This window comes from Paramesorhizobium leguminum (assembly GCF_003217235.1).
GTDB classification, from domain to species: Bacteria; Pseudomonadota; Alphaproteobacteria; order Rhizobiales; family Rhizobiaceae; genus Paramesorhizobium; species Paramesorhizobium leguminum.
This window is the reverse complement of the sequence record NZ_QJTF01000005.1, coordinates 1-113,263: the sequence shown is the minus strand read 5'-3', so window position 1 is coordinate 113,263 and position 113,263 is coordinate 1. Positions and strand designations below refer to the sequence as shown.

104 protein-coding genes, 2 tRNA genes and 2 pseudogenes (1 of these 108 cut by a window edge) are annotated in these 113,263 nt (G+C 60.4%); 65 read left to right on the top strand and 43 right to left on the bottom strand.

Annotated elements, in window-relative coordinates; genetic code table 11:
* Positions 1-225: the 3' portion of a 3-hydroxybutyryl-CoA dehydrogenase gene (locus C7477_RS05975; protein ID WP_110750039.1), read on the top strand. It extends 657 nt beyond the left edge of the window; only the last 225 of its 882 coding nucleotides appear in the window; its start codon lies beyond the left edge, outside the window; it ends in the stop codon at positions 223-225.
* A 463-nt stretch (positions 226-688) separates the two neighbouring features.
* Here the strand turns inward: C7477_RS05975 and cysK are convergent, their stop codons facing one another.
* Positions 689-1,663: a cysteine synthase A gene (gene cysK / locus C7477_RS05970; RefSeq protein WP_110750037.1), complete on the bottom strand. Its 975-nt coding sequence runs from the start codon at positions 1,661-1,663 to the stop codon at positions 689-691.
* A 639-nt stretch (positions 1,664-2,302) separates the two neighbouring features.
* On the opposite strand from cysK, the gene C7477_RS05965 reads away from it, so the two are divergent.
* A complete protein-coding gene (locus C7477_RS05965; protein ID WP_110750035.1) occupies positions 2,303-5,659 on the top strand; it encodes an autotransporter outer membrane beta-barrel domain-containing protein in 3,357 nt (1,118 codons plus the stop codon).
* Positions 5,660-5,934: 275 nt separating this feature from the next.
* Here the strand turns inward: C7477_RS05965 and C7477_RS05960 are convergent.
* Positions 5,935-6,010 (bottom strand) — tRNA-Ala (locus tag C7477_RS05960).
* 160 nt (positions 6,011-6,170) lie between these two features.
* On the opposite strand from C7477_RS05960, the gene C7477_RS05955 reads away from it, so the two are divergent.
* Together C7477_RS05955 and C7477_RS05950 are read left to right on the top strand one after the other, a co-directional pair.
* Positions 6,171-6,461 (top strand): YggT family protein, encoded by a 291-nt coding sequence (locus C7477_RS05955; RefSeq protein ID WP_110750034.1) that lies wholly within the window; start codon positions 6,171-6,173, stop codon positions 6,459-6,461.
* 46 nt (positions 6,462-6,507) lie between these two features.
* Positions 6,508-6,822: pseudogene (locus C7477_RS05950) on the top strand (DUF167 family protein); the annotation flags it as partial.
* A gap of 88 nt (positions 6,823-6,910) precedes the next feature.
* On the opposite strand, the gene ppa reads toward C7477_RS05950, so the two are convergent.
* The 4 genes from ppa to mgtE form a co-directional block, all read right to left on the bottom strand.
* On the bottom strand, positions 6,911-7,450 hold the full coding sequence (ppa, locus tag C7477_RS05945; protein WP_110750030.1) for an inorganic diphosphatase: 540 nt from the start codon (positions 7,448-7,450) through the stop codon (positions 6,911-6,913).
* A gap of 114 nt (positions 7,451-7,564) precedes the next feature.
* A complete protein-coding gene (locus C7477_RS05940) occupies positions 7,565-8,071 on the bottom strand; it encodes a GNAT family N-acetyltransferase (RefSeq protein WP_110750263.1) in 507 nt (168 codons plus the stop codon).
* A gap of 156 nt (positions 8,072-8,227) precedes the next feature.
* A complete protein-coding gene (gene typA, locus C7477_RS05935; RefSeq protein WP_110750028.1) occupies positions 8,228-10,060 on the bottom strand; it encodes a translational GTPase TypA in 1,833 nt (610 codons plus the stop codon).
* A 239-nt stretch (positions 10,061-10,299) separates the two neighbouring features.
* Positions 10,300-11,700, bottom strand: coding sequence for a magnesium transporter (gene mgtE, locus C7477_RS05930; RefSeq protein WP_110750026.1), 1,401 nt, complete (start codon positions 11,698-11,700; stop codon positions 10,300-10,302).
* A 311-nt stretch (positions 11,701-12,011) separates the two neighbouring features.
* On the opposite strand from mgtE, the gene C7477_RS05925 reads away from it, so the two are divergent.
* Positions 12,012-14,063: a M3 family metallopeptidase gene (locus tag C7477_RS05925; RefSeq protein ID WP_110750024.1), complete on the top strand. Its 2,052-nt coding sequence runs from the start codon at positions 12,012-12,014 to the stop codon at positions 14,061-14,063.
* Positions 14,064-14,257: 194 nt separating this feature from the next.
* On the opposite strand, the gene C7477_RS05920 is transcribed toward C7477_RS05925, so the two are convergent.
* On the bottom strand, positions 14,258-14,464 hold the full coding sequence (locus tag C7477_RS05920; protein WP_110750261.1) for a DUF1737 domain-containing protein: 207 nt from the start codon (positions 14,462-14,464) through the stop codon (positions 14,258-14,260).
* A gap of 115 nt (positions 14,465-14,579) precedes the next feature.
* Between C7477_RS05920 and leuD the strand changes: the two genes are divergently transcribed.
* Positions 14,580-15,185 (top strand): 3-isopropylmalate dehydratase small subunit, encoded by a 606-nt coding sequence (leuD, locus tag C7477_RS05915; RefSeq protein ID WP_110750021.1) that lies wholly within the window; start codon positions 14,580-14,582, stop codon positions 15,183-15,185.
* Positions 15,186-15,247: 62 nt separating this feature from the next.
* On the top strand, positions 15,248-15,670 hold the full coding sequence (locus C7477_RS05910) for a metallopeptidase family protein (RefSeq protein ID WP_110750019.1): 423 nt from the start codon (positions 15,248-15,250) through the stop codon (positions 15,668-15,670).
* A gap of 72 nt (positions 15,671-15,742) precedes the next feature.
* Here the strand turns inward: C7477_RS05910 and C7477_RS05905 are convergent, their stop codons facing one another.
* Positions 15,743-16,777: an aspartate-semialdehyde dehydrogenase gene (locus C7477_RS05905; protein ID WP_110750017.1), complete on the bottom strand. Its 1,035-nt coding sequence runs from the start codon at positions 16,775-16,777 to the stop codon at positions 15,743-15,745.
* Positions 16,778-16,882: 105 nt separating this feature from the next.
* Positions 16,883-17,005 (bottom strand): hypothetical protein, encoded by a 123-nt coding sequence (locus C7477_RS19355; RefSeq protein ID WP_281032521.1) that lies wholly within the window; start codon positions 17,003-17,005, stop codon positions 16,883-16,885.
* Positions 17,006-17,218: 213 nt separating this feature from the next.
* Between C7477_RS19355 and C7477_RS05900 the strand changes: the two genes are divergently transcribed.
* Positions 17,219-19,108: an MFS transporter gene (locus tag C7477_RS05900; protein WP_110750015.1), complete on the top strand. Its 1,890-nt coding sequence runs from the start codon at positions 17,219-17,221 to the stop codon at positions 19,106-19,108.
* 160 nt (positions 19,109-19,268) lie between these two features.
* Here C7477_RS05900 and C7477_RS05895 read toward each other — a convergent pair whose 3' ends face one another.
* The 6 genes from C7477_RS05895 to C7477_RS05870 form a co-directional block, all read right to left on the bottom strand.
* Positions 19,269-20,318 carry a bifunctional transcriptional activator/DNA repair enzyme AdaA gene (locus C7477_RS05895; RefSeq protein WP_110750013.1) on the bottom strand — a complete coding sequence of 350 codons (1,050 nt, stop codon included), beginning with the start codon at positions 20,316-20,318 and terminating at the stop codon, positions 19,269-19,271.
* Positions 20,319-20,512: 194 nt separating this feature from the next.
* Complete coding sequence (leuB, locus tag C7477_RS05890) at positions 20,513-21,625, bottom strand: 3-isopropylmalate dehydrogenase (RefSeq protein WP_110750259.1); 1,113 nt, start codon at positions 21,623-21,625, stop codon at positions 20,513-20,515.
* A 150-nt stretch (positions 21,626-21,775) separates the two neighbouring features.
* Complete coding sequence (locus C7477_RS05885; protein ID WP_110750011.1) at positions 21,776-21,970, bottom strand: Trm112 family protein; 195 nt, start codon at positions 21,968-21,970, stop codon at positions 21,776-21,778.
* 25 nt (positions 21,971-21,995) lie between these two features.
* On the bottom strand, positions 21,996-22,673 hold the full coding sequence (locus tag C7477_RS05880) for an LON peptidase substrate-binding domain-containing protein (RefSeq protein WP_110750009.1): 678 nt from the start codon (positions 22,671-22,673) through the stop codon (positions 21,996-21,998).
* A 96-nt stretch (positions 22,674-22,769) separates the two neighbouring features.
* A complete protein-coding gene (trxA, locus tag C7477_RS05875) occupies positions 22,770-23,714 on the bottom strand; it encodes a thioredoxin (protein ID WP_110750007.1) in 945 nt (314 codons plus the stop codon).
* An 84-nt stretch (positions 23,715-23,798) separates the two neighbouring features.
* Positions 23,799-24,311: a prolyl-tRNA synthetase associated domain-containing protein gene (locus tag C7477_RS05870; RefSeq protein ID WP_110750005.1), complete on the bottom strand. Its 513-nt coding sequence runs from the start codon at positions 24,309-24,311 to the stop codon at positions 23,799-23,801.
* 195 nt (positions 24,312-24,506) lie between these two features.
* Here C7477_RS05870 and C7477_RS05865 point away from each other — a divergent pair.
* Positions 24,507-24,581 (top strand) — tRNA-Gly (locus C7477_RS05865).
* Positions 24,582-24,660: 79 nt separating this feature from the next.
* Here the strand turns inward: C7477_RS05865 and C7477_RS05860 are convergent.
* On the bottom strand, positions 24,661-25,443 hold the full coding sequence (locus C7477_RS05860; RefSeq protein WP_110750003.1) for a ComF family protein: 783 nt from the start codon (positions 25,441-25,443) through the stop codon (positions 24,661-24,663).
* 74 nt (positions 25,444-25,517) lie between these two features.
* Here C7477_RS05860 and C7477_RS05855 point away from each other — a divergent pair, with 74 nt between their 5' ends.
* Complete coding sequence (locus C7477_RS05855) at positions 25,518-26,408, top strand: methyltransferase domain-containing protein (protein WP_110750001.1); 891 nt, start codon at positions 25,518-25,520, stop codon at positions 26,406-26,408.
* A gap of 7 nt (positions 26,409-26,415) precedes the next feature.
* Here C7477_RS05855 and C7477_RS05850 read toward each other — a convergent pair whose 3' ends face one another.
* From C7477_RS05850 to C7477_RS05830, 5 genes are all read right to left on the bottom strand, one after another.
* The gene (locus C7477_RS05850) at positions 26,416-26,739 is read right to left on the bottom strand and encodes a hypothetical protein (protein WP_245411739.1); all 324 of its coding nucleotides are present in this window, start codon (positions 26,737-26,739) and stop codon (positions 26,416-26,418) included.
* Positions 26,740-26,826: 87 nt separating this feature from the next.
* Positions 26,827-27,237: a (deoxy)nucleoside triphosphate pyrophosphohydrolase gene (locus C7477_RS05845; protein WP_110749999.1), complete on the bottom strand. Its 411-nt coding sequence runs from the start codon at positions 27,235-27,237 to the stop codon at positions 26,827-26,829.
* A 67-nt stretch (positions 27,238-27,304) separates the two neighbouring features.
* Complete coding sequence (locus C7477_RS05840) at positions 27,305-28,063, bottom strand: GNAT family N-acetyltransferase (protein ID WP_181418362.1); 759 nt, start codon at positions 28,061-28,063, stop codon at positions 27,305-27,307.
* Between the two features lie 21 nt (positions 28,064-28,084).
* Complete coding sequence (gene argJ / locus C7477_RS05835; protein ID WP_110749995.1) at positions 28,085-29,326, bottom strand: bifunctional glutamate N-acetyltransferase/amino-acid acetyltransferase ArgJ; 1,242 nt, start codon at positions 29,324-29,326, stop codon at positions 28,085-28,087.
* Between the two features lie 243 nt (positions 29,327-29,569).
* Entirely contained in the window at positions 29,570-30,484 is a 915-nt protein-coding gene (locus C7477_RS05830) for a peptidylprolyl isomerase (protein WP_110749993.1), read from the bottom strand.
* 367 nt (positions 30,485-30,851) lie between these two features.
* Here C7477_RS05830 and secA point away from each other — a divergent pair, with 367 nt between their 5' ends.
* The 4 genes from secA to bspF all read left to right on the top strand — a co-directional run bounded on the left by secA (position 30,852) and on the right by bspF (position 37,121).
* Positions 30,852-33,578: a preprotein translocase subunit SecA gene (gene secA / locus C7477_RS05820; protein ID WP_110749991.1), complete on the top strand. Its 2,727-nt coding sequence runs from the start codon at positions 30,852-30,854 to the stop codon at positions 33,576-33,578.
* Positions 33,579-33,676: 98 nt separating this feature from the next.
* Positions 33,677-34,264 carry an NUDIX domain-containing protein gene (locus C7477_RS05815; protein ID WP_110749988.1) on the top strand — a complete coding sequence of 196 codons (588 nt, stop codon included), beginning with the start codon at positions 33,677-33,679 and terminating at the stop codon, positions 34,262-34,264.
* 149 nt (positions 34,265-34,413) lie between these two features.
* Complete coding sequence (locus C7477_RS05810) at positions 34,414-35,835, top strand: lipopolysaccharide biosynthesis protein (RefSeq protein ID WP_181418357.1); 1,422 nt, start codon at positions 34,414-34,416, stop codon at positions 35,833-35,835.
* Positions 35,835-37,121 (top strand): type IV secretion system effector crotonyl transferase BspF, encoded by a 1,287-nt coding sequence (gene bspF, locus C7477_RS05805; protein ID WP_110749986.1) that lies wholly within the window; start codon positions 35,835-35,837, stop codon positions 37,119-37,121. Before C7477_RS05810 ends, bspF begins: the two co-directional genes overlap by 1 nt.
* Here bspF and C7477_RS05800 read toward each other — a convergent pair.
* The 7 genes from C7477_RS05800 to C7477_RS05770 all read right to left on the bottom strand — a co-directional run bounded on the left by C7477_RS05800 (position 37,118) and on the right by C7477_RS05770 (position 43,636).
* The gene (locus tag C7477_RS05800; RefSeq protein WP_110749983.1) at positions 37,118-38,224 is read right to left on the bottom strand and encodes an acyltransferase family protein; all 1,107 of its coding nucleotides are present in this window, start codon (positions 38,222-38,224) and stop codon (positions 37,118-37,120) included. The genes bspF and C7477_RS05800 overlap by 4 nt on opposite strands.
* Before the next feature lie 215 nt (positions 38,225-38,439).
* Positions 38,440-39,225: a hydroxyacylglutathione hydrolase gene (gloB, locus tag C7477_RS05795; protein WP_110749981.1), complete on the bottom strand. Its 786-nt coding sequence runs from the start codon at positions 39,223-39,225 to the stop codon at positions 38,440-38,442.
* The gene (locus C7477_RS05790) at positions 39,225-39,893 is read right to left on the bottom strand and encodes a septation protein A (RefSeq protein WP_110749979.1); all 669 of its coding nucleotides are present in this window, start codon (positions 39,891-39,893) and stop codon (positions 39,225-39,227) included. Before C7477_RS05790 ends, gloB begins: the two co-directional genes overlap by 1 nt.
* Positions 39,894-41,177 (bottom strand): signal recognition particle-docking protein FtsY, encoded by a 1,284-nt coding sequence (gene ftsY, locus C7477_RS05785; RefSeq protein ID WP_110749977.1) that lies wholly within the window; start codon positions 41,175-41,177, stop codon positions 39,894-39,896. It abuts the gene before it with no gap.
* Between the two features lie 2 nt (positions 41,178-41,179).
* A complete protein-coding gene (mtaB, locus tag C7477_RS05780) occupies positions 41,180-42,463 on the bottom strand; it encodes a tRNA (N(6)-L-threonylcarbamoyladenosine(37)-C(2))-methylthiotransferase MtaB (RefSeq protein ID WP_110749975.1) in 1,284 nt (427 codons plus the stop codon).
* A complete protein-coding gene (gene dapF, locus C7477_RS05775) occupies positions 42,463-43,359 on the bottom strand; it encodes a diaminopimelate epimerase (protein WP_110749973.1) in 897 nt (298 codons plus the stop codon). Before dapF ends, mtaB begins: the two co-directional genes overlap by 1 nt.
* 112 nt (positions 43,360-43,471) lie before the next feature.
* Positions 43,472-43,636, bottom strand: coding sequence for a DUF1328 family protein (locus tag C7477_RS05770; RefSeq protein WP_110749971.1), 165 nt, complete (start codon positions 43,634-43,636; stop codon positions 43,472-43,474).
* A gap of 347 nt (positions 43,637-43,983) precedes the next feature.
* On the opposite strand from C7477_RS05770, the gene C7477_RS05765 reads away from it, so the two are divergent.
* The 11 genes from C7477_RS05765 (at position 43,984) to lpdA (ending at position 57,051) form a co-directional block, all read left to right on the top strand.
* Positions 43,984-44,553, top strand: a complete 570-nt coding sequence (locus C7477_RS05765) for a protease inhibitor Inh/omp19 family protein (protein ID WP_110749968.1) — start codon at positions 43,984-43,986, stop codon at positions 44,551-44,553.
* A gap of 38 nt (positions 44,554-44,591) precedes the next feature.
* A complete protein-coding gene (gene zapE / locus C7477_RS05760) occupies positions 44,592-45,782 on the top strand; it encodes a cell division protein ZapE (RefSeq protein ID WP_110749966.1) in 1,191 nt (396 codons plus the stop codon).
* Between the two features lie 217 nt (positions 45,783-45,999).
* Entirely contained in the window at positions 46,000-46,962 is a 963-nt protein-coding gene (gene mdh, locus C7477_RS05750) for a malate dehydrogenase (protein ID WP_110749962.1), read from the top strand.
* A gap of 104 nt (positions 46,963-47,066) precedes the next feature.
* The gene (sucC, locus tag C7477_RS05745) at positions 47,067-48,260 is read left to right on the top strand and encodes an ADP-forming succinate--CoA ligase subunit beta (RefSeq protein ID WP_110749960.1); all 1,194 of its coding nucleotides are present in this window, start codon (positions 47,067-47,069) and stop codon (positions 48,258-48,260) included.
* A 4-nt stretch (positions 48,261-48,264) separates the two neighbouring features.
* Complete coding sequence (locus C7477_RS05740) at positions 48,265-48,636, top strand: cupin domain-containing protein (protein WP_110749958.1); 372 nt, start codon at positions 48,265-48,267, stop codon at positions 48,634-48,636.
* An 8-nt stretch (positions 48,637-48,644) separates the two neighbouring features.
* A complete protein-coding gene (gene sucD, locus C7477_RS05735; protein ID WP_110749955.1) occupies positions 48,645-49,547 on the top strand; it encodes a succinate--CoA ligase subunit alpha in 903 nt (300 codons plus the stop codon).
* Positions 49,548-49,740: 193 nt separating this feature from the next.
* Positions 49,741-52,761 (top strand): 2-oxoglutarate dehydrogenase E1 component, encoded by a 3,021-nt coding sequence (locus tag C7477_RS05730; RefSeq protein ID WP_110749953.1) that lies wholly within the window; start codon positions 49,741-49,743, stop codon positions 52,759-52,761.
* Positions 52,762-52,885: 124 nt separating this feature from the next.
* The gene (gene odhB, locus C7477_RS05725; RefSeq protein ID WP_110749951.1) at positions 52,886-54,124 is read left to right on the top strand and encodes a 2-oxoglutarate dehydrogenase complex dihydrolipoyllysine-residue succinyltransferase; all 1,239 of its coding nucleotides are present in this window, start codon (positions 52,886-52,888) and stop codon (positions 54,122-54,124) included.
* Between the two features lie 236 nt (positions 54,125-54,360).
* The gene (locus tag C7477_RS05715; protein ID WP_110749946.1) at positions 54,361-55,002 is read left to right on the top strand and encodes a LysE family transporter; all 642 of its coding nucleotides are present in this window, start codon (positions 54,361-54,363) and stop codon (positions 55,000-55,002) included.
* Positions 55,003-55,025: 23 nt separating this feature from the next.
* Complete coding sequence (locus C7477_RS05710; protein ID WP_245411738.1) at positions 55,026-55,562, top strand: hypothetical protein; 537 nt, start codon at positions 55,026-55,028, stop codon at positions 55,560-55,562.
* A gap of 85 nt (positions 55,563-55,647) precedes the next feature.
* A complete protein-coding gene (gene lpdA, locus C7477_RS05705) occupies positions 55,648-57,051 on the top strand; it encodes a dihydrolipoyl dehydrogenase (protein ID WP_110749944.1) in 1,404 nt (467 codons plus the stop codon).
* 192 nt (positions 57,052-57,243) lie between these two features.
* On the opposite strand, the gene C7477_RS05700 is transcribed toward lpdA, so the two are convergent.
* Positions 57,244-57,708, bottom strand: coding sequence for a hypothetical protein (locus C7477_RS05700; protein ID WP_110749942.1), 465 nt, complete (start codon positions 57,706-57,708; stop codon positions 57,244-57,246).
* Between C7477_RS05700 and C7477_RS18935 the strand changes: the two genes are divergently transcribed.
* Together C7477_RS18935 and C7477_RS05695 are read left to right on the top strand one after the other, a co-directional pair.
* A complete protein-coding gene (locus C7477_RS18935; RefSeq protein WP_181418356.1) occupies positions 57,707-57,868 on the top strand; it encodes a hypothetical protein in 162 nt (53 codons plus the stop codon). The two genes, C7477_RS05700 and C7477_RS18935, sit on opposite strands and share 2 nt — an antisense overlap.
* On the top strand, positions 57,865-58,371 hold the full coding sequence (locus C7477_RS05695; RefSeq protein ID WP_110749940.1) for a cytochrome b: 507 nt from the start codon (positions 57,865-57,867) through the stop codon (positions 58,369-58,371). The genes C7477_RS18935 and C7477_RS05695 overlap by 4 nt, the downstream gene beginning before the upstream one ends.
* A 10-nt stretch (positions 58,372-58,381) precedes the next feature.
* On the opposite strand, the gene C7477_RS05690 is transcribed toward C7477_RS05695, so the two are convergent.
* Entirely contained in the window at positions 58,382-59,338 is a 957-nt protein-coding gene (locus tag C7477_RS05690; protein WP_110749938.1) for a tyrosine recombinase XerC, read from the bottom strand.
* 289 nt (positions 59,339-59,627) lie between these two features.
* Here C7477_RS05690 and rimM point away from each other — a divergent pair, with 289 nt between their 5' ends.
* The 12 genes from rimM to C7477_RS05630 all read left to right on the top strand — a co-directional run bounded on the left by rimM (position 59,628) and on the right by C7477_RS05630 (position 70,406).
* Positions 59,628-60,170, top strand: a complete 543-nt coding sequence (rimM, locus tag C7477_RS05685) for a ribosome maturation factor RimM (RefSeq protein WP_110749936.1) — start codon at positions 59,628-59,630, stop codon at positions 60,168-60,170.
* Complete coding sequence (gene trmD, locus C7477_RS05680) at positions 60,167-60,865, top strand: tRNA (guanosine(37)-N1)-methyltransferase TrmD (protein ID WP_110749934.1); 699 nt, start codon at positions 60,167-60,169, stop codon at positions 60,863-60,865. Before rimM ends, trmD begins: the two co-directional genes overlap by 4 nt.
* A 197-nt stretch (positions 60,866-61,062) precedes the next feature.
* Positions 61,063-61,494: a 50S ribosomal protein L19 gene (gene rplS / locus C7477_RS05675; RefSeq protein ID WP_110749932.1), complete on the top strand. Its 432-nt coding sequence runs from the start codon at positions 61,063-61,065 to the stop codon at positions 61,492-61,494.
* A gap of 306 nt (positions 61,495-61,800) precedes the next feature.
* Complete coding sequence (gene leuC, locus C7477_RS05670; RefSeq protein ID WP_110749931.1) at positions 61,801-63,210, top strand: 3-isopropylmalate dehydratase large subunit; 1,410 nt, start codon at positions 61,801-61,803, stop codon at positions 63,208-63,210.
* 280 nt (positions 63,211-63,490) lie between these two features.
* A complete protein-coding gene (locus C7477_RS05665; protein WP_110750250.1) occupies positions 63,491-64,714 on the top strand; it encodes a GGDEF domain-containing protein in 1,224 nt (407 codons plus the stop codon).
* A 91-nt stretch (positions 64,715-64,805) separates the two neighbouring features.
* Entirely contained in the window at positions 64,806-65,282 is a 477-nt protein-coding gene (locus C7477_RS05660; protein WP_110749929.1) for a GNAT family N-acetyltransferase, read from the top strand.
* Between the two features lie 376 nt (positions 65,283-65,658).
* The gene (gene sdhC, locus C7477_RS05655) at positions 65,659-66,057 is read left to right on the top strand and encodes a succinate dehydrogenase, cytochrome b556 subunit (RefSeq protein ID WP_110749927.1); all 399 of its coding nucleotides are present in this window, start codon (positions 65,659-65,661) and stop codon (positions 66,055-66,057) included.
* A gap of 15 nt (positions 66,058-66,072) precedes the next feature.
* Positions 66,073-66,456 carry a succinate dehydrogenase, hydrophobic membrane anchor protein gene (gene sdhD, locus C7477_RS05650; RefSeq protein ID WP_110749925.1) on the top strand — a complete coding sequence of 128 codons (384 nt, stop codon included), beginning with the start codon at positions 66,073-66,075 and terminating at the stop codon, positions 66,454-66,456.
* 7 nt (positions 66,457-66,463) lie between these two features.
* On the top strand, positions 66,464-68,332 hold the full coding sequence (gene sdhA, locus C7477_RS05645) for a succinate dehydrogenase flavoprotein subunit (protein WP_110749923.1): 1,869 nt from the start codon (positions 66,464-66,466) through the stop codon (positions 68,330-68,332).
* A gap of 15 nt (positions 68,333-68,347) precedes the next feature.
* Positions 68,348-69,127 (top strand): succinate dehydrogenase iron-sulfur subunit, encoded by a 780-nt coding sequence (locus C7477_RS05640; protein ID WP_110749921.1) that lies wholly within the window; start codon positions 68,348-68,350, stop codon positions 69,125-69,127.
* Between the two features lie 64 nt (positions 69,128-69,191).
* Positions 69,192-70,028, top strand: coding sequence for a nucleotidyltransferase domain-containing protein (locus C7477_RS05635; protein ID WP_110749919.1), 837 nt, complete (start codon positions 69,192-69,194; stop codon positions 70,026-70,028).
* Between the two features lie 6 nt (positions 70,029-70,034).
* The gene (locus C7477_RS05630; protein ID WP_110749917.1) at positions 70,035-70,406 is read left to right on the top strand and encodes a VOC family protein; all 372 of its coding nucleotides are present in this window, start codon (positions 70,035-70,037) and stop codon (positions 70,404-70,406) included.
* 170 nt (positions 70,407-70,576) lie between these two features.
* Here the strand turns inward: C7477_RS05630 and C7477_RS05625 are convergent, their stop codons facing one another.
* On the bottom strand, positions 70,577-71,014 hold the full coding sequence (locus tag C7477_RS05625) for an OsmC family protein (protein ID WP_110749915.1): 438 nt from the start codon (positions 71,012-71,014) through the stop codon (positions 70,577-70,579).
* A gap of 150 nt (positions 71,015-71,164) precedes the next feature.
* Entirely contained in the window at positions 71,165-72,418 is a 1,254-nt protein-coding gene (locus C7477_RS05620; RefSeq protein ID WP_110749914.1) for a ubiquinone biosynthesis hydroxylase, read from the bottom strand.
* A 192-nt stretch (positions 72,419-72,610) separates the two neighbouring features.
* On the opposite strand from C7477_RS05620, the gene tesB reads away from it, so the two are divergent.
* From tesB to C7477_RS05590, 6 genes are all read left to right on the top strand, one after another.
* Positions 72,611-73,480: an acyl-CoA thioesterase II gene (gene tesB, locus C7477_RS05615; protein WP_110749912.1), complete on the top strand. Its 870-nt coding sequence runs from the start codon at positions 72,611-72,613 to the stop codon at positions 73,478-73,480.
* Between the two features lie 210 nt (positions 73,481-73,690).
* Positions 73,691-74,029, top strand: a complete 339-nt coding sequence (locus tag C7477_RS05610; RefSeq protein ID WP_110750248.1) for a P-II family nitrogen regulator — start codon at positions 73,691-73,693, stop codon at positions 74,027-74,029.
* 252 nt (positions 74,030-74,281) lie between these two features.
* Positions 74,282-75,604 carry an ammonium transporter gene (locus tag C7477_RS05605; protein WP_110749910.1) on the top strand — a complete coding sequence of 441 codons (1,323 nt, stop codon included), beginning with the start codon at positions 74,282-74,284 and terminating at the stop codon, positions 75,602-75,604.
* A gap of 545 nt (positions 75,605-76,149) precedes the next feature.
* Positions 76,150-78,654, top strand: coding sequence for a DNA translocase FtsK (locus C7477_RS05600; protein WP_110749908.1), 2,505 nt, complete (start codon positions 76,150-76,152; stop codon positions 78,652-78,654).
* A gap of 256 nt (positions 78,655-78,910) precedes the next feature.
* The gene (locus C7477_RS05595) at positions 78,911-79,585 is read left to right on the top strand and encodes an outer membrane lipoprotein carrier protein LolA (RefSeq protein ID WP_110749906.1); all 675 of its coding nucleotides are present in this window, start codon (positions 78,911-78,913) and stop codon (positions 79,583-79,585) included.
* A gap of 209 nt (positions 79,586-79,794) precedes the next feature.
* Entirely contained in the window at positions 79,795-80,598 is an 804-nt protein-coding gene (locus tag C7477_RS05590; protein WP_110749904.1) for an exodeoxyribonuclease III, read from the top strand.
* A 57-nt stretch (positions 80,599-80,655) separates the two neighbouring features.
* Here C7477_RS05590 and C7477_RS05585 read toward each other — a convergent pair whose 3' ends face one another.
* Both C7477_RS05585 and optR read right to left on the bottom strand, forming a co-directional pair.
* On the bottom strand, positions 80,656-81,111 hold the full coding sequence (locus C7477_RS05585) for a cyclic nucleotide-binding domain-containing protein (protein WP_110749902.1): 456 nt from the start codon (positions 81,109-81,111) through the stop codon (positions 80,656-80,658).
* A gap of 36 nt (positions 81,112-81,147) precedes the next feature.
* Positions 81,148-81,831 carry a response regulator OptR gene (optR, locus tag C7477_RS05580; RefSeq protein ID WP_110749900.1) on the bottom strand — a complete coding sequence of 228 codons (684 nt, stop codon included), beginning with the start codon at positions 81,829-81,831 and terminating at the stop codon, positions 81,148-81,150.
* A 238-nt stretch (positions 81,832-82,069) separates the two neighbouring features.
* Between optR and C7477_RS05575 the strand changes: the two are divergent.
* A pseudogene (locus tag C7477_RS05575) lies at positions 82,070-82,589 on the top strand (L,D-transpeptidase family protein).
* On the opposite strand, the gene C7477_RS05570 reads toward C7477_RS05575, so the two are convergent.
* The gene (locus C7477_RS05570; RefSeq protein ID WP_342633265.1) at positions 82,555-83,931 is read right to left on the bottom strand and encodes an aminotransferase-like domain-containing protein; all 1,377 of its coding nucleotides are present in this window, start codon (positions 83,929-83,931) and stop codon (positions 82,555-82,557) included. The pseudogene C7477_RS05575 and the gene C7477_RS05570 sit on opposite strands and share 35 nt — an antisense overlap.
* A gap of 222 nt (positions 83,932-84,153) precedes the next feature.
* Here C7477_RS05570 and C7477_RS05565 point away from each other — a divergent pair, with 222 nt between their 5' ends.
* A complete protein-coding gene (locus tag C7477_RS05565; protein WP_110749896.1) occupies positions 84,154-85,011 on the top strand; it encodes a DMT family transporter in 858 nt (285 codons plus the stop codon).
* Positions 85,012-85,051: 40 nt separating this feature from the next.
* On the opposite strand, the gene C7477_RS05560 is transcribed toward C7477_RS05565, so the two are convergent.
* The 4 genes from C7477_RS05560 to tsaD form a co-directional block, all read right to left on the bottom strand.
* Positions 85,052-85,477 (bottom strand): EVE domain-containing protein, encoded by a 426-nt coding sequence (locus C7477_RS05560; RefSeq protein WP_110749894.1) that lies wholly within the window; start codon positions 85,475-85,477, stop codon positions 85,052-85,054.
* Positions 85,478-85,545: 68 nt separating this feature from the next.
* On the bottom strand, positions 85,546-85,836 hold the full coding sequence (locus C7477_RS05555; protein ID WP_110749892.1) for a YciI-like protein: 291 nt from the start codon (positions 85,834-85,836) through the stop codon (positions 85,546-85,548).
* 37 nt (positions 85,837-85,873) lie between these two features.
* Positions 85,874-86,917, bottom strand: coding sequence for an NAD(P)H-dependent glycerol-3-phosphate dehydrogenase (locus C7477_RS05550; RefSeq protein WP_110749890.1), 1,044 nt, complete (start codon positions 86,915-86,917; stop codon positions 85,874-85,876).
* Positions 86,917-87,996: a tRNA (adenosine(37)-N6)-threonylcarbamoyltransferase complex transferase subunit TsaD gene (tsaD, locus tag C7477_RS05545; RefSeq protein ID WP_110749888.1), complete on the bottom strand. Its 1,080-nt coding sequence runs from the start codon at positions 87,994-87,996 to the stop codon at positions 86,917-86,919. Before tsaD ends, C7477_RS05550 begins: the two co-directional genes overlap by 1 nt.
* Positions 87,997-88,087: 91 nt before the next feature.
* On the opposite strand from tsaD, the gene hemC reads away from it, so the two are divergent.
* The 5 genes from hemC to C7477_RS05520 all read left to right on the top strand — a co-directional run bounded on the left by hemC (position 88,088) and on the right by C7477_RS05520 (position 93,067).
* A complete protein-coding gene (gene hemC / locus C7477_RS05540; RefSeq protein ID WP_110749886.1) occupies positions 88,088-89,014 on the top strand; it encodes a hydroxymethylbilane synthase in 927 nt (308 codons plus the stop codon).
* 3 nt (positions 89,015-89,017) lie between these two features.
* Positions 89,018-89,725 carry a uroporphyrinogen-III synthase gene (locus C7477_RS05535; protein ID WP_110749884.1) on the top strand — a complete coding sequence of 236 codons (708 nt, stop codon included), beginning with the start codon at positions 89,018-89,020 and terminating at the stop codon, positions 89,723-89,725.
* A 76-nt stretch (positions 89,726-89,801) separates the two neighbouring features.
* Positions 89,802-91,001 carry a COG4223 family protein gene (locus C7477_RS05530; protein WP_110749882.1) on the top strand — a complete coding sequence of 400 codons (1,200 nt, stop codon included), beginning with the start codon at positions 89,802-89,804 and terminating at the stop codon, positions 90,999-91,001.
* Positions 91,002-91,015: 14 nt separating this feature from the next.
* Positions 91,016-92,569: a heme biosynthesis protein HemY gene (locus tag C7477_RS05525; RefSeq protein WP_110749880.1), complete on the top strand. Its 1,554-nt coding sequence runs from the start codon at positions 91,016-91,018 to the stop codon at positions 92,567-92,569.
* An 18-nt stretch (positions 92,570-92,587) separates the two neighbouring features.
* Positions 92,588-93,067: a tellurite resistance TerB family protein gene (locus C7477_RS05520; protein ID WP_110749878.1), complete on the top strand. Its 480-nt coding sequence runs from the start codon at positions 92,588-92,590 to the stop codon at positions 93,065-93,067.
* 127 nt (positions 93,068-93,194) lie between these two features.
* On the opposite strand, the gene aqpZ is transcribed toward C7477_RS05520, so the two are convergent.
* Positions 93,195-93,878, bottom strand: coding sequence for an aquaporin Z (gene aqpZ, locus C7477_RS05515; protein ID WP_110749876.1), 684 nt, complete (start codon positions 93,876-93,878; stop codon positions 93,195-93,197).
* A gap of 203 nt (positions 93,879-94,081) precedes the next feature.
* On the opposite strand from aqpZ, the gene C7477_RS05510 reads away from it, so the two are divergent.
* The 5 genes from C7477_RS05510 (at position 94,082) to C7477_RS05490 (ending at position 96,766) form a co-directional block, all read left to right on the top strand.
* Positions 94,082-94,351: a hypothetical protein gene (locus tag C7477_RS05510; protein ID WP_425373520.1), complete on the top strand. Its 270-nt coding sequence runs from the start codon at positions 94,082-94,084 to the stop codon at positions 94,349-94,351.
* Positions 94,352-94,377: 26 nt separating this feature from the next.
* Positions 94,378-95,124 (top strand): class I SAM-dependent methyltransferase, encoded by a 747-nt coding sequence (locus tag C7477_RS05505; RefSeq protein ID WP_110749874.1) that lies wholly within the window; start codon positions 94,378-94,380, stop codon positions 95,122-95,124.
* 117 nt (positions 95,125-95,241) lie between these two features.
* Positions 95,242-95,517 (top strand): glutaredoxin 3, encoded by a 276-nt coding sequence (gene grxC / locus C7477_RS05500; protein ID WP_110750245.1) that lies wholly within the window; start codon positions 95,242-95,244, stop codon positions 95,515-95,517.
* Positions 95,514-96,344, top strand: a complete 831-nt coding sequence (locus C7477_RS05495) for a carbon-nitrogen hydrolase family protein (RefSeq protein ID WP_110749872.1) — start codon at positions 95,514-95,516, stop codon at positions 96,342-96,344. Before grxC ends, C7477_RS05495 begins: the two co-directional genes overlap by 4 nt.
* Positions 96,341-96,766, top strand: a complete 426-nt coding sequence (locus C7477_RS05490; protein ID WP_110749869.1) for a DUF1178 family protein — start codon at positions 96,341-96,343, stop codon at positions 96,764-96,766. Before C7477_RS05495 ends, C7477_RS05490 begins: the two co-directional genes overlap by 4 nt.
* A gap of 22 nt (positions 96,767-96,788) precedes the next feature.
* Here C7477_RS05490 and C7477_RS05485 read toward each other — a convergent pair whose 3' ends face one another.
* Together C7477_RS05485 and ubiG are read right to left on the bottom strand one after the other, a co-directional pair.
* Positions 96,789-97,643, bottom strand: a complete 855-nt coding sequence (locus C7477_RS05485; protein WP_245411737.1) for an EamA family transporter — start codon at positions 97,641-97,643, stop codon at positions 96,789-96,791.
* A 14-nt stretch (positions 97,644-97,657) separates the two neighbouring features.
* Positions 97,658-98,398, bottom strand: coding sequence for a bifunctional 2-polyprenyl-6-hydroxyphenol methylase/3-demethylubiquinol 3-O-methyltransferase UbiG (gene ubiG, locus C7477_RS05480; RefSeq protein WP_110749867.1), 741 nt, complete (start codon positions 98,396-98,398; stop codon positions 97,658-97,660).
* A gap of 160 nt (positions 98,399-98,558) precedes the next feature.
* Between ubiG and C7477_RS05475 the strand changes: the two genes are divergently transcribed.
* From C7477_RS05475 to C7477_RS05435, 8 genes are all read left to right on the top strand, one after another.
* The gene (locus C7477_RS05475; RefSeq protein WP_110749865.1) at positions 98,559-99,812 is read left to right on the top strand and encodes an aspartate kinase; all 1,254 of its coding nucleotides are present in this window, start codon (positions 98,559-98,561) and stop codon (positions 99,810-99,812) included.
* Between the two features lie 465 nt (positions 99,813-100,277).
* Entirely contained in the window at positions 100,278-102,548 is a 2,271-nt protein-coding gene (gene ptsP / locus C7477_RS05465) for a phosphoenolpyruvate--protein phosphotransferase (RefSeq protein ID WP_110749861.1), read from the top strand.
* 138 nt (positions 102,549-102,686) lie between these two features.
* A complete protein-coding gene (gene prfA / locus C7477_RS05460) occupies positions 102,687-103,766 on the top strand; it encodes a peptide chain release factor 1 (protein ID WP_110749859.1) in 1,080 nt (359 codons plus the stop codon).
* Entirely contained in the window at positions 103,766-104,641 is an 876-nt protein-coding gene (gene prmC / locus C7477_RS05455; RefSeq protein ID WP_110749856.1) for a peptide chain release factor N(5)-glutamine methyltransferase, read from the top strand. Before prfA ends, prmC begins: the two co-directional genes overlap by 1 nt.
* 300 nt (positions 104,642-104,941) lie before the next feature.
* Positions 104,942-105,715: a DUF4167 domain-containing protein gene (locus C7477_RS05450; RefSeq protein WP_110749854.1), complete on the top strand. Its 774-nt coding sequence runs from the start codon at positions 104,942-104,944 to the stop codon at positions 105,713-105,715.
* Positions 105,716-105,787: 72 nt separating this feature from the next.
* A complete protein-coding gene (locus C7477_RS05445) occupies positions 105,788-106,270 on the top strand; it encodes a coiled-coil domain-containing protein (protein ID WP_110749852.1) in 483 nt (160 codons plus the stop codon).
* 257 nt (positions 106,271-106,527) lie between these two features.
* On the top strand, positions 106,528-109,131 hold the full coding sequence (clpB, locus tag C7477_RS05440) for an ATP-dependent chaperone ClpB (protein WP_110749850.1): 2,604 nt from the start codon (positions 106,528-106,530) through the stop codon (positions 109,129-109,131).
* A 167-nt stretch (positions 109,132-109,298) separates the two neighbouring features.
* The gene (locus tag C7477_RS05435; protein ID WP_245411736.1) at positions 109,299-110,711 is read left to right on the top strand and encodes a L,D-transpeptidase; all 1,413 of its coding nucleotides are present in this window, start codon (positions 109,299-109,301) and stop codon (positions 110,709-110,711) included.
* Positions 110,712-110,753: 42 nt separating this feature from the next.
* Here the strand turns inward: C7477_RS05435 and C7477_RS05430 are convergent, their stop codons facing one another.
* A complete protein-coding gene (locus C7477_RS05430; RefSeq protein WP_110749848.1) occupies positions 110,754-112,715 on the bottom strand; it encodes a M23 family metallopeptidase in 1,962 nt (653 codons plus the stop codon).
* Positions 112,716-113,263 lie beyond the last annotated feature (548 nt).

The window sequence follows — 113,263 nt, the reverse complement described above, 5'->3', positions numbered from 1 at the left end:
ATGCGGCTCGGTGCCAATCATCCGATGGGGCCGCTGCAACTGGCCGATTTCATCGGGCTCGACACCTGCCTGTCGATCATGCAGGTGCTTTACGAAGGGCTTGCCGATTCCAAATACCGGCCATGCCCTCTTTTGGTGAAATATGTCGAGGCAGGCTGGCTTGGCCGCAAGTCCGGGCGGGGTTTCTACGATTATCGGGGCGAGCAGCCGGTCCCCACCCGGTAGAATCTCAACGTTTACTCGGCAGCAGCGGTTACGTATTATTAACCCTGCGAATTCACTTGGTGTTCACCTTTAACCGTTAAATTTGTCTTTAAGGCAGTCGCGGACGGGTATTCCCCACGCAAAGGACAGCCAATTTCAAATTTATACAGGACAGGGCGATGACCATTCTTGTGCAGCTGCGCCATAGCGCAACCGTTATTCGTGAATTCTTGGCGCCGAGCTATCGGCCCGAACGCCATTACATGCGCGGACCGGGACCGGCCTGCGCGGCGCGGACAAGGCATTGATGGAAAAGAAGTGAGCAGTGAGCGGTAAACAGTAAGCAGTAAGCAGAAAAACTATTGGCTCCTGCGGCTATTTCTTATTCTGCTCACTGCTCACTGCTCACTGCTCACTGCTCACTGCTCACTGCTCACTGCTCACTGCTCACTGCTCACTGCTCACTGCTCACTGCTCACTGCCATCACCCCTCCAGCCCCTCGAACAATGCCGTCGAGAGATAGCGTTCGGCGAAGGAGGGGATGATGATGATGATGTTCTTGCCTTTGTTTTCCGCGCGCTTGCCGATCTCCACCGCTGCTGTCAGCGCTGCGCCTGAGGAAATGCCGACGGGAATGCCCTCAAGACGGGCAAGAAGCCTTGCGTTGGCGAAGGCATCGTCGTTGGAAACCTGCACGATTTCGTCATAGATCGCTGTATCCAGAATCTTCGGCGCGAAGCCGGCGCCGATGCCCTGGATCTTGTGCGGTCCCGGATTGCCGCCGGAAAGAACCGGGGAATCCTTCGGTTCGACTGCGACCACCCGGAAGGAAGGCTTGCGCGCCTTGATCACCTGCCCGACGCCGGTGATGGTGCCGCCGGTGCCGATGCCGGAAATCAGAATGTCGGCCTCGCCATCGGTATCGTTCCAGATTTCCTCTGCCGTGGTGCGGCGATGGATTTCCGGATTTGCCGGGTTCTCGAATTGCTGCGGGATGATGGCATCGGGGTTTTCGGCCACCAGCTCCTCGGCCTTGGCGATGGCGCCCTTCATGCCCTTTGCCCCCTCGGTCAGCACCAGTTCGGCACCCAGAAGTTTCAGGAGCTTGCGCCGCTCGATCGACATGGTTTCGGGCATGGTCAGGATCAAATGATAGCCCTTGGCGGCGGCGGCGAAGGCGAGCGCAATGCCGGTGTTGCCGGAAGTGGGCTCGATCAGCGTCGTCTTGCCCGGAACGGCCTTGCCGGACTCCTCCAGCGCCTCGATCATCGCCAGGCCGATGCGGTCCTTGACGCTCGCCAGCGGGTTGAAGAACTCCAGCTTGGCCAACAAATTGGCTTCGACGCCTTTTTCTTTGGCGAACGTGTCGATGCGGACGAGCGGTGTGTTACCGATGGTATCGAGAATGGAATCATAAACGCGGCCGCGACCCGCTGTATTCCTTGAGGGCTTGGTCATGAGATCGTCTCCCTGATTTCGTCTTTCCCGATAGTATGGCGAACAACCGGAAAAACCTAGTTTCGCGTGTTCACCGAAGGTTCATCCTTTGGAATAAAAATCTAAAAAATACACGTGGATGCAAAAGCAGATGGCATTGCCCGGCGAGGCGCACTCACGGTAAGGACGCCAGGCATCGAAATTCCAGGAAACGAGGTTGAAAGCAAGGCTCGGCGTACGAGCTCATTTCCTGGAAAGCTGTTGCGGTTTTGCCACGACGTGAAATCGACGGGGTAATTTAGTTAAGCAAAATAAAATAAATTACTAAATTATTATTTTATGGCATACCTGATGGTAGGCGCTCAGTTGCTTCTATCGCTTTTTAAGTTTAGCTAGCCTTAATATTGGTCCGATCATCTCTAAAATCCGGCGCCGGGTATTCTGTAGAAGCAGCTCTCCCTCATCTCCATCTATAAGTATTCTCTTTGTTTTTCCATATATACCTTGCGGCCGTACCGCCGTCCCGGTCGGCCTCCCCTGCGTTCCCCGACGGCAAGTTTGGTGGGACATTTGGGGCCATTGCTCGAATCGTAGGCGCCTGCTAGCGGCGCAGATGGCTCGCCGAAAATTGGCTCGGTGGGGAAGCTTTTGAGAGGACGCATGATGAAACAGCGGAATGCTGGCCACCTGCTGGCCACGACTTCTGGACTGGCGCTCGCACTGGCGCTGGCGCAGCCGGCCGCGGCTGCTGACGTGACATGGACTGGAGCCGCAGGCACTGCCTGGACAAGTGGCGGCAGCTGGACTGGCGGCGCGGCGCCGACTTCCGCTGATGCCGTGACGATCAACTCCGTTACTACGGGTCAAGACATACCAGGCACCATTCTTGGCGTCACCGGCGCGGAGAATGCGGCAGTGGGCTCCCTGTCCATCGGCCTTGTAGAGACGGGATATTGGGACGGCGATCTCCTTATCCAGAATGGCAGCACTCTGGCGGTAACGGGTGGCGTTAGTGTCGGAGCGACTGGCGGTGTCGGCGCCATCGAAGCGGACGGCAAACTCGTTATCAATACTGGGTCGAAGCTGACGATGGGCGGAGCCCTGTTTGTCGGCGATGGCTGGGGTGAGATGGTAGTCTCAAATAATAGCTCCGTCACTGTGGACGCCTCATGGACCGTCATCGGTCGCTATGGGACGGGTAAGCTCGATATTACGAACCAGAGCACGATGACGAGCGCCGGCAGCGCATTTGTCGGCGAATTTGCCGGAGCGACCGGCACGGTAAACGTTACCGGGGCCGGATCGAAGTGGACTGTCGGCGGACCGTTGAATATCGGCATGGCCGGCACCGGTACGGTCAACATCCAGAACGGCGGCACTGTCACAGCCAAAGGCGGCACGACCGTAGCAGGGAGTTCGACCGGAACGCTCAATATCGCATCGAATGGCGTGCTGGAGACGACCGCGTTGACGCGCGGCGCAGGCAACGCGCAGGTCAACCTCAATGGCGGCATGTTGCGCGCGCTCTCTAATAACGAGAACTTCATCGACGGCTTCACGGGCGATGATTTCTATATCGGTGGAAGCAACGGGACAATCGACACCAATGGCTTCAACGTCACGGCGTCCTCCGAGATCGCCGGCGCGGGCGCTCTCATCAAGACGGGCAACGGTACGCTGACGCTTACCGGCAACAACACCTATGCGAATGGCACGGCGATCTACGGGGGCAAGGTCTCAGTTGCGTCCGATGCCAATCTCGGCGCGCCGACGGGCGGTATCTGGCTCAACAATGGCGGCACGCTCGAGAACACGGGGGCCTTTACCACGACGGCGCGCAATGTCGTACTGCTCGCCAACGGTGGAACCTTCGAGACGGACGCCAACCTGACGCTCACCGGCGTGATCTCTGGCCCAGGCTCCCTCACCAAGACGGGCGGCAACACACTGACGCTCACCGGCAACAATACCTATGCCGGCGGCACGATCATAAAGTCTGGTTTCGTTTCGGTCTCGTCCGACGCCAATCTCGGCGCGGCGACGGGCGGCATCACGCTCGACAATGGCTGGCTGCGAAACACGGGCGCCTTCACCTCGGCGCGCAATGTTCTGGTCACCGCCGACAATGGCGGGATTCAGACGGACGCCAACCTGACGCTGACGGGCGTCGTCTCCGGCGATGGTTATCTCGTCAAGACGGGCGACGCCACGCTGACACTTGCCGGCGACAACACCTATGCGGGTATCACGGATATCCGTGGGGGCACCGTGCAGATCGGTAACGGGGGCGCCTCAGGCAGCGTTGCAAGCGATGTCATGCTCAGGGGTACTTCCACCAAACTCGCTTTCAACCGCTCGGATGTCGCTAATTTCAATAGCGTGATCAGCGGCACTGGCAGTGTCGAGCAGATCGGCTCCGGCACCACCGTGCTCAGCGGCGCCAACACCTATACCGGCGCGACCAATGTCAAGGCCGGCACGCTCAAGGCAGGTGCGGCCGACATCCTCAACACGACCTCCGGCGTCACCGTCGATACTGGCGCGACGCTGGACCTCGCCGGCTACAACCAGACGCTCAAGACGCTTTCCAATGCCGGCAATGTGCGACTTGGCAATGGCGCGGCGGGCACTACGCTCACCGTTACCGGCGATTATGTGGGCAATGGCGGCACGATCTATCTCGACACCGTGCTTGGCGGAGACAATTCCGCGACCGATCGTCTGGTTGTCGAGGGTAGCACTTCCGGTACGGGCGTTCTCGCTGTGACCAATCGCGGCGGCCTCGGTGCGCAGACAGTCGAAGGCATCAAGCTTGTCGATGTCGGCGTCGCGTCGGACGGCCAGTTCTCGCTGCAGGGCGACTATGCGGTGAACGGCGAGCAGGCCGTAGTGGGCGGGGCTTACGTCTATCAGCTCCATCAGGGCGGCGTCACCGATCCAAATGACGGCGACTGGTATCTGCGTTCCGCGACGACCGAGACCGGGGATCCGCTCTACCAGGCCGGTGTGCCAGTCTACGAAGCGCTTGGCGGCGCGGCACAGCAGCTTAACGGCGTGGGCACCTTGCAGCAGCGCGTCGGCAACCGTTACTGGAGCGGCGCAGCCAATCCGGTAATTGCACAGGGTGACGGTCCGGCGGAAGCCACGCCTGCGCCGGAAGCCGGTGCGGCAACCGAAACGGCGACCACTGTCTGGGGCCGCATCGAAGGTTCGCATGGCCGCTTCGAGCCGGAATCCACCACCGGGTCCAAGTACGATGTCGATACCTACAAGATGCAGGCCGGCGTTGACGGCAAGCTCTATGAGAACGAAGCCGGCAGCGTGATCGGCGGCGTGACCGTGCATTACGGCAACGCCAAGGCGGATATCAGCTCCGGATCCGGCGACGGCACGGTTGATATCGACGGTTACGGTGTCGGCGGCACGCTGACGTGGTATGGTGACAATGGTCTCTATGTCGACGGTCAGGCGCAGGCGACCTGGTACCAGAGCGATCTTGGCTCCGACACAGCAAACCGCACGCTTGCTGAGGGCAATGACGGCTTCGGCTATGCCTTGAGCGTCGAGACGGGCAAGCGCTTCGCGATTGACCCGCATTGGACGCTCACCCCGCAGGCACAGCTTTCCTGGTCGTCCGTCGAGTTCGACGGCTTCACCGATACGTTCGGCGTGGGCGTGTCGCAGGATGCGGATGAAAGCTTGAAGGGTCGCCTCGGCATCGCTGCCGAATACGGCAATGGCTGGATGGGCGCGGATGGCAAGAAGGTGCAGACCACCGTCTACGCCATCGCCAATCTGCATCACGAGTTCATGGACGGCTCCAAGACGTATGTGGACGGCGTGGCCTTCACCAGCAAGAACGACCGCACCTGGGGCGGCATCGGCACCGGCGGCACCTACAGCTGGGCCGATGGCAAGTACGCTCTCTATGGCGAGGTCTCCGTCGACACCAGCCTGGAAAACTTCGCCGACAGCTACAAGGTCAACGGCAATGCCGGCCTGAAGGTTTCCTGGTAAGCCAGAGCTGATATAACCGCTGAAATGAAGAAGCCCGCTGCCTTACCGCAGCGGGGCTTCTTGCTTTTTGGAGATGGCATTACGCGCGCGGAATCCAAAAGCTCGTGCATAAGTGCTTCGGCGCTTTAGAGCGGTGTGCAATTAAGTTGAATCGGGCATCCCGCTCTAAGTCTTTGTTTTAGCCGCATAATCTTATCCAAAAAGTCTGCAACTTTTCGGGATCATGCTCTAAAATCAAAAGGCATTTGGAAAATTAAGCGGGAATGATGGAACATTGGTGGAGCTGAGGGGGATCGAACCCCTGACCTCGTCATTGCGAACGACGCGCTCTCCCAGCTGAGCTACAGCCCCGTCCACCGATGCGAGGGCATTTAGGAGCGATGGAGGGGGACTGTCAAGAGGGAGCAGCGGCTGTTCGCCGTTGCTTAATATCCCGATAACGCTGCCGTTCGATTGGCCTTGTCCTTGCAACCGGCAAACGGTACAAGTCGGTGGATTGAAGGAGATATCCATGCTCGCGTTGCTACGCACCATCGACCTGGCGCTCAGCCTTTATACCTGGATCATTATCGCCTCGGCGGTGTTCTCGTGGCTCTATGCCTTCAATGTCATCAATTCCAGCAATCGCTTCGTGGCTTCCGTCGGCGATTTTCTCTATCGGGTAACGGAACCGGCCTTGCGGCCGATCCGCAATTTCCTGCCCAATCTTGGCGGGATCGATATTTCCCCCATCATCCTGCTTCTGATCATTTTCTTCCTGCGCCAATTGCTGTGGACGACCATCGCGCCCCTGCTGATATAGAGTGGGCGTATGGTCTCATCCGAAAAGTCTGCAACTTTTCAGGACCATGCTTTTGACCGGGAGTTGCTTTCGAACCGAAAAGGACGGCCTCACTGTTTTCGTGCGGCTGACGCCTAAATCGGCGAAGGACGCTGTGGAAGGCATCGGTGAGGGCGCGGACGGTCGGCGTTATGTGCTGGCACGGGTTCGCGCTGTCCCGGAAGACGGCAAGGCCAATAAGGCGCTGGAAAAGCTTCTCGCCAAGACGCTCAGTGTTGCCGGCGGCAGCGTGGCGGTGACGGGCGGAGCGACTTCAAGGCTGAAGCAGGTGCATGTATCGGGTGATCCCGGCGCACTGGTCCGCAAGCTTCAGGCGCTTGGTTTGGCCGGGGACAATAACAACACGGCGGCCCGAAAAAGCAAAAAGCCCGTCGCGAGGACGGGCTTTATAGAAATCGGCTGCTTCAACCTCAGGCCACCTTGACCTTCTTAGCGCGTTCGATCGCCTCGGTGATGAACTGGCGCGCATAGTCCTCATCGCCCCAATCGCCGATCTTCACCCATTTGCCGGGCTCCAGATCCTTGTAGTGCTCGAAGAAATGAGCGATCTGCTGCAGCGTGATTTCCGGCAGATCGGTGTAATTGTGCACCTTTTCATAGCGGCGCGTCAGGTGCGGCGAGGGGACGGCGATGATTTTCTCGTCCTTGCCGGCATTGTCTTCCATGACAAGCACCCCGATGGGGCGCACATTGATGACGCAGCCCGGCACCAGCTCCCGCGTGTTGCAAACCAGAACGTCGATGGGGTCACCATCCTCGGAAAGCGTGTGCGGCACGAAGCCGTAATTGCCGGGATAGGTCATCGGCGTATAGAGGAAGCGGTCGACGATCAGCGCGCCCGCCTTCTTGTCCATCTCGTACTTGATCGGCTGGCCGCCGACCGGCACTTCGACAATAACATTGACATCTTCGGGGGGGTTGGAGCCGATTGAGATGGCATCGATATTCATGGAGGCACCCTTTCGTTTGGCGCCCTGATAACGGGTTTCATGGCGCGGCGCAACAAAAACGAAACGCTCCGGAAGGATGAAGAACTTGAGTTGGAAAAATGGCGCCCAAAGGGATTAATTCCAGGCGAAGGCGACCTTTTTCAGCGTCTTGCTGTCAAAGCACTCGATGCTTTCCGCGATATCTCTGCCGCCAGCGCCGCGATAAAAAGACAGGGCGAGCGTATTATCCTCAAGCGCCCATATGACGGTGCCCGGTAACCCCATGTCCGCAAGGCAGCGGCGAGCGGTGCGCAGCAGGCGTCCGCCAAGGCCGATGCCCTGGTATTCCGGCTGGATATAGAGCTCGTAGATTTCGCCCTTTTGGGTCAATTGGTGCGCCCGATTGGGGCCGAGCGTCGCATAGCCGACGACTTTTCCGCCGGCCTCCGCCACCAATATCTGCGTGGAGAGCCGGATGGCGCGCGCCCACCATTCCGCGCGGCGGCGTTCCAGCATGGCATTGAGTGCCTTGTGCGGAATGATTCCCGCATAGGCGCCCTGCCAGGCTTCATGATGCACGTCCGCGATCGCAGTCGCATCTTCGAGGACGGCACGTCTTATATCGATGGTCAGCGTCGTCATGGCCCAAGCATAGGCGCGGGAAGCGACCGGCGGCAATGAAAAAGACGGAGCGACGCAGGCAATCCCCAGACTGTGATAAAGAGGGGCTTAAAGCAGTACAAAAGATGCGGAATGAAAAACGGCGCCGCTGGGGCGCCGTTTTGATATTCCGGTTGCTTACGCAGCGCCGGATTTGCTGCTCTTTTCGAAGCGCTTGCGCTCGTTCGGGTCGAGATACATCTTGCGCAGGCGGATCGATTTCGGCGTCACTTCCATCAGCTCGTCGTCCTGAATCCAGGAAAGCGCGCGGTCCAGAGTCATGCGGATCGGCGGGGTGAGCTTGACCGCCTCATCCTTGCCGGCGGCGCGGATGTTGGTGAGCTGCTTGCCCTTGAGCACGTTGACCTCGAGATCGTTGTCACGGCTGTGAATGCCGATGATCATGCCCTGATACACCTTGTCGCCCGGATCGATGATCATCGGGCCGCGGTCTTCCAGGTTGAACATGGCGTAGGCGACGGCTTCACCGGACGCATTGGAGAGAAGAACGCCGTTGATACGGCCGCCGATCACGCCCTTGTAGGGTTGATAATCATGGAACAGGCGGTTCATGATTGCCGTGCCGCGCGTGTCGGTCAAAAGCTCCGACTGGTAGCCGATGAGGCCGCGGGTCGGGGCGTAGAAACGCAGGCGGACGCGATTGCCGCCCGAAGGACGCAGCTCGACCATCTCGCCCTTGCGTTCGGACATCTTCTGCACGACGACGCCGGAATGCTCTTCATCGACGTCGATGACGACTTCCTCGATCGGCTCCATAAGGGTGCCGCTCTCGTCCTTGTGCATGACGACGCGGGGACGCGAGACGGCAAGCTCGAAGCCTTCGCGGCGCATCGTTTCGATCAGAACCGCAAGCTGCAATTCGCCGCGCCCGGAAACGTAGAACGAATCCTTGCCCTCGGCTTCCTCGATCTTCAGCGCGACATTGCCTTCGGCTTCCTTGAGCAGACGGTCGCGGATGACGCGGCTCGTCACCTTGTCGCCTTCGGTGCCGGCAAGCGGCGAATCGTTGACGATGAAGGACATGGTGACGGTCGGCGGATCGATCGGCTGGGCATGCAGCGCTTCGGTGACCGACGGATCGCAGAACGTGTCTGCGACGGTGCCCTTGGAGAGGCCGGCGATGGCGACGATATCGCCCGCATGGGCTTCCTCGATGGGCGTGCGCTCGATACCGCGGAAAGCGAGGATCTTGGAGATGCGGCCCTGCTCGATGAGCTTGCCGTCTTGACCCAGAACCTTGACGGGCTGGTTCGGCTTGATGGAACCGGAATGGATACGGCCGGTGATGATGCGGCCCAGGAAGGGGTTGGCTTCCAGAATCGTGCCGATCATGCGGAAAGCGCCGTCTTCGTCGCCTACGCTAGGCTCCGGAACGTGGGCAAGCACCAGATCGAGAAGCGGCGCGAGGCCCTGGTCCTTCGGGCCTTCCGGGTTGACGTTCATCCAGCCGTCGCGGCCCGAACCGTAGAGTATCGGGAAATCGAGCTGCTCGTCGGTGGCGTCGAGATTGGCGAAGAGGTCGAAGACCTCGTTGATGACTTCCTCGTGGCGGCCATCCGGACGGTCGATCTTGTTGATGGCGACGATGGGCTTGAGGCCGACCTTCAGCGCCTTGGAGACGACGAACTTGGTTTGCGGCATCGGGCCTTCGGAGGAATCGACCAGAACGATCGCACCATCGACCATCGAGAGAATACGCTCGACCTCGCCGCCGAAATCGGCGTGGCCCGGTGTATCGACGATGTTGATGCGCACGCCCTTCCACTCGACCGAAGTCGCCTTGGCGAGAATGGTGATGCCGCGTTCCTTTTCCAGATCGTTGGAATCCATGACGCGTTCGGCAACGCGCTGGTTCTCGCGGAACGAGCCGGACTGCTTCAAAAGTTCGTCGACGAGGGTGGTCTTCCCATGGTCGACGTGGGCAATGATCGCGATGTTGCGCAATTTCATAAGAGTTACTCTGTATGGGGGTTGGGACGCCGCCATGCGAACGCCGTTGTCATTTGCGGCGGTGCATACAGGATTTTCCGCGTTTGCGAAAGGGGGGCGAATCAGGTGAGGGCGGCCTGCAAATGGCGTTTTTCTGCGCTTCCGGTGCTCATGTACTAAAAGTACACTCCGCTCCGGTTCTCGAAAACCACCATTTTCGCCTCGCCCTGACCTGATTCTCTACCTCCGAGAAATCTCATCTAAAGTAAGGTGCCATTCAGAATCACCAGGGCCACGGAGAAATAGATTACCAGTCCCGTGACGTCCACCAGCGTGGCCACGAACGGCGCCGAGGCGCTTGCCGGGTCGAAACCGAGCTTTTGCAGGATGAAGGGCAGCATCGAGCCGGCGAGCGAGCCGAAGGTGACGATGGCGACCAATGCGGTGGCTACAGTGAAGGCGATGAGGACCCAGTGCGGCCCATAGTTATAAAAGCCCAGCTCCTGCCATGCGGTGATGCGGATCAGGCATATGACGCCGAGCAGCGCGCCCAAGGCGATGCCGGTTGGCAATTCGCGCAGCGCCACCTTCCACCAGTCGCGCAGTTTTACATCCTGCAGCGCCAGGGCGCGAATCAGGAGTGACGTGGCCTGAGAGCCGGAATTGCCGCCGGAGCTCATCACGAGCGGGATGAACAGCGACAGCACCACGGCCTTTGCCACCTCTCCCTCGAAATGCTGCATGGCGCTGGCAGTCAGCATCTCGCTCAGGAAAAGCACGCAGAGCCAGCCGCCGCGCTTCTTCAACATTTCGCGGAAGCCGATTTCCATATAGGGTTTGTCGATGGCTTCGAGGCCGCCGAACTTGTAGGCGTCCTCGCTCATCTCCTGCGTCATGGCGTCGAGCACGTCATCGACCGTGACGATGCCGATGACGCGGTCGTCTTCGTCGACAACAGGCACGGCGAGCAGATCATGCTTGCGGAAGAGCCGCGCGACATCCTCGCGGTCGGTCAGGGGCGAGATAGCGAGCGGCGCTTCGTCGCGACTGATGGAGATGATGCGCTCGTCCGGCTCGCTGGTGATGAGGCGGCGCAGCGTCACGACGCGTTCCAGCACCTTCGTGCGGGGATCGACGACGTAGATAGCGTAGATGGTTTCGCGCGAGCGCTCCACCTCGCGGATATATTGCAGGGTGCGTGAGACGGTCCAGCTGGCCGGCACGGCGATGAACTCAGTCGTCATCAGGCTGCCGGCTGTATCGGGTGGAAAACCCAGCAGCGTTTTCAGCGCGGCCCGGGTTTCCGGCGCGAGCGCGGCGAAAAGCCGTGTGCGGGTTGGCTCATCCAGCTCCTGAAAAACATCCGTGGCGCGGTCCGCCGACATGGCGTCGAGCAGGCCGGCGGCCTGGTCGAGCGGCAAGTTCTCGAAAATCTCGGCCGTTCGGCGCAGTTCAGGCCGGTCGAGCAGGTTTACGGCGTATTCCTGCGGCAGATGCTCAATCGCGCCGATGGCATCATCGATATCGATATCGTTCAGGACTTCGATCGCATCAGCCGGATTCATCGCGGCGAGATGTTGCGCGATCGCCATCGCCGGAAGATCGGCGATATCAGGGATTTCGGGCTTGGTGACTTCCGGGGAGAAGCTTTTCGGGGTCATCGGCTTGCCTTTCCGTCGATCCGCCGTCATGGGCAGGATCGTGAGAAACCAGCTCTTGGGCCGATACCCAAGCGGTCAGATCACGGCTGCCGATGACGGCTCAAACAATCGACTGTGACTGTCGCTTGGCATTAGAGTAGAACTCCGGTTAAAAAATCGCCGTTGCAGTGTTTTGCGGCGACGCCGGCGATGATTTGCTACCCGAGCGCGCAGAAGTCAAGGCCGGTCAATTGGGGCAGCTTTCCTTGGGGCATGGCTCGTGGGGCCTTAGATGGAAGCGTCCGCATTCCAATCAAACGGAGTTCTCGCCCATGTCCGCTACGAAAGCCGCCGTCAATCCCGCCCTGTCCGTCTGGAGGGGACCACTCGGGCTACCCGATTTTAGCGCTTTTTCCGACGAGGATTTCGGGCCGGCCTTCGATGCGGCGCTTGCGGAGGATATGGCCGAGATCGAAGCTATCGCTAATGATGGCGAGGCGCCCACGATCAACAATACGCTGAAGGCGCTGCAGCTTACCGGCAAGGCGCTCGATCACGTTTCCGCAATCTTCGGCGTACGGGCCGGAGCGCATACCAACGAAACCATACAGGCGATGGAGCGCGAGGTCGCGCCGAAGCTGTCACGGCATTATTCTGTCATCATGATGGACAGCCGGCTGTTCGCCCGCATCGATGCGCTCCATGCCGCGCGCGAAACGCTCGGTCTCGATGGGGAGACGCTGCGGGTTCTCGAAAAGATCTGGAAGCGCTTCGTGCGCAGCGGCGCGAAGCTCGACGATGCCGGCAAGGCGCGGCTTGCTGACATCAATGAGAAACTGGCGACGTTGGGCGCGCAATTCGGGCAGAATGTGCTGAAGGACGAGGCTGATTGGGCTTTGTTCATCACCGATGAGGCCGACCTTGCGGGTCTGCCGGATTTCGTGCGCCAGGCGATGCGCGGCGCGGCGGAGGAGCGCGGGCAGCCTGAAGCCTGGGCGGTGACGCTGGCGCGGGCGGTTATGGAGCCCTTCCTCACGTTCTCGGAAAACCGGGCATTGCGTGAAAAGGCGTTCCTCGCCTGGGCGAAGCGCGGGGAAAATGGCGGCGCATCGGACAATCGCGCCATCGTGGCGCAGATGGTTGGCTTGCGCGCCGAAAAGGCGAAGCTGCTGGGATATGAGAGCTTCGCCGCCTACAAGCTCGACGACACCATGGCCAAGACCCCGGAAGCGGTGATGGAGCTGCTCGAACCGGTGTGGGAAAAGGCGCGGGCGCGGGCAGCGGAAGAGGAGGCTGGGCTCGAACGGCTGATTGCCGCCGAAGGGGGCAATCACAAGGTAGCGCCGTGGGACTGGCGCTATTATGCGGAAAAGCTTCGGGCCGAGCGTTTTGCCTTCGATGAGGCGGAGCTGAAGCCTTATCTGCAGTTGGAAAAGATCATCGAGGCGGCGTTCGATGTCGCCACGCGTCTGTTCGGCATTCATTTCGAAGAAAAGAAGGGCATCCCGACATGGCACCCGGACGTGCGCGTCTGGGAGGTGAAGAACCCCGACGGCAGCAGACGCGGTTTGTTCCTGGGCGATTATTTTGCCCGCCAGTCGAAACGGTCGGGCGCATGGATGAGCGCGCTGCAATCGCAGCACAAGCTGGGCGCTGGCGCGGAGCCGATCATCTATAACGTCATGAATTTCGCCAAGCCGCCAAAGGGCGAGCCGGCGTTGCTGTCGCTCGACGGCGCACGCACGCTGTTCCACGAATTCGGCCATGCGCTGCACGGGCTGTTGTCGGATGTGACATGGCCGGCCATTTCCGGCACCGCCGTTTCACGCGATTTTGTCGAACTACCTTCGCAGCTCTACGAGCATTGGCTGACCACGCGGCAAGTGCTGGAGAAATATGCGCTTCACTACAAGACCGGCGAGCCGATGCCGAAGGCGCTTCTTGACAAGATGCTGGCGGCCAAGACGTTCAATGCCGGTTTCGATACGGTGGAGTTCACCGCGTCAGCGCTGGTAGACATGGCGTTTCACGCGAACGGGGAGCCGACTGCCGATCCGCTGGCCTTCGAGGCGGAGACATTGAAGGGGCTTGGGATGCCCGACGCGATCATCATGCGCCACCGCACCCCGCATTTCACTCACGTGTTTTCGGGCGACGGCTATTCGGCGGGGTATTATTCCTACATGTGGTCGGAGGTGCTCGACGCCGACGCTTTCAGCGCCTTCGAAGAAACGGGCGATGCCTTCAATCCCGATCTTGCCGCGCGGCTCAAGCGCTATATCTATTCAGCGGGTGGGTCACGCGACCCGGAAGAGCTATACAAGGCCTTCCGCGGGAAAATGCCGACGCCGGATGCGATGATTGCAAAAAGGGGATTGGGTTGAGGCAGAATGTGGCAATTGCCCCTCCCCCTTACCCTCTCCCCGTAAAGAACGGGGAGAGGGGGCGCTGACGTTGCGCTACTTCTTTTCCGTCACGCTTGGCAGAACCGCAGCAGAACTGTTGCCAACATCAAGGTCTCCCTCTCCCCGTTCTTTACGGGGAGAGGGTAAGGGTGAGGGGCAGCTGTACCAAGAACTCAATAATCCCCGAGCTTGATATCCGGCGTATATTCCACGCCTTCGACTTCCTTCAACACCGGCTGGCCGCAATGCATCACGCCCGTGGCCGCGTTGAACGCATAAGTCGGAGAGCCATGTAGCAGCCAGCCCTTGTTGAGGGCGGCGGTGACGCGGTGGCAGAATTGCGCATCGTCGGGGCCGGTGATGAAGCGGTAGAGTTTCATCTGTTCCATCCTTTTCCAGTGTCGCGATTGTATCGGCTTTGGAGCTTTTACTCCGCGCCAAGCTGGTGTAAAGCCTTGCGATTGGAAAAGAAAAGTCAAGCCTAGGTAAGTCACCATGGATAAGTTCACCAAGCTCACCGGCGTTGCCGCTCCGTTGCCGATCATCAATATCGACACGGACATGATCATTCCGAAGGATTATCTGAAGACGATCAAGCGCACCGGGCTGGGCACCGGGCTTTTTGCCGAGATGCGCTACCGCGAGGACGGGTCGGAAAATCCGGATTTCGTACTCAACAAGCCGGCCTACCGCAATGCGCAGATCCTTGTCGCGGGCGACAATTTCGGCTGCGGTTCCTCGCGTGAGCATGCACCGTGGGCGCTGCTCGATTTCGGCATTCGCTGCGTGATTTCGACCTCGTTCGCCGACATCTTCTACAACAATTGCTTCAAGAACGGCATTCTGCCGATCACGGTTTCTCAGGAAAATCTGGACCGGCTGATGGACGACGCGTCGCGCGGCGCCAATGCGACGCTGACCGTCGATCTGGAAACCAAGGAAATCCATGGACCCGATGGCGGCTCGATCACATTCGACCTCGATGATTTCAAGCGTCATTGCCTGCTCAACGGTCTCGACGACATAGGCCTGACGATGGAAAAGGCGCCTGATATCGCCCGCTTCGAGGCGCAGAACGCCGAAACGCGCCCCTGGGCCTAAGCTCCTCAGCTGGTTATGTTCCGGGCGTCGCTTAATGGCGTCCGGCAGAAAAAGGAAAAGACATGGCCCGCACCGACCAGACCGGCGATTGGGCTAACCGATTTTCGCCTTCGCTCGATGAAATGGAATCACTGGCGATCGAGGCCTTCGCGCACCTGCCCGCGCCGTTCCGCAGCCTCTGCGGCGACATCATCATTCAAGTGGCGGACTTTCCCGAAGACCAGATTGTCGATGATATGAATCTGGAAACGCCGTTCGATCTCCTGGGCCTTTTCGAGGGGCGCGGCATCGGCGAGCGCTTTTCAGTGGCGACCGGGGAGGGGCCGAACCGGATCACGCTCTACCGCCGCGCCATTCTCGACTATTGGGCTGAGCATGAAGAAGTGCTGGGCGAGATCGTCACCCACGTGCTCATCCATGAAATAGGCCACCATTTCGGCCTTTCCGACGACGATATGGAGCGGATCGAGGCGAGCGCGGAGTAGACACTTCGTCGTCATCCTCGGGACAAGCCCGAGGATGACGACGCGGTAGGGTGACGGTGATAGGGCGCGGTTCTAGGCCGCGAGCGCCTTCGGCTTGATCAGGCCGCGCAGCACCAGCAGTTCGGCGATCTGGATGGCGTTGAGCGCGGCGCCCTTGCGCAAGTTGTCGGAGACGATCCACATGGCAAGGCCGTTCTCCACCGTGATATCCTCGCGGATGCGGGAGATGAAGGTGTCGTCCTCTCCGGCGGACTCGTAAGGCGTGATGTAGCCGCCGTCTTCGTGCTTGTCGATCACTTGGCAGCCCGGCGCATCGCGCAGGATCTCGCGGGCCTCTTCAGCGGAAATCGGCTTCTCGAACTCGATATTCACGGCTTCGGAATGGCCGATGAATACCGGCACGCGCACGCAGGTCGCCGTGAGCTTGATCTTCGGATCGAGCATCTTCTTGGTTTCGGCCACCATCTTCCATTCTTCCTTGGTGTAGCCGTCCTCCATGAACACGTCGATATGCGGGATGACGTTGAAGGCGATGCGCTTGGTGAACTTCTTAGTGGTGATCGGATCGGCCACGAAGACGCCGCGCGACTGCTCGAACAATTCGTCCATGCCTTCCTTGCCCGCGCCGGAAACCGACTGGTAGGTGGCGACGACGACGCGCTTGATCTTTGCCGCATCGTGCAGCGGCTTCAGCGCCACGACGAGCTGCGCCGTCGAGCAATTCGGATTGGCGATGATGTTGCGCTTGCGGAAGCCCTCGATGGCGTCCGGGTTCACTTCCGGCACGATCAGCGGCACGTCCTGATCATAGCGCCAGGCGGACGAATTATCGATGACGACGCAGCCCTGCGCAGCGATCTTCGGCGACCATTCCTTCGAAACCGTGCCGCCCGCCGACATCAGGCAGATATCCGTGTCGGAGAAGTCATACGTATCGAGCGCCTTCACCTTCAGCGTCCGGTCGCCATAGGAGACTTCCGTGCCCTGGCTGCGGCGCGAGGCGAGCACCACCACTTCATCGGCGGGGAAGCCGCGTTCTTCAAGAATATTGAGCATTTCGCGGCCCACATTGCCCGTGGCGCCTACTACCGCAACTTTGAAACCCATTTGTTTTCTCCTGTCCCTCTCCGCTTTATGCAAGAAACCCGGTGGCCACGCGGGTTATCCTTCCCCCGGACCAAGCCCGGGGAGGGGGCGAGCAGGCCAAGGGAATCAGACCGTTTTGGCGGTCGTTTTCGTGGTGGTTTTGGCCTTGGTGGAGGAGAACATGCGCCCGCATCCGGCGAGAAGGCCGGAAAGATCAGACATAGCTGGCGCTGCCGATACGCTAGACATCGCGGGGTTCTCCTTGTCCGATAACGCTTCTATCCCGTTTTGTTCAAGAGTCAATTGCCGTGGCGCGCGAATGCGGACGCCTTCTTAGACTAAAGAATACTGCACGAATTGCGCGTTTCGGGGCATGATGCTCATGTTTATCGCGAGGCATCCGGTTGGAGGAACCGGCTGCTTCGCTTTTCCGTTATACATGCTGTCTGGGAGGACACACAAATGACCATGACCGCGAGTGCCGATATCGGCACGCAGAAAATGACGCGCGAGGAGAAGAAAGTCATCTTCGCCTCGTCGCTCGGCACCGTTTTCGAATGGTACGATTTCTATCTTTACGGCACGCTCGCCAGCTTCATCGGCGCGGCCTTCTTCAGCCAATACCCGGAGACGACCCGCAACATCTTCGTGCTGCTCGCCTTTGCCGCGGGCTTTCTCGTGCGGCCTTTCGGCGCGCTTGTGTTCGGCCGGCTGGGGGATCTCGTCGGGCGCAAATATACCTTCCTCATTACCATCGTCATCATGGGTGCATCGACCTTCCTGGTCGGCCTTCTGCCCGGCTCGGCGAAGTGGGGTATCCTTGCGCCGACAATCCTGATTGCCTTGCGTATGCTGCAGGGTCTGGCGCTTGGCGGCGAATATGGGGGGGCTGCCACTTACGTGGCGGAACACGCGCCCAACAATCGGCGCGGCTTCTTCACCTCATGGATTCAGACCACGGCGACGCTTGGCCTGTTCCTGTCACTGATTGTGATCCTGATCATCCAGAATAGCATGAGCAAGGAGGCTTTCGCTGATTGGGGCTGGCGCATTCCGTTCCTGTTTTCGATTTTCCTGCTCGGCATTTCCGTCTGGATCCGCCTGCAGATGAGCGAATCGCCGGCCTTCAAGCGCATGAAGGAAGAGGGCAAGGGCTCCAAGGCGCCGCTGTCGGAAGCCTTCGGCCAGTGGAAGAACGCCAAGATTGCGTTGATCGCGCTGTTCGGCCTCACCGCCGGGCAGGCGGTCGTCTGGTATTGCGGCCAGTTCTACGCGCTGTTCTTCCTGCAGAACGTGCTGAAGGTGGAAAACCAGTCGGCCAACATCATGGTCGCGCTTGCCCTCGTTCTGGGCACCGGCTTCTTCGTGTTCTTCGGCTGGTTGTCGGACAAGATCGGCCGCAAGCCGATCATCATGGCGGGGCTGCTGCTCGCGGCGCTCACCTATTTCCCGCTGTTCAAGGCGCTGACCTATGCGGCCAACCCGGCCTTGGCGCAGGCCGAACAGACGATCAAGGCGACCGTGACGGCTGCCCCCGGCGATTGCACCTTCCAGTTCAATCCAACGGGTACGTCCAAGTTCAACAATTCCTGCGACGTCGCCACGGCGTTTCTGTCGAAATCCTCGGTGCCTTATGAAACCGTTCCAGGCCCGGCAGGTTCGCCCGCCACGGTCAAGATCGGAGACGCGACCGTCACGTCCTATGACGCGGCGGCGGCCGGCGCCGGTGTGGCTGGGGCATCCGCCAAGTTTGCTCATGACATGAACGTGGCCTTGCAGAAGGCCGGGTTCCCGCTGGTGCGCGACTCGGCCAAGGTGCCGGACTCCAAGCTCAACGCGTTCGCCGCAGCCAATCCGGAACTGGGCCTCGATGTGAACGCGGTCCGGGCCGGTGAGAAAGCCACGATGCCAACGGCGGATCTGGCCAAGAACAAGCTCCTGACCCCGGCGGAAGCGGAGGCGGCGGGTGGCGCTGACCAGGCGGTCTACACCATCCCCAATGGCGGCGCGTTCAAGATGGTTGCCGACCCCGCTGCCGTCAACTGGCCGCTGACCATCGCCATCCTGACGGTGCTGGTGATCTATGTCACCATGGTCTACGGGCCGATCGCCGCCATCCTGGTGGAGATGTTCCCGACCCGCATCCGTTACACCGGCATGTCGCTGCCTTATCACATCGGCAATGGCTGGTTTGGCGGGTTGCTACCGGCAACGGTGTTCGCGCTGAGCGCGGCCAAGGGCAATATCTATTACGGCCTCTGGTACCCGATCATCATCGCCGCGATGAGCTTTGTCATCGGCATGCTCTTCGTGCGTGAACGCAAGAACGTGGATCTCGACGCGATCAAGTGATCGCCTGAACACCTACCCTCCCCCTTGCGGGGAGGGTGGCCCGTAGGGCCGGGTGGGGGTGGTGACGGTTGTGCTCCAATGGGCGACCACAGTGCGCTGCCTTTACCACCCCCATCCGCCCGCTAACGCGGGCACCTTCCCCGCAAGGGGGAAGGAGGGGCTACCGATACTGCGCCTCGATCTCGATCAGCTTTTGCTTGCGCCATAGGCCGCCGCCATAGCCGGTGAGCGAGCCGTCCGCGCCGATGACGCGGTGGCAGGGGATGATGATGGCGATCTGGTTGGCGCCATTGGCCCGCGCGACAGCGCGCACCGCAAGCGGCTTGTCGATGGCTTGCGCGATCTCGCTGTAGCTGCGCGTTTCCCCGGCTTCGATCTTCTGGAGTTCGCGCCATACATCTTGCGTGAACGGGCTGCCATGCATTGCGAGCGGAAGATCGAAGCTTGCGGATTTGCCTGCAAAGAAACTTTCGAGCTGGCGTTCCACCAGATCATGTGTTGCAAAACGGCCGATGCCGATATCGCCGCGACAGGCTGCATGGAGCTTTTTCAGTTCCGCCGGCAGCGCCTTGCGGTCGGCGAATTCCAGAATATGCAGGTTCTTCGCGTCGCAGATTGCGATCATGGCGCCGAGCGGTGTCCTGATCCAGTCCGCGCGCAACAGGCTGCCCTTCCGAAGCTGCGCCGGTGGTAATCCTAAAATGCGCGCGAAAGCGCTGCGGAAGGCTTCGGGCGATTCGAAGCCGGCATCGATCTGCGCGTCGATCACACGCCCGCCATCGGCCAGCGCCTGAAAGCCATGGCGCAAGCGTTCCTGCCGCGCCATTTCGAGAAAGGTCATGCCGAAATGGCGGCGAAAACTGCGGCGGACGGTTGAGGGATCTAGGCCCATCCGCGCCACATCGTCCTCGCCCCAGCGCCGCGACGGATCATCTTCCAGCGCATCCAGAAGCTTTTTCACGGAAGGGTCCGCCTCTGCGGCGGGCTGTAGCGGATGACATCTTTTGCAGGCCCGAAAGCCATCGGCCATGCATTCGGCGACCGACGCGAAGAAGCGGCAGTTTTCCCGCTTGGGCTTGCGCGCCGGACAGGTCAGGCGGCAGAAGATGCCGGTCGAGGTAACGCCGACATAGGCGCGGCCTTCATAAGAGGCATCGCGGGCGAGCAGCGCGTCGTAGAGTTTGTCTTGGTCAGGAAGCGTGAACAGCATGCGGCTAGTTTTAGCGGCATTTGCGAGGATTGCAGCCTGAAATCGGGCAGTTATTTTTTTGGCGTTTTAGCCGCCCCTCACCATTACCCTCTCCCCGTGAAGAACGGGGAGAGGGGGCGTAGACGTTGCCGCTTCGCCCGATTCCCCGCGTGCGGGGAGAAGGTGCCGGCAGGCGGATGAGGGCATTCCACAACTCAAGCCGACAGCGCCTTGAACTTTGCCAGAATCGCATCGCCCATTTCAGCCGTTCCGATCTTTTTCGTCCCTTCGGACCAGATATCGGCGGTGCGCAGGCCTTCATCGAGAACGCCGGAAATCGCCGCTTCCAGGCGGTCGGCTTCGGCGATCAGGTTGAAGGAATAGCGTAGGCACATGGCGAGCGAGGCGATCATGGCGATCGGGTTGGCAATGCCCTTGCCCGCGATATCGGGGGCGGAGCCGTGGACCGGCTCATAGAGCGCCTTGCGGGCGCCGGTCTTGGCGTCCGGGGCGCCCAGCGAAGCTGAGGGCAGCATGCCGAGCGAGCCGGTGAGCATGGCGGCCACGTCCGACAGCATGTCGCCGAAGAGATTGTCGGTGACGATGACGTCGAATTGCTTGGGCCAGCGCACCAGCTGCATGCCGCCGGCATCGGCCAGCATGTGTTCGAGCGTAACGTCGGAATATTTGGCCTTATGCGTCGCGGTCACCACCTCGTTCCACAAAACGCCCGACTTCATGACGTTGCGCTTTTCCATCGAGGTGACCTTGTTGCCTCTTGTGCGGGCAAGCTCGAAGGCGACGCCGGCGATGCGCTCGATCTCGAAGGTATCATAGACCTGCGTGTCGATGCCGCGCTTCTGGCCATTGCCGAGGTCGACGATCTCCTTCGGCTCGCCGAAATAGACGCCGCCGGTCAGTTCGCGAACTATGAGGATGTCGAGGCCCTCGACGACTTCCGGCTTGAGGGAGGACGAGGCCGCAAGGGCCGGATAGCAGATCGCGGGGCGCAAATTTGCGAAGAGTTCCATATCCTTGCGCAAGCGAAGAAGGCCTGCTTCCGGACGGACATCATAGGGCACGCTGTCCCATTTCGGGCCGCCGACCGCGCCGAAAAGCACGGCGTCGGCGGCGAGGGCCTTGTCCATGTCTTCTTCGGAAATGGCCTTGCCATGCGCATCATAGGCCGCGCCGCCAACCAGCCCTTCTTCGGTTTCGAAGCCAAGGCCCAGATCCGCATTGAGAGAGGCAATGATCTTGCGAACTTCCGCCATTGCTTCCGGACCGATGCCGTCGCCTGACAGAAGGAGAAGTTTTCTGGATGCCATGATGTCGCGCCTTCGCTGGGAATGATGGCGTGTCATAGACCAAGGGGCGGCGGGATTTCAACTACTCGGAGTGAGCAGTAAGCCGTGAGCAGTGAGCGGTGCGAAGAAGAACGCCTTTCTGCTCACTGCTCACTGTTCACCGCTCACTGCTCACTCATTTATGCTGCGTGCTTCCGAAGGCAGCATGATGGGGATGCCGTCGCGCACGGGATAGGCGAGGTGTGCCTTCTCCGAAATCAGCTCGCCATTCTCCTTATCATAGATGAGGCGACCCTTGGTCAGCGGGCAGACGAGAAGGTCCAGAAGTTTCGGATCTATGGCGGCGGAATTTTTCTCTTTGCTCATGTCGGTTCTCGTTTGGTTTGGGGGGTTATTGCAGGCCGGAGCCGAAATCGTCTTTTTCTTTTGCCAGCGCGATTTCGGTAATGGCGATCAGCGTTTCCGCGCGGGTCTTGAGATCGGGGGCTTCGAGCAGCGCCTGCTTTTCCGCCGGGCCAAAGGGCGACATCATAGAAAGCGCGTTCACCAGCGTCTCGTTGCCGGCGCGAGAGATGCCGTCCCAATCCGCCTGAAGGTCGTTGGCGTCGAGATAGTCGCGGAAGGCTTTGAGCAATGCCTGGCGATCGACGCCCTCAGCGCCGGCCGTTTCCGCCAGATCGGTCAGAAATGGCGCGACGCGGCACTGGCGGAAGGGCAGGCGGGACGGAACCTCTTCGAGAACCCGAAAACGGCAAATGCCTTGCAATGTGATCAGAATACGTCCGTCGCCGGTTTCGGAGTAGGTTGTGACACGGCCCATGCAGCCGACATCACAAAGATCGGCTACAGCCCGTGCGGCGGCGCTCGCGTCGCCCTCAAGGCGGGGCTGGATCATGCCTATGATGCGCTTTCCGGCCATGACGGCATCGAGCATCTCGATATAGCGCGGCTCGAAGATATTGAGCGGCAACTGCCCACCGGGCAAAAGCAGCGCGGCTTTCACCGGAAAAACCGGAACGATATCCGGAATGTCCGTCATGGTGCGGTAGTGGGCATTGCCCGCCTGCATCGAACTCACTCCCAGCCGATCGTTTGGCAACTATTGCATAGGCACAATGCCAGCCTTTGCGGCGTTCTAATCCCAAAAAGTCTGCGACTTTTCGGATTACGAAAAGAGCAGCGAAGACAATTTGCGGCGCGCGGCAAGTGTCGCCTCGTCAGCAGGTCCCCATGCCTCGAAGAACTGCAGCAATTGCTTGCGCGCGCCGTCATCATTCCAGCCGCGATCCGATTTCATAATCGCCAGTAGCCCATCGGCAGCTTCCATGTGGCGCCCTTCGGCGCTGCGGATCATGGCTAGGTCAAAACGCGCCTGATGGTCATTTTGATCCTTGGCGAGTTTTGCCTCAAGCGCTTTCGGGTCGCCGAGCTTCGCCGCCTGTTCCGCCAGCGTGAGACGGGTTTCCACCGAGCGGATCGCCGCATCGTTCTTCTTGTCATCCGGCACTTGCGCCAATACTTCGCGCGCGCGTTCCCTGTCGCCCGTCTCGATCAGGCAATTCGCCAGTCCGGCGATGGCGGCGACATTGCCGGGGGCTTGCTCCAATATGGCGGAATAGAGCTGGCTGGCCTCGTCATAATCCGCATGGGTGACGAGCTCGGCGGCAGCGGCGAGCGCTTCCTCAATTGCCGCGTCCTTTCCTCCGCCGCCATCACCCAGCTTGCTTATGAATTCCTTCACTTTCGATTCGGGCACTGCACCCATAAAACCATCAACCGGCTGGCCGTCGACAAAGGCGATGACGGCGGGGATAGACTGGATGCCGAGCTGGCCGGCGATGGCCGGATGGTCATCGATATTCATCTTCACCAGCTTGACGCTGCCACCGGCTTCCTTGACGGCCTTCTCCAGAACCGGCGTCAACTGCTTGCACGGCCCGCACCACGGCGCCCAGAAATCGACAAGCACTGGCTGGTTGCGCGATTCGGCGATGACATCAGCGGAAAATGCCTGCGTCGTGGTTTCCTTGATGAGCATGGCGGGGTCCGGGTTGCCCTTTGCGGAGGGGTTCGCGTCTGTCCGGCTGCCGGCGCTGATATCGGTGCTCATCGTTCCATCCTTCGCGATGCGGTGGTCGCAGTCTATGGTCAGTTTGTGTTTTCACACGGATGTTTCAAGCCCCGCCGGGCCTCTTTATCGTGGCTCCGCCACCGTGGCGACAGGCAGAATTTCCGGCTCGTGCCCCGTTGCGCGTAGGAACCGGACAAGATCATCGCACCCTATAGTCGTCGTCGCCTCGTTGGTCAGCGGATGGGCGTTAATGATTTCATGCCTCATCAGGTGCTCATCCAGAACGATCTTTACCTTGTGTCCGGTGTCGTTGATGGCGCCAAGCGCGCTGACCGAGCCGGGCAGGAGGCCCAGATATTCCATCAGCTTCTCCGGCTTGCCGAAGGAGACACGGCTTGCGGCACCAATCAGGGTGTGCACCGACTTCAGATCAACTGTAGCATCCTCCTCAACGGTCAAGAGGAAGAAATTATCCTTCTTGTCCTTGAGGAAGAGGTTTTTGGTATGGCCGCCCGGAATCTCGCCGCGCAACGACTGCGAGTCGGCGACGGTGAATAGCGGCGGATGCGTCACCGTCCTGGTCTGGATGCCAAGCTCATCGAGAAAGGCAAAAAGTTCATCGGGGTTTTTCGGCATGGGAAGCTGCGGCTCATCAAGCGGTCACTATCATCGGGCGGCATCTTCCATGAGGCGCCGGCTTATCGCAATGGGAAACCATGGGGGAAATCCACAGGCGAAAAACAAATGAATCTTTCCGTCGATTTCCTGTTGCATTCGTCCGGATGTTGGGCCATATAGCACCCGTCCTCAGCGACTAGCTGACTGGCGCGAGCGGGTGTAGCTCAGGGGTAGAGCACAACCTTGCCAAGGTTGGGGTCGAGGGTTCGAATCCCTTCGCCCGCTCCAGTTTTCTTAGGGTCCATACCGGCCACATAGGTTGTAACTCATACATAGCGCATGGGTAATGACCATTTATAATGGCGACTTATTCGCTATTTATTGTTTCCCCAAGCACCCGGCTAAAAGTCAGCACATCAACGGAAGCGGCATGTGCGCGCAATAGCGCCCGCGTAGCCGCCTTTACGGTCGCTCCCGTGGTATAGACATCGTCGATAAGTAGGACGTTCCGGCCACTGATCTTGATTTCATGCTCGGGAGGGACACGGAAGGCCCCGCTCACGTTGCGCTGACGCTCGGAAGCCGCAAGGCCAACTTGCTGGCGCGTTCGCTTGACGCGCCTGAGCGCTTCCGGCTCGAATGGCTTGTCCGCCAGCCGGGCAAGCGCGCGGGCCAGCTCTGCTGCCTGATTGAAGCGACGCGACCAGAAGCGAAACGGATGGAGCGGCACCGGCACGATAACGTCGCTATCGGCGATAAGCTCGCTGCCTGCCCGTAATATCCATCGTGCCATCCACGGCGCCAGATTGGTCTGGTCATGGTATTTGAGCCAGACCACCATGCGTTTCGGTACACCGTCATGGATCACCGCCGCCCGCGCCCGCCGGAAAGGCGGCGGATCGGCGATTGCCTCGGCGGAGAGAAAATTTTCGCCCAGATCGTGGCTGAAGGGCGTTCCCATCACCGTGCAATAGGGGCGCTCTATGAACCGCAAGCGCGACCAGCATTGTCCGCACAGCGTCCCCGGGTCCGCCACCGCACGATGGCAGCCGGCGCATTGCGGAGGGAAAAGAAGCCCAGCCACCTGTCCCGCCAGATGGCCGGCGACCTTCCGCGCAATATTGAGCTTTTCCGCATCCCCCTTATCCATTGCAATCACCCCCGTTTGGATGCATTGGAAATGCACTATATGCCGAACAGGCTAATAAGGAAAAGGCTTGAGCCATGCAGGAAAACGGCCTGTTCGACCGCAAACTGATTCAGGCGAATCGCAGACGCGCCATGGCTAAACTCGGGCCCGGCATGGATTTTTTGCTGGCGCGGGCAGCGGACGATCTGGAGGATCGGCTTGCCATGGTTGAGCGTCGCTTCGATCTGGCTATCGATATCGGAGGCCATACTGGCCTTGTGGCTCAGGCCATCGCTCGTTCAGGCAAGGCCGATACGATCGTTCGCATCGAGCAGGACACCGTCTTCCTGCGCGATCGTTTCATGAATATTGTCGCTGATGACGAAGCTTTGCCGCTTGCCCCCGCAAGCGCCGATCTGATCGTCTCGCTCTTGTCCATGCAATTGACCAACGATACGCCCGGCGTGCTTTTCCAGCTCCGCCATGCGTTGACACCAGATGGCCTCTTTCTCGGCGCGATGGCTGGCGGCGGCACGCTTGGCGAGTTGCGTGAAAGCCTGCTTGCCGCGGAAGTGGAACTGACCGGCGGCGCATCGCCGCGCGTCGCGCCTTTTGCCGATGTGCGTGATGCCGGTGCACTGCTGCAGCGGGCGGGCTTTGCCCTGCCCGTCACCGATGTCGAGAGTTTTACCGTGCGTTACGATCATATGTTCGCGCTGATTGCCGATCTGCGCGCCATGGGGATGCAGAACAGCTTGCTTGGCCGTTCGCGCCGGCCCGTATCCCGCCGCTTCTTTGCCCGCGCGGCTGAGATTTACGCCGAACGCTTCAGCGATCCCGATGGCCGCATTCGCGCTACCTTCTCCATCATCTGGATGTCAGGCTGGGCGCCCCATGCCTCGCAGCAACAGCCGCTCAAGCCCGGCTCGGCAAAAGTCTCACTGGCTGAGGCGTTGAAAGCAGCGGAAAAGGAAGAAAAGCCGTAAGGCTTATTCAGCACTCGCCGTTCCTGGTTCCATCGGTGTGAACGATACAAACGGCCTGCGGCGTCGGCTGCAATACGCTTCTGCGTACCGTATAGGCTTGCGAGTTCCTGATCGATCCGGTCGCCATCGTATCGACGCCATTGGGAAACAGCGACTGCGTCACGACATCCTTGGAACGATTGTTGAGGATCGGAACCAGAATCATCGCCAGCGCGATGGCGGCTGAACCGAACAGCAACGCTACGCGCAATGCACCAGAACGCGCTTCGGCCATCGAACCGGAAGAATAGTCGCTATAGTCCTTTTTGAAGGAATGATCGTCAAAACCCATGTGGCAACTCCAGACCCGCCTAGCATTCAGAATTGCCAGATCGAGGTGAAGGATCGTTTAAAAAATGAGATAAAGGATCGGTTAACGTCACAGAAGATCAATCAGGAAGGGAATGAGCGGCTCGTCAGCCGGCGGCATCGGATAATCGCGCATGTCGCGCGGCCGCACCCATTTGAGCCGCTGCCCCTCGAGCGGGCGCGCGATGCCCTCGAAACGCCGGCAGATATAAAGCGGCATGAGGAGATGGAAATCCTCATAAGCGTGACTGGCAAAAGTGAGCGGCGCCAGGCAGGCAGCCTTGGTAACGATGCCGATCTCTTCCGCGAGCTCGCGGATCAGCGTTTCCTCGGGGGTCTCGCGTGGCTCGACCTTGCCACCCGGAAACTCCCAGAGCCCGGCAAGCGATTTGCCCTCTGGCCGCTGCGCCAGCAGCACGCGGCCATCCGTATCGACCAGAGCGCATGCCGCTACGAGAAGGATTTTCCTTCCTCCGATCATCCGAAGTCCCCCGATCCCGAAGATGACCCGAGGCTCTCCGACTGAGAATTCGCCGAATTCTCGTTCTTCATGCTTCCGGGCTTTCCCAATAGGCGTAACGATAGAGTTCGGAGAAACCGAAGCGCTCATAAAGCGCCCGTCCGGCCAGATTGTCCGCTTCCACCTGCAGCCATGCCGTCTTTGCGCCCTGCTTGCGCGCCCATTTGAGCGCCGAAGCGACGATGGTTCGGCCGTGGCCGCGCCGGCGGCTTGTCCGCGCGGTGCCAAGATCGAAGAGTCCGGCCATCGCCCCATCCTGCACACAGAGTGCCACCGCGAGCGGACTGTTCTCCTCCTCGACCACGAACATGCCTTTAAGCGGCTTGATTCCGTTGAGGAGTTCGGACAAACCCGGCCGTACGCTCGCGTCCCGTTCGTGAATCTTCAAGGAGGCGTCGGCATAGCGCCCGATGTCGCGCAGGGGGATCTGATCGAGCGCTCGGTCGAGGTTCAGTTTCCGAAGATCCGCACCCAGCACGATCGTTTCGCCAACAATCTCCCAGCCTTCCGCCTTGAGATAGTCCTCAAGCCCTGGTGGCATCAGCGGCGTCTGCCGGAAGGTCGGGCGCCTGGCATAGGCGCGCAATCGCTGCGCGGCACGTTCGACGCGCATTGGAATATCGCGGATATCGGCCGGATCGAGCGGATTGATGGAATTGAGCCGCCGGGATGGGTATGCCGCGGTGACGCGGATCGCCCATGTGCCATCGTAATGCACCGATGTGGCAGGCCATGAGCGGAAGCCTACGGCCTCGACCTGCCGGATCATCGCCAGCCCCGGCATCAGCAGCGGCCTCCGGCAATCATCTCAGCTCCTGTAATCGCCATTGATCGCCACATATTCCTTCGTGAGATCGCAGGTCCAGACCGTTGCCGTGCCATCGCCAATCCCCAGATCGACGCGAATGGCGATGTCCTCGTTTTTCATGCAGGCTGAGGTATCAAGCTCGGAATAGGCCGGATCGCGCTCGCCGCCATGCGCCACGCGGATATCGCCGAACCAGATTGACAGTAGATCGCGGTCCGCCGGTTCTCCGGCTTTGCCCACCGCCATGACGACGCGGCCCCAATTGGCATCCTCGCCGGCAACCGCTGTCTTCACCAGTGGAGAATTGGCGATCGACAGCGCGATGCGCTTGGCAGAGACGGAAGTTGCTGCCCCCGTCACCTGGACTTCGATCATCTTGCGCGCGCCTTCGCCGTCGCGCACCACTTGCAAGGCCAATGAATGAAGAACGCGGCCCAGCGCCCTGGCAAAATCGTCGAGGCGCCGGTCATCGACATCGGCAATGGCGGGTGCACCGCGTGTCGCCGCCGTGCCGGTCGAAAACAGCATCAACGTATCGGAGGTCGAGGTATCGCTATCCACAGTCACGGAATTGAACGTCGCGCCTACAGCCTTGTCCAGGAGGGCCTGCAACACGGAGGCGGCAATCGGAGCGTCGGTCACGACGAAGGACAGCATCGTCGCCATATCGGGCGCGATCATACCGGCGCCCTTGGCGATACCGTTGATCGTCACCGGAACGCCAGCCAGAAGCACGGTCTCGGTTGCTACTTTCGGATAGGTATCCGTGGTCATGATGGCCTTGGCGGCCTCGAGCCAGCGGTCAGCCTTGGCGTCCCGCGCCATGCCATCGAGCAGATGGGAAAACTTGCCCGCGTCGAGCGGCTCACCGATCACACCCGTCGATGCCAGGAAGACTTCATTTGATGCGCAGCCTACTGCAGCCGATGCGGCAGCGGCGGTTTTCTCCGTAGCTTCGCGTCCCCTCTTGCCGGTGAAGGCATTCGCGTTGCCCGAATTGACAACAACGGCGCGCGCCTTGCCGTGAACCAGGTTTTGCCGACAGAAATCGACCGGCGCCGAGGGGCACTTCGAGCGCGTGAACACACCCGCCACCTCCGCCGGCCGATCAAAAACGAAGAGCAGCACATCCGTGCGACCCTTGTATTTGATACCGGCCTCGGCGGTGGCTATGCGTACCCCGTCGATGGCCGGCATTGCCGGATAATGTTTCGGAGCAAGCGGAGAAACGGATGTCGACATGGGTTCCCCAGATATTATGGAGCATTTGTTCTAGATAGAAACGCTGGCGAGTCAGTGCCCCCTGCCGAATTGGCTCGCACCTTCCCTCCCCCTTGCGGGGAGGGTGGCCCGAAGGGTCGGGTGGGGGTGGTGACGTTTACGCGACTGTTTCCAGCAAAAGCGCAGCCATCACCACCCCCATCCGCCCGCTCCGCGGGCACCTTCCCCGCAAGGGGGAAGGAGGGCGCGAGCCAATCCGCAAAATTACGGCTTCGGCGTTTCCTTGGCAGGGGCAGCTTCGGCGGGAGCAGCTTCACCGCTTGCCTGCTTCATCGCCTTTTCGATTTCCGGATCGGTATAGCTTACCTTAAGGTCGCCCCGAAGCTTTTTCATCAGATCGACGTAGCGCTCGCGCATGATGATAGAACGTACCTGTTCCTTGACCTGATCGTATGCGGGCGGCTGCTGTGCGCGCTTGTCCTCAAGCTTGATCACATGATAGCCGAACTGCGTCTGCACCGGCTCCTTGGTATATTTGCCCGGCTCGAGCGCCAAAGCCGCTTTTTCGAATTCCGGTACCATCTGACCTTGGCTGAAATAACCCAGATCGCCACCGTTGGCAGCGGAACCGTCGGTCGAGTTTTCCTTCGCCAGGTCTTCGAACTTCGCACCGCCGTCGAGCTTCTTGATAATGGCGTCCGCTTCTTCCTTGGTCTTCACCAGGATATGGCGGGCGCGAACCTCGTTCTGCGGCGGTGTCGCGGCCATTTCCTTATCATAGCGGGCGCGAACGTCGGCGTCGCTGATCTTGCCGACGATCTCCTTCTCGAAATATGCGTTGTGCAACGCGCGATCCTGGAGGAAATCCATGCGCTGCTTGAATTCCGGCGTCTGGTCGAGTTTCTCGGTCTTGCCCTTGGTCGCGAGCGCCTTGATATCGATGAGCGCGGCAAGCGCGGCAAGCCGCCGCTGCTCCGCCGGCAGGCGGGAGAACTGCGGGTCAAGGTCGCTCGACGCCTGATCCACCTCAGCCTGCGTGATCGGCTGGCCGTTAACGGTTGCGAGCACCTTTGCCGGGTCGGCGACGGGCGCCTTGTCCTGGGCGTATGCGCCATGGGCGGCGATTGCGATTAGTGCGGTCGCGGCCAAAGCGGAAAGGGCTTTGCGATAATAGGTCATTGGAGTCACTCCTTCGAAGGCCTTACGGCTTTATGAATAAGGCGAAATTTTGCTAAAGCATTTTGCGGCCGGATGAAATCCGTGTCGCCTAATGCGGCTTAAATAAAATAGGTAGAATGCTTCACTTAGGGTCGTCCGGCGCATTGCGAATGCGCGAAGATGCGTATTTCCAGTTCCCTCCTTCTGCGTTGACATCACTCGACCCCCCTCTTATCTGTCCTTCGGCTTTGCGTCCAGAGCTTGCGGAAGAAGTGCGCCCGGTCGAGATAACCGGACCCATGACTTTTCTTGCAAATTTTTCTATGAGAGTAAATAAAGTCTGAGAGAATGCCGGATCACCGGCTGAACGGATGAGAAAGGACCAGTGATGGTCAGCTTCGGCGGTCTAGCCCGCAAGATTTTCGGTTCTTCCAATGACCGCCGTGTCAAGGGCCTGCGTCCGCGCGCCGATGAGATCACTGCGCTTGAAAAAACCTATGAGGCCCTGAGCGATGAACAGCTCCAGGCCAAGACGGCGGAATTTCAGGCCGCTCTCGCAAATGGCGAGACGCTGGACAATCTTCTGCCTCATGCCTTCGCCACGGTGCGCGAGGCTGCAAAGCGCGTGCTCGGAATGCGCCCCTTCGACGTGCAGTTGATCGGCGGCATGGTGCTGCACAATCGCGGCATCGCCGAGATGCGCACCGGTGAGGGCAAGACGTTGATGGCGACGCTGCCGGTCTATTTGAACGCCGTCGAAAGCAAGGGCGTCCATGTCGTCACCGTCAACGATTATCTGGCGAGCCGCGACGCGGAATGGATGGGCCGTCTCTACGCGTTCCTCGGGCTGACCACCGGCGTCATCGTCCATGGTCTCGACGACGACCAGCGCCGAGAGGCCTATGCCTGCGATATCACCTACGGCACCAACAACGAATTCGGCTTCGACTATCTGCGCGACAACATGAAATATGACCGCGCGCAGATGGTTCAGCGCGGCCACAACTACGCCATCGTTGACGAAGTCGATTCGATTCTGATCGACGAAGCGCGCACACCGCTGATTATTTCCGGTCCGCTCGAGGACCGTTCTGATTTCTACAATCTCATCGATACTTTCATTCCGAGGCTCGAGCCTTCCGATTACGAGATCGACGAGAAGCAGAAGACCGCGACCTTCACCGAGGAAGGCACCGAGAAGCTGGAAAACATGCTTCAGGACGCCGGCCATCTCAAGGGCGACGGGCTCTACGACATCGAGAACGTCGCTATCGTTCATCATGTCAACAATGCGCTGCGCGCCCATAAGCTGTTCCAGCGTGACAAGGATTATATCGTCCGCAACGACGAGATCGTGATCATCGATGAGTTCACCGGCCGCATGATGCCTGGCCGGCGTTATTCCGAAGGCCTGCATCAGGCGCTGGAGGCGAAGGAACACGTCACCATCCAGCCGGAAAACCAGACGCTGGCCTCGATCACCTTCCAGAACTATTTCCGCATGTACAAGAAGCTGTCCGGCATGACCGGAACGGCCAACACCGAAGCGGAAGAGTTCGGCAATATCTACGGTCTCGAAGTGACCGAGGTGCCGACCAATCTCCCAGTCCGCCGTCTCGACGAGGACGATGAGGTTTACCGCACGGTCGAGGAGAAATATAAGGCTATCGTCAAGGACATTCGCGAGGCCCACGCCAAGGGCCAGCCCATCCTGGTCGGCACGACCTCCATCGAGAAGTCGGAACAGCTGGCCGAGCGGCTTCGCAAGGACGGCATCAAGAACTTCCAGGTGCTGAACGCCCGCTATCACGAGCAGGAAGCCTATATCGTCGCGCAGGCCGGTGTTCCCGGCGCTATAACGATCGCCACCAACATGGCGGGCCGCGGCACCGATATCCAGCTTGGCGGCAATCTTGAAATGCGCGTGCGCCACGAGTTGGACGACGTGCCGGAAGGCCCAGAACGCGATGCGAAAATCGCGGCCATCAAGGCCGATATTGCCAAGCTGAAGGAGCAGGCGCTAGCCGCCGGCGGCCTTTACGTGCTCGCGACGGAACGCCACGAAAGCCGCCGCATCGATAACCAGCTGCGCGGCCGTTCTGGCCGTCAGGGCGACCCCGGCCGCTCGAAATTCTTCCTGTCGCTGCAGGATGACCTGATGCGCATCTTCGGCTCCGATCGCATGGACGGCATGTTGCAGAAGCTTGGTCTCAAGGAAGACGAGGCCATCGTCCATCCCTGGATCAACAAGGCGCTGGAGAAGGCGCAGAAGAAGGTCGAGGCGCGCAACTTCGAAATCCGCAAGAACCTGCTCAAATATGACGATGTGATGAATGATCAGCGCAAGGTGATCTTCGAGCAGCGTCTGGAGTTGATGGATGGCGAAGATCTCAGCGAAACCACAGCCGAAATGCGCCAGGAGGTGGTCGAGGATCTGGTCCGCACCCACATTCCGGCGAATGCCTATGCAGAGCAATGGGATATCGACGGCCTGCAGAACGGGGTTCGCGAGCATCTCAATCTTGATCTGCCGGTTCATGAATGGGCTGCCGAAGAAGGCATCGCAGAGGAGGAAATTCTCGCCCGCTTGACAGAGGCTACGGAGAAGGCCGCCACCGAGCGGGCCGAGCGCTTCGGCCCGCAGGTCATGGCCTATGTCGAAAAGTCCGTCATCCTGCAGACCATCGATCACCTCTGGCGCGAGCATCTGGTCAATCTTGACCATTTACGCTCCGTCGTAGGATTCCGCGGCTATGCGCAGCGTGATCCGCTGAACGAGTACAAGACCGAGGCTTTCGAGCTTTTCCAGACCATGCTCGGCAATCTGCGGCAGGCGGTGACAGCGCAGCTGATGCGCGTCGAGCTCGTGCGCGAGGTGGCCACCGCCCCGGAGCCGGCGCCACCGCCGATGTTCGGCGAGCATATCGACGGAACAACCGGTGAAAATGATTTCGGCGAGGGCGAGCTTCTTGTGCGGCACGAGGAGGCGAAGTTCGTCGATCCCGAGAACCGCGACCCGAACGATTCCTCTACCTGGGGCAAAGTTGGGCGCAATGAGGCCTGTCCCTGCGGATCAGGCAAGAAATACAAGCATTGTCACGGCGTATTTGCCTAAAGCGTTATCTCTTTGCCCTTCCGGGCGTGCCGGAAGGGTAAAGGCTTTCAACGAAAAAATTCGTTTCGCTTCTTCCCGATTGTCGATGGCAGGCCCGCATGTCAGTCAAGAATCGTATTCGCATCAACGAAGTTTCCACCCTCTCCAACGATTGGTATGTCCTCAAGAAGACATCCTTCGATTGGCTGCGCTCGGATGGCAGCTGGCAGACCATGAGTCGCGAAACCTATGATCGTGGCAATGGCGCGACGCTCCTGCCCTACGATCCGGCACGCCGCACGGTCTTGCTTACGCGGCAGTTCCGCTTTCCCGCCTATGTCAATGGCTATGACGAACTGCTGATCGAGGCGGCTGCCGGTTTGCTCGACGAAGCTTCTCCCGAGGAGCGCATCCGCAAGGAAGTCGAGGAGGAACTCGGACTGGTTCTGGGAGAAGCCCGCGAAATCTTCAATTGCTTCATGAGTCCCGGCTCTGTCACCGAGCGCTTGCATTTCTTCATCGCCGAATATGATCCCGCCATGCGGAAATCCAGCGGTGGTGGAAACGTGAGCGAAGGCGAGGATATCGAAGTGCTTGAACTGGGATTGGACGAAGCGTTGGCGATGATCGGCACAGGCGCGATACAGGACGGAAAAACCATATTGCTGCTTCAATACGCGGCTCTCAATTTAATGCCTTCCGCCTGATCCCCTTTGCCATCGCTCTGACACAAAAGCCGCGCATGAAATGCGTGGTTTTGTTATGGCATGCGCGGGGCAAGCGGCGGAACCTCACGAACTCTTTTTTTAAGATTCTACCCTAACTTGCGCCCATTATATCGGTGGGAGAATTGCGTTTGCGTTTTTCAGCGGCCACGGCAGCGGACCGGCTTTTGCCGGAAAGGTTCTCCTTGCGCCTCCGTCCGCTGATGGAGCGTGTCGATGCGTTGTTGACCGCATCCAATCCGCAGGCCGGTGCGCAGCGCTCCTCGCTTGCCGCCTTCGCCATCCGCCTTGTCAGTGCGGCAATCGCGCTTGTTGCACAGATCGTGCTGGCCCGCTGGATGGGCGAGTTCGAGTACGGCATTTACGTGCTGGTGTGGATCAGCGCCATTATCATTGGCAATCTATCCTGCCTGGGCTTGCACACCACCATCATTCGCTATGTGCCGGAATATTTCGAGCGCAATCTCTACGATGAAATACGCGGCATATTGTGGATGGGGCGGGTGTTTGGCATTATCGCTTCAACACTCATTGCCCTTCTGGGCGCGCTCGGCGTCTTTCTCTTTCGCGATCATCTGGAAAACTACTATGTCATGCCTTTCTACCTCGGGCTTGTCTGCGTGCCGATGATTGCACTCGGCGACATGCTGGATGGCACGGCCCGCTCGCGTTCCTGGGTGGTCACGGCGTTGACGCCGACCTATATAGCAAGGCCGCTGTTCTCGCTCCTGTTCATGATCGCGGCAGTCCTGGCGGGTTTCGCGCCAACGGCGGTGACGGCACTATTCGCCGCGATACTGGCGACCTGGGTGACGACGCTTGGCCAGTTCACCATTGTCAGAGGCAGCATCTCCCGCATTGTTCCAAAGGGCGGCCGCAGTCTGCGCCTGCGCGAGTGGTTCGTCGTTTCCGTTCCGATTTTTCTGGTCGAGGGCTTCTTTTTCCTACTCATCAATGTCGATGTTCTTATGGTCGGTCATTACATGGACCCGGACCATGTCGCGGTCTATTTTGCTACCGTCAAAATTCTCGCGCTGGCGCATTTTGTTTATTTCGCCGTCAAGGCCGGCGTCGCCCAGCGCTATTCGCAACTGCTGCACAGCGGCGATCGGCAGCGTTTCGCCAGCTTCGTCAGCGGTTCAGTCCGGTGGACATTCTGGCCGACGCTCGGCCTGGGTATCGTGCTCCTGCTTTTGGGCCAACCGATGCTCTCGCTCTTCGGCTCTTCATTCACGCAAGGTTATCCGCTACTCTTCGTGCTCATCATTGGGGTGATCGCACGCGCCAGTGTCGGACCGGCGGAGAGTTTGCTCAATATGTCGGGTAACCAAAATGTCTGCGCCGCGCTCTATGCGGTTGCACTGTTCATCAATGTCGCATTGAACATGCTGCTCATTCCACGTTTCGGCCTTGTGGGCGCCGCGCTCGCCACCGCAATCGCCATGGTTTTCGAGGCCTCTGCCCTTTCCTTGATGGTTCATCGCCGTCTGGGCATTCCGATGTTCGTTTTTGCCCCAGCGCCAAGGATACATCGACCGGAGGAGCAATACTGATGGTTGCCATTCCCCTTCTCGAAGAAGCGGCGGGAGGGTCCGCCGCGCGCCTTGTCTCGGAGCTCGCCGAAACGGATGTGACGGGCGAAGTCGCCAAGAAACTGGAGGAAAGTCTCGGGCATCGCGATATTCCCCGCAAATTCGCCATTTATGGCGCCGCCGCCGGCTTCGATTTGCTTGAAGAACTCGATCACCTGACTTTCCGGACCATAGAGCCCAACATATTCGTCAATCCACGCTTCCTCGCTCCGGCAATGCCGCGGCTCGATGACAGGCAGGTGCGTTTCATGGTGATGCGCGACGAAAGCGAGACGCGCAGCCGCCTGCGCTTCCTGATGCCCTATACGATCGAACGCCCGGGCATTGCCGTTTCCGCGCCGATCATCCGCGCCTGGGCGACGCCCTTCGGCCCGCAGGGCACTCCGCTGATCGACCGCGATGATCCCGTCAGCGTATTGGAAGATTTGTTCGATATTCTTTCACGCAGGCATCTCAAGATGCCGGAGGTGCTCGTCCTGCCGGACATGCGCTCCAACGGCTCCGTCGCGCAGCTCATTCGCAGCATCGCGCTTGGCCGCAACCTGCCGTTAACCGCTATCGAGCGCGTCGAGCGCCCATTCCTGGAAAGCCGGATGGAGGGCGATGCCTATCTGCGTCAAGCCATCGGCTCGCATCACCGCCGGGATTATGCCCGGTTATGGCGCAAGCTCGCGGGGCAAGGAAATCTCTCCTACAGCGTCGCCCGCAGTCCTGAGGAAATCCGCCGCCGCTTCGAGAATTTTCTCGCGCTGGAAGCAGGAGGCTGGAAGGGCAAGCGCGGCAGCGCCATGGCCGTAGACCGCTACCGCGCCGCTTTCGCCCGCGAGGCGGTCAATCGGCTGGCGGAGCGCGACCTTGCCCGTATCCACACGCTTGAGCTGGATGGCCAGCCCGTCGCCATCCTTATCGTCTTCGTCGAAGCAGGCGAGGCCTGGACCTGGAAGACCGCCTACGATGAAGATTTGAGCGCCTATTCTCCCGGGACTTTGCTGATGATCGAGGTGGTGAAGAACCATCTTGAAGACCCGAACATCGCGCGCACCGATTCCTGCGCAGTGCCCGATCATCCCGTCATGTCGCGTCTCTTCCACGAGCGTGAAACCATAGAGACGCTGGTGATCGGCCTCAATCCCGCTGCCCATCGTGCTACGCAGCAGGCCGCTTCGCAGATTCACCTCTACCGCCGCACACGCGATATCGCCCGCATGGTCCGCAACCGTCTCCGGCATTTGACCGGACGGCACTAGTTCGGCACGCTTAGAGCGGTATGCGGGCGCTTTGCCCAGGCATCGATCCTGCCGATCAGCCAGCGATGAACTGGATTTTCGAATAGCCGCCATGCAATGGCTGCCACAAAGACGCTGACAAGGACACCGGCGGAAGCCAGGAGAAGCGCGCTCGCAACGCTTCTTCCCCATGTGGCGGGGAGCGCATTGAAAAACAACAAGCCAACCAGCGGATGAAGGATGAAAATGCCGAAGCTATAGCGGGAAAACGTCACGAATCCTGACCAGCGCAACGGCGTGGAGATGCCCTGAATGCTTGCCACGAAGAGAACAAACATAAACACATAAAGGAACAGCAGCCGCCACGGCCCCTCGAGGGTGGGACCGCTGCCGACCGGATAGGACGGCTGGTAAAACAGAAACACCAGCAGGCAGGCGATCAGGGCGAAGCTTATCGACAGCCGGGAAAACTCCGTGGGCCGCAGTCTGGCCAGCCACATGCCGAACAGAAATGACGGCAAGGCGCGTAGCACACCGATATCCGCAAATTGCACCCGGGTCAGAGAGGGAGCGCCCAAACGTCGCGCCAAGTATTCGCCCCCGATCACCGCAGCTATGACAAGAATGAGCACTCCTCCGCCATATCGCCGGTGAAGCACGTCGAAACATGGAAAGCAGAGATACATCAAGAACAGGGCGCTCAGCGACCAGCTGACGTAATTATAGGAAAAACTCCTGCCCATTCCCCAGCCGTGGACGAGAAACAATTGCGCCAAGGCATTCCGCCAGCTCAGGTCGGGCTGGATGTTTGGATGCAATATCCCCGCTGCGGTCAGCACCGATAAGAGAGCGAAACAGGAAAAAACGGCGACATGCAGCGGATAAATCCGCGCCAGCCGTTTTGCTATGAAGGCAACATAGCTGCGCCTATTCCACACATAATTTTGCCTGCGCGCCAGGAACAGGCCGGACAGTATGAAAAATATATCGGTAAAATAGGAAAAACGCAGAATGACATTTTGTAATTCCGTGTTTTCGATAGGAAGACGGAAGGAGTAATGGAAAAACGCTATTCCCAAACACAACACAAAACGCAGGCCGTCGAAATCGGGGATTCTCTGCATATTTCCACATCACAAACACTGCACTCATCTGCTAGCGATTTTTTTGGAAAAGTCGAGCCGCTTCTGGATGTGGACGGTACGCTTGCTAATTGTCGGGCAGGTAGGGCCGATTGCCGGGACAAACGCCGTTCCGTTCATCATGGGAAGGCGGCGTTGCGGGCAACCCGGCGGCCCATGGCTATTTTCCGATCGAACGGGAGCTGTTCGCTATCCCCTCAAAAATGATCTTTCCGCTTGCGGATCTCGGTGAAGATCTCTTCGTCACTCGCATTTTGCATTCCCAGCTGGGCGCGAATGCGTGGGTCATGCCAGCGCAGGAATGGGTTGGTGGCCATTTCGAGCGCGATCGTGGTGGGAAGCGTCGGCTTGCCCGCCTCGCGCAGGCGGGTGATTTCCTTGGCGCGTTCCTTCAATGCCGGGTTTTCCGGATCGATTGTAAGAGCGAAACGGGCGTTGCTTTCGGTATATTCATGGCCGCAATAAACGACCGTGTCACCCGGAAGTTCAACGAGCCGCGAAAGTGAGCGGAACATGGTGGCCGGCGTGCCCTCGAAAAGCCTGCCACAGCCGAGTGCAAACAGCGTGTCGGCGGTGAACGCCGTTTTGGCCTGCGGAAGATAATAGGAAATGTGCCCCGCCGTATGGCCCGGTGTTTCGATCACATGCACCTCGAAGCGACCGAATTCGAAGCGGTCGCCATCGGAGACGGTGCGGTCGATGCCCGGAATCTTTGCTTTTTCAGCCTCCGGGCCGATGATGGTGAGGCCGAATTTTTCCTTGAGCGGAAGGTTGGCTTCCACGTGGTCGATATGGTGATGCGTGGTGAAAATATAATCCAGCGACCATCCGCGCCGCTTCAGCGCCGTCAGGATCGCCGCCTCCTCAGGCGCGTCGATGGTGGCGGTGAGGCCGCTTTCCGGGTCGTGGATGAGGACCCCGAAATTATCGCTGCGACACGGGAATTGCTCGATTTCGAGCGGCGGGAGCGGAGCGACTGGCATTATTTCTTCTCCCCGATAGGTTCTAAGGAATGCTTCATGATAAGCGGCATCTGGGCAAGCGTGAAGATAACGGTGATCGGCATGATGCCCCACACCTTGAAGGCGACCCAGGTGTCGGTGGAGAAATTGCGCCAGACCACTTCGTTGAGGACGGCGAGCAGCAGGAAGAACAGGCCCCAGCGGAAGGTCAGCTTGCGCCAGCCTTCGGCATCCAGCTTGAACGCTTGGTCGAAGACATAGCCCAGAAGCGACTTGCCGAAGAGGAGCCCGCCGAGCAGCACGCCGCCGAACAGGCCGTTGACAATGGTCGGCTTCATCTTGATGAAGGTGTCGTTGTGCAGCCAGAGCGTCAGCGTGCCGAAGGCGAGGACGACGATGCCGGAGACGAGCGGCATGATCGGCAATGTGCGCGTCATCGCCCATGAGACGATGAGCGCCAGCGCTGTCGCCGCCATGAAGAGCGCGGTGGCGACGAAGATCGGGCCGCCGATGGCGCCCAATGCAGGGAAACGCTCCAGCAGCCATTCTCCGCGCGCATTGGCGAAGAAGAAGACGAGCAGTGGTCCGAGTTCCAGCGCCAGCTTGAGCATGGGCGGCAACTCCTTGCGGATCGGGTCCGACAGGGTTGCCGGATCGGACGGATCGCGTTCGAAGATCGGGTGTTCCATTCATGCCACTCCTGCGATTGCGCGGGCGAAATCCTTCGCGGCGAAGGGTTCGAGATCGTCGACCTGTTCGCCGACGCCGATGAAATAGACCGGCAGCTTGTGCTTGGCCGCGATGGCGACGAGAATGCCGCCGCGCGCCGTGCCGTCGAGCTTGGTCATGACGAGGCCGTTGACACCCGCGATGTTCTTGAAAATCTCGACCTGATTGAGCGCGTTCTGCCCGGTGGTCGCGTCGAGGGTCTGGAGCACCGTATGCGGCGCTTCCGGATCGTTCTTGCCGAGGACACGGACGATCTTGGCCAGTTCGTCCATCAGTTCGGTCCGGTTCTGCAGGCGGCCGGCGGTATCGATGATCAGTACATCGCTTCCCGCCGCCTTGGCCTTTTCCCAGGCATCGTAGGCGAGCCCTGCCGCATCGGCGCCGAGCTTTGACGAGACGACGGGCGCGCCGGTGCGCTCGCCCCAGATGTGAAGCTGCTCGATTGCGGCGGCACGGAAGGTATCGCCCGCTGCCAGCATCACCTTGAGGCCGCCGGCGGTGAGCTTCGCCGCCAGCTTGCCGATGGTGGTGGTCTTGCCGGTACCGTTGACGCCGACGACGAGAATGACATGCGGCTTGTGGGAAAGGTCCAGTTCCAGCGGCTTTGCCACGGGAGCCAGCACCTTTTCAATCTCCTCGCCCAGAACCGCGCGGACTTCGTCGGTGGCGATGTCCTTGCCGTAGCGCCCGGAGGACAGCGCATCGGTGATGCGCATGGCCGTCTCAAGGCCCAGATCGGCCTGGATCAGCACGTCTTCGAGATCCTGAAGCGTCTCTTCATCGAGCTTGCGCTTGGTGAAAATACCGCCAATGGAATCGCCCAATTGCTGCGAGGAGCGCGACAGGCCATGGCGCAGGCGCTCGAACCAGGTCGTTTTCTTTTCCGGCTCTGCGGGAGGGGCTTCCTCTTCGCGCGCCTCGACGGATTTTCCCACCGCGACTTTTTTGGGTTTTGGCGGAACCGGCGCCGGGGCAGGCTCCGGTACTACGGCTTCAGGCTCAGGTTCGACCTGCAGCGGCTCCATGGCGGGCGGCGCGTCGATGGCGATTTCGAATTCCGCAATAGGGGCTTCTTCGGCGGCAAGAACGGGTTGGGGTTCTTCCGCTTCCTCAGGCGCTTCTTCCGGCGCGACAGCTTCGAGGGCCTCCGCGTCCAGCACCTCTTCGGGCGCATTGTCGGCGGGCGTCTCCTCGGCTTGCTTCCTGCCGAAGGAGAATATCTTTTTGATGAATCCGAGAGCCATGGTTACGCCACCTGCCGCTCGGGTTGGGCGGCGATGAGCTTTTCACCGTCATGCCCGGCGATTCGCCGCTCGATGATGGAACCCGGCTCGCCCCCATCGAGGGCAACAAGCGTGAAGCCCTCGGTGCGGCCCAGCCCCTCGCGCTCTACCAGTATTCTCTGCACGGTGCCGTCGAGCTTAGCCAGATGCGCCGTGTAGGCGCGGTCGGCTTCGGCGCGCAGCCGTGCGGCGCGTTCCTTGACGGTTTGGCGCGCTACCTGCGGCATACGTGCGGCGGGCGTGCCTTCGCGGGGGCTGAATGGGAAGACGTGAAGATGCGTCAGGCCGCATTCCTCAACAATTCGCAGCGAGTTCTCGAACATTTCTTCCGTTTCCGTGGGAAAACCCGCGATGATGTCGGCGCCGAAAACGATATCAGGCCTGATCTGGCGCACAGTCTCGCAGAAGCGGATGGAATCATCGCGCAGGTGACGACGCTTCATGCGCTTCAAGATCATGTCGTCGCCCGATTGCAGCGACAAATGCAGATGGGGCATCAGGCGCTTTTCATTTGCCAACGCTTCCATCAGATCGTTATCGGCCTCGATGGAATCGATGGAGGACAGGCGCAGGCGCTGGAGGTCGGGCACTTGCGCCAGGATGGTCTTCACCAGCTTGCCAAGACGCAGGCTGCCCGGCAGGTCCGGCCCGTAGCTGGTCATGTCGACGCCGGTCAGCACAACTTCGAGGTAGCCATTGCCGACGAGACGCTTCACCTGTTCGACCACCGCGCCCATCGGCACGGAGCGAGAATTGCCGCGACCGTAGGGAATGATGCAGAAGGTGCAGCGATGATCGCAGCCGTTCTGCACCTGGACGAAGGCGCGGGCGCGGCCCTCGATGGCGTCGACCATGTGGCTCGCCGTCTCGCGCACTTCCATGATATCGTTGACGCGGACTTTTTCGAATTGGTTGACGCCGAAATCCAGCAACATCCGGTAGGAGTTGGATTTCAGCTTCTCTTCATTGCCGAGAATGAGATCGACCTCGTCCATCGCGGCAAAGTCGTCGGCGCCGGTCTGCGCGGCGCAGCCGGTGACGATGATGCGCGCCTCCGGGTTTTCGCGGCGCGCCTTGCGGATTGCCTGTCGAGCCTGCCGCACCGCTTCGCTGGTGACGGCGCAGGTGTTGAAGACGATCGCGCCGCCCCGGAGTTCGCCCAGTCCGGCGGCGTCGGCTTCGCGCTTCATCACCTCGGATTCATAGGTGTTGAGGCGGCAGCCGAAGGTGACGATCTCGACCGCCATTATGCCATGCCTCGCTCAAGTGACGCGGCGGCGTCGCGCGTCCACGTGCCGGTGGCGGGGTCGAAGCTGCCTGCAAATTCCCATTCCGCCGGGCCGGTCATGATGACATGGTCGTCGCCGCGCCATTCGATCTGGAGCGGGCCGCCGGGCACGGTGACGGTAACGTTGCGGCCGGTGCGGCCTGTGCGGGCGGCGTTGACGGCGGCGGCGCAGGCGGCGGAGCCGCAGGCGCGGGTGAGGCCCACGCCGCGCTCCCAGGTGCGCAGGGTCAATGCGTTATCAGCGGTAACCTGAGCGATGGAGACGTTGGCGCGCTCGGGGAAGATCGGATGATTTTCCAGAAGCGGGCCGAACTTTTCCAGTTCATAGGACCAGACGTCGCGGTCGACCCAGAAAATCGCATGCGGATTGCCCATGGAGGCGACGGAGGGCGAATGCAGCACGGGCGCGTCGATGGGGCCGACCTGAAGTTCGATCCGGCGCGTGTCGGCGAATTCTTCCGCCAGCGGGATTTCCTGCCAGCCGAAGCGCGGCTTGCCCATGTCAACGGAGATGAGGCCATCGGCGTGCTCTTCCGCCGTCAGAATGCCGGCCAGCGTTTCGAAGGTGAAGCGGTCGCGCCCGGTTTCGGCGGCAAGCGCCTGCACAACGCAGCGCATGCCATTGCCGCAGGCCTGGGCCAGCGAGCCGTCGCGATTGATGATTTCGACATAATAGTCCGTGCCGGAAGCCTTCGGATCATGGATCGCCATGATCTGGTCGAACTTCGTCGCCGGATCGCGTGCGAGCGCAATCGCCGCCGCCGGCGCGATGCGGTCGCCGCGTCCACGCATGTCGGCAACGATGATTTCGTTGCCGAGCCCGTTCATCCTGGCAAAAGCCGCTTGCTCGCCCATGGCTCGTCGCTGGTCCCAAAAATTCGCGATATGGGGCTTATATGGCGGAATTGGCCGGGAATTGCCAGACTCTCATTCCGGGCATGGTTTCAGCCTCGTGTCAGGCCCAGTATCAGGCTATGACGATGCCGCCGAAAATAAGCGCAAGCAGGAGCGCGACCAGAACGACGAAGATCAAAAGCTTGGCCCCTGTGGCGGCGGCCCCGGCAACGCCGCGAAAGCCCAGTAAACTGGCTATGGCCGCGATAATCAGCAGAATGACAATCCATTTGATCATGTTTCCAATACCCCTGTGGCGGTTCGGACTGTGCAGCTACATTCGTCCTAACGGGCAATTCACGGTACGGTTCCGCGTTGTGATGCGGAAAAAGGCCTTGATAAGGAGGCGCTGCGGGAGTGTGACATCCTTGTCCCAGTCACGGACTTTTTTAGGCTGGAATGTGCGATCTGGTGCTATAGATGCGACTGATCGGCGCTCGCGGTTGCATTTTCGCCAGCATCGCCATTTTATCACTTCGCTAGGCTCGCATGATCTTATCCATCTGCAACTTTGCGGGATCGTGCTTTAGCATTGACCAAAGGCAGCGTCGGGAATAGAGGCTCGCCTGCGTAGAGGAGATCGTTATGGGTATTTCAAGAACGAGCGGAATTTCGAAGGCGGGTCTGATGAGCCTTGCAGCAGTGGCCGTCCTCGCCGCAGGATGCCAGAGTGAACGGCTTGGCAATCTCGATACGGTTTCGCCGCCACCTCCTCCTCCGCCCTTGCGCGCCGCGCCGGCGGGCAATGTGCAGCAGAGCGCGCTGCCCGCGCCCGGCGCATCGTCGTTTCCTCCCGCGCCTGCCGGCCCCCAGGGCGCCGCTCCCTCCCAGCCCGGGGGAACGCAAGTTGCCAACATCCCGCCGGCTACGGCACCGGATTTGACGCCGGGCAAAGTCGCCGGCGTGTGGAGCGTTTCTGTCGGAGGCCAAACCTGCAAGGTGGCGACGCCGCAGACCAAACTCGGCCAGTATTATCACGCCGGTCCGTTGAAATGCCCGGGTGAACTGGCCAATCTCAAGGCCTGGTCGGTCAATGGCAAGCAGCTCGTCTTCTATGACGTTTCGGGCGGCACGGTGGCACAGCTTTATTCATCCGGCGAGGGCCGCTTCGATGGGCAGACCACCAACGGGCAGGCGATCAGTCTGTCCCGCTGATATCAGATGCAGTGAAGTAAACTACGGACCTGACGGAAATGTCCTTTGACCAAAAGCTGAAGGCGTTTCCTTCCGTGCGCGAGCGTTACGATGCGATGGCGGCGGCCGGGGAGGTGGATCCGGATTCCGCGCAGCTTGCGCTTGCCGACCGGTTCGACCGGTTGATCGAGGAACTCGGCCAAAAGCGGCTTTCCAAGAAGGGGAGCGCGCTCGGATGGTTGTTCGGGCGCAAGGCGGAAAACCGGGAGCCGGTAAAGGGCCTCTATATTTACGGCGAGGTAGGCCGCGGCAAGACCATGCTGATGGACATGTTCTTTGCGCTGGTTCCGGTCAATCGCAAACGCCGGGCGCATTTCAATGATTTCATGGCCGATGTTCATGAGCGCATCCACGCGCACCGGCAGGCCTTCAAGCGAGGCGAGACCAAGCAGGAAGACCCCATTCCGCCGGTCGCCGATGCGCTGGCGGAAGCCGCCTGGGTGCTTTGCTTCGACGAGTTCACGGTGACCGACATCACTGACGCGATGATCCTGTCGCGCTTGTTCAGCGCGCTTTTCGAGCGCGGCGTGGTGCTGGTGGCGACGTCCAACGTCCAGCCGGACAATCTCTATCGCGACGGGCTCAATCGCCAGCTCTTCCTTCCCTTCATCGCGCTTCTGAAACGCCATGTCGATGTGGTCAATCTCGATTCCCGCACGGATTACAGGCTTGAGAAGCTCAACCGCCAGCCGGTCTATGTGACGCCGCTCGGGGGCGACGCGCGGCGGCTGATGGATGCTGCGTGGGAGATCGCGAAGGGTGGGACGGAAGAGCATTCCGATGTTCTAACCGTCAAAGGGCACGACGTTTTGGTGCCGCGCGCGGCGGGCAATGCCGCCCGCTTCACGTTCGGCGATCTCTGTTCCAAACCGCTCGGCGCGTCCGATTACATGGCGGTTATCAGGCGCTATCACACGATCTTCATCGACGACGTGCCCGTCCTCGACTACGCGCGGCGCAACGAGGCCAAGCGCTTCATTCTTCTTATCGACACGCTCTATGATCATCATGCGCGGCTGGTGATTTCGGCGGAGGCTACGCCGGAAAAGCTCTATGAGGCGACATCGGGCACGGAAGCGTTTGAGTTTGATCGAACGGCCTCGCGATTGTTTGAGATGCAGAGCGAGGAATATCTGAAGGAGGCGGAGGCGGGCGATCCGCGTACCGCGCCAGAATTGTCAGGTACTTGAGAAGTGGGCCTCTAAATTGTCACCGGATTGTCAAAGTTAATTGACGTTTACGTAAGAGTTTATAATTCTAACCGATTGAAAATATTGGCAACAAAAGAATCGGTTGAGTTCTTTTTCAAACAGGCCTATCGACCTGCCCAGCTGCTTGAGGCGTTCCTGATGTCGCTGGACGGTTTCAAGCATTTCTTGGCACCACAGTTCAGGGAAGAAAACCAGCATGGCACGCAACAAGATCGCCCTCATCGGCGCCGGCATGATCGGCGGCACGCTCGCGCATCTCGCCGGCCTCAAGGAGCTCGGGGATGTCGTTCTGTTCGATATCGCCGAAGGCACGCCGCAGGGAAAGGGCCTCGACATCGCCGAATCCTCGCCCGTCGATGGCTTCGATGCGAAGTTCACCGGCGCGAACGACTATTCGGCCATCGAAGGCGCGGATGTGGTCATCGTCACCGCCGGCGTGCCGCGCAAGCCGGGCATGAGCCGCGACGATCTCCTCGGCATCAACCTCAAGGTCATGGAACAGGTCGGCGCGGGCATCAAGAAGCATGCGCCCGACGCTTTTGTCATCTGCATCACCAACCCGCTCGACGCGATGGTCTGGGCGCTGCAGAAGTTCTCTGGCCTGCCTGAGAATAAGGTCGTCGGCATGGCGGGCGTGCTCGACTCGGCCCGCTTCCGTTATTTCCTTGCCGAGGAATTCGGCGTGTCGGTCGAGGACGTGACGGCCTTCGTGCTGGGCGGCCATGGCGACTCGATGGTGCCGCTGCCGCGCTATTCGACGGTCGCCGGCATTCCGCTTCCCGATCTCGTCAAGATGGGCTGGACGACGCAAGCGAAGCTCGACCAGATCATTCAGCGCACCCGTGACGGCGGCGCGGAGATCGTCGGCCTGCTCAAGACCGGATCAGCCTATTACGCGCCGGCCGCCTCTGCCATCCAGATGGCCGAAGCCTATCTCAAGGACAAGAAGCGGGTGCTTCCGGTCGCCGCCCATCTCTCCGGCCAGTATGGCGTCAAGGATATGTATGTTGGCGTTCCCACCGTCATCGGCGCCAACGGCGTGGAGCGGGTGATCGAGATCGCGCTCGATGGCGACGAGAAGGCGGAGTTCGACAAGTCCGTGGCTGCCGTCAAGGGCCTCTGCGACGCATGCGAGACGATCGCGCCATCCTTGAAATAAAGTTCAACCGATCGTGATGGTACTCTCGTCACGGTCGGCGCCTATCTCCATCATTTGGAAACGTTCCGCTGATAGCGGCTTGGGCAATCCAAAAAGGACATCCGATGAATATTCACGAATATCAGGCCAAACGCCTGCTGCACACTTTCGGCGCGCCGATCGCCAACGGCGTGGCCGTCTATTCCGTCGAGCAGGCGGAAGAGTGGGCGAAGTCGCTTCCCGGCCCGCTCTATGTGGTCAAGAGCCAGATCCATGCCGGCGGTCGCGGCAAGGGCAAGTTCAAGGAATTGGGCCCCGACGCCAAGGGCGGCGTGCGGCTGGCGAAATCCATCGATGAGGTGGTCGCCAACGTCAAGGAGATGCTGGGCAATACGCTCGTCACCAAGCAGACTGGCCCCGCCGGCAAGCAGGTGAACCGTCTCTATCTCGAAGACGGCGCCGATATCGAGCGCGAGCTCTATCTTTCGATCCTGATCGACCGCACCGTCGGACGTCCGGCCTTCGTCGTTTCGACCGAGGGCGGTATGGACATCGAGGCCGTCGCCGAGGAGACGCCTGAGAAGATCGTGACGCTCGCCATCGATCCGGAAACGGGCGTGACGGAAGCCGATTCGGTGAAGCTCGCCGATGCGCTGAAGCTCGAGGGTGATGCCAAGGCGGATGCGCTGACGTTGTTCCCGATCCTCTACAAGGCGTTCACCGAGAAGGACATGAGCCTGCTCGAAGTCAACCCGCTGATCGTGATGAAGGACGGTCATTTGCGTGTTCTCGACGCCAAGGTTTCCTTCGACAACAACGCGCTGTTCCGTCATCCTGATATCCTCGAACTGCGCGACACGACGGAAGAGGACGACAAGGAAATCGAGGCGTCGAAATACGACCTCGCCTATGTGGCGCTCGACGGCAATATCGGCTGCATGGTCAACGGCGCGGGCCTTGCCATGGCGACGATGGATATCATCAAGCTCTACGGTGCGGAGCCGGCCAACTTCCTCGATGTCGGCGGCGGCGCTTCCAAGGAGAAGGTGACGGCGGCGTTCAAGATCATCACCGCCGATCCGGCTGTCGAGGGCATCCTCGTCAACATCTTTGGCGGCATCATGAAGTGCGACGTCATCGCCGAAGGCGTGATCGCGGCGGTCAAGGAAGTGGGCCTCAAGGTTCCGCTGGTGGTCCGTCTCGAAGGCACCAATGTCGAGCTCGGCAAGAAGATCATCAACGAGAGCGGCCTCAACGTCATCTCGGCCGACGACCTCGACGATGCGGCGCAGAAGATCGTCGCGGCAGTGAAGGGCTGATACGATGCCGCCACGCAAGATCAATCTCGTTGAAGAGGCCGATCGCAAGATCGACAAGGTCTTCGATCCGCATATCGCCGGAGACGTCAACGATTCGCAGGCGAAGGTCGCCAAGTTCGGTGATGAGTTCGATTGGCATGCGCATGAGAATGAAGACGAGGCTTTCCTTGTCTTGCGTGGAAAAATCGCCATCGACTTCCGGGATGGTTCCGTCGAGCTCGGCGAAGGCGATTTCATCGTCGTGCCGCGCTCGGTCGAACACAGGCCGCGCTCGCTGAGCGTGGAGCCCATCGTCCTGATGTTCGAGCCGGCGACCACCCTCAACACCGGGAACGCCAAAAGCGATCTCACCGTGACCGACCTCAAGAGACTCTAGGAAACTCTATGTCCATTCTCGTCAACAGAGACACCAAGGTCCTCGTGCAGGGCCTTACCGGCAAGACCGGTACATTCCACACCGAGCAGGCGCTTGCTTATTACGGCACCCAGATGGTCGGCGGCATCAACCCGAAGAAGGGTGGAGAGACGTGGGCAGGATCGAAGGGCGAAAGCCTGCCAATCTTCGCCACGGTGGCCGAAGGCAAGCAAGCAACTGGTGCGAATGCATCGGTCATCTATGTGCCGCCCGCAGGCGCCGCTGCCGCGATCATCGAGGCGATCGAGGCGGAAATCCCGCTCATCGTCTGCATCACCGAGGGCATTCCCGTCATGGACATGGTCAAGGTGAAGGCGCGGCTCGACAAGTCGAATTCGCGCCTGCTTGGGCCGAACTGCCCCGGCGTGCTGACGCCTGAGGAGTGCAAGATCGGCATCATGCCGGGCAATATCTTCAAGAAGGGCTCGGTGGGTGTTGTTTCGCGCTCGGGCACGCTTACCTATGAAGCAGTGTTCCAGACGTCGAACGAAGGCCTCGGCCAGACGACGGCGGTGGGCATCGGCGGCGACCCGGTCAAGGGCACGGAGTTCATCGACATCCTCGAGATGTTCCTTGCCGACGACGATACCAAGTCGATTGTGATGATCGGCGAGATCGGCGGTTCGGCGGAAGAGGATGCGGCGCAGTTCCTGAAGGACGAGGCCAAGCGTGGGCGCAGCAAGCCGATGGTCGGCTTCATCGCCGGCCGCACGGCCCCTCCCGGACGCACCATGGGCCATGCCGGCGCAGTCATCTCCGGCGGCAAGGGCGGCGCGGAAGACAAGATCGCGGCGATGGAATCAGCGGGCATCCGCGTTTCCCCGTCGCCGGCACAGCTCGGCAAGACGCTGGTCGAGGTGCTGAAAGGCTAAGACATTAAAGGCATAAGGCAGCGGGGACAGTCAGATAGACTGTCCTGTTGCCTTATTGCCCTACTGTCCGGTGAAAGTATCAAGGGAGTAAGGCGTAGGGTAGTAAAGGAAATATTGGCGATATATTGCCTTGTTACTTTACCGAACTATCCCACCCTTCAAAGGAGACGGAGCGGACACTCCGGCAAGACACATGGCACGGCAGGAACAAGCCCCAGAACGGGCCAACGACCTTTTCGCTCTAACTTCATTCCTCTATGGCGGTAATGCCGACTATATCGAGGAACTGTACGCGAAGTATAAGAACGATCCGGCATCGGTCGATCAGCAATGGCGGGATTTCTTCGCCAATCTTCACGATGACGCCGAGGATGTGCGGAAGAATGCGCAAGGCGCGTCCTGGACGAAGCCCAACTGGCCGGTGGCGGCCAATGGCGAGCTCGTCTCCGCGATCGACGGTAATTGGGGCGAGGTCGAGAAGCACATCGCCGACAAGCTGAAGGCGAAGGCGGGCAAGCCTGCCGCGAATGGCGCGGCCGCGCCTGTCATCGACGAGGCTGCGATCACCAATGCGGCGCGGGATTCGGTCCGCGCCATCATGATGATCCGCGCCTACCGGATGCGCGGTCATCTCCATGCCAATCTCGATCCCTTGAATCTTGCCGAGCCGCCGGAAGATTACAAGGAGCTGGCGCCGGAGACCTATGGTTTCACGCCGGCCGATTACGACCGCAAGATATTCATCGACAATGTGCTGGGTCTCGAATACGCGACGATCCCGCAGATGATCGATATCCTCAAGCGTACCTATTGCTCGACCATCGGCGTCGAGTTCATGCACATTTCCGATCCTGCGGAAAAGGCGTGGATCCAGGAGCGCATCGAAGGGCCGGACAAGGGCATCGCCTTTTCGGCGGAAGGCAAGAAGGCAATCCTGTCGAAGCTGATCGAGGCTGAGGGATTCGAGCAGTTCATCGATGTCAAGTACAAGGGCACCAAGCGCTTCGGCCTCGACGGCGGCGAATCGCTCATCCCGGCGCTGGAGCAGATCGTCAAGCGCGGCGGGCAAATGGGCCTGCGCGAGGTCGTGCTCGGCATGGCGCATCGCGGGCGTTTGAATGTGCTTTCCCAGGTAATGGCGAAGCCACACCGCGCCATCTTCCACGAGTTCAAGGGCGGTTCCTATGCGCCCGACGACGTGGAGGGTTCGGGCGATGTGAAGTACCATCTGGGCGCTTCCTCGGACCGTGAATTCGACGGCAACAAGGTTCATCTGTCGCTAACGGCGAACCCGTCGCATCTGGAAATCGTCAACCCTGTCGTGATGGGCAAGGCGCGCGCCAAGCAGGATCTGCTTGCCGGGCGCGGCACCCGCGACGAGGTGGTGCCGCTCAGCGAACGCGCCAAGGTGATGCCGCTGCTGCTGCATGGCGACGCGGCCTTTGCCGGCCAGGGCGTGGTGGCGGAGTGCTTCGGCCTTTCCGGTCTCAAGGGCTACCGGGTCGGCGGCACGCTGCATGTGATCATCAACAACCAGATCGGCTTCACGACCAATCCCGCCTTCTCGCGCTCCTCGCCCTATCCCTCCGATGTGGCGAAAATGGTGGAAGCGCCGATCTTCCATGTCAATGGCGACGATCCGGAAGCGGTGGTCTATGCGGCGAAGGTTGCGACCGAATTCCGCATGATCTTCCACAAGCCCGTCGTCCTCGACCTGTTCTGCTATCGCCGCTTCGGCCACAATGAAGGCGACGAGCCGGCGTTCACGCAGCCGTTGATGTACAAGGAAATCCGCGCCCACAAGACCGTGGTGCAGCTCTATGGCGACAAGCTCATCGCCGAGGGCCTGCTGACGCAGGACGAGATCGACAAGATGAAGGCCGACTGGCGCGCGCGTCTCGAGACGGAATTCGAGGCGGGCCAGAGCTACAAGCCGAACAAGGCCGACTGGCTGGACGGCGCGTGGTCTGGCCTTCGCAAGGCCGACAATGAGGACGAGCAGCGCCGCGGCAAGACGGCGGTGCCGATCAAGACGCTGAAGGAAATCGGCAAGAAGCTGGTCGAAGTGCCCGATGGCTTCCATGTCCATCGCACCATCCAGCGCTTCCTCGACAACCGCGCCAAGATGATCGAGACGGGCGAGGGCATCGATTGGGCAACGGCGGAGGCGCTTGCCTTCGGCTCGCTTGCGGTTGACGGCCATCCGATCCGCCTGTCGGGGCAGGATGTCGAGCGCGGCACCTTCTCGTCACGCCACTCCGTGCTCTACGATCAGGAGAGCGAGCAGCGTTATATCCCACTCAACAATCTGCAAAAGGGGCAGGCGCTCTATGAGGTCATCAACTCGATGCTCTCGGAAGAGGCGGTGCTTGGCTTCGAATATGGCTACTCGCTCGCGGAGCCGCAGGCGCTGACCCTGTGGGAAGCGCAGTTCGGCGATTTCGCCAATGGCGCGCAGGTGGTGTTCGATCAGTTCATCTCGTCGGGCGAACGCAAGTGGCTGCGCATGTCCGGTCTCGTCTGCCTTCTGCCGCATGGCTATGAGGGGCAGGGGCCGGAGCATTCGTCGGCGCGTTTGGAGCGCTGGCTGCAGATGTGCGCCGAAGACAACATGCAGGTGGCCAACGTCACGACGCCGGCTAACTATTTCCACATCCTGCGCCGCCAGATGAAGCGGGATTTCCGCAAGCCGCTGATCCTGATGACGCCGAAGTCGCTGCTGCGCCACAAGCGCGCCGTATCGACGCTGGCGGAGATGTCGGGCGAGAGCACCTTCCATCGTCTCCTTTGGGACGATGCGCAGTATCTCAAGGACCAGCCGATCAAGCTGCAGAAGGATTCGAAGATCCGCCGTGTCGTCATGTGCTCGGGCAAGGTCTATTACGACCTCTACGAGGAACGCGAGAAGCGCGGCATCGACGATGTCTACCTGCTGCGCATCGAGCAGCTCTATCCGTTCCCGGCCAAGGCGCTGATCACCGAGCTCCAGCGTTTCCGCAACGCGGAGATGGTGTGGTGCCAGGAAGAGCCGAAGAACATGGGCGCCTGGTCGTTCATCGATCCTTATCTGGAATGGGTACTCGCCCATATCGACGCCAAGCACCAGCGGGTGCGCTATACCGGTCGTCCGGCGGCGGCCTCGCCGGCGACGGGCCTCATGTCGAAACACATCGCGCAGCTTGAAGCATTCCTCGAAGATGCTCTAGGCTCTTAGAGCGGGATATCCCGCTCTAATCTTTCTAGCCGCATGATCTTATCCGAAAAGTCTGCAACTTTTCGGGATCATGCTCCTGATACCAATACAACCGAACAGACCGATCAAACGGAAGAGCAAGATCATGGCGACCGAAATCCGCGTTCCCACTCTCGGGGAATCCGTCAGCGAGGCAACCATCGGAAAGTGGTTCAAGAAGGTGGGCGACGCGATCGCCGCCGATGAACCGCTGGTCGAACTCGAAACCGACAAGGTGACGGTGGAAGTGCCGGCGCCCGCAGCCGGAACGCTTGGCGAGATCGTCGCCAAGGAAGGCGATACGGTCGATGTTGGCGCACTGCTTGGCATGATCGAGGCCGGCGGCGCGGCAGCCGCTCCGGCGGCGAAGAAGGAAGAGCCCAAGGCGGCTACCGCCGAGGCGCCGAAACAGTCCGCTCCGGCGGCGACGCCTGCGCCTTCCGCTTCCGGCCCGGCAATGGCTCCGGCTCCATCAGCCGCCAAGCTTCTGGCGGAATCAGGCGTCTCCGCCGGTCAGGTCGAAGGTTCCGGCAAGCGCGGGCAGGTGCTGAAGGGCGATGTGCTGGAAGCGCTGTCAAAGGGTTTTGCGACCCAGCCTGCGGAAGCGCCGAAGGCCGCCCGCGCACCGTCCACGGCCACGGATGAAGCCCGCGAAGAGCGGGTCAAGATGACCCGCCTGCGCCAAACCATCGCGCGCCGCCTGAAGGATGCGCAGAACACGGCGGCGATGCTGACCACCTTCAACGAGGTGGACATGCAGCCGGTCATGGAACTGCGCAACCGCTACAAGGATCTGTTCGAGAAAAAGCATGGCGTAAAGTTGGGCTTCATGGGCTTCTTCACCAAGGCGGTGACCCATGCGCTGAAGGAAATCCCGGCGGTCAATGCGGAGATCGACGGCAACGACATCATCTACAAGAACTATTGCAACATCGCCGTTGCTGTGGGCACCGACAAGGGGCTGGTGGTTCCGGTGGTGCGCAATGCCGACGAGATGTCGATAGCCCAGATCGAGAAGGAAATCGGCCGGCTCGGCAAGGCGGCGCGTGACGGCCAGCTTTCCATGGCGGACATGCAGGGCGGCACCTTCACCATTTCGAATGGCGGCGTCTATGGCTCGCTGATGTCAACCCCGATCCTCAACGCGCCGCAGTCCGGCATTCTCGGCATGCACAAGATCCAGGAGCGTCCGGTGGTCGTCGGCGGACAGATCGTCATCCGTCCGATGATGTACCTCGCGCTGTCCTATGACCATCGCATCGTCGATGGCAAGGAGGCGGTGACGTTCCTCGTGCGGGTGAAGGAGACGCTGGAGGATCCGGAGCGGCTGGTGCTGGATTTGTAAGCGGTTCTTGTTTTGATGATGTCGCTCGTCACCCACCCCCCTCTGCCCTGCCGGGCATCTCCCCCTCAAGGGGGGAGATTAGCGGGCATTGGTGATGGCGCACTTTCTGCACCGTTTGTGATTGGCGGAGAGGGTATTCATAGCCAATCTCCCCCCTTGAGGGGGAGATGCCCGGCAGGGCAGAGGGGGGTATTTAGCACCATCGGCTTCATCGTACCCGGACCCGGAGAACAATCATGACACACTACGTGATCGAGTTTGCCGGGCTGATGGCGGTGTGGGCGGTTCTGGTCGTATCGCCGGGGGCTGATTTCGCGGTTGTCGTGCGCCAGAGCATCGTGCATGGGCGTCGGGCCGCCATTATCACCAGCATCGGCATCGGCTGCTCTATCCTCTTTCATATCGGTTATACGATCCTTGGCCTCGGCCTGATCGTATCGAAATCGCTGTTTCTATTCTCCGTCATCAAATGGGCGGGCGCGGCCTATCTGATCTATCTGGGTGTGAAAGCGCTGCGAGAGAAAGAGACTCACACGCCCGAGATCGCTGCCGAAATCGGGCAGGATGTAAAACAAATTTCCGCCTGGCGCTGCTTCCTCATGGGCTTCGTCACCAACGCGCTTAACCCGAAGGCGGTGCTGTTCTTCCTTTCGCTGTTTTCCTCGCTCGTCAGCCATGAGACGCCGATTGCCGTCCAGGGGATCTACGGGCTGCTCATGGCGGTGTCCCTGATCGCCTGGTTCGTGGGGGTCTCGACCTTCTTCACGCTCGCCTCGGTGCGGGAGCGTTTCATGGCCTGGGGCCGCTGGTTCAACTGGGTGACCGGCATGGTGTTCATCGGCCTTGGCGTCCGGCTTGCCTCGCAACAGGCCAATTGAACGGAAGAGAGGGCGGAATGCGCATGAAGGGCATAGCTTCCAAAGTAGCATTCGTGGCGGCGTTTGGCGCGAGCCTCGTGGCGCCCCTCTCGGCCTATGCCGCCTGCACGCAGGACCGCGCGATTTATAGCGATCGAGATGATCATTATACGCTCGCCTTCAAGCCCGCGCCGGAAGACCTGCCGGCCGTCACATCCAACGAATTCACCATCACGCAGAAAAGCGATGCGGACCAGAAGAGCGCCTTCAAGCTCGACGGCGTGGTGATGTGGACGCAGGGCGTGGCGCGGCCGGAGGGCACGGTGATGTACAATTGCCCCGATGGAGACGTGACGGGCGATGAACTGGAAGCCTGCATGGTCTGGCAGGGCGTGATCTACGCGCTGAAAGAGGGAGCGGAGGCTGGCCTTCTGCCGAAGGCGAAGGAGCCGGCGGCGCAGGCGCTGCTGCTGCCCGATTTCGCCGGCTCGCTCGATGCGTTCGATTTCGGCGCGGCCAAGCCCGCCGAACCGCTGTCGTGGGAAGTTTTTCGTTTCAAGGAATGCGCGCCTGAGAAATAGGCGGTGTTTGTTTAAGCTGCATGATCTTACCTGGAAGTCTGCAACTTTTCGGGATCATGCTAACTGTCAAATAGAGGATAGCTCAATGTCTTACGATGTCGTCGTCATCGGAACCGGCCCCGGAGGGTATGTCGCAGCCATCAAGGCGGCACAGCTCGGCCTCAAGGTGGCCGTGGTGGAGAAGCGCAAGACGTTCGGCGGCACCTGCCTGAACATCGGCTGTATTCCATCCAAGGCGCTGCTCCACGCCTCGGAAGTGTTCGCCGAGGCGGGCCATTCCTTCGACGCGCTCGGTGTGGAAGTTTCGCCGAAGCTCAATCTCACGAAGATGCTGGCCCACAAGGACGCGACGGTGAAGGCCAATGTCAACGGCGTTGAGTTCCTGTTCAAGAAGAACAAGATCGACACGTTCATCGGCACCGGCAAGGTTGTTGGCGCCGGCAAGGTTTCGGTGACCGGCGACGATGGCTCCGTCCAGGAACTGGAGACGAAGAACATCATCATCGCGACGGGTTCGGATGTGGCCGGCATTCCCGGCGTTGATGTCAAGTTCGATGAAAAGACTGTTGTCTCCTCCACCGGCGCGCTTGATTTCGACAAGGTGCCGGGCCATCTCGTCGTCGTCGGCGGCGGGGTGATCGGGCTGGAGCTCGGCTCCGTCTGGGCGCGTCTTGGCGCGAAGGTGACGGTGGTCGAATTCCTCGACAAGGTTCTGGGTTCCATGGATGGGGAGGTTTCCCGCCAGTTCCAGCGCATGCTGGAGAAGCAGGGGATCGAATTCAAGCTCAGCGCGAAGGTGACCGGCGTCGAGAAGCAAAAGAAGGGCGTCAAGGTGACCTTCGAGCCGGTCAAGGGCGGTGACAAGGAAACCATCGACGCCGATGCGGTGCTGGTCGCGACCGGTCGCAGGCCCTATACGGACGGCCTGGGACTGGAGGCCGCCGGCGTTGCGCTTGACGAGCGTGGCCGGGTGGCGACCAATGACCATTGGCAGACCAACGTGCCCGGCATCTATGCCATCGGCGACGTGGTGAAAGGCCCGATGCTAGCGCACAAGGCGGAGGATGAGGGCGTCGCGGTGGCGGAAATCATCGCCGGCCAGGCGGGGCATGTGAATTTCGACGTCATCCCGAGTGTCGTCTACACGCAGCCGGAAGTGGCTTCCGTCGGCAAGACCGAGGAAGAACTAAAGGCGGCGGGCATCGAATACAAGGTGGGCAAGTTTCCCTTCACCGCCAACGGGCGCGCCCGGGCGATGCAGCACACGGACGGCTTCGTGAAAATCCTCGCCGACAAGGCGACGGACCGCGTGCTCGGCGCGCATATCCTTGGCTACAATGCGGGCGAGATGATCCACGAACTGGCCGTGCTGATGGAATTCGGCGGCTCATCCGAAGATCTGGGCCGCACCTGCCACGCGCATCCGACCATGTCGGAAGCCGTGCGCGAGGCGGCGCTGGCGACGTTTGCCAAGCCGATCCATATTTGAGCGACTCTTACCCTCCCCCTTGCGGGGAGGGTCGGACGAAGTCCGGGGTGGGGGTGGTGGAGTATCGAGCACAATCGTCTCCACCCCCATCCGTCCGCTTCGCGGACACCTTCCCCGCAAGGGGGAAGGAGGGCGTCGCGCAGGATCACTCCGGGCTTTTGTTTAAAGTTTGCAACTTTTCGGGATCATGCACTAACCGGGAGCCGGTGCTGTCGGCGTCGCTGGTTGCGGTGGCGGCGGGGCGCTGGCCATGTCGCCGCTGGAATAGACATAGTACAGCGCGCCTAGAATGATGACGAGCAGAACCGCAGCCCAAAGATACGTGCTGCTGGCTATGCCTCCGCCGGGTGCGCCGCTATCCATGGGTCGCGGTCGATCCACGAGTGGATCGTCGATTGGGGGGGTTCTTCCCGGCTGCAGGTTGGGGTCGAGGGGGTCAACCATTGCGCTCTCCTCCGGTTGATTGCTCCATGAACGGACAACGCCAAAGCTCCGGATTCGTTCCGGTCCGGGAAGAGAACCAGCGAATTGAGGAACGGGGACAAATGTTAGAAGCGACAGGAGGCTGGTAAAGTAATCTCCGCGAGTCCAAAGATAAAAATTGAAAAAGGTGAGAATATATTCTACTTTTTCTTCGTCTTTATCGGGTAAATTCATGGACAAGAAGATTCATCTCATCCCGCCGGCAATGATGGACGACGCGATTCGAGAGGCCCTCGGCGATCCGCGGCCCGAAATTCCCGCCGATGCTGTTTTCGACCGTCTCGAACGCCAGCACGCGAAGCGTATGAAGAGCAGCGAGAGAGGTGGAGCCTGATACATCCAGCGCCAGTTTCGTTCTCACCCGCCCAGCGCATTTTGCACTGGACCATGGCGCTCCTGATCCTGTTCAATCTGCTCTTCCCTGATGGAATGGTAATTTGGGCGCGGGCTTTTTTCAGTGGGCGAACGCCTACGTCGGAACAGGTAAGCGCCGCGAATATCCATGCCTATGTGGGTATCACCGTATTGCTGCTCGCGTCGATCAGGCTGTGCCTGCGGTTCATTCAGGGCGTACCGCCGGAGCCACGGGAGGAACCTGCCTTTATCCGTGCGGTGGCGAGAATCAGCCATTGGGCATTTTACGCGCTGTTTTTTATTATGCCCCTCTCAGGCATCGCCGCCTATTATTTCGGAAGCAAGGGCGCTGCCTTCGCGCATGGCGGGCCGATCAAGACGCTGATGTGGGTTCTGATCGTGGCCCATATCGCCGGGGTGCTGGTGCACCAGTTCTACTGGAAGACCGATTTGCTGAAGCGGATGACCAGCGGCGTCAATTGATCGCAAATCCTTACGCCCGTGGATGGGCCTTGTCGTAAATCTCCAGAAGCCGGGCAGTATCCACGCCGGTGTAGATTTGTGTTGTCGATAGGCTGGCGTGGCCCAGCAACTCCTGGATGGCGCGCAGGTCGCCGCCGGCGGCGAGGAGATGCGTGGCGAAGGAATGGCGCAGGGCGTGCGGGGTCGCCGTGTCGGGAAGATTGAGCGCGCTGCGCAGCTTCTGCATTTCACGCTGGATGATCGCCGGCTGAAGCGGACCACCTCTTGCGCCGCGAAACAGCGGTGTGCCCGGTGCGAGGTCATATGGGCAGAGGCGGCGATAGGTTTCAACCGCGCGGTGGATGACGGGCAGAAGCGGCACGAGCCTTGTCTTGCCGCCCTTGCCCTTGATGGGGATAGAGCGGGCGGTGGCGTCGGCAAGGTCTCCGCCGTCGAGGCCCAGCGCCTCGGAAATGCGCAGGCCGCAGCCGTAAAGCAGCGTCAGCACGGCGGCATTGCGCGCGGCGATCCACGGCTCTTCCGCCAGTTGCTCGCTGCTATCCACGACGCGCCTGGCATCGATTGTTCCAAGCGGCTTGGGCAGGGACTTCGGCTGGCGCGGGGCGCGCATGGCGGCAGCGCCGGCGGCGTTCGCAAGACCCTGCTTTTCCAGATGGCGCAGCAGCGAGCGAATGCCGGCGAGGCCGCGCCCCAGCGTACGCGCGCCCGCGCCGCCATTGCGCCGGTTCGCCAGAAAGGAACGCAGGTCGGCGACGCGCAACGAACTCACATCGCTCAACGAGGGCGGACCGCCCAGATGGCCGGTCATGAAATGCAGGAATTGCCGCGTGTCGCGCTCATAGGCATCCAGCGTGTTTTGGGCGAGGCGGCGTGTATTCTTCAGCGAATTCAGCCATTCGACGCGGGCCGCCAGAAGATCGTCCTGGGCCGGCACGAGGAATTCGGTTTGGGTGAGGCTGGCTGTCATCGGGATCGCTTCGCTTGCGGCAGTTGTGTTTTAGAGTCTGAAACAGCGGCTTCTCTCGCCGTCATTCTCGGGCTTGTCCCGAGAATCTACCGTGGCCTAATCTCTCAGGACGGTAATCGCTTATCTTTCCCTTACGGCAGATTCTCGGGACAAGCCCGAGAATGACGGCAGGACTATGCGCCTTACCCGACCATGCCATGGAGATGTTACAGAGTGGTTGCTTGAGATATTGGCGATTTGCTCGCGATTAGGGTAAGGCGATAGAGAATTGCAATATTGGAAAAATTCCATGCCAAAACCTGAAAACCCGGTCCTTCTTGCCATCATCGGCGCGGCGCACGGTACGCGTGGCGAAGTCCGGGTCAAGACTCATACCGCCGATCCGCTGGCGCTTGGCGATTACGGGCTTCTCTATGACGAGGCAGGGCGCAGCTTTGAAATCCTTGAGATACGACCCGCGAAAACCGTCGTCGTGGTGCGGTTCAAGGGCGTGAACGACCGCAATGCGGCGGAAAAGCTGAACGGCACGGCGCTGTTCATCGACCGCGCGCAATTGCCGGAAGAACTGGATGAGGATGAGTTCTACCACGAGGATCTGGTCGGCCTCGAAGCGGTCGATCTCGACGGCGTGGTGATCGGGGAGATTACCGCCGTTTTCGATTTCGGCGGCGGCGATCTGCTTGAACTCAGCACGCCCGGCCGCAAACCCTATCTCATCCCTTTCACGCAAAGCGCGGTGCCGGGAATCGATCTCGACACCGGGCGTCTGGTGGTGGACCCGGTGGCGGCGGGGCTTGTGGCTGATGATGATTCCGATGAGCCGCGCCCATGAGTTTCCGCGCGACGGTTCTGACGCTCTATCCCGAAATGTTTCCCGGCCCGCTCGGCATCTCGCTGGCCGGCAAGGCATTGGCCGAAGAGAAATGGCGGCTGGAGACGGTGCAAATCCGCGATTTCGCGACAAGCAAACACCGGATGGTGGACGATACGCCGGCGGGCGGCGGCGCGGGCATGGTGATGAAGCCCGATGTGGTGGCGCGCGCTGTCGATAGCGTCGCGGATGAGCGGCCAAGGCTGTTGATGAGCCCGCGCGGCGCGCCGCTGACGCAGAAGCGGGTGAGGGCACTCGCGGAAGGGCCGGGCGCGATCATCCTGTGCGGGCGTTTTGAAGGTGTTGATGAGCGAGTGATCGAGGCGCGTGAACTCGAAGAAATTTCCATCGGCGATTATATTTTGTCGGGCGGGGAGACGGCGGCGTTCGTGCTGCTCGATGCGGTGGTGCGGCTGTTGCCCGGCGTCATGGGCAATGAGCAGTCCGGCGAGACGGAGAGCTTCGAAACCGGGCTTCTGGAGTATCCGCATTATACCCGGCCTCAAGCCTGGGAAGGGCGGTCCATTCCCGATGTGCTGACTTCCGGCAATCATGGCGCTATCGACAAATGGCGGCGCGCCGAGGCGGAGCGGATTACGCGGGAAAGGCGCCCCGACCTGTGGGAGGCCTATCAGGGGATACGAAAGCCGAAGTGATCGGACGTTCATGGTCCTTGATTAAACAAGCCCGATAGTGTATTTGCCCGCCCATTACGGGGAAAACCCCGAAATCCACCAACCAATGAATGGTGAATTCGCTCCTGCCCGAAAGGCATAGCTGCACGGCCAATGGCACTGCGCAGCAAGGGTCGAGCGCTCTGACTGTTCGAGAAGAACCAGAAGGATTAGACGCAATGGACATCATTCGTCAGCTCGAGGCCGAGCAGGCCGCAAAGATCACCGAAAAGCGCACGCTGCCTGATTTCAAGCCGGGCGATACCGTTCGCGTTCAGGTGCGCGTCACCGAAGGCACCCGTACCCGCGTGCAGGCCTATGAAGGCGTCTGCATCGCCCGTTCCGGCTCCGGCATTCATGAAAATTTCACCGTCCGCAAGATTTCCTATGGCGAAGGCGTCGAGCGCGTGTTCCCGGTCTATTCGCCGATGGTGGAAGCCGTTGAGCTCGTTCGTCGCGGCAAGGTCCGCCGCGCCAAGCTCTACTATCTGCGCGGCCTGACCGGCAAGGCGGCCCGCATTGTCGAGAAGAAAGACAATCGCAAGGCCAAGGGTGCCGCGGTAGAGGCCAAGGTCGAGGCTGCTCCTGCTGCCGCTCCTGCGGCTGAATAAGCCGGTAGAATTCGAGTTTCAAAAAGGCGGCTTTCGAGCCGCCTTTTTCGTATGGACTCCTATTGGATTGCCTGAGACGGCGAAAATTGGTAAGAACTCTCGCATGAACGATAATGAATGGAACGGGCATAAGGTGTTCGTGCTGCAGGACCGCAAGCGGCTGCCGCAACGCTTTTCCGCGCGCGTTTCCGGGGCGCTCACCAGCCGACTTAGCTGATCAAGGCCCGAGGCCCAGGCTTGGCAAGCCTTTGTTTTGCCATACCCAAACTTTCCCTCTGCTTTGATTTTCAAGAACGGACATGAATCATGAGCGCACCCCGCACCCTCTATGACAAGATCTGGGACGACCATATGGTCGACCAGCAGCCAGACGGCACCTGCCTCCTCTATATCGACCGCCATCTCGTGCATGAGGTCACAAGCCCGCAGGCCTTCGAGGGCTTGCGCATGACGGGGCGCAAGGTGCGCCATCCGGAGCGGACGCTTGCCGTCGTCGATCACAACGTGCCGACCTCGCCTGACCGCAAGCAGGGCATCAAGAACGAGGAAAGCCGCATCCAGGTCGAGGCTTTGGCCCGGAATGCCGCCGATTTCGGCGTGGAGTATTATTCGGAAAACGATATCCGCCAGGGCATCGTCCATATCGTCGGGCCGGAGCAGGGCTTCACCCTGCCGGGCATGACCATCGTCTGCGGCGACAGCCATACCTCCACCCACGGCGCATTCGGTGCGCTGGCGCACGGCATCGGCACCTCGGAGGTCGAGCATGTGCTCGCCACGCAGACCCTGATCCAGAAGAAGGCCAAGAACATGCTGGTGCGCGTCGACGGCCAGCTTCCATCAGGCGTGACGGCGAAGGATATCATCCTTGCCATCATCGGCGAGATCGGCACTGCGGGCGGCACCGGCTATGTCATCGAATATGCCGGCGAGGCGATCCGCGCGTTGTCGATGGAAGGCCGCATGACGATCTGCAACATGAGCATCGAAGGCGGCGCGCGCGCGGGACTGATTGCGCCTGATGAGGCCACCTTCGAATATATCAAGGGCAAGCCGCGCGCGCCAAAGGGCGAGGAACTCGAACAGGCCATCGCTTACTGGAAGACGCTGAAGTCGGATGAGGGCGCGCATTTCGACAAGATCGTCACGCTCGACGCCGCCAATCTGGCGCCGGTCGTCTCGTGGGGTTCGTCGCCGGAAGATGTGGCACTTGTGACGGGCGAAGTGCCCAATCCCGCCGATATCGCCGATGAAACAAAGCGGGCATCGAAGCAGCGTGCGCTCGATTATATGGGCCTGACGGCCGGAACGAAAATCACCGACATCGCGCTCGACCGGGTCTTCATCGGCTCATGCACCAATGGCCGCATCGAGGATTTGCGCGAGGTGGCGAAGGTGGTCGAAGGCCGGAAGGTCGCCACGACCGTCAGCGCGATGATCGTGCCGGGCTCAGGCCTCGTCAAGGAGCAGGCAGAGGCCGAGGGCCTCGACAAAATCTTCCGGGAAGCAGGTTTCGACTGGCGCGAGCCGGGCTGTTCGATGTGCCTTGCCATGAATGATGACCGGCTGAAGCCGGGCGAGCGCTGCGCCTCGACCTCCAACCGCAATTTCGAGGGGCGCCAGGGCTTCAAGGGCCGCACACATCTGGTCTCGCCCGCGATGGCGGCTGCGGCGGCGATCGCCGGGCATTTCGTCGATATCCGCGAGTGGAAATAACGGACTGTGGTCCTCCTTCCCCCTTGCGGGGAAGGTGCCCGCGAAGCGGGCGGATGGGGGTGGAGACGGTTGCGTTCAATACTGCGCCACCCCCACCCCGGCGCTCCGCGCCGACCCTCCCCGCAAGGGGGAGGGTAAAAAGGCGCCCTGTTGCCTTTTTATTAACCATATTGCGAGTGATTTAGATTTTTCCAATAAAAACTTTCCCCAAGTGCGGCGATTTGCGCTTCCTTGTTCCGCGTGAATTATGCGTTTCGTCTGGGGTGGGGCAAAACATGGCATGAACGGCGCAAGTTTTATTCTTACCATCAACATGGTTGTTGCCGGGTTGTTCGCTGTCGCGTTTCTCGGAATTGCCGTCTATGAGAAGACCTATATTTCGGCGAGGCTCTTTGCTCTCGCTTTCATCTTTGCGATGTTGAATTTCGGCTCCGAGCTTCTGGTGCCGTCAATCGCAAATCCGAAAATCGGTTACATGCTTGCGTTCAGCACGTTCCTCTGCGCGCTGATCTGCTCCGCCATCGGTATGGCGTATAAATATTCAGTGCGGGTGCCGTGGGCGGGACTTGGCGTTCTGTTCGTGGTCTCGCTCGTCATGGTCTATTCTATCTACGATATTGCGCGCGTGACATTGATCGGTATGCTGCTCTATCAGGCGCCTTATTTTGTCGCCGTTTGTTTCTGCAATTATATCGTTCTGAAATCGCGGGCGCGCGGTATCATGGACATGCTGCTTTTCGGCGTGTTGTGCGCCAGCGCGGCCCACTTTCTCCTCAAACCTTATCTGGCCATCGCATCGGGAGGTATGGGCTCCAACCCGCAAGATTACATCCATACGGAATATGCGCTTTTCTCGCAGACCATCGGCGCTGCGATTTCAGTCGCCAACGGGCTCCTCATGCTGGTGATCCTGACCCGCGATCTTGTAACGGATATGTCGGCGCGTTCGGAAACCGATTTGCTGTCACGTCTATTCAATCGCCGTGGTTTCGAGGTCAGGAGCGAGGCAGCGATTGCGCAGGCGAAACGCTTGAACCTGCCGCTTTCGCTCGTCATTTGCGATCTCGATAGCTTTAAAACCATCAACGACACCTACGGGCATGGGCTGGGTGACAATGTGATCGCGGCCTTCGCGGCGATCTTGCGAGAAATAGCATCGGAACGGGATATCGTCGCGCGTATCGGCGGCGAAGAATTCGCCATCTTGCTACCCGGCATGGGCATCCAGACCGCGCGCCTCTTTGCGGAGAAGGCGCGGAGCAATTTTGTCAATCGCCGGATCAGGGACATGCCTGAGGAAAGCCGGTTCACGGCAAGTTTCGGGGTTGCGGAACTGCAGAATGGCGACGTGCTTTCCGACCTCATGCGCCGCGCCGACAATGCGCTTTACGAGGCCAAGAAAAGCGGGCGCAATTGTGTGCATCTGGCGCTGTCCTCTGGCGACAAACAGAAAATCATCGAGTTGCGTCCACCAGGAGGACGTCCAAGACCTCAAAATTCATGAAATGCCTGGCCGGACTTGATGAGGCCGGGCTTGACGCGGGCAGCAGGATAATTTCATTTCAAATGTCGATCGACCGGAGGAGCCACGACCGATGCCCGACACCCAAGCCGCCCAGGCCGCCCATGCAGTTGATATCTCGTTGTTGCACTTGCGCGACGCGAATGAGTTCGCGCCGCTGCTTGCAAGCTACGCGCAGGCGTTGAAACGCGGCGCGCCGCGGCGCCCGGATGCGTATTATGCAGAAAAGCTGTTGCAAGACCGCGCGGCGGAGATCGCCGGCGCCAAGCTCGATGGCGTTCTCGTCGGCTTCGCCATTTTTTATGATTTGCCGGAGCCTGTTTCCGGGATGCGCTGCGGACAGGTGGATCATATCTATGTGCATCATGACCATCGCGGCAAAGGCATCGCCAAGGCGTTGATCGATGTTCTGGCCGACAAGGCGGAGGAGCGCAGCTGGTCGAAGCTGATTCTCAATGCGCCGCGCCAGCCCGAAGATGGGCGCAAGCTCTATGAGCAGGTGGCGGCGGCGGCGGATTGGACCAGCTTTATGATTCGGTTCGGAGGGTGAATACCGCTGGAAACCTCTCCTCCGTCATTCTCGTGCTTGTCCCGAGTATTCGCGACGCGGAAGGAAAGCGATGACCGTCCTGATGTTGAGCCGTTGTAGTGTCTCCGGACAAGCTCGATAATGACGGCAATAAGGGGCCGGTAAACTTTTCGAGAGGCATAGCCGCTTCAAACGATTGAAGCGTTGAGTTCGTGATGCCTGCGGCAATATGCAGCCAGATGCTTGGCGTCAAAGGGCTAAGTGCCTTTGACGCCACCCAAAAAGCGCAGTAGATAACGGCGCAAACCGATCATACAGATTTTGGCGTGGGGCTGTTTCTTAAGCCGTCGCGCCTAAACATGTGCCAGATGAACTGGAAAATTTTTTTGGGGCAGCCATGACGAAGCCGATAGCCACCCGCCAACGCCCGCTTTCGCCGCATCTGACCGTCTATAAGTGGCCGATCACGATGACGATGTCGATCCTGCATCGCATTACGGGCGGCGCGCTTTATTTCGGCACATTGCTGGTCGCACTCTGGCTGGTATCGGCAGCGACGGATGAGCACCTTTTCAATCTGGTCAACGGTTTCTTCGGTTCATGGTTCGGGCTGCTGGTGCTGTTCGGCTACACCTGGGCGCTCATGCACCACATGGTGGGCGGCATCCGCCATCTGATATGGGATACGATCACCGGCCTAGACAAGCAGACGGCTTCCAAAATGGCATGGGCGACCGTGATCACGTCCGTGACGCTGACGCTTCTCATCTGGGTCGCCGGCGCCCTGCTGCGGTAGATAAGGAATCATACAATGAGCGATATGCGTACGCCTCTGGGCCGGGTTCGCGGGCTCGGGTCCGCCAAGGAAGGCACCGGGCATTTCTGGCGCCAGCGGCTGACTGCGGTCGCCAATGTGCCGCTGATGCTGTTCTTCGTCGGTCTCATCGTGTCCCTGCATGGCGCGGATTTCAACGAAGTGAGGGCCTCCCTTTCACATCCGCTGACCGCGCTGGTGATGATCCTCGTCCTGCTATCCGCGCTCTACCACATGCGCCTTGGAATGCAGGTGATCATTGAGGATTACGTGCATGGCGAAGGCGCAAAACTCATCCTGCTGATGCTGAACACATTCTTCGCGATTGTGATCGGCGTCGCCTGCATTTTCTCCATCCTCAAGCTCAGCTTCGGAGGTTGAAGCCATTATGGCCAAGACGGCTCAGACAAAGACGGCTCAGACAAAGAAACGCGCGGCCCAGGCCGCGGACGGCAAATCCTATCAGTTCGTCGATCACAAGTTCGATGTCGTGGTGGTCGGCGCGGGCGGCGCGGGCTTGCGCGCGACGCTGGGCATGGCCGAACAGGGCTTGAAGACCGCCTGCATCACCAAGGTGTTCCCGACGCGTTCGCACACGGTCGCGGCGCAGGGCGGCATTGCGGCATCGCTCGGCAATATGGGCGCCGATTCCTGGCAGTGGCATATGTACGATACCGTCAAGGGATCGGACTGGCTGGGCGATACGGACGCGATGGAATATCTGGCGCGCGAGGCGCCCGCCGCCGTCTACGAGCTTGAGCATTACGGCGTGCCGTTCTCGCGCACCGAGGAAGGCAAGATCTATCAGCGGCCCTTCGGCGGGCATATGATGAACTATGGCGATGGGCCGCCCGTGCAGCGCACCTGCGCCGCCGCCGACCGCACCGGCCACGCAATCCTGCATACGCTCTACGGACAGAGCCTGAAGAACAACGCGCAGTTCTTCGTCGAATATTTCGCGCTTGATCTCATCATGACCGACGGGGTGTGCACCGGCGTCGTTGCCTGGAACCTCGATGACGGTACGATCCATCGCTTCGCGGCGAAGATGGTGGTGCTGGCGACGGGCGGCTATGGCCGCGCCTATTTCTCGGCGACGTCCGCCCACACCTGCACCGGCGATGGCGGCGGCATGGCCGTGCGCGCGGGTCTGCCGCTGCAGGACATGGAGTTCGTGCAGTTCCACCCGACCGGCATCTACGGCGCGGGCTGCCTCATCACCGAAGGCGCGCGCGGCGAGGGCGGTTATCTCGTCAATTCCGAAGGCGAACGCTTCATGGAGCGCTATGCGCCGTCGGCGAAAGACCTTGCTTCGCGTGACGTGGTCTCCCGCTGCATGACGATGGAGATCCGCGAAGGTCGCGGCGTCGGCAAGAACAAGGACCACATCTACCTGCATCTCGATCATCTCGATCCGGCGGTGCTGCATGAGCGGCTTCCAGGCATCTCGGAATCGGCGAAAATCTTCGCCGGTGTCGATCTGACCAAGGAGCCGATCCCGGTGCTGCCGACGGTGCACTACAATATGGGCGGCATCCCGACCAATTATTGGGGCGAGGTGCTGAACCCGACCCCGGAGAACCCCGACCGCGTTCAGCCTGGCCTGATGGCCGTGGGCGAGGCGGGCTGCGCCTCGGTGCATGGCGCCAACCGGCTCGGCTCCAATTCGCTGATCGATCTGGTGGTGTTCGGACGGGCGGCTGCAATCCGCGCCGGGCAGGTGATCGACCGCAACGCCAAGATCCCCGAGATCAACCAGGCGGCGGTGGACACGATCATGGACCGTTTCAACCGCATCCGTTTTGCCGATGGGCACACGCCGACGGCGGCGCTGCGCGAGAAGATGCAGCGCACCATGCAGGAAGACGCCGCAGTGTTCCGCACGTCCGAATCCTTGAAGCAGGGCGCCGAGCGCATGGAGAAGCTCTGGCACGAGCTGCCCGATATCAAGGTGACGGACCGCTCGATGATCTGGAATTCCGATCTGGTCGAGACGCTGGAACTGGAAAACCTGATGATCAGCGCGCTCGCAACGGTGGTTTCCGCCGAGGCGCGCAAGGAAAGCCGCGGCGCCCATGCGCATGAGGATTTCCCGGATCGCGACGATGTCAACTGGCGCAAGCACACGCTTTCCTGGGTGGAGCCCGACGGCGAGGTCAAGCTCGGCTACCGGCCGGTGCATCTCGATCCGCTGGTTCCAGAAGCCGAGGGCGGCATCAGCCTCGCGAAGATCGCGCCCAAGAAGCGCGTTTATTGATAAAGGGACAGGCAAATGGCTGAATTCGCACTTCCCCAAAACTCCAAGCTCAAGCCTGGCCATGTCTGGCCCCGGCCTGAAGGCACGAATCATCTGACGGAGTTCAAGGTCTATCGCTGGTCGCCGGACGATGACGAAAACCCGCGCATGGACACCTATTATGTCGACCGCGACGATTGCGGACCGATGGTGCTGGATGGGCTGCTCTGGATCAAGAACAATGTCGATCCGACATTGACCTTGCGCCGCTCCTGCCGCGAAGGCATTTGCGGCTCCTGCGCGATGAATATCGACGGCGCCAACACGCTGGCCTGCACCAAGGGCATGGATGAGATCAGCGGGACGGTGAAGGTTTATCCGCTGCCGCACATGCCTGTCGTCAAGGATCTGGTGCCCGACCTGACGGTGCCTTATGCGCAGCTCGCCTCGATTGATCCATATCTCAAGACCGTTTCGCCGGAGCCGGCCAAGGAATGGCTGCAGAGCCATGAGGACCGCGCCAAGCTCGACGGGCTCTACGAGTGCATCCTGTGCTTCTGCTGCCAGACCTCGTGTCCGAGCTACTGGTGGAACGGCGAGCGCTATCTCGGCCCCGCCGTGCTGCTGCAGGCCTATCGCTGGCTGATCGATTCGCGCGACGAGGCAACGGGCGAGCGGCTGGACAATCTGGAAGATCCGTTCCGGCTCTATCGCTGCCACACGATCATGAACTGCGCCCAGGCCTGCCCCAAGGGGCTGAACCCGGCCAAGGCGATTGCCGAGATCAAGAAGATGATGGTGGAACGGCGGGTCTGATCGGTAATTTGATGATAATGAGGCGGCCTCACTTGTGAGGCCGTTTCTTTTTGGAGGAGCCCATATGCGCGCATTGCCGGATAATTTCGATAGCGAAGCCGTTGATGAAACTTACCGGCGGCTGGAGGGCGTCTCGCGCGATGAACGTGTCATCATTCCGCTTGCGGTGGAAAGCGGCAGCCGCGCATGGGGCTTTCCTTCTCCCGACAGCGACTATGATTGTCGTTTCGTCTATGTGCGGCCTGTCGAGGACAGTTTCACTCTTTTCCCGAAAAGGGATGTTATTGAGACGCCGCTGACCCCGATCATCGACGTCAATGGCTGGGAGTTGTCCAAGGCGCTGAAATTGCTGCTGACAGGGAACGCGGTCATCGTCGAATGGCTCACATCTCCAATCGTCTATCAGGCGCATGAAGAGTTCAGATCCGCATTTTTGGCGCTGGCAAATGTTGGCAATCGTGATGGGTTTGCAAGGCATTATTACTATATGGCGAGAAGCCAGTTCCAGCGCTTTGCCAGTGATGAAGAGGATCAGGCACTAAAGAAGGTTTTCTATTCCCTGCGCCCGCTCATGGCATTACGCTGGTTGCGCGTTCATGCCGATGAGAAAATTGCACCTATGCATTTTCCAACGCTTTGTGAAACCGCAGACCTACCAGGGGATTTGAAAAGCTGCATCCACGATCTGTTGGCACGCAAAGCTGAAACGCGGGAATTGGGAAAAGGGCGAGTACCGACCCCGATAATGAGTTTTCTGAAAAGCGAGTTTGCGCTGGCTGAGCAAGGGTTGACCAGATCGGAGCGTAACGCGCTGGAGGTGGAGGCCGCGAAAGAACAGCTGGACATTTTTTGGCGGTATTGGATCAATACCCTCTGGGATAAAAGCAACGCGATCTTGTGAGGTCACATGCTCGATCACATCGGTTTCAACATTTCCGACATGAGGAAATCGCGGGCATTTTATGACGCCGTGCTGGCACCGCTCGGGATAGAGCCTGTCATGGAGTTCGGCCACTGGGTGGGTTATGGCCGCCATGGCAAGCCGGAGTTCTGGATCGGCGCGCAAAAGGGCGCGCGGTTGTCAGGGCAATTGCATATCGCATTTTCCGCCGGCACGCGCGCCGAAGTGGATCGTTTCTACCAGGCCGCGCTTGAAACCGGTGGGCACGACAATGGCGCACCCGGAATTCGCGAACATTATCATCCAGATTATTACGGGGCCTTCGTCATCGATCCGGATGGGCATAATATCGAGGCGGTGTGTCACTTGCCGGAGTAGGTCTGAAGCCTCTTCCTTCCCCCTTGCGGGGGAAGTTGCCCGCGGAGTGGGCGGAGGCGGGTGCGCTCGATTCTGCACCACCCCCACCGGTCCTTCGGACCATTTACCGGGGCGAGCCACGGGTCTCGCCCGTCCTTCGGACCCCCGCAAGGGGGAGGGAAGGCGTTCTATCATGCCAACTTCGCGTCCAGCGTAACCTCGATGGCGCCGAGAGCCTTGGAAAGCGGGCAGCCTTCCTTGGCTTGATTGGCCAGCTTACGGAAATCGGCATCGCTGATATTGGGCACGGTGCCGACAAGTGTCAGCGCGCTTTTGGTGATCTCGAAACCGCCGCCTGTGGCCGGCTTGACGGTGACCGCAGCCGTTGCGTCAAGCTTTTGCGCTGGGGTGCCGTTCTCAGCCAGGATATGGGAAAGGGCCATGGCGAAGCAGCCTGCGTGGGCGGCGGCGAGAAGTTCTTCCGGGTTCGTCCCGGCCTTGCCACTTTCATCCTCGAAACGCGCCTTGAAATTGTAAGGCAAATTCTTCAAAGCGCCGCTTTGCGTGTCGAGTGTGCCGGAACCGTCGGTCAGGCCGCCCTTCCAGATTGCCGTTGCTTTCCTGTCCATCTGCCGTCTCCTTCGTGATGAGAAGCGTTTGCATGATTGCAGATGCCATATAGGGCGCAATGGCTGGCTCCGCCAGAGTGGCTTGTTCCCACCACATGATCTTATCCGAAAAGTCTGCAACTTTTCGGGATCATGCTAAGCATAAAATCTTCAAATCGCCTCGCCCTGCAAAAGGCGTGGGGTGTTTCCTGACAGGCCAGCGGCCTGGCGAATGAAGAACCGCTTCATTCCCGGCATTCGGTCCACAAGACCGAGGCCGATATCGCGGATTGCACGCACCGGGGTGATGTCGTTCGAGAACAGCCGGTTGAGCAGATCCGTCGTCACGCCCATCTGCACCGTATCGAACCGCCGCCAGGACTGGTAGCGCTCAAGCGCGGCGAGCGAGCCGATGTCGAGGCCGAGCCGATCGGTGCCGACGATGATTTCAGCGAGTGCAGCTGCATCGCGGAAGCCCATATTGAGGCCCTGTCCGGCGATGGGGTGAATGCCGTGCGCGGCGTCGCCCACCAGCGCGAAGCGCGGCTTGACGTATTCGCGCACCAGCATGAGCCCGAGCGGAAAGGCGCGGCGCGGGCCTTCCACCTTGATCGTCCCAAGCTTGTGGCCGAAGCGCTGCTCCAGTTCGGCTTCGAAACGGAAATCATCGAGGCCGACGATCCGCTCCGCATCCCGCGTACGCTCGGTCCAGACGAGCGATGAGCGGTTGCCCTTGAGCGGCAGGGTGGCGAAGGGGCCGGCAGGCAGGAAATGCTCCTCCGCGCGGCCATTGTGCGGGCGCTCGTGATGAACGGTGCAGACGATGCCCGACTGACCGTAGTCCCATTGCACGGTCTTGATTCCAGCGCGCTCGCGCAACTTCGAGCGCATCCCGTCGGCAGCGACGAGCAATCGCGCCTCCAGTGTCAGCCCGTCGCTCAAATGAACGGTGACGCTGCCGGCATGCGTATCGAAGCGGTCGACGCCGATGCCTTCGATGATCTCCACACCCAGTTCCCCGGCTTTGGCATGGAGCGCGGCATTGAGCGTGCGGTTCTCGACCATATGGGCGAAGGGTTCGCCGGGAGATACCTCGCCATCGAAGGTGAGGAAGACCGGGCGAACGGGATCGGACGTTCTGGAATCGGTGACGATCATGTCGTTGATCGGCTGGGCGTCGGGGAGGATAGGCTGCCAGCAACCCAGCCGATCGAGCATGCGCGAGGCGGCGGCGGCGATGGCTGAAGCGCGGGGGTCCTTCTTCCAATTGCCGGGGGGGGCGCTATCCACGACAAGAACGCGCAGGTGTGGCGAGGCCGCCTTGACCGCAACGGCGGTGGCAAGTCCGACATAGCCGCCGCCGGCGATCAAAATATCGACCGGGGCGGTGCTTGCGGCAGGTTGAGCAGTGGTCTGGCCGGTCATCGCTACATTTCCTTCCGTCGTCATCGAATATTCGAAGAACCGATGATCCTATACCGGACATCTGTCAATGTTGGAAATTTCGTTGTCATTTCTTTGGCTTCACAGCATTGCCCGTTGCGTCTCCAACGCCTTCACTTATTCTCTTGTTCCTGTTGAAGCGGAAATAAACGTAAGCGTGAGGGCGATCGAGCCATGTCCGAAGCCATGAAAGAACTCCTGTCGATTCTCGATCTGGAAACGCTGGAGCATGATCTGTTCCGCGGCCGCAGCCCGCAGGTGGGATGGCAGCGGGTGTTCGGCGGGCAAGTGATCGGGCAGGCGCTGGTGGCAGCGCAGCGCACGGTGGACAAGGACAGGCATGTGCATTCGCTGCACGCCTATTTCATGCGGCCCGGCGATCCGGCGGTGCCGATCATCTACGAGGTGGACCGCATTCGCGACGGTTCGAGCTTCACCACCAGGCGCGTGGTCGCCATACAGCATGGCAAGGCGATCTTTGCGCTTTCAGCCTCGTTTCAGGTGGACGAAGACGGGCTTTCTCACCAGAAGCCGATGCCCGAGGGCGTGCCTGAACCCGAAAAGCTGATGAGCGACCGGGAGATGAAGGAGCAGTATCTGCACCTCGCGCCGAAAAGCGTGCGCAGATATTGGGAAAGCGAGCGCCCGATCGAGATGAAGCCGGTCGCGCTTGCCCATTATTTCACGCGCGAGAAGCTGCCGCCGGAACAGAACGTCTGGATAAGGACCACCGGGCCCGTGCCTGATGATCGCGCCCTGCAGGCGGCGGTGCTAGCCTATATCTCCGACATGACGCTTCTCGACACGTCGCTCCATGCGCATGGCCGCTCGATCTTCGACCGCGATCTGCAGGTGGCAAGCCTTGACCATGCCATGTGGTTTCATCATCCCAACAAGCTCGATGACTGGCTGCTCTATACGCAGGACAGCCCAAGCGCGGCAGGCGCGCGCGGTTTCAATCGCGGTTCGATCTATACGCGGGATGGATTGCTCATCGCCTCCGTGACGCAGGAGGGGCTGATCCGGGTGCGGGAGGATAATTAAACGGCATCAACTTACAGATGCGAATATTTCCGCCTATTTTTTAGGCACTACATGCGTGCGGCATTTATCTCGACAATATTTTCATAATAAAATCAACCGTGTAGCCAACTGGCACGAAGCTTGAATTGCCCCTGCAGTCACCGGAACGGCATGGCCGTTCATGGCGATAGCTTCAACGCGGGAAGCCGCAACACAAGCAGGGAGACGCAGATGAAAATCGTAATGGCGATCATCAAGCCGTTCAAGCTGGATGAGGTGCGCGAAGCACTCACCGCAATCGGCATTCAGGGCCTGACCGTGACCGAAGTGAAGGGCTACGGACGGCAGAAGGGGCATACGGAAATCTATCGCGGCGCGGAATATACCGTGAGCTTTCTGCCGAAGATCAAGATTGAAGTCGCGGTAGCTAAGGATCTCGTGGAGAAGACCGTCGAGACCATCACCGCCGCCGCCAAGACCGGCCAGATCGGCGATGGCAAGATTTTCGTCATTCCCCTCGACCAGGCGGTGCGCATCCGTACCGGCGAAACCGATGCGGATGCGCTCTAGAAGCGCGGGTTCAATCCATGGCTTCCATAGGTCAAAATGCTCAAACAGGCGGCGCAATCAGCGGAAATGGCTGTTTTTTGTGCAGGTCACGCCAGCGTAGCATGAGGCTCTATCGAGGGACGAGAAAATAATCAATCTTTATAGCCGGTTAGGAGCCAATGGGGGAATTGGCACGGAACTTGGTTATGGGAAATTGGGCCGGGACTTGGGACGCTTGAGCGTTTGGGGCCGGTGGATCGACGGAGATTTTTGATGTTCACATTGAATAGACATATGCGCGCCGCAGGCGGCTCGCTCGCCGCCTTAAGCGCTTTCGCCGGCTCGGCAATGGCGCAGGAAGCCGCGCCTGCCGCTGCCGCCGCCGCGCCTGCTTTCGACACCGGCGACACGGCGTGGATGCTGACGTCCTCGGCGCTGGTGCTGATGATGACCATTCCTGGCCTTGCGCTCTTTTATGGCGGCATGGTCCGCAAGAAGAACGTGCTTTCCACGGTCATGCAGAGCTTCGCGATCTGCTGCCTCCTGAGCGTGCTGTGGATGATCGTCGGCTATTCGCTCGTCTTCACCGACGGCGGGTCGATCAATTCCTGGCTGGGCGGCTTCAGCAAGACCTTCCTTTCCGGCGTCGGCATGACCTCCGCGCACCCGCTGGCGGGGACGATCCCGGAATATCTGTTCATCATGTTCCAGATGACCTTCGCGATCATCACCCCGGCGCTGATCGCGGGCGCGTTCGCTGAACGCATGAAGTTCTCGGCGATGCTGCTGTTCATGGCCATCTGGCTCATCGTCGTCTATGTGCCGGTGGCGCATTGGGTCTGGGGCGGCGGTTTCCTCGGCTCCCATGGCGTGCTTGATTTCGCGGGCGGCACGGTCGTTCACATCAATGCCGGTATCGCCGGTCTCGTCGCCGCGCTCATCATCGGCAAGCGCGAGGGCTATGGCCAGGTCAACATGGCGCCGCATAATCTGGTGCTGTCGGTCATCGGCGCTTCGCTGTTGTGGGTCGGCTGGTTCGGCTTCAACGCCGGTTCGGCTGTCGGCTCCAACGCGCTTGCCAGCGTCGCCATGCTGAACACGCAGGTCGCCGCCGCCGGCGCCGCGCTCACCTGGATGTTCGCGGAGTGGATCGTCGCCAAGAAGCCGAGCGTGCTCGGCATCATCTCGGGCGCCGTCGCCGGTCTCGTCGCGGTCACGCCCGCCGCCGGCTTCGTCAACCCGACCGGCGCGCTGATCATCGGCCTCATCGCGGGCGTCGTCTGCTACATCGCCGCCGTCAAGCTGAAGCATGCGCTCGGCTATGACGACTCGCTCGATGCCTTCGGCGTGCACGGCGTGGGCGGCATCGTCGGCGCGATCCTGACCGGCGTGTTCGCCGATCCGGCCGTCAACGCGCTCAGCTCGGGCGCCTCGGTCAGCACGCAGATCTATGGTGTCATCTTCACCATCATCTATTCCGCCGTCGCCACCGCGATCATCCTGTATGTCGTCAAGGCGCTCGTCGGGCTGCGTCCGACCAAGCAGGAAGAAATCGAAGGTCTCGATATCAACCTGCATGGCGAGACGGTGCATTAAACTGGGCACCAGCCGTTCGAAATGTGGAGAAGGCCCGGATTCCGGGCCTTTTTCTTATGGGACTATTAATGGAGAGTACGGCGGTCCTGGCAAGTGCAGTGGTTGAACATTAGCGATTCCGTCTATCCAGTCGTCATCCTCGGGCTTGACCCGAGGATCCACGGCTGAGGAGCACCGGCATCGCCGCCCGCATCCGCGCCGTTCAGTAAGCGGACACGGTCGATATCCAGGCCGATAATTAACGATCCCGTCGCGAGTTATAATGCCGCTTACGCCCCCTTGTCCGTGGATCCTCGGGTCAAGCCCGAGGATGACGACTGGGAGGGGGAGATGCCCGGCAGGGCAGCGGTACTGTCCCGCTGACATTTCCTTTTCAATCGAACTGCTTTAAGTTGAATCTGCCCGCCGGAGAAAGCGCTTCCCAAGGAAAGCCCCAACTCATTGCATGGTTAATGCGGCCTTAACCTTCCCTGCCTTAGGGTTGGGGCCGAATCCGTCAGGCGGAATATCGGCGGAACAGGCAATGGTAAAAGGCAATTAGCTTCATGCGGCAAGGATATGCGCTTCAGGGCGAGAGAACGCGTAATGCCCGTCTCGAACTGGCGGGTATTTTCCGCCGGCAGCTCGATATCCTGTTTGGTCTTCTGGTGCTTGCCGGGGTAGGGCTCGCCGCGGGAGCGCTGGCGACGTGGAATGTCGCCGATCCGAGCTTCAGCCATGCCACGTCCAATCCGGTCACCAATGCGCTGGGCTTCCCCGGCGCGGCGTTTGCCGATATTGCCATGCAGTTCCTGGGGCTCTCCAGCGTCGCAGCGCTGCTGCCTGCCGTGTTCTGGGGGATGCTGCTGATCGCGCATGGACATATCGGCCGCTTGCCAAAGCGAATTCTCGCCTGGGTCGGGTCCGCGCTGCTATTCGCCGCAATCGCAAGCTGCCTCTCGGCGCCGCAGAGCTGGCCGATGCAGATCGGGCTCGGCGGTGTGTTGGGCGATCTTGTTCTCAAAGTTCCAAGTATCTTTCTTGGCGATTTTCCGCGCGGCAGCGCCGCGTCGATCATCATCGCCATTCTTGCCGTTCCGGCGCTGCTGCTTTGCGCCTTTGCCAGCGGCTTGACGGGGCGGGCGCAGCCTCTCGCCAGCCCGGCGCGCCCGAAGGCACGTACGCCGCAGGAGCTTGATGACGAGGATGGCGATGACGACGAAGATGGCGGCGGCTCGCTTGCGCTTGGCGCGGTGACGCATTGGCTCTACAGCGCGCGGGCGATGCTGCATCGCCTGACCGGACGAGGCGCGGCGCGGCGAGAGCGGCAGGCCGCAGGGCATTCGCTCGGCGCGGCTCCGGCCCGTGGCGGCGCACGGCGTGAGCCGGGCTTCGGCGATGGGCGCGATGAGTTCGATGAACCGCCTTTCGACGAGGATGATATGGGTCCGGCGGCGCCGCCGCTCGCGACGGGCCGGGTGGAGGTGCCGCCCAGAGCGCAGAAGGCCGGCGGCCGGGCGCAGACAGCCACCAAGCCGCCGCGTACGATCAGCGGCGTTTTCGAGCTGCCTCCGCTGCAGCTTCTGAGCGAGCCGAAGAAAGTTGTGCGCGATGCGAGCCTTTCCAAGGAAGCGCTGGAGCAGAACGCGCGGCTGCTGGAAGGCGTACTGGAGGATTTCGGCGTCAAGGGCGATATCATTCATGTGCGTCCCGGCCCGGTGGTGACGCTTTACGAATTGGAACCTGCGCCGGGCATCAAATCCTCGCGCGTCATTGGCCTTGCCGACGATATCGCCCGCTCGATGAGCGCCATCGCCGCGCGCGTCGCTGTGGTGCCGGGGCGCAATGCTATCGGCATCGAACTGCCCAACCAGAAGCGCGAAATGGTCTATTTGCGCGAGATGCTGGCGAGCCGCGATTTCGAGCAGACCAAGACCAAGCTGGCGCTGGCGCTGGGCAAGACCATCAATGGCGAGCCTGTTATCGCCGATATCACCAAGTTCCCGCATTTGCTCGTCGCGGGAACCACCGGCTCGGGCAAATCCGTCGCCATCAATACGATGATCCTGTCGCTGCTTTACCGCATGACGCCGCAGGAATGCCGCCTGATCATGATCGACCCGAAGATGCTGGAACTTTCCGTCTATGACGGCATCCCGCATCTGCTGACCCCCGTCGTCACCGATCCGAAGAAGGCCGTCGTCGCGCTCAAATGGACCGTGCGCGAGATGGAGGACCGCTATCGCAAAATGTCGAAGGTCGGCGTGCGCAATATTGACGGTTTCAATGCCCGCGTCGGGCTGGCGCAGAAGAAGGGCGAGCGCATCGAGCGCACGGTGCAAACCGGCTTCGACCGCGATACGGGCGAGGCAGTCTACGAGACCGAGGAACTCGATCTCGAGCCGATGCCGTACATCGTCGTCATAATCGACGAGATGGCAGACCTGATGATGGTCGCCGGCAAGGATATCGAGGGCGCGGTGCAGCGGCTGGCGCAGATGGCGCGCGCGGCGGGCATCCATGTGATCATGGCGACGCAGCGTCCTTCGGTCGATGTCATCACCGGCACGATCAAGGCCAACTTCCCGACGCGCATCTCCTTCCAGGTCACGTCGAAGATCGACAGCCGCACCATCCTTGGCGAGCAGGGCGCGGAGCAATTGCTGGGGCAGGGCGACATGCTGTTCATGGCCGGCGGCGGGCGCATCCAGCGCGTACACGGCCCCTTCGTCGGCGACGACGAGGTGGAGAAGGTCGTCCAGCATCTGAAGCGCCAGGGCGCGCCGGAATATCTCGACGCCATCACCGAGGAAGACGACGAGGACGGCGAGGGCGGCGGGCCTGCCGGGACCTCCAATCTCGACGATTCGGACGATCCCTACGATCAGGCGGTCGCGGTGGTGCTGCGCGACAAGAAGGCCTCGACCTCCTATATCCAGCGGCGTCTCGGCATCGGCTACAACCGCGCGGCCTCGATCATCGAACGCATGGAGAAGGAGGGAATCGTCGGTCCCGCCAATCATGCGGGCAAGCGGGAGATATTGGTGCCGGGCGAGGGCGAGGATTACTGAGGGCTGGCAGGATAACGCGCCGACGCTTGTCGTCATTCGAAGTCCTCGGGTTGAACCCGAGGATGTCCCGAGAATCTGCCGTAAGAAAAAAGAAAAGCGATTGCCGTACTGACAGATTATGCCTCGGTAGATTCTCGGGACAAGCCCGAGAATGACGATCAGAGCGGAACGAACAGGGATGTTCGCTCGTTTAAACGCCACACTCGCGTCAAACTGGTCCTTTAGGTCCAGCAAGGTAATTGGAGATCGTTTATTGATGAAAACGAACAAGATGCGGCTCTTTACTGTCCCCAGCCTGCAAGGACTTGTGCGCGGAGCCGCGCTCGGCCTGACCGTCATGGCCGTTTCGATCATGACGCCGCTTGCCCCGGCGCTCGCCCAGGTCACGCCAGAGCAGACGGCGGCGGCGCAGCAGATCGCGAATCATTTTTCGGCTGTACGCTCCATGACGGGCGAGTTCGTGCAGTTCGGTCCCCGCGGCGAGCAGAGCGGCGGCACCTTCTATATCGAGCGCCCGGGCAAGATCCGCTTCAACTATAACAATTCGCCCATCCGGGTGATTTCCGATGGCGAATCCGTCGTCGTCAACAATCGCAAGCTCGATACGTGGGATCTCTATCCGCTCTCGAAGACGCCGCTGAAACTGCTGCTGAGCGACCGGATCGATCTGGGCGGCGGACGCTTGAAGCAGGTAAAGCAGGAGCCGGACATGACGACGCTGGTGCTCGGCGACAAATCGGTGTTCGGCGATTCGAAGATCACCATGATGTTCGATCCGAAGAACAATGCGCTGAAGCAGTGGACAATCACCGACGCGCAGAATCTCGATACGACCGTCATGATTTTCAATGTTCGTGAAGGCGTGCGGTTTGCGCCTGACATGTTTACGATCGACTATACCCGTATCGCGATGAAGCGGAAGGGGCAGTGAGTTTCGGGTGAGGGCGGGCTGCAAATGGCGTCTTTCTGCGCTTCCGGTGCTCACGTACCAAAGTACGCTGCGCTCCGGTTCTCGAAAGCCACCATTTTCGCCTCGCCCTGACCCGAAACGCGCCACTTGTCTTCAATTTCAGGCTGGCACCGTCGCTCCGATGCTGTAAGTTCGCCCGCGATTCCTTATCCCGTGCGAGCAAAATCCCCATGCCCTTTTCCGTCGCTACCTGGAACATCAATTCCGTGCGCCTGCGCATGAGTCTGGTCGAGCGGTTTCTGCGCGAGCATCAGCCGGATGTGCTTTGCCTGCAGGAGACGAAATGTCCTGACGATCTCTTCCCCTACGAAGCTTTCCATGCGCTGGGTTATGCGCACATCGCGGTCTCCGGCCAGAAGGGATATCATGGTGTCGCCACCATTTCCCGCAGGCCGCTGGACGGTGTCGAGCGCAAAGGCTTCTGCAACATCGTCGATTGCCGCCACCTAAGCGCCGTGGTGCCGGTGGGAGTGAGGCGCCTGCGCATCCATAATTTCTACGTGCCGGCGGGCGGCGACGAGCCGGATCCGGCGATCAATCCGAAGTTCGCGCACAAGCTCGGTTTCCTTGAAGAGATGAAAGCCATCCTTGCCGATACGGGTGACGGATGTTCCTCGATGCTGCTCGGCGATCTTAATATCGCACCGCTTGAAACCGACGTGTGGTCACACAAGCAGCTTTTGAAGGTGGTCAGCCATACGCCTGTCGAGACTGAAGGGCTGGAATTTGTGCGCCATATCGGCGGATGGAGCGATCTCATCCGCCACCACATCACGCCGGAGCAGAAGGTCTTCACCTGGTGGAGCTACCGGGCGCGGGATTGGGACCTATCGGATCGCGGGCGCCGCCTTGACCATATCTGGGGGTCGCCCGATCTGGAAACCGATCTCGCCTCGGTAACGGTCCTGCGCGAGGCGCGCGGCTGGGAACGGCCATCGGATCATGTGCCGGTGATCGCCCATTTCAATCTTTAGAGCGGGGTGTAGCCGCATGATCTTTTCCAAGCAGCCTGCAATCTGAGAGATCATGCTCTAATCGTTAAATAGCGGCGAGAGCTTTTCGAGTTGCCGTATGAGGCCGGTCACGTCGCGGCTGATATGCGCGTGGAGCGAGGCCGCGGCTTGCGGATATTCTTCCAGAATGCGGTGGAAGACGGAGCGGCTGATACGGATCACTTCCGTTTCCACTTCGGCCACCGCGCCGGTGGGGCGCGTCGTCTGGGTGAGCAACGCCATTTCGCCCAGCATGGCGCCGGGTTCGACAGAACGGAGTGGAATTCGCCCGTCATTGGTTTCGCGAAACAGCGTTATGCTGCCCGAAATGACGACATATGCGCAATCGGCGCTCTGGTCTTCGCGAAACAGCTCGCGGCCCGCGCGCAGCACGAGCCGTTCTGCGCCGAAGGCAAGCAGGCGCAACTGTTCGGGCGTGAAAGACTCGAACAGGCCGACCGTGCCGAGAATGCGAATATCGTCGTCGAGCGCCATATCATCGTCAATACACGGCTCGCCCTAGCTGAGCCATCAGGGAACGAGCTTGTATCCCCCGCTTTCTGTTACCAAAATCGCCGCGTTGGACGGATCCTTCTCGATCTTCTGGCGCAGGCGATAGACGTGTGTTTCGAGCGTATGGGTGGTGACGCCCGAATTATAACCCCATACCTCTTCAAGCAGCATATCGCGGCCGATGACCTTGTCGCCGGCGCGATAGAGATATTTGATGATCGCCGCTTCCTTCTCGGTCAGGCGGATCTTGCCGCCCTTCTCATCTATCAGCAGCTTCTGCCCCGGCTTGAAGGTGTATGGCCCAACGGTGAAGGTGGCATCTTCGCTCTGTTCATGCTGGCGCAATTGCGCGCGTATGCGCGCCAAAAGCACCGCGAAGCGAAACGGCTTGGTAACGTAATCATTGGCGCCGGATTCCAGCCCAAGGATCGTATCGGAATCGGTATCATGCCCGGTCAGCATGATGACGGGAGGCTTGAAGCCCCCCTTGCGCAACAGCTTCACCGCCTCGCGTCCGTCCATGTCGGGCAGGCCCACATCCATGATCAGGAGATCGACCATTTCATTGCGCGCCGTCTGTATACCTTTCGTGGCGGTATCCTCCTGCAGGATATGAAACTCCTCGCAGAGTTCGAGCTGTTCCACGAGAATTGAGCGGAGGTCCTCATCGTCGTCCACAATCAGAATTGTACGGCCAGTCATGCGTATCCTCGTTCATTATTGCATCGTCATTGACGTTTTATCGCATTTAGAGCGAGATGAGGCTAGATGTAACCATTTATGCGGTTAATTCTGGCCCCTCCGGCGGCAGAAACGATCCGCGAGGCGGGAAATGAATAGGGTAGACCCATTGCTTTTACGCAAGCCCGCTGGGAAAACAGTTCCTGTTTTTCCCGGGAAAACCGCTCCACAGCTTTCCTGGTCTTGCTCTAGCGGCGCCTTGCGCCGGATCGACGTTCGGTCCCGCCCGGGAAATCCTTCGCAGGGATTTCTCGTTACGGGTAATCTGGTGTTGCATTGCGCGCTCGGCAAGGGGGGGCATCAGTGCTTTCAAACGGGAAGGCGATGGCGCGACACCGCTCGGGCTCATGCATCTCATATATGGATGGCGCCGGCGGAGGGCAAATTTCGCACCCGCTTCCGTGCTTCCGTTCCGTCCTATCGACTGCGGCGATGGCTGGTGCGATGCGCCGGACGACCGCAATTACAACAGGCCGGTGCGGCTGCCTTATTCTCAAAGCCATGAGCGGCTTTGGCGGAATGATGGCCTTTACGACATTGCAATCGTATTGGACTGGAACATTCGCCCTCGCCGGCGCGGTCGGGGAAGCGCCATCTTTCTTCATTTGGCGCGGCCGGGTTACCAGCCCACGGAAGGTTGCATCGCTTTGAAGCGCGCCGACATGGCGCGCCTCTTACCGTATCTCAGTAAGCAGACGATGATCCGCGTGCTGCGGTAACCATCGCCTGATGCAGCACTTCGAAAATGCGCGGTTGGGCTGACTGCGCCACATTGAAGCGAAGATAGTTCGCGGCGTTATGTGCAAGGCTGAAAACATTCCCCGGCGCGAACACCACGCCGCGCTCCAGCGCGTGGCGGGCGATAAGTGCGGAATCCATACCCGCCGGTAGCCTCGCCCAGAGAAACATGCCGCTTTGCGGCTCGGTCCACAACTCCAGTCCGGCCGCCTTCAGCCGGTTCGATGTCAACGTCATCGCTGCGGCAAGCCTGGCGCGTACTGCATCGACATGGCGGCGATAGGTACCGTCGATCAGGAGCGTATGGACAAGCTGGGCGGAAAGCTGGCTTGAGCCGAACGTAGTGGCGAGCTTAAGATCGGTGAGGCGATCGACCCAATCACCGCGGGTCGCGATATAGCCGACGCGCGCTGCTGCACTCAGGGTCTTGGAGAAGCTGCCGATATGAACGATCCTGTCCAACCCGTCGAGCTCTGCCAGAAGCGGCGGTGGCGAGGGGTGGAAATCAGCGAAGATATTGTCCTCGATGACGATCATGTCATGTTGCTCGACAAGCTTCAGCAGCCGGTGGGCGATGGCTGGGCTCATCATGCCGCCGGTCGGATTATGCAGTCCGGCATTGCCGATATAGAGCTTCGGCCGATGCTCCGCCGCGGCGCGCGCAAAAGCCTCGAGATCCGGGCCGCCTGGTGTGTAGGGAACGCCGATGAGCCGGACTTGATGCACCTTCAGCATCGCCTGGAAATTGAAGTAGCAGGGATCATCCACGAGCACCGCATCGCCCGGCTGAAGGAAAAAGCGGCAGAGAAGGTCGAGCGCGTGGGTGCCTGAATCGACGAGCAAAATCTGGTCAGGCGGTGCTTCGACGCCCTGCTCGCCCAAGCGGCGGGAGAGGTGCAGCCGGAGCGGCGCATAGCCCAGCGGATCGCCGTAGTCGGTGAAGATTGCGGCCTCATCGCGGGCGAGCGCACGCATTGCGCGGCGGATGCCTTCCTGCGGCAACCAGTCTTCCGGCAGCCAGCCGCAGCCGGGCTTGAGCGCCGTGCTGTCAGCTTCGAGCGATTGGCGCATGATCCAAAGCGGATCGATCTCCCGGTCCAGACGAGGGCCGGTGGAGGTGAGCGCAAAAGGCTGAGTGCGGCCCGCGACAAAGAAACCGGCCCCACGGCGTGACTGGATGACGCCTTCGGCAACGAGCCGGTCATAGGCATCCACGACGGTCGATTTCGAAACATCCATGGTTTCGGCGAGTCGACGGATCGAAGGCAGCCGCGCACCCGGCGAGAGGCTCAAGGCGGCGATGCGGCCGCGAATGATGCCCATGACTTTTTCGACCAGCGTCGACTCGTTCTGGGCAGCGTCGTCGAACGTAGGGTCATGCGATGCGTCATCGCTGACAGCGGGTTGATGCAACATCTGTACTTTTCCTCGTCCCGGTACAGTCCGGTGAAATTGTACTGCTACTGTCTCTACCCGCCCCAGCGCAATGCCGGTCATTGTCCCGGATGAGAGACTACAGAGTTTGCAACAGGTTGGATAGGCATAATGGACAGGACGACGGGCTGGATTAACGGGTTTTTGGGCGTACTTATCTTCAGTGGCTCCCTCCCGGCCACGCGAATTGCCGTGCTCGACATCGATCCGATGTTCCTGACAGTGGCGCGCGCCGCAATTGCGGGCGTACTGGCGTTGGCTCTGCTCATCCTCAACAGACAGCGTTTTCCGAACCGGAGCGATCTTCTGTCGCTGTTCGTCGTGGCGTTCGGCGTGGTGGTCGGCTTCCCGCTGCTGACAGCGCTTGCACTGCGCGGCATGACATCGGCACACGCCATCGTGTTCATCGGGCTGCTGCCGCTGGCCACCGCAATATTTGCGGTGCTATGCGGCGGCGAGCGTCCGCGCGGAATGTTCTGGGCGTTCTCCATCACCGGAAGCGCGATTGTCGCCGGTTATGCCATGGTACAGGGAAGCAGCTCGTCTCTCATGGGTGATGGATTGATGCTGGCGGCAATCGTGGTGTGCGGGCTCGGCTATGCGGAAGGCGCGCGTCTGTCCCGCAGGATGGGCGGGTGGCAGGTGATATGCTGGGCGCTGGTTCTGTCCTTGCCGCTGATGCTACCGCTGGCGTTTTTCACCCAGCCCGCGTCATGGGACGGTATCGGGTGGCCCGCGCTGGGTGGCCTCGGCTATGTGTCGCTGTTCAGCATGCTGATTGGTTTCGTCTTCTGGTATCGCGGCCTGGCGCAGGGCGGCACAGCTGCGGTCGGGCAGTTGCAGCTGTTGCAGCCGTTCTTCGGACTGACGCTCGCTGCGCTGGTTGCGCATGAGGCGGTGGGCTGGGGCATGGTGGCAACTGCCGCCGCGGTGGTGGTTTGCGTTGCTGGGGCGAAACGGTTTGCTTAGCGGCTCGTCTCTGGCCGCGGGGGGACCATTTACTAATTCCTCACGGTGCCGGATCAAGGCCGCCCATGCGGCAGACTTCTTTCCATTCGTCCTCCGTCACGGGCTGGACGGAGAGGCGCATGGAGGTGACGAGCGCCATTTTCTCTAGCGCCGGATTCGCTTTCACTGCTTTCAGCGTCACTGGTTTCGGCACATCGCAGAAGGCGCGGATGTCGACACATTCCCAGCGCGGGTCATCCGTCGTGGTGTCGTGATGGGCAAGCCCGCAGACTTCGATAATGCCGACGATCTCCAGCCCTTCGTTGGAATGGTAGAAGAAGCCCTTGTCGCCCAGCTGCATGGCGCGCATGTTGTTGCGCGCGAGATAATTGCGCACGCCGTCCCATTGCGTGCCTTCGCTGCCCGCCGCCTTCTGCTTTTCCCACGACCATTTGTGCGGCTCGGATTTGAAAAGCCAATAAGCCATCTTGGATCTCATTTTTTGTCGCATGATGTTATCCAAAAAGTCTGCAACTTTTTGGGATCACGCTCTGCTCAGGAATTCGCGGGATTGTTGATCGCCCAATTCCATGGGCGGATATCGACCGTCTCGAAAAGTCCGGCGAGCGAATAAGGATCCTTCGCCGCGATCCCCTTGGCTGCATCCAAATGGTCGGCCTCGATGACGAGGAGACTGCCGTTCGGCTTGCCGTCGGCATCAAGGAAGGGGCCGGCGAATTTCAGCCTTTCGCCGAGATTGTTCAGATAGTCGAGATGCGCGGGACGGGTGTCGAGGCGCAGCTGCAGATGGCCGGGTTTGTCGTTGCACAGGATGGCGAACAGCATTCTGGTTCCCTTGGTTCGTTTCATTCTGGTCGCATGCTCAGAACTCGTTTTTCAATGGCCGATTGAGCAGGCCCTCGACCGCTTCGTCAACAGTAAGATGCCGCGCAAGGAGCGCAGAGACGGCTATGATGATCGGCGCGTCGATATTGCGGCTCACGCATATCTCAGCGGCGATGGGCGCGGTGGCGACACCTTCGGCGAGTGGCCTGCCCTCGAGCGATTCACCGGCACCCAGCGCCATGCCGTAGGAATAGTTGCGCGATTGCGGCGAGGAACAGGTGAGCATCAAATCGCCCAGACCGGACAAGCCCATTACCGTCTCAGGCCGCCCGCCCATCGCCTCGGCGATGCGGCGCAGTTCGACAAAGCCGCGTGTGACGAGGGCCGCTTGCGCGCTTGCGCCAAGACCGCGACCGATAGCTGCTCCGGCGCCCAATGCCAGCACGTTTTTCAGCGCGCCGCCGATCTCGACGCCTATCAGATCGTCTGTCGAATAACAGCGGAACGCCGGGCCGGAGAGAACGATCGCCAGCCGGTCCGCTGCCTCCTGCCTGGCTGCCGCGATGGTGACGGCGGTGGGCAACCCGCGCGCCACGTCGGCGGCGAAGCTTGGACCCGACAGGGCTGCAATCTCATTGCCGGGCAGGATGCCGGAAACGATCTCGGACATCAGCCGTCCCGTCGCGCGCTCGATGCCCTTGGCGCAAAGAACGACCGGCGCGTTCACCGGTACATGCGGTGCAACAACGCCCAGCGCGTCACGCATTGTCTGCGCGGGAAAAGCGGCGAGGATGACAGCCGCGTCCTTCAGGACGGAGACAGCATCGGTGCTCGCTTCGATGCCGGCGGGAAGAGCGATGCCGGGCAGGTAGCGCTCATTGCGATTGTTGCGGTTGATATCATCGACCGCCGTCACATCGCGCGCATAGAGCGCGACCCGGTGGCCGCTCCGCGCTGCCATGCTGGCGAGAGCCGTTCCCCATGCGCCACCACCCAGCACGGCGATTTTTAACTTTTCATTTGTCGTAGGTTTTTGCCGGAAAGCCGCTTCACACTTTTCCGAAACCTGCTGAGAGCTCATCATGCTTTCGCTCCCCGGCGTCCGGCGCCGATCAAAGGCATCGCTGCCCCATCCAGCGGCCAGCGTGAGCGTGGCGCAATATCGAGAGAATCGCCATCACCGTTAGCTGCGTGTTCCGCACCGGCCCAAGCAATCATCGCAGCATTGTCGGTGCAGAGTTCGTGTGGCGGAGCGAGAAAGCGGAAGCCGTTTTCAGCGCAGAGCTTTTCCAGCATGGCGCGGAGCGCTTTGTTGGCAGCCACGCCGCCCGCCACGACCAGCGCGGGTTCGGCGGTCTCAGGGAAGCGCTCGCGAAAGCGCGCGAGCGAGCGCGACACGCGGTCTGCCAAAGTATCGGCCACCGCTCTTTGAAACGATGCGCAGATATCGGCGACGTCTTGATCGCTGAGCGGCGCAAGTTCAGTGGCTGCCTGACGCACGGCGGTCTTGAGGCCGGAGAAAGAGAAATCGAGCCGCGACTCGCCCTTCAGCGGTCGCGGCAAGGTAACCCGCTTGGGGTCACCGGCAAGCGCCGCTCTCTCCACTGCCGGGCCGCCGGGATAAGGAAGGCCGAGCAGCTTGGCCGTCTTGTCGAAGGCTTCGCCCAGCGCATCGTCTATGGTGGTGCCAAGGCGCTCGTATTGTCCGAGACCGCGCACGAGAATCATCTGCGTATGACCTCCCGAGACGAGCAGCAAGAGATAGGGAAAGGCGAGGTTGTCGGTCAGCCGCGCCGTCAGCGCATGGCCTTCGAGATGGTTGATCGCATGGAACGGTTTGTCTGCCGCCAGCGCCAGCGCCTTCGCGGTCATCAGCCCCACGATAAGGCCGCCGATGAGGCCCGGACCGGCGGTGGCGGCGATGGCGTCGATTTCGCTCAGCGGTGTACCGGCTTCATCAAGCGCGCGGGCGATCAGACCGTCCAGCGCCTCGACGTGGGCACGGGCGGCGATTTCCGGCACCACGCCACCATAGGGCTCATGTTCGGCGATCTGGCTCAGCACCACATTGGACAGAATCCGGCCATGGCCGGACTCATCGCGCTCGATGACGGCGGCGGCGGTTTCGTCGCAACTTGTCTCTATTCCCAGCACGCGCATTTAACTTTAGACCCTGCATTCATTGCCGCCCAAGGCAAAGATCATTAGGTAGATAGTAGATAGGCGAACGCGGTACCATGGACAACGCCATATGCAAACAGCACCCTTGAAGATCGGCACGCGCGGCAGCCCGCTGGCATTGGCGCAAGCGCGCGAAGTGCGCCGGCGGCTGATGGAGGCGCACGGACTTGGCAACGACGCCGTGGAAATCGCGGTAATGTCGACGGCGGGCGACCGGATACAGGATCGTCCGCTTTCAGAAGTCGGTGGCAAGGGACTGTTCACCCAGGAGATCGAGGACGCACTGCGCGATGGGCGGATCGATCTTGCAGTGCATTCGAGCAAGGACATGCCAACGGTTCTGCCGGAGGGGCTTTATCTCTCGGCGTTTCTCAAGCGGGAAGACCCGCGTGACGCCTTTATCGGAAGGGCCGCGCCACGCGTTACCGACCTGCCGGTGGGTGCTACCGTCGGCACCTCGTCGCTACGCCGCGAGGCATTGATCCGCCGGATGCGGGCCGACATCCATGTGGTTGGTTTTCGTGGCAATGTAGAGACGCGATTGCGCAAGCTCGAAGAGGGACAGGCCGACGGAACCATCCTCGCCTATGCCGGATTGAAGCGTCTCGGTATGGAGCATGTCGTCACCGAACTGCTCGATCCAGTTCTCTTTCCGCCCGCGCCGGGACAGGGGGCAATCGCCATCGAAAGCCGCGTGGGCGATGCGCGGATAAATGAATTGCTCGCCCCGCTCGATGATCGCGATACCCACGCGGCGCTTGATTGCGAGCGGGCATTTCTCGCCTGTCTCGACGGCTCCTGCCGCACGCCCATTGCGGGGCTGGCGACGATTGCCGGCGACCGGCTCATTTTTTCCGGCATGATTCTTACGCCCGATGGCAGCGAGGCGCATGAGATCAAGGCGGAAGGCTCCGTTGCCGATGCGGCGATAATCGGAACCGATGCGGCGGAGCGCGTGCTTGCCCGGGCGGGGCCGCACTTCTTCGATTGGAAATGAGCGATGGCGCGCGTGCTGGTGACAAGGCCGGAGCCGGGCGCGTCGCTGACCGCGCGGCGGCTGGAAGCGATGGGATTTTCGCCGGTCGTGCTGCCGTTGAGCGAGACGACGCCACTGGCGGCAAAGGTGTCGCCGGGGGAGTATGACGCGGTGACAATCACCAGCGTCAATGCAATACGCCATGGCGCGCCGGAACTGATCGCCAGCCTTATAGATCTGCCTATCTATGCGGTAGGCGAGAAGACGGCGCGGGCGGCCAAAGCCGCCGGGTTTCGCGATGTGATCGCGGCTGCAGGAGATGGCGAGGCGCTAGCAGCCTTACTCTTGGAGGCACTGTCCCCAGGTGCGCATGTGCTCTACCTCGCGGGCCGGGTGCGCCGTTCGGATTTCGAAAAGATGGTAAGAACACACGGTCTTGCGGTTACCGTTTGCGAAACCTATGACACGGTGGCAATCGATCGTCAGGATGCCGTCAAGATGCTGGGAGACGCACCGATCGACGCCGCGCTGGTCTATTCCGTCTTTGCGGCAAAGGCGCTCATCACGCTATCGGAACGGCCGGAAACTCCGGTAGACTTCTGGCAGAACACTCGGTTTTTATGCCTTTCCTCGCGTATCCAGAAAAGTCTTTCCAACGAATGGAAAAAGCGGGCAAGTGTAAGTGAAAGGCCTGACGAGCAAGCGCTTTTTAAGCTTCTTGCGGCACTTTGATTCAGCCAAGCCTTCATCTGCCGATTTTATCTGTTAAGGTCCGATCAGGCGTCCATTTTAAAAGACGAGAGGCACCATGGCGAAATCCGGAACATCGCGTCACTCGAAACCGGTTGGCAAGCCGGTCACGATCGACCTCGATCCATCGCAGGTGAAACGGGTGGCGGAGCCGACGGAGGCAAAGCCTGCCTCAGCCGCGAAAGAAGCGCCTCCAGCGGAACCGGTCGGCGATTTTGCCAAGCCGCGCGAAGCAGTTGGAAAAGAATATATGGCCGCAGAGAAGACGGAAAAGGTTTCGAGCCACCAGACGGACGCAGCCGCATCGGTGAAGCCGAAACCGGCCTTGGATGGACGCGCGTGGGTTTCCCATATCGCGGCGGGCGTGGCGGGAGGCGCCATCGCCCTAGCCTTGATGAGCGCGCTCAACGGGGGCAATTCGGATGCACCGACCCAAGCGCAACTTGCCGACACGAGCGCAACCGCGCGTCAGGCGTTGCAGCAGGTGAAGAGCGCGGAATCGCAGGTCGTTACGCTGAGGGATGAAATTGCAAAGCTGGCTAATAATAATTCATTGCCCATGCAGGACGTGCAAAAATTGACAAGCCGCCTCGCGGTTCTGGAAGAAAAAATCACCTCCGCCTCCGCCCAGGCGACGCAATCCGCATCGCAGGATTCAGGCAGCATCGCTGACATCCAGTCGAAACTTGCGGCACTCGAAACGCGTATCATGGACCAGTCGCGCCAGCCGGCGATTGCGGCTGCGATTGCGGCAACCGCGCTCAAATCGGCAATCGATCGCGGCGGTTCCTTCGCCGCGGAACTCGACACTTACAGAGCCATGGCGCCGCAATCGACGGACATCGAGGCGCTTGGAAAATTCGCGGCGGCGGGCGTTCCGACGATTGCCGATCTCAACCATCAGTTCGACGATGTGGCGAACAGGATAGTCGCAACGGAGCAGAATGCGGACCCCAACGCCAGCGTTGTCGACCAGCTGTTGGCGAGCGCCAAAAGCCTTGTGAAGGCTCGCCCGGTCGGTGAGGTAAGCGGCAACAGCATAGGCGCGATTACGGCGCGTATTGAAGCGGCGCTTGCGCGGGGCGACCTCGATCGCGCCATCGCGGAGTGGGAAACGCTGCCCGACGCAGCAAAGGCTGTATCGGCCGATTTCGCCACCCAGATGAAGGCGCGCCGCGACACGAACGCGCTGGTATCGCGAACGCTCGCCAGCGCGCTTGGGGCACCGGCATCGCCGGCCGCGTCGTCAGCCAATTAAGGAACGCCAAATCCATGACGCGCATTCTGCTGTTCGTTCTTCTGGTCCTTGTGCTCGGTGCCGGTTTTACCTGGCTTGCGGACAGGCCCGGCGATCTCATCGTTACCTTTGCGGGCATGCGCTATGAGCTGACGCTGATGGCGGCGGCCTCGGCGCTCGTGGCAATCATCGCGGCGGTGATGCTGGCATGGTGGCTGATCAAAAGCATCATCCGCTCGCCAGATCTCCTGCGGCGGCATTTTCGCGCGCGCAAGCGCGACCGGGGCTACCAGTCGCTTTCGACCGGCCTCATTGCAGCGGGAGCGGGAGATTCGGCAACCGCGCGGCGCATGGCCGGGCAGGCGCACAAGCTGCTCAATGTGGACCAGGAGCCGCTGATCCGGCTCCTGGAAGCGCAGAGCGCCATGCTGGAGGGCCGCGTGGACGAAGCGCGGGGGGCGTTCGAGGCGATGCTGAACGATCCAGAGACGCGGCTTTTGGGATTGCGCGGCCTCTATCTCGAAGCGCAGCGCGCGGGCGAACATGAAGCGGCGCAACACTATGCCGGCGAAGCATCCCTGATGGCTCCGCATGTCGACTGGGCGAGGGGCGCCGTGCTTGGGCGATTGACCGTCGAGGGCGATTGGGACGGCGCACTCAAACTCCTCGATGCGCGCAAGGCAACACGCGCGGCGGACAAGGCGGCGATAAAACAAGAGCGCGCGGCGCTGCTCACTGCCAAGGCGATCTCCACCTTCGATTCCGATCCGGTGACGGCAAAGACGGTCGCGCTTGAAGCGCACAAGCTTGCGCCCGATCTTATCCCCGCCGCCGTAATCGCGGCGCGTGCATATTTCCGGGAGGGTGATTTGCGTAAGGGCGCCAAAATCCTCGAAGCGGCATGGAAGAAGAATCCGCATCCTGAAATCGCGCAGGTTTACATTCACGCGCGTCCGGGCGATTCCGCACTCGACCGGTTAAAGCGGGCGCGCCATCTCTTCGCGCTTCGTGCCAACAATCCGGAAGCGAGTCTGGCGCTGGCGCAGGCCGCGCTCGACGCCGGGAACTATAAGCTGGCGCGAGAGAATGCCGAGGCGGTGTTGCGGATGAGCCCGCGCGAGAGCGCTTATCTGCTGCTCGCCGATATCGAGGAGGCGCAAACGGGCGACCAGGGTCGCGTACGCCAGTGGCTTGCGCGCGCGGTGAAAGCGCCTCGCGATCCGGCCTGGACGGCGGATGGCTATGTGTCGGAACAATGGGCGCCCGTCTCTCCACTAACGGGGCGGCTCAATGCGTTCGAATGGAAGGTACCAGTCGAGCAACTGGCTCCGATGATAGAGGCTGGGCAGGAAGTGCGTGGAGACGAATCGGAAACACTGAATGCGCCCGCTGTGATCGAACAGAAGCCGCTTGTCGTACCGGTGGAAGAAGAGGAGATCCCAGCGCCGGCAAGGCTGAAACCTCCCAAGCGAGAACCGGCCAACGATACGCGCGATGACGAAGAGGTGAAAATGCTGGTTGTTGACGATCCGGGCGTGTTGCCTGAAGAACAGACAGAAACCAAGCAGGCCCGCTATCGTCTATTCTGAACCAATTCGGATGCCACTATGCTCGATCGTCTTCAGACCTTTTTGAAAGAACTCTCTTCCGGTGAAGGACGGGGCGGGAAAACCTTCGGCAAGGATGACCCTCGGCTGGCGGTGGCGGCCCTGATGTTTCACATCATTGATGCTGATGGCGAGCGCCACGAGGAGGAACGCAGGCGCATCGCGGAGATGCTCTCCGAGGCCTATCAGCTCAAGGATGGCGAATTGAATGCGCTGCTTCAAGCGGCGGAAGCCGCGGACCAGGAAGCCATCGACCTTTACAGTTTCACCAGCGTCATCAAGCGTCATCTCGACGAGCGGGAGCGCATCCATTTAATCGAGTTGATGTGGGAAATCGCTTATGCCGACGGCGAGGTCGGTGAGATGGAAGACAATGTGATCTGGCGGGTGGCGGAGCTGATCGGTGTTTCCACACGCGACCGCGTGACATTGAAGCATGTCGTGGCGGAGAGGGTTGGCGCGGATAAAGCGAAGGCGTGAGCTGGATTAAATACCGGGAGGCTGGCGGATAGCGATTCCGTCAAACATGGACCCTTCCAAAAACGCACACCCAAACAAAAGACCGGCCTCTCAGCCGGTCCTTGTCATTATAGAATAGAGCGATCGCTCAGTCCCTTCCGAGCAGCGCCTTCCAGAAGATGGCGCCGATTACCGCGCCGATCAGCGGTGCGACCCAGAACAGCCAGAGCTGGTTGAGAGCCGCTGTTTCAGCGAAGAGCGCCGTGGCGGTGGAGCGTGCCGGATTGACCGAGGTGTTGGTCACCGGGATCGAGATGAGATGGATGAGTGTGAGGCAGAGTCCGATGGCAATGCCGGCGAAGCCTGCCGGAGCTGTCGATGCGGTCGAACCCAGGATGACGATGAGGAAGAACGCCGTCAGGACGACTTCGATGAGCAGCGCCGCGGTCATGCTGTAGCCGCCTGGCGAAAGCTCGGCATAGCCATTGGAGGCGAAGCTGCCCGGCATGTAGCCAGCCCTGCCTGAGGCGATGAGATAAAGAACGGCCGCCGCGGCGATGCCGCCCAGAACTTGCGCGATCCAGTAGGGGATCAGATCCTTCCAGTCGAAGCGGCCCGCAACGGCAAGACCGAGCGAGACGGCGGGATTGAAGTGTCCGCCGGAAATTCCGCCGACGGCGTAGATCATCGTCAGCACGGTGAGGCCGAAAGCCAATGCTACACCGAGAAAACCGATGCCCAGATCAGGAAAGGCCGCAGCAAGAATTGCGCTGCCGCAACCGCCGAAGACCAGCCAGAAAGTGCCGAAAAATTCGGCAGCCAATTTGTTCATAGTGTGTTTCCCCGAAGATGACGCGTGGAATCAAGTGGCGTTAACCATATTCCGGGGTGTCTTCGGCGGCAATATGGAAAGACCAGCGGTTAATCCACCGTGATTCACATACTATTTCGATCTGTTTCAACGAAATTAGACAATCAACGTGAAATTGATCGTCATGTATGCAATAGTTAAAGAATGTTAAATCTGGAGGACGTATGGCGGAAATGTCGGCTGGTCACGCGAAACACCTGGGGTTGGCAGCCCTGCCACTTTTGCTCGGACTCGCTGGCTGTACCGGTACAGCTACGGCGTGGACAGAGAAATTTACTGTCGAAAAAGTCGAGTTGCCTAGGGAATGCGCCGGCTGGCAGAAGATCGATCTCAAGCAGCGCACGACGCTGGCCTTGATGCGCCTTGATCCGCGCCTTGTGGTCGACATCGATTCCCACAATCTGCGGGGCAGAAATCTCGGCTGCTGGAAATGATCCGGCCATAACCGGGGGCGTGCTACATGCATCTCGACATCATCGAATTGCGCTCCTTCTATGCTTCCCCATTAGGGCACCTGACTGAGCGCTCTATCGTAACGGCGCTCCAGCCGCTCTGGTCGAAGCTGCCGCAAGAGCGGCTGGTCGGCCTTGGCTATGCACTTCCTTATCTCGACCACTTGCGCGCCGATACGGAGCGTACCTTCGCCTTCATGCCGGCGGGGCAGGGGGCGATCGGCTGGCCAACGGCGGACAAATGCGCCACGGCGCTCGTTTTCGACGAGGAGTTGCCGTTGCCGGACTCTTCCGTTGATCGCATCCTCCTCGTTCATGCACTGGAACATTCGGAAAATCCGAGCGAGACGCTGAAAGAGATGTGGCGCGTACTGGCGCCCAATGGCAGGCTGATGATCATCGTTCCCAACCGTCGCGGCGTCTGGGCGCGGTTCGAGCATACGCCTTTCGGCAGCGGGCGGCCGTATAGCCGGGGCCAGCTCGTCCGGCTGTTGCGCGAGGCCAATTTTACTGCGGGAGCGGTGGCGGGCGCGCTGCATTTTCCGCCTGCCACGCGCCGCTGGATGCGGGGGCCCTCCTCGCTCATGGAGAGAGTGGGAGGAAAGATGTGGCCCATCTTCGGCGGGGTGCTGATCGTGGAGGCTTACAAGCGGCTCTATCAAGGGCTGCCGGTGGCGCAGCGCTCATCACGCCGCGTCTTCGTTCCCGTGCTTGCGCCGCAGGGATCGGCGATGCACCGGAAGCGGAAGAAATAAAATTTATTCTGCAAGCAGAATCATAACCGGCAAGTTCAGCAAGTTTCTGGATCGCGCCGGGCTTTTTGAAATGGCTCGGCGCCTCTATATAAGTTCCGGATGATTCCGGAGTGTTCCATGGTTGAGGTAACGATCTATACGCGCCAGTGGTGCAGCTTCTGCACGGCGGCCAAACGCCTGCTCGATAGCAAGGGCGTGGCTTATACCGAGCGCGATGCGACCGTGTCGCCTGAATTCCGACAGGAGATGATCCAGCGATCGGGGCGTATGACCTTTCCGCAAATTTTCGTCGGTGATGTGCATGTCGGCGGTTGTGATGATCTTCACGCGCTGGAGCGCGAAGGCCGTCTCGATGGGCTGCTCAACATCAGCCAACAGGAATCACAGTCATGAGTCTTTTTCGCGCCGCCGCCATCCAGATGCGTTCCGGGACCGATCCCCACGCCAATGTCGCAACCCTCGAACGCCTCGTCGGCGAAGCGGCGGCTCAAGGCGCGGATTATGCGCAGACGCCCGAGATGACAGGCGCGGTGCGGCGCAACCACGAGGGCGCGCGCGACGAGGAGAATGATCTCATCGTCAATGCGGCGTCACGGCTGGCGTCGCAACACGGCATCTATCTGCATATCGGCTCGACGGCGATTGCGCTGGAAAATGGCAAGCTTGCCAACCGCGCTTTTCTGTTCGGCCCCGATGGGAAGAAGATTACCTCTTACGACAAGATCCACATGTTCGACGTCGATCTCGACAATGGCGAAAGCTGGCGCGAATCGGCAACTTACGAACCTGGTGCGGATATGGTGCTGGCCGATCTGCCTTTCGGGCGGATGGGGTTTGCGATCTGCTACGATATCCGCTTCCCACAGCTCTTTCGCGCGCAGGCGGAGGCGGGGGCGTCGATCCTCACCGCGCCCGCGGCTTTCACCCGCCAGACGGGCGAGGCGCATTGGCACGTGCTGCAACGCGCCCGCGCCATCGAGAACGGCGCATTCCTCATCTCCGCCGCGCAAGGGGGGAAGCACGAGGATGGACGCGAGACTTATGGGCATTCGCTGATCGTTTCTCCCTGGGGCGAAATCCTGGCCGAGGCCGATCATGACGAGCCGGCGGTGATCGTCGCGGATATCGATACGGCGCTATCGGATGCGGCGCGGCGCAAGGTGCCGAATCTCAAGAACGCGTTCACCTTCGGCATGCGTATCGCGGGTGTGATGCCATGATCCGTTTCAGTCTACATTGCGATAAGGATCATGAATTCGAAGGCTGGTTCCGCAACAACGAGGATTTCGACCGCCAGGCAAAGAGGGGCCTCGTTTCCTGCCCGGTCTGCGATTCACAGAGCGTTGAAAAAGCCTTGATGGCGCCTTCCGTTTCCACCGCAAGCGCCAAAGAAAAAATCGCCGTCGGCATGGGCGAGGCGCAGCGCGCGCTCATCGAGCAGATGCGCGAACTGAGCCGGAAGGTGCGCGACAATGCCGATTATGTCGGCGACAAGTTCGCCGAGGAGGCGCGCAAGATCCATTTCGGCGAAACCGATCCGCGCGGCATTTACGGCGAGGCGACGCAGGAGGAGGTGACGGCGCTGGTGGATGAGGGCGTTGAGATCATGCCGCTGCCGGTGTTTCCAGAGGACCGGAATTGAGAGGGCCGTTTTCGCCATCAGGCTATTCCTGCATTGCAGTCAAAGCGGCCCCGACGGAAGCAAGTGATATTGATATTATGCCGATCCACTGCAAGACGGGGAGAGCCTCGTGAAGGAGCGCGAGACCAACCAACGCTGCGACAGCCGGTTCCGCGCTGGTAAGCGTACCAAAGGTTTTCCGTGGAAGGTGACGGAGGGCGAACATCTCAAGCGTATATGGAATCGCGCTTGATAGTATCGCCACGAGCAATCCAAGGGCGAGCACCGATGGCGTGAACAATGAGAAGCCTGCCTTCGCAATTCCAATAGGCAACATGGCCGCCGATGCAACGATCAGTCCGATCGACGCCGCCGAAATGCCGTAGAGGCGGCCTGCGATCCCCCCATATATGATATACGCCGCCCAACACGCGCCGGCGCAGAGCGCAAACGCAATTCCGATGGGATCGAGATTTGCATTCATTGACCGCAGCGGAAGCAACAGGACCAGCCCGATCATCGCCAGGCCGATCCAAAGAAAATCAATCGATCTACGCGACGCAGCAATAGCGACAGCGAGCGGTCCGGTGAATTCAATCGCGAGCGCGACTCCGAGCGGGAGCGTCTGGATCGACAGATAGAAAAAGACGTTCATTCCGCCCAGCATGAGACCGTAAATGACAACGGGTTGCCAGGCATTCGATCGGAAACTTACTCGCCACGGACGAAGAATGGGCACAAGCAGAAGCGCCCCAATCGAGAGCCGAAGCGCAGTTGCGCCTTCTGCCCCGACTTCCGGAAAGAGGGACTTTGCGAACGAGGCCCCGCAGGCAATCGACAGCATAGCCAGAACCAGCGCGAGCGGTGGCAAAATGCGTGGCGGGTTGGCGTCGATCACTGATAAAGGATTGCTCACTTTCGCGCCAGCACCATGTAATTCACATCCATGTCCCGCGAGCGGCTCCAGCTATCGGCAAGCGGATTGTAGCTGACGCCCTGCCGGTCGATGATCGTCAACCCTGCCGCGTCCAGCGCCTTCTCCAGTTCTTCCGGGCGGACCAGCTTTTCATATTGGTGCGTGCCGCGTGGCAGCCAGCGCAGCACATATTCCGCGCCGATGATGGCAAGCCCTAGCGCCTTCAGCGTGCGGTTGATGGTGGCGACGAACATCAGGCCGCCGGGCTTAACCATCGCGCCGCAGGCGGAGAGGAAGAGATCGACATCGGCGACATGCTCCACTACTTCCATGTTGAGGACGATGTCGAATTTCTCGCCAGCCTCGGCGAGGGCCTCCGCCGTGGTGGCGCGGTAGTCGATGTCGAGCCCGCTTGTCGCAGCGTGAATCCTCGCCACTTCGATATTGGTCTCAGATGCATCCGCGCCCACGACCGTTGCGCCCAGCCGCGCCATCGGCTCGCAGAGGAGGCCACCGCCGCAGCCGATATCGAGAAGGCGCAGTCCTTCCAGCGGGCGAGAGCCAAGCGGATCGCGTCCGAAGGCGGCGCAGATTTCTTCCTTGATATAGGCAAGCCGCGTCGGATTGAACTTGTGCAGCGGGCGGAACTTGCCTTGCGGGTTCCACCATTCTGCGGCGATGCGCGAAAAGCGTTCGACCTCGGCGGAATCGATGGTGGTGCGGGCGGTCTCGGCCATGGCTGTTTCCTTCCTGTGGTTTTGGAGTTGACCTTGTTAGCCCCAAAGTCAAGGTTTGCTTGCGATTCGCTAGCATTTTGGTTATGTGAGCGCGTTTCTCCTGCCGTCTCGTGCGGCAAAGAAAAATGATCATTCTCAAGCCTCGCGGGACAATCCTAAAATGGCGCGCATCGTGATGAAATTCGGCGGCACTTCGGTGGCCGATATCGACCGCATCCGTAATGTGGCGCGTCACGTCAAACGCGAGGTTGATGCGGGCCATGAAGTGGCCGTCGTCGTCTCGGCGATGGCGGGAAAAACGAATGAACTCGTGACGTGGACCCGCGCGGCATCGCCGATGCACGACGCGCGCGAATATGATGCGGTGGTGGCTTCCGGGGAGCAGGTGACGGCGGGGTTGCTCGCGATCACCCTGCAGTCGATGGGCGTCCATGCGCGCTCATGGCAGGGATGGCAGATCCCGATCCGCACAGACAACGCGCACGGCGCGGCGCGCATCACAGAGATCGACGGCTCATTCCTGGTCAAGCGCTTCGGCGAAAGTCAGGTAGCGGTCATAGCCGGCTTCCAAGGGCTGGGACCGGACAACCGCATCGCGACGCTCGGACGCGGCGGTTCCGACACCAGCGCGGTGGCGATCGCGGCAGCGGTCAAGGCGGACCGCTGCGATATCTATACGGATGTCGACGGCGTCTACACCACCGATCCACGGGTCGAGCCGAAGGCGCGCCGCCTTTCCAAGATTTCCTTTGAGGAAATGCTGGAGATGGCGTCGCTCGGTGCCAAGGTGCTGCAGGTTCGCTCGGTCGAGCTTGCCATGGTACACAAGGTGCGCACCTTCGTGCGCTCCAGTTTCGAGGACCCTGATGCGCCGGGCATGGGTGATCCGATCAATCCACCCGGAACGCTCATTTGCGACGAGGAGGAAATCGTGGAACAGCAGGTCGTCACCGGTATCGCTTATGCGAAGGACGAAGCGCAAATCTCGCTGAGGCGTCTCGCGGACAGGCCCGGCGTATCGGCCGCGATCTTCGGGCCGCTCGCCGAAACGCACATCAATGTCGACATGATCGTGCAGAACGTCTCCGAAGACGGTTCGAAGACGGACATGACCTTTACCGTGCCGACCGGGGACCTGGACAAGGCGGTCGCCGTGCTCGAAAAGGCGAAAGCCGAGGTTGGGTTCGATGCGATCCAGTCGGAAGCCGGGTTGGTCAAGGTGTCCGTCATCGGCATCGGAATGCGCAGCCATGCGGGCGTCGCCGCCACCGCTTTCAAGGCACTGGCCGACAAGGGCATCAATATTCGCGCCATCACCACGTCGGAAATCAAGATTTCGATCCTGATCGATGGGCCCTATGCGGAGCTGGCGGTGCGGACGCTGCATTCGGTGTATGGGCTGGATAAGTCGTAATAAGGCACTCAGCTTGGTCCTGCCGGAGCGGCTCGCGCCTTCCCTCCCCCTTGCGGGGAGGGTGGCCCGAAGGGTCGGGTGGGGGTGGTGACGTTTGCACGACGGTCGTCACCAAAAGCGCACCCGTCACCACCCCCATCCGCCCGCTAACGCGGGTAGCGCTCCGCTAGGGCTCCGCGCGTTCGTCGCTGGAAAAGCCAAATCGTTGGCTTTTCCTCGGCCTTCGGCCGAACGCTCCTCACTCCCCGCAAGGGGGGAAGGAGGGCGCGAGCCTTTCCTCGGCAGCGCAGAGGCGCGCGACGTAAAGCACTGATGATTCCGTTTCAAAGCCACCCACAAATTGCTCTGGACGCGCGCGTCAAAAATGCCCACAAAGAACGGGCCGGACGATGGTCCGGTTGTGTAGTCGCGAATCGTCGGGTCCCGCTTGGGGGATCGGTAGGATGAAGGAGCAATTGACCGTCCATGCGTGAGGTGACCACCGGTCCTCGTGTCCTGCTCAAACGCTTGCGCGAATTGATGGCGGAGCCGCTGGAGCCGCAGGAGCGGCTTGACCGGATCGTGCGTGAAATCGCGCAGAACATGGTGGCGGAGGTCTGCTCCTCCTATGTGCTGCGCTCGGACGGTGTGCTGGAACTCTATGCCACCGTTGGCCTTAATCCGCAGGCAGTGCACTTGGCGCAATTGCGTCTGGGGCAGGGCCTGGTCGGCACCATCGCCGCGAGCGCCCGCCCGCTCAACCTCACCGACGCGCAATCGCATCCGGCGTTCGCCTATCTGCCCGAGACGGGCGAGGAGGCCTACAACTCTTTCCTCGGCGTGCCTATTTTACGCGCTGGACGTACGCTGGGTGTATTGGTGGTGCAGAACCGCACCAAGCGAGCCTATCGCGAAGACGAAGTGGAGGCGCTGGAAACCACCGCCATGGTTCTGGCTGAAATGATCGCTACGGGTGACCTGACCAGGCTGACCAGGCCTGGCGTGGAACTTGATCTTGGCAGGCCGATGAGTTTTTCCGGCATTTCGTTCAACGACGGCGTTGGCCTCGGTCATGTCGTGCTGCACGAGCCGCGCATTGTCGTCACCAATCTCTTCAACGAGGATTCGCAGCGTGAACTGGAACGCTTGAGCGAAGCGATCGGCTCGTTGCGTATTTCAATCGATGACATGCTGTCGCGACGCGACGTGGCCGCCGAAGGCGAGCATCGCGCCGTGCTGGAAGCATACCGCATGTTTGCGCATGATCGCGGCTGGGTGCGGCGGCTGGAAGAAGCCATCCACAACGGGCTGACGGCGGAAGCGGCGGTGGAAAAAGTGCAGAGCGATACGCGCGCTCGCATGATGCATCTGACCGATCCATATATGCGCGAGCGCCTGAGCGATTTCGACGATCTGGCCAACCGGCTGCTGCGCCAGTTGATGGGGCGCGACATCAAGACGGTGGCCGAAACACTGGTCAAGGACGCGATCATCTTCGCCCGCTCGATGGGTGCGGCGGAACTGCTCGATTATCCGCGCGAGCGGGTGCGCGGCCTGGTGCTGGAGGACGGGGCGCCGACGAGCCATGTTGTCATCGTCGCGCGCGCCATGGGCATTCCCGTCGTCGGTCAGGTCAAGGGCGTGGTCTCCATGGCGGAGAACAATGATTCGGCCATTGTCGACGGGGATGACGGCAAGGTGCATTTGCGTCCGCAGCCGGACATCGAATCGGCCTACGCGGAGAAGGTGCGCTTTCGCGCCAAGCGCCAGGCGCTTTATCGCGAACTGCGCGACAAACCCTCGGTTACCAAAGACGGCGTCGAAATCTCGCTCTTGATGAATGCAGGGTTGCTGGTCGATCTGCCGCAGCTCATGGAGTCGGGCGCCGCCGGTATCGGCCTGTTCCGCACCGAGCTGCAGTTCATGATCGCCTCGACCTTCCCCCGCGCCGAGCAGCAGGAGCGGCTCTATCGGTCTGTGCTGGATGCGGCAGGCAAACGCCCGGTGACCTTCCGCACGCTCGATATCGGCGGTGATAAGGTGCTCCCCTATTTTCGCCATCAGGGGCCGGAGGAAAACCCGGCCATGGGCTGGCGTGCGATCCGGCTGACGCTCGACCGTCCGGGGCTGTTGCGCACGCAGCTGAGGGCGCTGCTCAAGGCCGCTGGCGGGAATGAATTGCGGCTGATGCTGCCGATGATAACAGAGGTGGGAGAGATTCGCGCCGCGCGCGCTATCATCGAGCGCGAGGTGCGGCATCTGTCGCGCTTCGCCTACAGCCTGCCGACGCGGTTACGGCTGGGCGCGATGATCGAGGTGCCGTCGCTGCTCTGGCAGCTCGACGAGCTTATGGCGGCGGTGGATTTCGTCTCGGTCGGATCCAACGATCTGTTCCAGTTCGTCATGGCGGCGGATCGCGGCAATTCGGCCATCTCCAAGCGTTTCGACCAGCTGTCGCCGCCATTCCTTCGGGTGCTCAGGCAAATCGTAGAAGCGGGGACGCGCCACGACACACCGGTGACGCTGTGCGGCGAGATGGCCGGTAAGCCTTTGACCGCCATGACATTGATCGGACTCGGTTTCCGGCATATATCAATGTCGCCCGCCGCGATCGGTCCGGTAAAGGCGATGCTTGGGGCGCTGGACGCGGCCAAGCTCAACGCGCTTCTTCTTGAAGCGATTGGCAAGCCGAATGGCACCCACTCGTTGCGTGGGGTGCTTATGGGCTTCGCAGAAGACAGCGGCATACCGCTTTAGCTTGACCTCCCGACGTCATTCTCGGGCTTGTCCCGAGAATCTACGACGTGGAAGAGAAAAGCAATTACCGTCCAGACAGATATGCCGCCGCAGATTCTCGGGACAAGCCCGAGCGAGAATGACGACAGAGGGAATTGAATGATCGCATTGCCGCAGGACCGGATGGACCAGCTCCTGAAGCGTTTCTCAATGGTTGAGACGCAGATGGCCGGGAACCCGGATTCGGACACATATGTGAAGCTCGCTTCGGAATATGCTGAGCTGGAGGAGGTGGTGGCGAAAATCCGCGCGCTTATCGCCGCGCGGCAGGAGGCGGACGATCTTCTCGCCATGCGTGACGACTCTTCCGTCGATGCCGAGATGCGGGCGCTCGCTACCAGCGAACTGCCGCAGGTGCAGGAACGCATCGAGACACTGGAGTGGGAGGTGCAGCTTCTGCTCCTGCCGAAGGACGCGGCGGACGAAAAGAGCGCCATCCTTGAAATTCGCGCCGGAACGGGTGGTTCGGAAGCGGCGCTTTTCGCCGGCGACCTGTTTCGCATGTATGAACGCTATGCATCGCTCAAGGGCTGGCGTGTCGAGATCGTTTCGGCGAGTGACGGTGAAGCGGGCGGCTACAAGGAGATCATCGCCACCGTTTCCGGCAGGGGTGTTTTTTCGAAGCTGAAATTCGAATCGGGCGTGCACCGCGTGCAGCGTGTGCCGGACACGGAGGCGAGCGGGCGTATTCATACCTCGGCTGCCACTGTCGCGGTGCTGCCGGAAGCGGAGGATATCGATATCGATGTTCGCGCGGAGGATATCCGCATCGATACGATGCGGGCGTCGGGATCTGGTGGCCAGCACGTCAATACCACCGATTCGGCTGTTCGCATCACGCATATCCCGACCGGAATCATGGTGGTGCAGGCGGAAAAATCGCAGCACCAGAACCGGGCGAAGGCCATGCAGATTCTGCGCGCGCGGCTCTATGACATGGAACGGCAGCGGGCAGACAGCGAGCGTTCGGCGGCACGGCGCAGCCAGGTGGGATCGGGCGACCGGTCGGAGCGCATCCGCACCTACAATTTTCCGCAAGGCCGCGTCACTGATCACCGGATCAATCTGACGCTCTACAAGCTCGACCGGATCGTGGAAGGAGAACTCGACGAACTGGTCGATGCGCTTATCTCGGATCATCAGGCTGCGCTGCTTGCCGAAATGGGTGAAAACGCCTGATGGCTGCGGACCTGATAGCCGCGGAGACGCTGGCCGGGCTTCACGCCAAAGCGCGAAAGCAGTTGCGCGAGGCAGGTATCGCCACGCCCGAACTGGACGCCCGGCTGCTCGTGGAGTGGGCGACGGCAACCACGCGTCTCGATGCGCTGAGCGCGCCGGAGCGAATCATTGACGGCGAGGCAGTGATGGTGCTGGACATCGGCCTGAGCCGACGGCTGGCCGGCGAACCGGTGCACCGCATCATGGGCGAGCGCTCGTTCTATGGTCTTGGCTTTCGGCTTTCGCCGGAAACGCTTGAACCGCGCCCGGATACCGAAACGCTGGTTGATCTGGTTCTCCCTTTCCTGAGAGAGCGGATTGCGAAGAACGGCATTGCCGAGCTGATAGATATGGGGACCGGAACAGGGGCAATCGCGATCGCGCTATTGAGCCAGCTGGAAAGGCTTCATGCCATAGGTGTCGATATTGCGCCGGGCGCGCTTGCTACCGCGCGGGAAAATGCAAGGTTGGCCGGGGTGTCCAGACGGTTTGCCGCGCTCCGGGGCGACTGGTTCGCCGAGATTTCCGGGCGGTTCGACCTGATCGTTTCGAACCCGCCCTATATTCCGCGCCGTGAGGTTGCCAACCTGGACAGGGAGGTGCGTGAGCACGACCCGCTTCTCGCGCTCGACGGGGGCGAGGACGGTCTTGATTTTTATAGGGCCCTTGCAAGGGGCGGTGAAGAGCGACTATATGAAGGAGGTGCCGTGGGCGTTGAAATAGGCGCAGGGCAACGAGCGGATGTAGAGGCCATCTTTGCCGAAAACGGTTTTCGGTTGATGGAAGGCCTGCAAGATCTTGGTGGGCATGACCGCGCTCTTCTTTTCATGCTTTGATCGTTCGGTAACCGAATGTGCCAAAAAGGGCTTGGAATTTTTGGAGAACGTGTTTAGGTTCCACCCACCGTATAAAGCTAGGCAGGCCTTTGTTCCGCGTATCGCCAAAGCGGTGATTCTGCTTTGTGGTGTTTGACACCGTTACTCCTGTCGGGGTGATTCATACGGCAGCACGCAACTTTTAGAGATCTTTTATACGATGGTAGTGCGGGGCGCGCTCCAGTTCGTCACATAACAAGCGAGACCCAAAGGCTATTTGGCCGCGGGGATTTGCGCCCCTTAATCTGAAAAGAGAAGAGTATGAGGCCAGGACAGCAGAACAGGCGCATGCGTGGACGGGGGAACAACAACCGCAAGGGGCCGAACCCTCTATCCCGCAATTACGAAAGCAACGGACCGGACGTGAAGATCAGGGGCAATGCCCAGCACGTCGCGGAAAAATACATGACCTTGGCCCGGGATGCCCAAGTATCCGGCGATCGCGTCATGGCCGAGAATTATCTCCAGCATGCCGAGCACTACAACCGCATCATCATGGCGGCGCAGGCGAATGAGCCTGTACAGACCCAGCGTGCCGAAGCCTTTGACGACGAAATGGACGACGATGAGGATGGCTTCGAGCAACCCGTGGCTACAGTCGCGGTCGCGCCGAAGCCGATCAACGGCAGCGGGCCGCAACCTGTAATCGAGGGTACGCCGGCCGAGGTGGTATTCGGCGGCAATGGCGCGGAAACGCAGAGGCAGCCCGGAGATCGCCGTGGCCCGAACCGTCTGCGCCGTCCGCGCAACGAGCGCTTCAGTGGAGGCCAGCAGGCTCCGATTGAAGTGAATGGAAATGCAGCGCAGCCATCGATTTCCAACGAAGAAGCTTCGCCGGCGGCAAGTATACCGGTTCAGGCAAGCGCCCCAGTTGAGACAAATACGCCGGTCGAGGCAAGCGCCCCGGTTGAGGCAGGCGAGACGCGGCGTCCGCGCCGCGTGGCGCGTCCGCGCCGTCCAGTGGTCACTGAGAGCAATGGCGAGGGTGAGAGCCCGAAGACGGACGCCTTTGTGGATGCCAACTCCGACGCGTAATTGCCCATGATTTTCCACCTCCCCTCCGCAGGGGAGGTGGGTTAAAGTGAGAGTTGGTGGGGGAACTTTCAAATGGCAATTGTTTTTGATACACTCGGATATAGCACCAGACTGCGCAAAGATGGCTTTACGCAGGAACAGGCAGATGCGCTCTCATTTGCAGCGAGGGACTACATCATGCCGGAACTCGTTACGAAGTCCGATTTGCAGGCCGCCACGGCTGCTTTGCAAGGCGATTTACAGACGGCCACATCGACGCTGCGGGGCGAATTGCAGGCTGCAACATCTGAATTGCGGGGCGAATTGCAGGCTGCAACATCTGAATTGCGAAGCGATATGCAGGCTGCAACATCTGAATTGCGAAGCGATATGCAGGCTGCAACATCTGAATTGCGGAGCGATATGCAGGCGTTACGCGGCGATATGCAGGCGTTGCGGGTTGAGGTACACGCTGCAATAGATAGCTCTTCACTGAAAACGGTAATTATAACGGGAGGCATGGTTACCGCTGCCGTAGGTATTATGCTGACGGCGATCCCGATCATCTTGAAATAATATTTCATATAATTCTAACCCTATTCCGGTGCGTTGCAGTATTTGCTTCGTGTCGTTCGCTTTTTATTATTTTATTTCTGCTTCTCTTTCTTAAATTTTACGTGGCAACTTTCACTGCGTTTTGACAAGCGCATGAGGGCTGTAGCGCCTTGCCGGGTCCGGCCCGCTTTCCCATATGATTTGGGGTGCTGGGTGGATCGAAACCGCCAGCGCTTCGCCGCTGCCGCATCAGGGGTGGCCAAGAAAAGGAGACAGGTATGAATATTGAAAAATATACCGAGCGCGTTCGGGGTTTCATTCAATCGGCGCAATCCTTCGCGCTGTCCCAGAACAATCAGCAATTCATGCCGGAACATTTGCTCAAGGTCCTCATTGATGACGATGAAGGATTGGCGACTTCGCTGATCGAGCGGGCCGGTGGGCGGATTGCCGATGTGCGCCTCGGTTTGCAGGCCGCGCTCGATGCGTTGCCGAAGGTTACCGGCGGTAATGAGCAGCTTTATATGTCGCAGCCGCTGGCGAAGGTTTTTACGACAGCGGAGGAACTCGCCAAGAAGGCAGGTGATAGCTTCGTCACCGTGGAGCGCCTCTTGACCGCGCTCGATATGGAAAAATCCGCCAAGACGTCAGAGATTCTTTCACGCGGGGGCGTCACGCCGACGGCGCTCAACCAGGCCATCAACGATATCCGCAAGGGGCGCACCGCCGATTCGGCTTCCGCCGAGGGCAATTACGACGCGCTGAAGAAATATGCGCGAGATCTCACCGCCGATGCGCGCGCCGGCAAGCTCGATCCGGTCATTGGCCGCGACGAGGAGATTCGCCGCACCATTCAGGTCCTGTCGCGCCGGACCAAGAACAATCCGGTGCTGATCGGCGAGCCGGGCGTCGGCAAGACGGCCATCGCAGAGGGGCTGGCGATACGCATCGTCAATGGCGACGTGCCTGAGTCGCTCAAGGACAAGCAGCTAATGGCGCTCGATATGGGCTCGCTGATCGCAGGGGCTAAATATCGCGGCGAATTCGAGGAACGGCTGAAGGCGGTTCTCTCTGAAGTCCAATCGGCGACGGGGCAGATTATACTCTTCATCGACGAAATGCATACGCTCGTCGGTGCCGGCAAGGCGGATGGCGCCATGGACGCCTCCAACCTTTTGAAGCCGGCGCTGGCGCGCGGCGAGTTGCATTGCATCGGCGCGACGACGCTCGACGAATACCGCAAATATGTGGAGAAGGACGCGGCGCTCGCCCGCCGGTTCCAGCCGGTCTTTGTCAACGAGCCGACCGTGGACGACACGATTTCGATCCTGCGCGGCCTCAAGGAAAAATACGAGCAGCACCACAAGGTGCGTGTTTCCGATTCGGCGCTGGTGGCGGCGGCGTCATTGTCGAACCGCTACATCTCTGACCGCTTCCTGCCGGACAAGGCCATCGACCTTGTGGACGAGGCGGCCTCGCGGCTGAGGATGCAGGTCGATTCGAAGCCGGAAGAACTGGACGAAATCGATCGCCGCATCATGCAGCTGAAAATCGAACGCGAAGCGCTCAGGAATGAGAAGGATGCGGCCTCCAAGGACCGGCTCGAAAAACTGGAAAAGGAGCTTGCCAATCTCGAAGAGGAATCGGCGCGCTTGACCTCCACCTGGCAGGCAGAGAAGCAGAAGCTCGGCCTTGCCGCAGACCTGAAAAAGCAGCTCGATGAAGCGCGCAATGCGCTCGCCACTGCCCAACGCACCGGCGAATTCCAAAAGGCGGGAGAACTCGCTTATGGAAAAATCCCTCAGCTCGAAAAGCAGCTTGTGGAGGCGGAAAGCGTCGAGAACAAAGGCTCGCTGCTCGAAGAGACCGTGTCGCCCGATCATGTCGCGCAGGTTGTGTCGCGCTGGACAGGCGTCCCGGTAGATCGGATGCTGGAGGGTGAACGCGAAAAGCTGCTGCGCATGGAAGACGAACTCGCCAAGCGGGTGGTGGGGCAAGGTGAAGCCGTGCAGGCCGTCTCAAAAGCAGTTCGCCGGGCACGCGCGGGCCTGCAGGATCCCAACCGTCCGATCGGCTCATTCATCTTTCTCGGCCCTACCGGTGTCGGCAAGACGGAGCTGGCCAAGGCGCTTGCCGCATTTCTGTTCTCCGACGAGTCGGCCCTGCTGCGTATCGACATGTCGGAATATATGGAGAAGCACGCGGTTTCCCGGCTCATCGGTGCGCCTCCGGGCTATGTCGGCTACGATGAGGGCGGCGTCCTTACGGAAGCAGTGCGCCGGCGTCCTTACCAAGTGATTCTGTTCGACGAGATCGAAAAGGCGCATCCGGACGTCTTCAACGTGCTGCTGCAGGTGCTCGATGACGGGCGGCTGACAGACGGGCAGGGTCGTACCGTCGATTTCCGCAACACGGTGATCATCATGACCTCCAATCTGGGCGCCGAATATCTGGTCGGGCTCGGTGAGGATCAGGATGTCGAGACCGTGCGCGATGAGGTGATGGCCGTGGTTCGCGCGGCGTTCAGGCCGGAATTCCTCAACCGGGTCGATGAGATCATCCTGTTCCATCGGTTGAAGCGCAAGGACATGGACGCCATTGTCGGCATCCAGCTGGAGCGGTTGCAGAAACTGCTGAGCGATCGCAAGATCACGATCGATATCGATGCCGAGGCCCGCAATTGGCTGGCGCAGAAGGGCTACGACCCCGCCTATGGCGCGCGTCCGCTGAAGCGCGTCATCCAGAAAGAAGTGCAGGATCCGCTCGCCGAGCATATTTTGCTGGGCGAAGTACTGGATGGGTCGACCGTGAAGATCACTGCCGGTTCAGATCGGCTGAACTTCCGCGCCAAGGCCCCGGCCAAGGCGGCCAAAGCCGCCTAAAACCATTGGCATTGAATGGGCCGCCAAACTCTGGCGGTCCATTCTTTTATAGCGTCCAAAAGGCGCATGGCCTGTTGCGCCATTTTCATGCCCAGTTCATTTGTCATCGGCAATTTTCAGATAGAGTTGCAGCCCTGCGATTCGTTCATTCTTTTCTGGTATGGTTCATGCAGCGCGTTTCCTCTCTTTTTCAGCTAGCGTTATTCGCTTCCGCCGCCGGCACGATGTTTTCAGATTCGGGGGAGGCGGGCCAATTCGAGAGAAGGGGCAGGGCAGGGGGCAATGACGCCATCCAGCTGGCGCAACTCTATGATCCCGGCGAGGAAGTTTACCGCGACAGCCGTATTCGCATTTACATCGATCCGAGAGGGCGCCGGATCACGATGGATCGGCGCGGACAGATTCTGTCAATTGAGGAACCGGGCGAGACGCAGAAACGGCGCGTACGCCGCTTTCCGCCGCCAGAAGACAACTGGACGCTGGACGGTCCCGTTGATGGCGGCGCGCCCAACGACGGGTTTGGCGATGCTCCACCGCTCGATCCCTATTATGAGCCGCCTGCCAGAAGCACCTATGACGGAAACCGCGATGGACAGGTCGAGCGCGCGGAACTGCCGCCCGCCGATGCTTCGGCGGCGATCCAGGACGATTCCTATCAGCCGGCCATAGAACCGGGGCGGCCCGTGCCTTCCCCCGACGATATGACCCCGGCCATCGAAATGCCGAAGGGCGAGGGCGCGAAGGCGAAGATTGCCGCCTATCAGGTGGTCCTCGATCGCGCGGGTGCATCACCCGGCGCTATCGACGGACGCGCGGGCAGCAATGTCGACAAGGCGGCCGCCGCCTATGGCGAACTGACCGGCAAATCCCTCGACCCCTCGAACGAGGCGGCGATCAACGCCGAGTTGGAGGCGACGGGCGGTCCCGCCTTTACCGAATACACCATCACCAATGAAGATGTGGGCCGGCAATATGTGGCGTCGATCCCGGAAGATTATGCGCATAAGGCGCAGCTTCCAGCGATGGCCTATACGTCTGTCGTGGAAATGCTCGGCGAAAAATTCCACATCGACGAGGCCTATTTGAAAGAAATCAATCCGGGTGTGAATTTCAATCAGCCCGGTTCGGTGGTTCGCGTGCCCAATATCGGCCAGAACGTCACGGCCAAGGTTGCGCGGATCACCGCCGACAAGGCGCGCAAGCAGGTGCGCGGCTATGACGAGGCGGGCAGGCTGGTGGTTGCCTATCCCTCGACCATCGGCTCATCCGATACGCCCTCGCCGTCCGGCATCGTCGAAGTTCAGCGCATAGCGATCAATCCCAACTACACCTACAATCCAAAGATCAATTTCAAGCAGGGCAATAATGACAAGGTCCTGACCATTCCGCCTGGGCCGAACGGGCCTGTCGGCACGGTCTGGATTGCCCTGTCGAAGCCGACCTATGGCATCCACGGCACGCCCGAGCCCTCAAAGATCGGCAAGACATCCAGCCATGGTTGCATCCGCCTGGCGAATTGGGATGCGGAGGAACTTGCCAAATTGGTGAAGTCTGGCGTGACGGTCGAATTCATGGAGTGAGTAGTGAGCGGGAAGCAGTGAGCAGTGCACTGCTCACTCGCTTTACCCGTTGGGGGGATTGGTCGCTGCCAGCTTGGTGCCGTTGTCCTTCTGATCGTTCAGCAGCTGGTCGATGCGCTGGCGCTCACGCTTGAACGCTTCCAGCTCCCTGCCTTTCAATGCCTTGTCATCCGGCAGACGGATGCGCATCGGATCGACCTTCGTGCCGTTGACGGTCAACTCATAGTGGAGATGCGCGCCGGTCGAAAGTCCGGTCGAGCCCACGAAACCAATCACCTGACCTTGCCGGACGCGTGCGCCGACGGTGATCCCGCGCGCGATCGCGTTCTGGTGATTGTAGCTGGTCTCATAGCCGTTGGCATGGCGAATGATCGTTTGGTTGCCATAGCCATTGGTCCAGCCCGCCTTCACGATCACGCCATTGCCGGAGGCGAGAATGGGCGAGCCGCGCGGGGCGGCCCAATCGACGCCGGGATGCATACGGGAGAAGCCGAGAATTGGATGCCGCCGCATGCCGAAGGGCGAGCTGAAGCTGCCGTTGGGTACAGGCTTGCGCAACAGGAACTGCCTGGCGCTCTTGCCGTTCTGGTCGTAATATTCGGTCGCTCCATCCGGCGCCCGGTAGCGATAGAATTTTCGGGTGGTCCCGCCGAAGGTCGCGGCGACATAGAGAATCTCCGAATCATCGCCGGCCTGGTCGGAATCTTCCGGCAGTGAGAAGAATGCCTCTATCTGGTCGGTGGGAGCGATTGTCGCCTGAAGATCGACATCAGCGGCCAGCATCTTGACGAGCTGGGTGGTCATGGCTTCCGTCATGCCATAGGCAAGCGCTGCCCGGGAGATGCCATCATAGACGGAAGGCAGATCGCCACGGATGCGTGGTAGCGGAGCGCTGCCGTCGAAGGCGGTTCGCAAGAGTGGCGTCATCTCCGGCTCGCCGGACGGAACATACTGATTGCGATCGTCGAGCGCGACGGTGAGCAGGTGATCGGTGCCGTCATAAACGCTGGCGCGAACGATCCGGTCATCGTCATCATGCGATTCGATGCCAATGCGCAATACGCTGCCGGCCTTGAGGCGAGGCGAGTTCATTAGCTTGCCTAGCGCCTCGGCCATTTCGGCGGCATTGGCATCGTCATAGCCAGCATTGGCCAGCGCCGTGACCATGTCCTCATCGTTGCGAAACGGGATCACTTCCTCCGAAAAGCCAGTGCTGACGGCATCCGGCGCGGCGCGAGGGGCAACGCTGACGTTTTCCTGAATGATGCGCACATCCAGCGGCGCGGTCAGCGAATAGGGCGATTCGCTGTTGCCGAAACGCAGCGGGTCCACATAGTGAAGCGAGGCAACCTGCACATCGCCATCGGTCAGCAGCAGACCGGTGCTGCGAACGACATTCTCCACCTCGTCGGCAGACAGGTCTGCGGAAGAATCGAACTCGGCAGTCGCCAGGGGAAACTCGGATGTCTTAAGACTGATCTCGCTTTCCACCTTGGCGCCGTAGATCTGTCCGGTGCTCGCGGCCTGGGCCGTTGGCGGCGCGCCTTGCGAAAAAATGGTGAGCGCATTGAAGGCCGGATATTTTCGGTTGCCCGGATGGTCGGCTGCCAGCGCCATGCGTACATACTCAAAGGGGCGTGTGCGGACCACTTCGCGCTCACCGATCTTCTGCATCGTAGAAACATCGAAGCGGCGCCGATCACGATTCTTCTGTACGGCAGCGGTTGCGACCACGCGATCGCCCTTGGAGATATCGCTGTCGGTATCGGTACCTTGCATATCGTCCCGTGCGAGCAATTCCGGCGGCGTTGCCAGCTGTTCACGGCCGTCGAGGGCGGCGAATAGCGCAACACCCATAAGCATCGAAGAGGTGATTCCGGTCAGGAATGTGCCGGCGAGCCAGCGAGCGGAAATTTCGCGGCGGTCCGGCGGCCCGCGTCGCCCATCGGTGATAAGCGGCGGCTCGTTGCCGGGATCTATCGCGTGCCGCTCGTATTCCTTCATTCGATTAAGCGCCGGTCCCTAGTTATGCCGTATGATGAGCGAGCCTGTTCGCGTCCCGGCCGGTCCTGTTAGGCTGGAAAAATGGAGGGCTTGCCTCCTACTGTGTGCCCTCAAGTTTTGCCCGTCCGCGAGCGCCAAGTCAACGCAGGGGCGGGATGGAAGCGATTTCCCTCGGCGTACCTCACAAGTTGCTGGCGATAGGAGCCAATCAAGCCTGAGGTACGCCTTCATCGTCATGGAAGAGGGCTAGAAATCGAATTGGGCTTGTTTGTGGCTGGCTATTAGGGTGCGAATAGAGCCTTTTGGCCGGCCCTTCTTGAAACTGCGCTTTTTATACCTATATGCAGGTCCTGCCCATCAAAAAAACCGACACCATTCCACCTAGGCGTCTCCCCGAAAAAGGGGTGCGCGACAGTAATGCGAACCTGGTGTGAAAGTTTTTTGAAAATCGTGATTTTGCGTGTTGACAGTTTCGTTGGGTGGGGCCTATAAAGCGCCACAACGAAGGCGGCGGCGCCGCTGGCGGACGAAGAGTTCGCCCTCGTGAC

What these genes read in the sequence shown, in the direction of transcription:
- cysK (WP_110750037.1), bottom strand. Translation starts at nt 1,663, where the DNA reads ATGACCAAGCCCTCAAGGAATACAGCGGGTCGCGGCCGCGTTTATGAT.
- C7477_RS05965 (WP_110750035.1), top strand. Translation starts at nt 2,303, where the DNA reads ATGATGAAACAGCGGAATGCTGGCCACCTGCTGGCCACGACTTCTGGA.
- C7477_RS05955 (WP_110750034.1), top strand. Translation starts at nt 6,171, where the DNA reads ATGCTCGCGTTGCTACGCACCATCGACCTGGCGCTCAGCCTTTATACC.
- ppa (WP_110750030.1), bottom strand. Translation starts at nt 7,450, where the DNA reads ATGAATATCGATGCCATCTCAATCGGCTCCAACCCCCCCGAAGATGTC.
- C7477_RS05940 (WP_110750263.1), bottom strand. Translation starts at nt 8,071, where the DNA reads ATGACGACGCTGACCATCGATATAAGACGTGCCGTCCTCGAAGATGCG.
- typA (WP_110750028.1), bottom strand. Translation starts at nt 10,060, where the DNA reads ATGAAATTGCGCAACATCGCGATCATTGCCCACGTCGACCATGGGAAG.
- mgtE (WP_110750026.1), bottom strand. Translation starts at nt 11,700, where the DNA reads ATGACCCCGAAAAGCTTCTCCCCGGAAGTCACCAAGCCCGAAATCCCT.
- C7477_RS05925 (WP_110750024.1), top strand. Translation starts at nt 12,012, where the DNA reads ATGTCCGCTACGAAAGCCGCCGTCAATCCCGCCCTGTCCGTCTGGAGG.
- C7477_RS05920 (WP_110750261.1), bottom strand. Translation starts at nt 14,464, where the DNA reads ATGAAACTCTACCGCTTCATCACCGGCCCCGACGATGCGCAATTCTGC.
- leuD (WP_110750021.1), top strand. Translation starts at nt 14,580, where the DNA reads ATGGATAAGTTCACCAAGCTCACCGGCGTTGCCGCTCCGTTGCCGATC.
- C7477_RS05910 (WP_110750019.1), top strand. Translation starts at nt 15,248, where the DNA reads ATGGCCCGCACCGACCAGACCGGCGATTGGGCTAACCGATTTTCGCCT.
- C7477_RS05905 (WP_110750017.1), bottom strand. Translation starts at nt 16,777, where the DNA reads ATGGGTTTCAAAGTTGCGGTAGTAGGCGCCACGGGCAATGTGGGCCGC.
- C7477_RS19355 (WP_281032521.1), bottom strand. Translation starts at nt 17,005, where the DNA reads ATGTCTAGCGTATCGGCAGCGCCAGCTATGTCTGATCTTTCCGGCCTT.
- C7477_RS05900 (WP_110750015.1), top strand. Translation starts at nt 17,219, where the DNA reads ATGACCATGACCGCGAGTGCCGATATCGGCACGCAGAAAATGACGCGC.
- C7477_RS05895 (WP_110750013.1), bottom strand. Translation starts at nt 20,318, where the DNA reads ATGCTGTTCACGCTTCCTGACCAAGACAAACTCTACGACGCGCTGCTC.
- leuB (WP_110750259.1), bottom strand. Translation starts at nt 21,625, where the DNA reads ATGGCATCCAGAAAACTTCTCCTTCTGTCAGGCGACGGCATCGGTCCG.
- C7477_RS05885 (WP_110750011.1), bottom strand. Translation starts at nt 21,970, where the DNA reads ATGAGCAAAGAGAAAAATTCCGCCGCCATAGATCCGAAACTTCTGGAC.
- C7477_RS05880 (WP_110750009.1), bottom strand. Translation starts at nt 22,673, where the DNA reads ATGCAGGCGGGCAATGCCCACTACCGCACCATGACGGACATTCCGGAT.
- trxA (WP_110750007.1), bottom strand. Translation starts at nt 23,714, where the DNA reads ATGAGCACCGATATCAGCGCCGGCAGCCGGACAGACGCGAACCCCTCC.
- C7477_RS05870 (WP_110750005.1), bottom strand. Translation starts at nt 24,311, where the DNA reads ATGCCGAAAAACCCCGATGAACTTTTTGCCTTTCTCGATGAGCTTGGC.
- C7477_RS05860 (WP_110750003.1), bottom strand. Translation starts at nt 25,443, where the DNA reads ATGGATAAGGGGGATGCGGAAAAGCTCAATATTGCGCGGAAGGTCGCC.
- C7477_RS05855 (WP_110750001.1), top strand. Translation starts at nt 25,518, where the DNA reads ATGCAGGAAAACGGCCTGTTCGACCGCAAACTGATTCAGGCGAATCGC.
- C7477_RS05850 (WP_245411739.1), bottom strand. Translation starts at nt 26,739, where the DNA reads ATGGGTTTTGACGATCATTCCTTCAAAAAGGACTATAGCGACTATTCT.
- C7477_RS05845 (WP_110749999.1), bottom strand. Translation starts at nt 27,237, where the DNA reads ATGATCGGAGGAAGGAAAATCCTTCTCGTAGCGGCATGCGCTCTGGTC.
- argJ (WP_110749995.1), bottom strand. Translation starts at nt 29,326, where the DNA reads ATGTCGACATCCGTTTCTCCGCTTGCTCCGAAACATTATCCGGCAATG.
- C7477_RS05830 (WP_110749993.1), bottom strand. Translation starts at nt 30,484, where the DNA reads ATGACCTATTATCGCAAAGCCCTTTCCGCTTTGGCCGCGACCGCACTA.
- secA (WP_110749991.1), top strand. Translation starts at nt 30,852, where the DNA reads ATGGTCAGCTTCGGCGGTCTAGCCCGCAAGATTTTCGGTTCTTCCAAT.
- C7477_RS05815 (WP_110749988.1), top strand. Translation starts at nt 33,677, where the DNA reads ATGTCAGTCAAGAATCGTATTCGCATCAACGAAGTTTCCACCCTCTCC.
- bspF (WP_110749986.1), top strand. Translation starts at nt 35,835, where the DNA reads ATGGTTGCCATTCCCCTTCTCGAAGAAGCGGCGGGAGGGTCCGCCGCG.
- C7477_RS05800 (WP_110749983.1), bottom strand. Translation starts at nt 38,224, where the DNA reads ATGCAGAGAATCCCCGATTTCGACGGCCTGCGTTTTGTGTTGTGTTTG.
- gloB (WP_110749981.1), bottom strand. Translation starts at nt 39,225, where the DNA reads ATGCCAGTCGCTCCGCTCCCGCCGCTCGAAATCGAGCAATTCCCGTGT.
- C7477_RS05790 (WP_110749979.1), bottom strand. Translation starts at nt 39,893, where the DNA reads ATGGAACACCCGATCTTCGAACGCGATCCGTCCGATCCGGCAACCCTG.
- ftsY (WP_110749977.1), bottom strand. Translation starts at nt 41,177, where the DNA reads ATGGCTCTCGGATTCATCAAAAAGATATTCTCCTTCGGCAGGAAGCAA.
- mtaB (WP_110749975.1), bottom strand. Translation starts at nt 42,463, where the DNA reads ATGGCGGTCGAGATCGTCACCTTCGGCTGCCGCCTCAACACCTATGAA.
- dapF (WP_110749973.1), bottom strand. Translation starts at nt 43,359, where the DNA reads ATGGGCGAGCAAGCGGCTTTTGCCAGGATGAACGGGCTCGGCAACGAA.
- C7477_RS05770 (WP_110749971.1), bottom strand. Translation starts at nt 43,636, where the DNA reads ATGATCAAATGGATTGTCATTCTGCTGATTATCGCGGCCATAGCCAGT.
- C7477_RS05765 (WP_110749968.1), top strand. Translation starts at nt 43,984, where the DNA reads ATGGGTATTTCAAGAACGAGCGGAATTTCGAAGGCGGGTCTGATGAGC.
- zapE (WP_110749966.1), top strand. Translation starts at nt 44,592, where the DNA reads ATGTCCTTTGACCAAAAGCTGAAGGCGTTTCCTTCCGTGCGCGAGCGT.
- mdh (WP_110749962.1), top strand. Translation starts at nt 46,000, where the DNA reads ATGGCACGCAACAAGATCGCCCTCATCGGCGCCGGCATGATCGGCGGC.
- sucC (WP_110749960.1), top strand. Translation starts at nt 47,067, where the DNA reads ATGAATATTCACGAATATCAGGCCAAACGCCTGCTGCACACTTTCGGC.
- C7477_RS05740 (WP_110749958.1), top strand. Translation starts at nt 48,265, where the DNA reads ATGCCGCCACGCAAGATCAATCTCGTTGAAGAGGCCGATCGCAAGATC.
- sucD (WP_110749955.1), top strand. Translation starts at nt 48,645, where the DNA reads ATGTCCATTCTCGTCAACAGAGACACCAAGGTCCTCGTGCAGGGCCTT.
- C7477_RS05730 (WP_110749953.1), top strand. Translation starts at nt 49,741, where the DNA reads ATGGCACGGCAGGAACAAGCCCCAGAACGGGCCAACGACCTTTTCGCT.
- odhB (WP_110749951.1), top strand. Translation starts at nt 52,886, where the DNA reads ATGGCGACCGAAATCCGCGTTCCCACTCTCGGGGAATCCGTCAGCGAG.
- C7477_RS05715 (WP_110749946.1), top strand. Translation starts at nt 54,361, where the DNA reads ATGACACACTACGTGATCGAGTTTGCCGGGCTGATGGCGGTGTGGGCG.
- C7477_RS05710 (WP_245411738.1), top strand. Translation starts at nt 55,026, where the DNA reads ATGAAGGGCATAGCTTCCAAAGTAGCATTCGTGGCGGCGTTTGGCGCG.
- lpdA (WP_110749944.1), top strand. Translation starts at nt 55,648, where the DNA reads ATGTCTTACGATGTCGTCGTCATCGGAACCGGCCCCGGAGGGTATGTC.
- C7477_RS18935 (WP_181418356.1), top strand. Translation starts at nt 57,707, where the DNA reads ATGGACAAGAAGATTCATCTCATCCCGCCGGCAATGATGGACGACGCG.
- C7477_RS05700 (WP_110749942.1), bottom strand. Translation starts at nt 57,708, where the DNA reads ATGAATTTACCCGATAAAGACGAAGAAAAAGTAGAATATATTCTCACC.
- C7477_RS05690 (WP_110749938.1), bottom strand. Translation starts at nt 59,338, where the DNA reads ATGACAGCCAGCCTCACCCAAACCGAATTCCTCGTGCCGGCCCAGGAC.
- rimM (WP_110749936.1), top strand. Translation starts at nt 59,628, where the DNA reads ATGCCAAAACCTGAAAACCCGGTCCTTCTTGCCATCATCGGCGCGGCG.
- trmD (WP_110749934.1), top strand. Translation starts at nt 60,167, where the DNA reads ATGAGTTTCCGCGCGACGGTTCTGACGCTCTATCCCGAAATGTTTCCC.
- rplS (WP_110749932.1), top strand. Translation starts at nt 61,063, where the DNA reads ATGGACATCATTCGTCAGCTCGAGGCCGAGCAGGCCGCAAAGATCACC.
- leuC (WP_110749931.1), top strand. Translation starts at nt 61,801, where the DNA reads ATGAGCGCACCCCGCACCCTCTATGACAAGATCTGGGACGACCATATG.
- C7477_RS05665 (WP_110750250.1), top strand. Translation starts at nt 63,491, where the DNA reads ATGAACGGCGCAAGTTTTATTCTTACCATCAACATGGTTGTTGCCGGG.
- C7477_RS05660 (WP_110749929.1), top strand. Translation starts at nt 64,806, where the DNA reads ATGCCCGACACCCAAGCCGCCCAGGCCGCCCATGCAGTTGATATCTCG.
- sdhC (WP_110749927.1), top strand. Translation starts at nt 65,659, where the DNA reads ATGACGAAGCCGATAGCCACCCGCCAACGCCCGCTTTCGCCGCATCTG.
- sdhD (WP_110749925.1), top strand. Translation starts at nt 66,073, where the DNA reads ATGAGCGATATGCGTACGCCTCTGGGCCGGGTTCGCGGGCTCGGGTCC.
- sdhA (WP_110749923.1), top strand. Translation starts at nt 66,464, where the DNA reads ATGGCCAAGACGGCTCAGACAAAGACGGCTCAGACAAAGAAACGCGCG.
- C7477_RS05640 (WP_110749921.1), top strand. Translation starts at nt 68,348, where the DNA reads ATGGCTGAATTCGCACTTCCCCAAAACTCCAAGCTCAAGCCTGGCCAT.
- C7477_RS05635 (WP_110749919.1), top strand. Translation starts at nt 69,192, where the DNA reads ATGCGCGCATTGCCGGATAATTTCGATAGCGAAGCCGTTGATGAAACT.
- C7477_RS05630 (WP_110749917.1), top strand. Translation starts at nt 70,035, where the DNA reads ATGCTCGATCACATCGGTTTCAACATTTCCGACATGAGGAAATCGCGG.
- C7477_RS05625 (WP_110749915.1), bottom strand. Translation starts at nt 71,014, where the DNA reads ATGGACAGGAAAGCAACGGCAATCTGGAAGGGCGGCCTGACCGACGGT.
- C7477_RS05620 (WP_110749914.1), bottom strand. Translation starts at nt 72,418, where the DNA reads ATGACCGGCCAGACCACTGCTCAACCTGCCGCAAGCACCGCCCCGGTC.
- tesB (WP_110749912.1), top strand. Translation starts at nt 72,611, where the DNA reads ATGTCCGAAGCCATGAAAGAACTCCTGTCGATTCTCGATCTGGAAACG.
- C7477_RS05610 (WP_110750248.1), top strand. Translation starts at nt 73,691, where the DNA reads ATGAAAATCGTAATGGCGATCATCAAGCCGTTCAAGCTGGATGAGGTG.
- C7477_RS05605 (WP_110749910.1), top strand. Translation starts at nt 74,282, where the DNA reads ATGTTCACATTGAATAGACATATGCGCGCCGCAGGCGGCTCGCTCGCC.
- C7477_RS05600 (WP_110749908.1), top strand. Translation starts at nt 76,150, where the DNA reads ATGCGGCAAGGATATGCGCTTCAGGGCGAGAGAACGCGTAATGCCCGT.
- C7477_RS05595 (WP_110749906.1), top strand. Translation starts at nt 78,911, where the DNA reads ATGAAAACGAACAAGATGCGGCTCTTTACTGTCCCCAGCCTGCAAGGA.
- C7477_RS05590 (WP_110749904.1), top strand. Translation starts at nt 79,795, where the DNA reads ATGCCCTTTTCCGTCGCTACCTGGAACATCAATTCCGTGCGCCTGCGC.
- C7477_RS05585 (WP_110749902.1), bottom strand. Translation starts at nt 81,111, where the DNA reads ATGGCGCTCGACGACGATATTCGCATTCTCGGCACGGTCGGCCTGTTC.
- optR (WP_110749900.1), bottom strand. Translation starts at nt 81,831, where the DNA reads ATGACTGGCCGTACAATTCTGATTGTGGACGACGATGAGGACCTCCGC.
- C7477_RS05570 (WP_342633265.1), bottom strand. Translation starts at nt 83,931, where the DNA reads ATGGGCATCATTCGCGGCCGCATCGCCGCCTTGAGCCTCTCGCCGGGT.
- C7477_RS05565 (WP_110749896.1), top strand. Translation starts at nt 84,154, where the DNA reads ATGGACAGGACGACGGGCTGGATTAACGGGTTTTTGGGCGTACTTATC.
- C7477_RS05560 (WP_110749894.1), bottom strand. Translation starts at nt 85,477, where the DNA reads ATGGCTTATTGGCTTTTCAAATCCGAGCCGCACAAATGGTCGTGGGAA.
- C7477_RS05555 (WP_110749892.1), bottom strand. Translation starts at nt 85,836, where the DNA reads ATGCTGTTCGCCATCCTGTGCAACGACAAACCCGGCCATCTGCAGCTG.
- C7477_RS05550 (WP_110749890.1), bottom strand. Translation starts at nt 86,917, where the DNA reads ATGAGCTCTCAGCAGGTTTCGGAAAAGTGTGAAGCGGCTTTCCGGCAA.
- tsaD (WP_110749888.1), bottom strand. Translation starts at nt 87,996, where the DNA reads ATGCGCGTGCTGGGAATAGAGACAAGTTGCGACGAAACCGCCGCCGCC.
- hemC (WP_110749886.1), top strand. Translation starts at nt 88,088, where the DNA reads ATGCAAACAGCACCCTTGAAGATCGGCACGCGCGGCAGCCCGCTGGCA.
- C7477_RS05535 (WP_110749884.1), top strand. Translation starts at nt 89,018, where the DNA reads ATGGCGCGCGTGCTGGTGACAAGGCCGGAGCCGGGCGCGTCGCTGACC.
- C7477_RS05530 (WP_110749882.1), top strand. Translation starts at nt 89,802, where the DNA reads ATGGCGAAATCCGGAACATCGCGTCACTCGAAACCGGTTGGCAAGCCG.
- C7477_RS05525 (WP_110749880.1), top strand. Translation starts at nt 91,016, where the DNA reads ATGACGCGCATTCTGCTGTTCGTTCTTCTGGTCCTTGTGCTCGGTGCC.
- C7477_RS05520 (WP_110749878.1), top strand. Translation starts at nt 92,588, where the DNA reads ATGCTCGATCGTCTTCAGACCTTTTTGAAAGAACTCTCTTCCGGTGAA.
- aqpZ (WP_110749876.1), bottom strand. Translation starts at nt 93,878, where the DNA reads ATGAACAAATTGGCTGCCGAATTTTTCGGCACTTTCTGGCTGGTCTTC.
- C7477_RS05510 (WP_425373520.1), top strand. Translation starts at nt 94,082, where the DNA reads ATGGCGGAAATGTCGGCTGGTCACGCGAAACACCTGGGGTTGGCAGCC.
- C7477_RS05505 (WP_110749874.1), top strand. Translation starts at nt 94,378, where the DNA reads ATGCATCTCGACATCATCGAATTGCGCTCCTTCTATGCTTCCCCATTA.
- grxC (WP_110750245.1), top strand. Translation starts at nt 95,242, where the DNA reads ATGGTTGAGGTAACGATCTATACGCGCCAGTGGTGCAGCTTCTGCACG.
- C7477_RS05495 (WP_110749872.1), top strand. Translation starts at nt 95,514, where the DNA reads ATGAGTCTTTTTCGCGCCGCCGCCATCCAGATGCGTTCCGGGACCGAT.
- C7477_RS05490 (WP_110749869.1), top strand. Translation starts at nt 96,341, where the DNA reads ATGATCCGTTTCAGTCTACATTGCGATAAGGATCATGAATTCGAAGGC.
- ubiG (WP_110749867.1), bottom strand. Translation starts at nt 98,398, where the DNA reads ATGGCCGAGACCGCCCGCACCACCATCGATTCCGCCGAGGTCGAACGC.
- C7477_RS05475 (WP_110749865.1), top strand. Translation starts at nt 98,559, where the DNA reads ATGGCGCGCATCGTGATGAAATTCGGCGGCACTTCGGTGGCCGATATC.
- ptsP (WP_110749861.1), top strand. Translation starts at nt 100,278, where the DNA reads ATGCGTGAGGTGACCACCGGTCCTCGTGTCCTGCTCAAACGCTTGCGC.
- prfA (WP_110749859.1), top strand. Translation starts at nt 102,687, where the DNA reads ATGATCGCATTGCCGCAGGACCGGATGGACCAGCTCCTGAAGCGTTTC.
- prmC (WP_110749856.1), top strand. Translation starts at nt 103,766, where the DNA reads ATGGCTGCGGACCTGATAGCCGCGGAGACGCTGGCCGGGCTTCACGCC.
- C7477_RS05450 (WP_110749854.1), top strand. Translation starts at nt 104,942, where the DNA reads ATGAGGCCAGGACAGCAGAACAGGCGCATGCGTGGACGGGGGAACAAC.
- C7477_RS05445 (WP_110749852.1), top strand. Translation starts at nt 105,788, where the DNA reads ATGGCAATTGTTTTTGATACACTCGGATATAGCACCAGACTGCGCAAA.
- clpB (WP_110749850.1), top strand. Translation starts at nt 106,528, where the DNA reads ATGAATATTGAAAAATATACCGAGCGCGTTCGGGGTTTCATTCAATCG.
- C7477_RS05435 (WP_245411736.1), top strand. Translation starts at nt 109,299, where the DNA reads ATGCAGCGCGTTTCCTCTCTTTTTCAGCTAGCGTTATTCGCTTCCGCC.
- C7477_RS05430 (WP_110749848.1), bottom strand. Translation starts at nt 112,715, where the DNA reads ATGAAGGAATACGAGCGGCACGCGATAGATCCCGGCAACGAGCCGCCG.